This window comes from Brumicola blandensis (genome assembly GCF_031846165.1).
GTDB lineage: Bacteria > Pseudomonadota > Gammaproteobacteria > Enterobacterales > Alteromonadaceae > Glaciecola > Glaciecola blandensis.
In genome coordinates, this window is sequence record NZ_JAVRIE010000007.1 from 1 (window position 1) to 115,343 (window position 115,343).

A 115,343-nucleotide genomic window follows, 5' to 3' on the forward strand; every position below is an offset into this window, starting at 1 on the left:
CAGACTTCTTTCATCGAGTCAAGCCTAAAGACAAAGTTTATTTATCATTTACTCAATGTATAACAACTTTACATTCAAAGGTTAAAAAACACACAAGAATTAATATTAAAGCCATGTTTTTCAGTTAGATACAAAAGAGCCAGGACAACTTAGTAGTTTGTCCTGGCTCTTTTATCGTTTATGTAGCCCCACAAATAGGGGTTACATGATCTAAAAGTTTCTTACACAGATAAGTGATATATTTGTCTTAATTTTTGCTACCCGTTTCTTCTTTATCTACAGGCATTTTTTCTTTGCTGTTATCATCCTTAATATCTGGTTCATCGCTAACCTCTTCTACTGGGTCAAAATCGGCGTCTTCCTCTGCCTCTCCGATCACATCTTCGAGAGTGACTTTATCAACAGTTCTAAATGTATTTACCGGACCAGCAATTGCGTAAAGCATAAAGACAATAAAAAGAACTAATGACGGTGCTGTTGCAACAACAATAAATATCAACATAACCACAAGAAGTGCCACGAAAGGGACTTTTCCATGCCATTCGACTTCTTTAAAACTGTTGTATTTGAAATTACTGACCATTAATAGCCCTGATAGGCCAGTCACAAGTGCAACGATCACACCGTAGTCGTTTCCATCGATATCATAATCAATACCTACCCAAACCATTCCAGCAACTAAGGCAGCAGCTGCCGGACTCGCCAAGCCTTGGAAGAATCGTTTGTCTGCGATGCCGACCTGTGTGTTAAAGCGTGCGAGTCGCAATGCAGCACCTGCAACATAAACAAATGCTGCTAACCAACCAATTTTTCCCAAATCGGCTAAGCCGTAATTATAAGCTACCAACGCTGGTGCCATACCAAAAGAGACCATATCTGCCATAGAATCGTATTCGGCACCAAAGTCACTCTGCGTATTAGTCATTCTGGCGACTCGGCCATCTAACCCGTCAAAGATCATCGCAACAAATATCGCTATTGCTGCTGACTCAAAATGATTATTCATCGACATAACAACCGCATAAAACCCTGAAAACAACCCCGCGGTTGTTAGCAAATTGGGCAGTAGATAAATACCTTTTCTTTTATTCGCGGTCATGTCGTTCAATTATTCCTCTGAGTAAAGTAATACGTAATTGTTAACTAGCTAATATTATCATACATATCAATGCAACGTTAATGAAGCGTAGTTATGCAAATGCGTAGTAATCAAAATCTATGTTAATATTCTACTGTCACTTTCTTACTACAGAGTTGTCAGCTTTTTATACACCACCTGTAGAAGGGAAACAAACATTTCACCTTAACTATTGTTTAGTATAGTAAATTTATCACTGGCTTATATTTTGCATAGGGTTATATTAATAAAATTTGAAAGTAGTAATAGAGAATTGGAATTCAAATGACTTTAAAAAAATTAGGTTTTCTTATCGCACTAACGTCGATATCAGCAACATCGTTTGCGTCTAGCCAATATGCATCTGTAGACCCTGCGTGGGATTTCAGAGCTTCATCTAACGATACGAACAGTCATTTTAGTAGCCCATCGGATTTTGGTAACATCAATCCTTTCGGTACTAACAACCAATTAAACGGTTCCGTTAACGGGATAGACTTGTCAATAACGGCTTGGTCTAGCTCTTTACACAACAACGTTTCTAGCTGTAAAGACAGCCAAGGCCAAGACCTGTGCATACAAAGCGTTGAGTTAACACGCTACAGCACGGGCCTGGGCGTAATTAATGGCGATGAGAGAGATGATACACCTAATCACTCTGTAGATAATAACAACCAAGATTATGACATGGTTCTTTTATCATTCAGTGAAAAAGTGAATATCAGTAATTTGTATACTGGCTGGAACTACGCTTATACAGATGCTGATGGCTCTAATGAGTCGAGAACACAAGGTGGCGCTGGCGCATCGATTATGGCTTATACCGGCGGCAGTATCACAGGTAATTTACCATTTAGCACAACTGACACATGGGAAAGTATTACTCATCAAGGTTGGAACTTACTAGACGCCGATACCACACGAAACGGTCGAGTGCGTAGCAGCGGCCAAAACCTGGATGTCCTACCTGTTACAAGCTCTGGTGTTTATTCAAAATTCTGGCTCGTGGGTGCAGCTCACTCTGTGCTGAGAAACGCGGGTCATATAACTGATCACATCAAAATTGCTGGTGTAGATTTTGTGAAGCAAAATACACCTAACGTTCCTGCAAATGCACCAGGCATCTTAGCATTGTTTGGCGCTGGGGTGCTCTTCTTGTTAAAACGCAAGAAGTAACATAATAACTAAATTTAAAAAAGGCGGTCTTTACCGCCTTTTTTTTTGATATTATCTTGCCATTATCTGCCTGTTCCTGAGTAAAGACGTACCTACTATGAAACTTATTCCAATCATTTCCGCTCTGATTTTGTGTTTTCCAGCGCTAGCTCAAGTAAATACTGACTTTGAAAACGCAAAAACTGCATTTGATAATGGCAACCTTGATGCTGCCTATATCCATTTGAAAAACAGCTTAGATAAAGATGCAAGTCACCTTCCTAGTAAAATATTGATGGGGAAAGCCCTAGCTATTTCTTTTTATTACGAAGACGCTATATTGGAATTCGAGGAGTCCTTGGATGCGGGTGCTGATGCTAATCTCATCATCGTAGATTACGCTAACGCCCTTTTGGTCACAAAACAATACGAGACAATACTAGGGCTGTCGGCTAAAGGCTTAACTCAAGAAAACGAATCGATATTGAACACGTTGCAGGCTAAGAGTCATAACGCATTAGGCAACACGCAAAAAGCCGCGCAGTTGTTTGATAAAGTGGTAAGAATCAGCAACAATCCTGACGTACTTGTTTCAGCAGCGCGCTTTAAGATTCAGCAAGAAAATTATGATGAAGCTCAAACGCTATTAGATAACGCGCTCAGCAAAGATGCATTCAATACCGAAACACTGCGTACTCAAGCAACACTTTATAACATACTAGGCGATACCGATCGTTATGTCATTGCCTTAGAGAGTGCTATTGCAGCTGACGAAAACCAACCCTTAGTGTTGAGAGATCTTATTTCTGCTTACCTTTCTTCTGGAAAACTGGAACAAGCAAGTGATTTACTCGATAGAGTTTTAGTCAGTGCGCCAGATGACCCGATGGCTCAGTTTTTAAGTGCCTGGGTACTTACTCAAAAAGGTGATTTTGACAATGCTAACGTTAAACTCGAAGAGCTCGTCAACTACCTATCATTAATTGATGATGAATTAATGCAAGACGCTGATGGTTTGGTCTATATCAGCGGTATGTCTAATTATGCAATCAACAACTTCGAAGCTGCTAGCCAAGATTTAGAAAAGTATCTCGCGAAACGTCCTAATGATTTAAATGCAAGTTTGTTACTTGCTGATATTTATAGCCAAGAAGGAAACTATACGACCGCAGCAAACCTTTTAGAAAAATTTCAAGAAATCGCTTTAGAAGACTTAAATTTTGGCAATAAATTATGCACGATATATTTGCAAGCAGATGCCAATCACAAATGTAACTGGCTTATCCTCCAGATGGAAAAAAGTTTCGCCGGTAATCCTGAATTTATCGCTTTAAAAGCGAAAGCCTTAGCCTCTAGAGGAAAACTAGATGAGGCACTAAAAGAGCTGGACTCTATTGGCGAAGATTCTGAGGGGGCGCTGCTATCCAAGACACTGCTTAGCATTCAGGCAAACCGCTTGGTCGAAGGCAGAAAACTTGTAGAAAAGCTTTTGGCTAAACAACCTGCGAATAACGATTATAAAAACCTTCAAGCTAGCATCGATATAAAAGAGGCAAAGCTCGAAACGGCTGAAAATACGATAAATGAAATACTTGAAAGCAACAATTCACACTACTCTGCTCGTTTTAACTTAGCTTCTATCCGCTTTAGGCAGGCTCAGTATGATGATGCTTTTACTCTTTTATCGACATTAGTGGCGGAGCGTCCCAATGATATTACTACCCTTCTTCTCAAATCGAGAGTACTTCGTCAACTCGAGCGCTTTGATGAGGCTAAGGACCAGGTATCTAACATACTGTTAATTGATAGTAGTTATATCCCAGCGAAGCTGGAGCTTGCAGAATTGTATGAACTAGAAGGTCAATATGAAGATGCTATTGCTATAGTTACTCAACTTTTAAAGAATAGCTTTTTGAATGCAAGGTACCTAGATAAACGAGCCAATCTTTACCTCGCTCAAGGTAATTTGGCAGCTGCAAGAAAAGACCTTTTAACACTATTCAGCTTATACAAAGACAATTCGTTTCAGTTACTCGATTTGATGTTATTGCAGAAAAGAGCAGATGACTTTGCAAACGCTAGAAAGAGTATCGAACGTGCCATTTCCATCTCTCCTGATGAATATGTCATTCGACGTGAATACACAAAGTTATTAATTCAAACATTCGATATGCAACTGGCAAACAAAGAGCTAGAAAAGCTCTATCAAGATTTCCCTGTTGTCGCAGACACTGATGTGCTCAAGGGTGACTATTTAGTTGGCCAAAAGAAGCTGGAACAAGCTAGTAATTACTATCTGGACGCGGTTGAAAAACAAAATTTGTTCGCCCAAGCCATGGCAAAAAGCTATCAACTCGCGCAATTAGGCTATAACGAAAAACGTTTTGCTAAACTTTTTGAATCTATCATAACAGATGATGAACGTTCAGATTTGGCTAGAAACCTATTGGGCGATTATTACAGTAAGAACGGTATGTTTACTCTAGCCAAACAACATTACTCACAAATAATCAAAAACAACTCCTATACGTTTTTACCTATTGTAATGAACAACTTAGCCAACATTTATTTGCAGGAAGAAAAAATAAATACCGCGTACGACTTGGCTAACAAAGCCTATATACTCAGCCCAAATAACGCAAACATCTTAGATACACTTGGCTGGACCCTGTCATTGCAAGGTAAATATGATGAAGCACTGAGCCTACTTCGTAAGTCTTTTGCAATGAACACAGCGACGCCTGACGTTCGTTATCATATTGCTTATACATTAGCGAAGCTAGGTCGTAAGGCAGATGCCCAAACCGAACTCGAAAACCTACTGCAGTTGTTCGAGTCATTTAGCTACAAAGAGGAAGCAAGCGCATTGTTGAAGCAGTTGAAGAGTTAATTCCAATATTAAAATGATTCTTTTGACTCTTGACCAGACCCGCTAAGTTTCCCTTAAGTTTTAAGCTATACTATTAAGGAAAATACATTCAATACTTAGCTTATGCGATTACTACTAGTAGAAGATGATGCGTCCCTAGCTGATGCTTTGAGCAAATCAATTCATCAGCAAGGGTATTCATTAACCCACGTATCAAATGCGAAAGATGCGCTTTCAGCTCTTGATAGCAACGAATTCACTATAGCTATCCTTGATTTGGGTCTCCCCGATATGGATGGCTTAGAGCTACTAGCAAAAGCCAAACTCTCCCACCCTGATCTTGCGACAATCATACTCACAGCACGTGACTCTATTGATGACAAAATTGAAGGTTTGGATGCTGGGGCTGACGATTACTTACCAAAACCCTTTGATTTAGCAGAACTCTTCGCAAGGTTACGTGCTATCGAGCGACGAGGAAAAACAAGCACATCCTCTATTGTCATGATTGATCAAGTGAGTTTAGACATTGCAAGCCATCAACTTAATGTCGATGGGGCCATCATTGATTTATCTAGGCGTGAATTCATGTTGCTCAAAGCCTTGATGGAAAATCACGGAAGGATACAAAGTAAAGTTCAATTGGAGCAAAAACTATATGAATGGGGCGAAGAAATTAGCAGCAATGCGATTGAAGTCCACATTCACAACCTGCGCAAACGACTGCCTGATAATTTTATCAAAACAATTCGCGGCGTGGGTTATTCAGTGCCTAAGAAAACAGAAACGCCAAAGGTAAATGTATAGCATTCGCAAACAGCTGACTTTGGTATTGGTCAGCGTCATCACTCTGGGAGTATTCAGCGCTGCGATTGAAGGTTATCGCTCGAGTATGATCATTGCAAATCAGAGTTTTGATGATGAATTAGCATTAATTGCAAAGGGTTTAGTACCCATTGCTGTTGCATGGTCTTATTTAAAAGACAATAATGCCCTTGTCGAGGCAAACAGTATCAAGCTCCCCCAAAACCACTCTGACAATGAGTTAAACTTTGCCTATCAAATCATTCAACAGAAAAATATCATTTTCAGAACCGACAATGCGCCAGAAGTTGCCATGGCTGAACTTGAAAATGGCTTCAGTGACGTTTATTTTTCAGCTAAGCGCTGGCGTTTGTATATTTCAGAGTATCAACCGGGACATTGGGTTTTAGTCGCTCAGCAGCGCCAGCAAAGGAATTCATTCGTTTCAGATATGATTGTGGCAGCAGTAAAGCCCATCATCTGGATTATGCCAATATTATGCGTGTTAATCCTATTTATCATATCGAAAGGGTTATCTCCCCTTAAGACACTTTCAAAACTATTGACTCGTCGCCAATCAACTAACCTAAATGCTATCGAATTACCAAACGCAAGTATTGAGCTTCAGCCAGTATTAACAAAGCTCAACGAGTTATTTTCAAGGTTGGAGTCATCTTTTGAAAGAGAGCGTGAGTTTGTATCCCATGCTGCTCATGAGTTACGCACACCTTTGAGCGTGATGAAAATAAACATTCACAACTTGGCTACATCCCCTGATGATTTAAGCACCGATCTTCCCAAGTTACAGCGGGATGTAGAGAGAATGATACTTGCTGTTAATCAACTACTGAGTTTAAGTAAAACAAACCCTGAAACACTAGGGAAAGAATTTAGGAAGGTAAATCTTTTTGAATCTGCACAAAACGTAATTAGTGAGCTCTACCCTGCCGTAGAATTGAAACACCAACAGATCGAGTTATTAGGTGATTCAGTTATTATTCAATCTCAAACTTTCCTCATACAAACACTCATCAGTAACCTAGTGAGTAACGCAATAAAGTACACTCCCAATAAGGGACATATTAGTGTAAGAGTTGAAGAAAATAGTACACACGCAACACTCACAGTCTCTGATTCAGGGCCAGGCATCCCTGAAAACTTAAGAAAACGTGTTTTAGAGCGTTTCTATCGTACTGAAGAAGTTATAAAAAGAGGCATTGTTGGAAGCGGACTCGGCTTAGCTATCGTTGCTCAAGTTGCAAAAGTACAAGGCGCTGACTTAAGTTTTACAGAATCGCCTGTGGGGGGCTTAGAGGTCCGGGTGGCGTTTCCTAAATCAATTTCTGAAATAAGCTCAATAGAGGCGCAAGTTAAATGAGGGCGCTAGTGCTTGCAATACTTCTTAATTTAGTATGCTTACCTCTTCATGCTCGGCAACAAAAGCTCGTTGAAATCGAATTGCAAAACCATATTTTTCAACCTAGTACCATTATTGTACCTGCCAATCAGAAAATAAAATTTGTAATTTATAACCGAGATAATACCCCCGAGGAGTTTGATAGCTTTGATTTAAATAGAGAAAAAGTCATTTTCCCTAACGCAAAAGCGACGCTTTTTGTTGGCCCTCTTCCAGCTGGAGAGTATGAATTTTTTGGTGAATATCATCCTGAGACGGCGATAGGTAAAGTGATTGTACGGAAACAAGAGGGTATTAGCATTGTTGATTAACAGCTTATTATTGTTGATAGAAGAAGCCTTACCAATCAGTATAGCTTACGCCTATTTATGCTCATTTTTTCACTATCAAGTAAATCATCATACCTCTAAAAATCATAAGATTACCTTTTTATTAAATGTCACTATCGTACTCAGTTTATTGCTAGGCTTGGCTTTCAGCAGTATCCGCCCAACACTAACTAATATGGTAGAAGGTCAAGCTTATGAGCTTGCACTAGTGCTATTTATCGCACTTTTTATACTTTTCGTTTTTGGCGGGCTGATAGCGAGCACCGCACGAATCAGCCTCGCCTTGCTCAGTGCAAGCTTAGTCTGCATAGTCATTCCACATGCCAGTGACTTTTTTGTATTTATGCAATCAGTATTCAACATAGATACGAGCACTGAAATCTATACAGGTATACTAATTGGGCTAGGGATTTGTTTTAGCTTCAGCTATTTGTTGTACTTTTTTTGTACACGAGTACTTAACCACAGCACATTCAAAATATTATTAAGTCTTTTCTTAGCTGCACAAATTGCGGGAGCTTTAACCATTCTGGAACAGATTGGCCTTATCTCTTCATCACTTCCACTTTGGGACTCTAACTTTTTGATAAGCGAGAGCCAAGAATATGGTCAATTGCTTAAGACTATTTTTGGCTACGATGCGACTCCAAGCATAGAGTATATAGCCGTTCTCGCCGTCAGTATTGTGCTGACATCAGTATTTATATTTAAGCTAATTCCCCCTCAACAAGAGAGGAAGTCATGAGATTTCTATTCGTTATGTTTCTATGTTTGACGCCGATTATCTTTCCAGTTAGTCATGCTCATGGCACTGAAGCAGTGGATAAAGTTTACCATCCTTATGTGCTGCCGTTTGAACGAGAGTTTGAATGGCGCTTTAGCTCAAGAAAAAATGATGAGGGTAACGCTTTACTGCAACGTATAGCCTACGGTCATTCAATTTCTGAATATGTCACGTTAGAAGGGTACATCGTAGCTGAACGCGATGAAACTGATGACTTTGGCTTATATGCCTACGAGATAGAAGCTCGCTGGATGATAACCGACCAGGGCGAGTATTGGGCTGATTGGGGAGCGTTGTTCGAGTTAGAAAAAGTTCACGACAAAAATAGCTGGGAATTCACGACCGGTATTCTAGGGGAAAAAGAATTTGGTCGTACCAGCCTAACCATAAATGCACTGGTGTCTCATAGCTGGGGTAGTGAAAGCAGCAATAACAATCGATCTCAGGCAGAGTTCAGATTGAAATATCGGTATCGTTGGATACCTGAGATACAACCGGCAATAGAGCTCTACTCAAATAAAGACTTTGTTGGGATTGGCCCTGCGTTTATGGGAATAAAGCGGTTTGGAGGACAACGTCAATTAAAATGGGAATTAGGTTTTATAGCAGGGTTAAATGGCGACTCAACTGACCACACCCTTCGCTTTGCTTTAGAAATGGAATTCTAGCCCGAACTGAGAAACTTTTACTCTCCCTAAGTTTCTCTTAAGTTTCACCAAGTATTATTCATAAAATATCGTTTTTACTTGGAATTTTGAAGTTTATGAAACACTGCTGGTTCATCCCTTTACTCTTAAGCCTTAGCTTATTTTCTTCATTCACTTTTGCTACTAGCGCACCAAGCTTTACTTTGGCAGATTATAAAACGAGTCTAAACAACGCTCCTGCAGAAACTCGTTCTCTCACCAATTTTCACGGTAAAGTCGTTTACCTAGACTTTTGGGCCAGTTGGTGCAAACCGTGTAGAACATCTTTTCCTTGGATGAATAAGATGCAAAACAAGTACGCTTCTCAAGGATTTGAAGTCGTGAGCATTAACTTGGACCAAGATATTTCTGCTATTACTAAATTTCTCGAAAAGTACCCTGCCAGCTTTCATATTCTTCTTGATCCTGACGGAGTTGTCGCTGAGCGTTACGAATTAGTTGGTATGCCAAGCAGCTACCTAATTGATAAAAAGGGCGAACTACGAAAAACACACACAGGCTTCTTTATTAAAAATGAAGGCCAATATGAACAAGAAATTATTCAACTACTTGCAGAATAGGAACCATTATGAAGCTTCAACATCGGTTTAAAGCCTTACGCAAACAATCAAAATATTTGCCATTTCTCGTTGTGATAGCAACAACTCAGTTAGCAGGTTGCGCCAACTTAGGTGTTCAACCTTGGGAAAGAGATTTACTCGCACAAGATGAAATGGCATTGAATGCAGATGCTGTCGATATTGGTTTGGACGAACATATTTATTTTAGTAAAGAAGCCACTAGTGGCGGTCGCTCTTTTGCTGGCGGAGGTTGTGGATGCAATTAACTCATACAAAAAAAATATCTACGGTTCTGGCAGCTGCTACTTGTAGCTTATTAAACGCTCCGGTGCAGGCACAGGATGAGAATAACTGGGAGTTTGATACCGCTATTTTATATTATGGTGAAACTGACCGTGTCAGCTTAGTAGAAGGCGTTATTAGCGCCACTAAAGACTTTGGAGATCAACATATCTTCAATACGAAGCTGGTTATCGATACCTTAACTGGTGCGTCTGCCTCTGGTGCTGTGGCTCAACCGACTGCACAGACTTTTACTCGTCCTTCAGGCAATGGTCAGTACATCATTGAACCAAACTCTCTGCCTCTCGACGATACTTTTAGAGACACGCGTGTTCAGTTAAGCGCTAACTGGACCCAACCGATAATGAAGGATACAAGAACCACGATCGGGGCAAATGTTTCTCGCGAATATGATTACCTTTCTGTGGGTACTAGCGCGTCCATAGAGCGAGATTTCAACAATAAAAATACAACAGGATTGTTCGGTTTGTCCTATCAATATGACAGCATTGACCCTGTTGGTGGTAGACCCGTCGGTTTGTCGACTATGGTGGTTGATAATGGTCAGTTTGGTAGCGGTGAAGCTGGAGAGGCTAGCTTTAAGCAAGCGTTCAACCTGACGCGGATAGACGAGACCGAAGATAAATCAATTGTTGACGTTTTGCTTGGTGTAACTCAGGTTATTAACCGCCGGATGTTAGTTCAGATGAACTACAGTTATTCCAACAACAGCGGTTATTTGAATGACCCGTATAAAGTGCTTAGCGTGATTAATACAGAAGGCGAAACACAATCGATAGTGCATGAAAATAGACCCGATAGAAGAGCAAAACATGGTATTTATGCACAAACTAAATACGCATTTGATTCTGGTGTTGCTGATTTATCATATCGCTTTGCTAGTGATGATTGGGATATTCAATCACACACAGTCGACACTCGCTTTCGCTATAAATTAAACGATCGTGATTATTTGCAACCGCATTTTAGGTATTATCAGCAGTCTGCAGCTGATTTTTACCGGCCGTATTTGAATCAAAGTGATTCAATGCCGCTTTATGCGTCTGCGGATTACCGATTGGGTGAAATGACAGCAATTACTGTGGGTTTAAAGTACGGTCACAAAATGAATAATGGCCATGAGTGGGCAGTCAGAGCTGAGTATTATCAACAAAGCCCGAAGAACGCTGGGTTTGAAAGCCCAGGCGTTTTATCTTCACAAGACTTGTATCCGAGCGTTGATGCTTTTATCGTACAGTTTAGTTATAACTTTTAATTAAGAGCCAACTTACATGTCTCAAGCATGGAAACTACGCACTGCCGACGACCATTTCGTCGGCAGTTTTCATTGCATGGCCAGTCCGTGCGAAATATTAATTGATGGAACTGATGAAAGTTTAGCTAGGAAACTAGTTGCTGAAGCTTGTGTTGAGGCATTCAGGATAGAGCAAAAATATAGTCGTTATCGAGATGATAATATTATTGGTCTTATCAATAACGCCAATGGCAAGCCCATAGCAATAGATATGGAGACCTACCAACTACTTCAATTTGCCGATACTTGCTTTAAAATTAGTGATGGTTTATTCGATATCACTTCCGGCGTATTAAGAAAGTGTTGGAAATTTGATGGTTCAGATTCATTACCAAATAAAAGCGAAGTGGACACACTGAAAAAGCTAATTGGTTGGCACCTCATTAGTTTACAAGAACAATCCATAACCATGCCCGCAGGCTTTGAAATAGATTTAGGCGGCATTGGAAAAGAATATGCTGTTGATAACGTCGCCAATCTTTGTAAAAAGCTAGCACCGAATACTTCTGTGCTAGTTAATTTTGGAGGTGACATCCAAGTAACACGACCCCGTTCAGACTCAGCCTATTGGCAAGTAGGTATTGAATCTCCAGATAAAGAGAACACCTCTGGTACCCCTCGCTCACAAAGTATATTAAGGATTGCTAACGGAGGATTAGCAACTAGCGGCGATGCAAATCGCTACTTACTCAAGAACGGTGTGCGATATTCTCATATACTCAACCCAAAGACAGGCTTTCCAATTAAAGGCGGCCCTCGCTCCATAACAGTAGCAGCAGATTACTGCACTCAATCAGGCTTGCTCGCTACGCTTGCCCTTTTACAAGGGGCAAACGCAGAAGACTTTTTAAAACAGCAGGAAGTAAAATATTGGTGCTATTGGTAATCGCTTATTTATACAATAGACAAGCGTCCATCTAGCACATCAATACGCACCACTTCCTTATCTGCCAGACCATCACTTAAGAGTTTTTCCGCTAAGGGATTCTCTATCTGTGTTTGAATCGCTCGTTTTAATGGCCTTGCTCCAAACACTGGGTCAAAGCCAGCATCAGCAATGAGATCTAATGCGGCGCCAGAAATTTCAAACTTAAGCCCCATCTCTTGCAAACGCTGACGCAAACCTAACAATTGGATTTTGGCAATTGACTTGATTTCGTCTTTTCCAAGTGAGTGGAATACCACTATATCGTCTACACGGTTAATAAACTCAGGACGGAAATGGTTATTCACTTCTCCCATCACCTGCTGTTTCATTTGCTCATAACTACTGTCATCTTTATGGTTTTGAATAATGTCAGAACCTAAGTTTGAGGTCATTATGATCAAGGTATTCTTAAAATCAACTGTACGGCCCTGACCATCTGTCAGCCGTCCATCGTCGAGTACCTGTAACAATATATTGAATACATCCGGGTGTGCTTTTTCAACCTCATCCAACAGAATGACTGAATATGGTTTGCGGCGAACGGCTTCGGTTAAGTAACCGCCCTCTTCATAACCAACGTAACCTGGAGGTGCTCCGACCAAACGAGAAACTGAATGCTTTTCCATGAACTCTGACATATCAATTCGCACCACTGCGTCTTCTGTGTCAAACATGAAATTAGCTAATGATTTACATAACTCTGTCTTGCCCACACCTGTTGGACCTAAGAATAAAAATGAACCCGTTGGTTTATCTGGGTCCGCTAAGCCAGCCCGAGAACGTCTAATTGCATTCGAGACAGCTTTTACTGCTTCTTGTTGTCCAATGACTCTCTTCCCGATACTGCCTTCCATGTTGATCAATTTATCTTTTTCACCCTCAAGCATTTTACTGACTGGGATGCCTGTCCAGCGAGAAAGTACATCGGCAATTTCGTTCTCTGTCACTTTATTCTTGAGTAATAGTGTTTCAGTCGTTTCCGCTTCACTGGCTTGTTCAAGTTTTAATTCGAGCTCGGGAATCCTTCCGTATTGTAGCTCGGACATACGAGATAAATCGGATGCTCGTCGAGCGACTTCTAAATCAAGCTTAGCCTGCTCTAACTCAGCCTTTATAAACTGCGTGCCTTGCATTGCTTGTTTTTCTGCACGCCACAACTCATCTAGTTCGGCAAATTTTAGTTCAAGCTGTTCTCGTTCTAACTCAATCACTTCCAAGCGCTTATGCGATGCAGTATCAGTTTCCTTCGCTAGTGCTTGTTCTTCCAGTTTCAATTGAATAATACGACGCTCGAGCTTATCCATTTCCTCTGGCTTCGAATCAATTTGTAATCGAATGCTCGAGGCCGCCTCATCAATAAGATCTATTGCTTTATCGGGCAATTGTCTATCGCTGATGTAACGGTTTGATAAGCTCGCTGCTGCAACAATAGCAGGGTCGGTGATATCCACAGAGTGATGTAGTTCATACCGCTCTTTTAAACCTCGCAAAATTGCGATCGTATCTTCAACCGATGGCTGATCTACCTGTACTTTTTGAAAGCGTCGTTCAAGGGCTGCATCTTTTTCAATATATTGACGATATTCGTCAAGAGTCGTTGCACCAACGCAGTGTAACTCGCCTCTTGCCAGCGCAGGTTTCAGCATATTACCAGCATCCATTGCCCCTTCACCTTTGCCAGCACCGACCATGGTGTGCAATTCATCAATGAAAAGAATCACCTTTCCTTCTTCTTTGGCTAGTTCGTTTAGTACTGCTTTGAGCCTTTCTTCAAACTCACCGCGGTATTTAGCGCCGGCCAGCAGTGATCCCATGTCTAAGGACAATACACGTTTATTTTTGAGACCTTCCGGTACTTCACCATTAATGATACGTTGCGCTAGACCTTCAACAATCGCTGTTTTACCTACACCAGGCTCACCAATAAGAACGGGGTTGTTTTTAGTTCTTCTTTGCAGCACCTGAACTGTTCGACGAATTTCATCGTCTCGGCCAATGACAGGATCTAATCGCCCCTGTTCAGCTCGCTCAGTTAGGTCGCTAGTGTATTTTTCAAGTGCTTGACGAACATCTTCCGCGTTTGGATCAGTGACCTTTTGGCCATTTCGCATTGAATTTATCGCTTCTTCGATTTTTTCTTTTTTTACCTTCAAGCTTTTGAAGATTGTTCCCAAGTAGCCTTTATCTTCAAGCGAGGCCAACACAAATATTTCAGAAGTGATGTAATCATCTTTGCGCTGTTGCGCGATTTTATCGCTCAAGTTCAGCAACTTAATTGAATCATTCGACAGCTGAACATCACCGCCGATCCCCTGAAGTTGCGGTAACCTCTCAATGGCTTCAGACAGAGAAGAACGCAGGCTATTAACGTTAACGTCTGCTTGATCAAATAACGAGCGCACCGAACCGCCTTGCTGGTTCAGCAAAGCCATCATCAAATGCACCGGTTCTATATATTGTTGGTCACGACCAAGCGCTAAACTTTGCGCATCAGAAATGGCTATTTGAAACTTACTAGTGAATCTATCTAATCGCATAAATAATATGACTCCATTACTTGTATGATTAGTATTTGGTGGCGAATAAGACAACTTTCAAGTTTATTTCTTATTCAATTGTCAATCATTTGATTACGATCAAGTTTGCCATTCGCCCGCAGGCTTTGAAGTTTTGGTGCGTCGTTCTGCGATGAGAGAATAGATTGCCGCTTAAATAAGTGCACATATTTGCAAAATACTGATGCTTGACACCAACGGCTGTGAGTTTTTGACTGGCAACTAGCTGCAAATCTAATAGATACTTGTTTTCTTGGTCGCAACTTGAGAGCGATTCTGGATATGCACCAAATAAATCCGCAACATCATGCCCGACTTCAAAGTTCGAAGCGGAAATAGCAGGTGCAAACCAAGCATAAATATCAGCTTTCTGACATATAAATTGACCCAAGGTGTTTTCAATCACACCATCAATCAACCCTCTCCAGCCGGCATGCACAGCAGCAATTTGTGTTCCCGCTGCATCTACTAGCATTATCGCCATGCAGTCAGCTGTCATTACGACACAAGGCTGCGCTTTACTCTGTGAATATGCTGCATCTGCAGATATCGGTATATTAAGCTTGTCATTTGACGAAGCTTCTAAGGAAACACACTTCGTACTGTGAGTTTGATTCAGCCAATGAACTGGCTTGATGTATGGAAGTTGTTTTGAAAGGTAACTATTTAGGCGTTGACGATTTTCAGTAACATTGGCTGCATCGTCACCAACATGGGCCCCAAGGTTCAAGCTAGCATAAGGGCCCTTGCTGACGCCGCCATTTACTGTCGTACTACAGCAAATGACTTTGTCACGTAAAGGCCACTCTGCGTGAATAAGCTCCACTATATATCGATACCATTAATCTTGGTGTCTTCACGTACTTCTGCAAGCAAGTTGACAAAATCTTCAGGTAGTGGCGCTTGAAATGTCATTTCTTCCTGGCTGATTGGATGAGTGAGTGACAATTGCGCAGCATGTAAAGCTTGACGTTTAAATCCACGAAGCGTATTCACAAAGGATTCACTGGCATGTTTCGGTAAACGTGGGCGCCCACCATATAAAGTATCACCGACCAAAGGATGCTTAATATGTGACATGTGAACACGGATTTGGTGAGTTCTGCCACTTTCTAGCTTTAAGCGTAAATAGGTATAGGCACGAAACTTTTCTTTAACACGGTAGTGAGTAACTGCTTCTTTCCCCGCTTCAGACACAGCCATGGAAGTACGCTTATTCGGGTGCCGACCAATGGGCTCATCTACCACGCCACCTGCGACCATTGTGCCCATGACGAGAGCTTCATATTCTCGCCCCATGCTTCGTGACTGAAGTTGTTCAACTAAGCTAGTTTGGGCAGGCAAGGTTTTAGCAACAACCATTAAACCAGTCGTATCTTTGTCGAGACGATGCACTATCCCAGCCCGAGGTACTTGATCGATATTTGGTACTTTAGCCAATAAAGCATTCAGTAATGTACCATCTTGATTACCAGCACCTGGGTGAACGACTAAACCAGCATGTTTGTTAATAATTATGATGTGCTCATCTTCGAACACAATATCTAAATCGATATCTTGTGGAGTGTTCGTTACCTGAACTTCTTGGGTCGCTTTTATTTCGATCAGCTCCCCGCTCTTTAGCTTGAGACGAGGCGTGTTGACTACTTCGCCATCAACAAGGACGTAATCAGCTAAAATCCACTCTTTTAGCTTTGAACGTGAATATTCAGGGAACAAAAGCGCTAAACATTGGTCTAGTCTTTTATCGAACATCGTTTCTGCTACTTCTGCAGAAAGATCAATTTGTATATTATTGGCTGGCATAGGTTTCGCTTAATTAAGAATAGCGGTCATTATACCAATACAAGCGCAAGAGTATAACCAGAGAATGTCATGAATCGCGAAAAGAGCAAATTATTCACTCTGCCTGAGTTTAAATAAGACAGTAAATAAAGCTTAGTGTAGAATATGACGCAAGAGAGTATGCGACCATAGCGAGTTACTTGAAACTAGCCATGATAGAGCAAGAATTATAAACCTCAGTTATAAATAGAAAGGTAAATCGAATTCAATGAAATTCACGAAAAAAACAGGCGTAGCAATATTAGCCGCATCAATTTTTACTTTAGGTGGTTGCGCATCATCTGAAGAAGAGCAAATCCAAGCGGTTGCTAATCAGGGCGTACAAGCCTTATATACCGATGCAAGAGACAGTATGTCGGTAGGCAACTTTGCCCAAGCTTCTCAAATTCTCGGCCTAATCGATTCGAAGTATCCCTTTGGTGCACACTCACACCAAGTACAACTTGATCTGATCTATTCATACTACAAAGGTGGAAAGCCTGACCAAGCCTTAGCAACGATCGATCGCTTTGTACGCTTGAATCCTAACCACGCCGATGTTGACTATGCGTACTTTATGCGTGGTGTCACAAACATGGAATTGGATAACAATTTGTTTCAAGAGTTACTTGGCGTCGACCGTGATGACCGTGATCCTTCGAAATCAAAAGAAGCGTTCGAGGATTTCCGTCGATTAATTCAGAAGTACCCAAATAGTAAATATGCTGCCGACGCAAGAGAGCGTATGTTACATATCAAAAACCGTTTGGCGAAGTATGAGATTGCGGTTGCTCGTTTCTATATGCGTCGCCAAGCCTATGTTGCCGCGGCAAACCGGGGTCGATATGTGATCGAGAACTTCCCTGATACAAGTCAAGTGCAACCTGCACTTGAGGTAATGGTGTCAAGTTATGATCAGTTAAACCTTACCGAACTTAAAGAAAACACGATGCGTACGCTGCGTTTAAATTATCCGGATAGTGAATTCTTAGATTAAGCAAAAGCCGTCACCAACATGATGGCTCTCAAACAAAAAAACACGTCAAATGACGTGTTTTTTTTTGATCAACATTCTTCAGATATTATTTGAAGAACAAATGGCTAAATGGATTTATCAATCTAGCCCAACCCGAAGTAAAGTGAAGAGGTTTATCAACGATACTAAATACCAAACAGCCTTCATCTGCTTGCGTACTTGGGCTGTGCTTGTGCTCGCCATTCATGACCATGAAGTCACCAGTGTCGTATTCTGATATACCGTCACTGAACTCACCATTTATGACTAGGGTCATTTCGCTACCACGGTGAGTATGTTCAGGTACGCTCCCGCCCTTCTCCATGTAAATGAAGTTGGCAACGGTGTCACCACCGATATCAACAGGCGCTTGCCATAGTTTACCTACAAGATGGGACCAGTTCCCGATTGAATCAGCAAAACGCGTTAAGGTACGAGGTAACTCAAACGTCTTTCCATCCAAATCGATGATATGGTTCTTAGGAGTGACTTGAATACCCGCATCAACTTCCTGAGAAGTGATCATCTCTAGCATGCCAGAAAATTCACTTTCAGTGCTGTCAATTGTTTCGGGAAACGCCACTTCGGCATTCGCTTCTATGTATAACTCAAGCTTGTTTCGACATTGAGAACACATATCGCAGTGTGCTGAAACAATAAGTGCTTCAGTAGACGATAGTGTCCCGTCTGCGAACTGGCTGAGTTGCTGGATGCTGGGATGAAACTTAATCATGTGTTGCTAACATGTCCTTCAATCTTTGAAGCGCAAGTCTTGTTCGAGACTTTACTGTGCCCAAAGGAATTTCTAATTCGTCAGCAACTTCTTGTTGTGACTTTCCATCGATATAAATTGCCTCAATGACTGCTTTCTGCTTCGCTGGCAACTCATCAAACAATTCACCGACTTGCTCTAAGGTTATCTTTTCTTCGAGCGATGTCTCTTTTGGATCTGCTGTTTGCTCGCACAATATTGGCCACAGATCATCGGAACATACATCTTCTTTTCGGTTCTGCAATTTACGCAACATGTCAAAGCGGATGTTTCTTGCGATAGTAAAAATCCAAGTAGATGGAGAACCTTTCTCTGCGTTAAACAGGTGTGCCTTTTGCCAAACGTTTGACATTGTATCTTGCACAAGCTCCATTGCGATTGCCTCATTCCCCATTTGTTTGAGGGCATACGAACGCAAGCGAGGGGCAAAGTAGCCGAACACTTTGGCAAACGAAGCTTTGCATCGTTTTTTTGCTACTGTATCTAGGTGAGCAGACATCTCAGCCGCACAATCTTTAGGCTTTCGAACGTCTGGCTTGTTATTTTCCAATGGAATTCCGATTAGCATTCAATTCAGTCCTGTCGTATTGATTACTGTAGTATACGAATCGTGATTAAGAAAGATCACTTATTAAATTCTTTCTGTTGGCTGTAATTACGATTACTCAATTAGCTGTGAAAGATACGCAACAATCTTTTTGCAGTCTTTTTGCGCGAGAAAATGCTGCTTTTGTTCTGCATCAACCGGCAGCAATTCTAACCACCGATTAATCACCCACAATGGGTCGTCTAGCTTGACCTGGTCGTATAAACCGCTAACTTCCTGATAAGTTTCAAATATCTCACCAAGTCGCTCATTCATTGGGCTCAGTTCATTAATGTCAAAGTTACACTGCCATACATCCACCGGCTCGCAACTCGCCACTCGGAGTTCATCTTTTTCGGTTTCAATGTCGTTTATGCTGACGCAGTACTGGCCTTCTACCGTAATCCCTAAAAGACCATCCTCAAGGACATCAAAATCAATCACTTTGCAATACGTTCCCGTAGGAAAGATATGAGTGTTGAGCGTTTTATCTCCCTTTGCATTCAACATACATATCACGAATCCACCGTTGCTTTCGCAGGCTTCTTTTACCATGCGAGTATACCTGGGCTCGAAGATGCGTAAGGCCATTCTCCCCTCGGGAAGAATATGTGATGACAGTGGAAATAATGGAACTTTCATAAATGTTTTCTTAACTCAATAAATTTGAACTACACTTTCATTACGGGATGAAGGATAAATAGATCGAATTGTTTAAAATTAAAAATAATTAATATCCTGATCTCAACTGTAAACAGAAGGGTACAATCACTATCATTTCGAAATTTAGAACAACATGACCGCAATACAAAAATTTGAATCGTTCTACACAGATTTAGCGTCGATGAAAATAGAACAGCTTGCCAGCGTTTACAGCAACGATGTTGTATTTATCGACCCAATAGCTGCTCATGAAGGCATCAACGCGGTTGAGGATTACTTTTCAAAACTGCTGCACAACGCGAAGTACTGCACATTCAACATACATGAAATCCAAGAAACAAAGACAAACAATCATGTAGTCACGTGGCAAATGGTATTCACATCGTCGCGCATGAACAAGGGAAAGCCAATCGCCGTTGACGGTATTACGATGTTAAAAATAGCTGACGACCGTGTCGTTTACCACCGAGATTATTACGACTTGGGTCAGATGGTGTATGAGAATATCCCACTCATCGGTCGATTAATAAAGAAAATAAAAAGGGCTTTGAGCTAATGACGACAATATTAATAACAGGTGCAACCTCGGGTATAGGAGAGGCGCTCGCAAAACTAGCCGCACAATCCGGCCACCAAGTCATCGCATGTGGAAGAAACGAAGACAAGCTTGCTGAGCTTGAGAAATTACCTTGCATCCAAACCTGCAAGTTCGACGTTACTAATGAAGAAGAGACAAAAAAGGCACTGGCTGATGTTAAATGCGACATTGCTGTGCTTAACGCTGGTACTTGCGAATACGTAGACTTACCTGAACTCGAACCAGACATGTTCAAACGCGTGTTCGATGCAAACGTATTTGGGGTTGTAAATATGATTGCGGGCCTACTGCCTAAATTGGAAAAAGGAAATAAAATCGTTTTCGTTGATAGCTTAGCTAGGCTATTGCCATTTCCACGCAGCCAAGCATACGGTGCTAGTAAAGCAGCGCTGAACTACATGGCGAAAAGCTTTGAAGTGGATTTAGCAAATAAAGGAATTAAAGTACAAACTTTATCTCCGGGCTTCGTAAAGACGCCTCTTACTGACAAAAACGACTTTCCAATGCCAATGGTGATAAGTGCTGATGATGCAGCAAAATATATGCTAGATGGGATATTTAAGTCTCGGTCGAGCGTTTATTTCCCGCGTCGGTTTAGTTTTATCGTTCGCCTATTAAACCTTTTACCTGAATCCGTTCAGCGTAAACTCTGCATTGGTATGAGACAGAAACCACGGAAAGCTAGGAACAAAAAATAATGACAAAGCGCGTTGCCATCGTTGGCACTGGGATATCAGGCTTAACAACAGCCTATTTATTGAATAAAGAACATAATATTACTGTATACGAAGCCAACGATTATATCGGCGGCCATACAGCAACTAAGAAAGTCGAAGTAGACGGTAAGGAATATGCAATTGATACAGGGTTTATTGTCTACAACGATTGGACTTATCCCAACTTCATAAAGCTACTCAGTACACTAGGTGTTCCAACTCAAGCGACCGAAATGAGTTTCAGTGTTAAGAACCTGAAAACCAAAATGGAGTACAATGGGAACACCATCAACAGTTTGTTTGCTCAGCGACGCAATATATTTAGGCCAGCATTTTGGCGTCTAGTGCTTGATATTGTAAAATTTAATAAACTTTGCAAAGCTCATATTGAAAATCAAAGGTCGACTGACAATATAACGCTTGCTGATTTTATAAAACAGCACAAACTCAGTGATGTTTTTACGCAAAATTACATCCTCCCGATGTGCGCTGCAATTTGGTCCACTAGCTTAGAAGCTTCAGCGAATTTTCCATTAGCCTTTTTCCTTAAGTTTTTTAATAACCATGGACTGCTCAATATTACTAATCGCCCTCAATGGTGCACGCTCATCGGCGGCTCCAGCGAATATATTGGTCCGTTGACAGCATCATTCAAAGATAAAATCTTACTCAACTCACCCGTTCAAAGCGTATCGCAAAAAGATGGAAAGTTTATAGTCACTAGCGGTGAAAATGCACAGACATTTGATGAAGTCGTTTTCGCTTGTCACAGTGATCAGGCCTTAGAAATTCTAAGTTCCGATGCATCCAGTGAACTTGACCTCGATAGCTACTCGGCAGTGTTGAGTGAAATCCCCTACTCTATGAATGAAGTCGTTATGCACACTGACACAAGTATATTGCCAGAGCGGCCGCTTGCATGGGCTAGTTGGAACTATGAGATAGAGGGGGCTGCTTCTGAATCCACCAGACCAGCGGCGATCACATACAATATGAATATCTTACAAAGACTGAATAGCGATACCACGTTCTGTGTCAGTCTGAATAACACTGCGGCAATTGATCCAGCGAAGATTCTCGGTACGTACCATTACGCTCACCCTCAGTTTAGCCCTGCTATGGTCTCTGCTCAGGAGCAACGCGAATTAATTTGCGGCAAAGAAGGCATCCATTTTTGCGGCGCTTATTGGTATAACGGCTTTCATGAAGACGGTGTACGCAGTGCGCTTGATGTTTGCGAAAGGTTTGGAGCAAGCCTGTGAGCGAAACGCTAGAGTCTGGTATTTATCACGGCATAGTGCATCATCAGCGCTTTGTGCCAAAAATACACCGCTTTAACTATCGTATTTATCTGTATTGGCTCAAGCTAAGCGAACTCCCGACATTGAATGAGCGAGTTCGTGGATTTTCAACCGAGCAAAAAGGGTTCAGTCCTGTTAAGTTTTTACGACCAGACTTTTTAGGTGAGCCCACTTTACCGATTGAAGAAGCCGTATTGCAGCGAATGAATGAGCTTCATGGCAGCCACCTTGAAGGTGAGGTGTTTTTTCTTGGCCAAATAAGAACATTTGGGTGGTATTTTAGCCCAGTGAACTTCTACTATCTGCGTAATAAACAAGGATATTTCACACACATGCTAGCTGAAGTGAGCAATACTCCTTGGAATAAACGTCACCATTATTTAGTAGACTTAGCTAAACAAGAAAACAACGACAAAGCTTTTCATGTTTCACCATTCAACCCGATGGACATGCAGTATCAGTGGCGAATCAAACAACCCGCAAGTAAGCTAAATCTGCATTTAGCTTGTATAAAGGATACAAAGCATTTCGAAGCAGCATTAGATATGGACTTGCAACCACTAAACAGTCAAACATTACGTAGCGCCTTGTTATCCATTCCCAGCATGACTATCAAAACTGTCGCTGGCATTTACTGGCAAGCTCTTAAGCTATTCTTTAAACGCGTACCAATTTATATGCACCCATGAGGTAAGGATTAAATATGTCACATGGTGAACAAACACTTCCCAATTCAGATTCAATGTCATTTATGGACAAGACCTACCGTAGTCTATTTGTAAAAGCGTTACAGAATATGCCTGAGGGTCACTTAACACTAACCGAAAATGGACACTTGGTCGCCCAGTGTGGCGATCCAGACCAAGACTTACACGCTGAAGTTAATATTATTGACACCCGTGCCTACAAAAAATTATTGCTCGGTGGTAGCGTTGCATCTGGTGAAACTTTTACAGAAGGTTGGTGGACAACGCCAAACCTGACCAATGTAATCAGAATTTTTGCTCGTAATTTAAGTACGCTCGACGAATGGGAAAATAAGTTTAAATGGGTAACGATGCCTGTCATGAAAGTACAACACTTCATGCGCAGAAATAGCCGAGACCAAGCGAAGAAAAACATCTCAGCTCACTACGATCTTGGAAATAAGCTTTACACTAAGTTTTTAGACGATTCCATGATGTATTCTGCAGCTATTTATCCAGACGCAAACGCCACTCTGGCCGAGGCGCAGGAAAATAAACTGAGATCAATCTGTGATAAGTTGCAGTTAACACCCAGCGACCACCTTATTGAAATAGGCACTGGTTGGGGCGGTTTAGCAATATTCGCGGCAAAACACTATGGCTGTAGAGTCACAACCACCACTATCTCAGATGAACAGTATGCCTATGCTCAGGACTGGGTAGCGAAAGAACAACTAGAAGACAAAATTACACTACTAAAGAAAGACTATCGCCTGCTTGAAGGCAAGTTCGACAAATTAGTGTCGATCGAGATGATTGAAGCGGTTGGCAAAGCCTACCTGCCAAACTTCTTTGAAAAATGTTCTAGCCTTCTTAAACCGCAAGGTTTAATGGTGTTACAGGCGATTACTATCGATGATCGTCGTTATGACAGTTACTCAAATAGCGTCGACTTTATTCAAAAGCATATCTTCCCAGGTGGCTTTTTACCTTCTCAATTAGCCATCAATCAGTTTTTGAAAAAGAACACCGATATGAATATTCGAGACCTACACGACATTGGTTTGGATTACGCTAAGACCTTGAGAGATTGGCACACCGCATTTAATGAGAACAAGCAAGCACTGGAAGCAGATGGTTATGATGAACGTTTTGCTAGAATGTGGCAGTACTATTTGAACTATTGTGAAGGTGGTTTTTTAGAGCGTGCTATCAGTACAGTACAGTTGGTGCTGAGTAAACCTCACTATCGAGCTGAACTGGATCGCGCATAGGTGAATAGATAGCCCTGGAGTCAGGGCTTTTTTAACATTTACTGTTCTGGTTCGGTGCCAGGTAATACCGAAATAGGCTCAGCATATTTCGGTTTGCCTTGCATGACTGAAATCTCGACTCGACGATTTTTGCTTCTGGCCTCAGGAGTGTCTTCTTCTTCCATTGGTTGCGTAGCTGCTTTACCAACTATTTTCATACGCGCTTCATCAAACCCTGGCGCTCTTCTTAACTCTTCTGCCACTGCAACGGCTCGCTGTGCAGATAAGTCCCAGTTAGAACGGTATAACTCGTTAGAAATGTTGATGCTGTCGCTGTGCCCGGTAACTTCTATTTCACCAGGCATTTCAGCCAGTAATTCACCAATGCTGCGTATGACCGGCTTAAATTGCGGTTGCAAGAATGCAGAGCCAGCTGAAAATGAACCGTTTTCACGAATACGAATAACGATCTGCTGTCCAAGATTTTCAACATCCACAGCACCATCTTTGATTTCCTTTTGAAGGAGATCTTCCACTTTCTTTGTGTTTTGTTCGGTTTGTTCTTTGGTGGAAGCTGACGCTGCAGCTGCCGCAACCTGATTCGCCGTTTGTGACGATTGACCGCCGCGGAAAGTACCTCTTTGTTTCTGTCTACCACCCGCATTATCTTCCTCGCCATCTTGGAAGTTCAGCATTGGCTTTGTAATTTCTTGGGTAATTTGCTGCACGGTTTCAATTGGTGTTGGGTCGGGCTTGCCTGGTCTGAACTCCATAGCAATCACACTGGTACCTTTGGGAATATCTTTTAGTTCGATTTTGTTTTGCACACCAAAAGCAAACTTCATTGAGCCCGCTATTTGTTTAAACTTCTTCACGTCCATTTCAGAGAATGAAAGTAACAGTACAAAGAAGCACATCAATAAAGACATTAAGTCAGCAAACGTCCCCATCCAAGCGGGTAGCCCTTCGGGGGGACATTTTGGGCATTCGTCATCCACTACTCTGTCTCTCCAGAAGCACGCTTACCTTCGGCGATGTAACCTTTTAGTACACCTTCAATGACACGCGGGTTTTGGCCATCAGCAATACCTAGAATACCATCCAATATAAGACTCTGGTTCAACTTTTCTTCAGCCGCTCTGACACTTAATTTAAAGGCAATTGGCAAACATACGATGTTTGCTAAGAAAGCGCCATAAAGGGTAGTTAACAATGCAACAGCCATTGCGGGACCGATTGCTTTTGGATCATCCATATTTGATAGCATGGCTACCAGACCAATCAATGTACCAATCATTCCCATTGCAGGCGCAACATCGCCCAATGATTTAAAAATAACAGAGCCAGCATCATGGCGCTCAGAAGTGTTGATAATATCTTTACCCATGGTCGTTCGGACAACGTCAACATCGTGACCATCAACTAACATGTCAACTCCCTTTTGCATAAAGGAGTTATCTATTTGCGCCTCTTCCAATGCTAAAAAGCCGCCTTTTCTAGCAGCATCTGCCATCTCAACGATCTTTTCGATCAGTTCCTCTGGGCTCTGAATTTTGAACATGAAAGCCTTTCCGGCCACCTTTCCAGCGCCAAGAAACTGAGCGAGTGGATATTGTGATAAAACAACGAAAATTGAACCACCAAAAACGATCAAGACTGAAGGTACATTGAAGAACATACCTAAATCACCGCCAAGGATCATTGCCATTAAGACAAAGCCAATTGCGCCAATCATGCCTATAAGGGTAGCTAAATCCACCTGTCGCTCCTAAAATGCCTGCTGTTTATCTGAAGAAATTCACTCGGATGTGAAGTCTACCGCCTACTTAAAAAATCGCGGTATCAAGTTTAATACCTTTGTATTTTGAACAGTTTTAAGCTGTCTATAGCGTTAACGGCAATTCCCATTAAAGCTTTATGTGTGAAGCTACATTTTATATGGAATTATCGTCAAATAGGTGGAAACTCGTTGACCTTATAAACCGCCTCAGTTATGGTTCTGCCAATGCTTTTAGAGGAAAATAATAAGTCCAATGACTGAACAAAAAACAACGTTTGAAGCGGCAATGCTAGAACTAGAACAAATTGTGACCGAGATGGAAAAAGGTGACATTCCACTGGAAGAGTCATTGAAGAAATTTGAACGCGGTATTCAACTTGCCAGGCAAAGCCAGCAGCAATTGAAAGCTGCCGAGCAAAAAGTGCAAATATTGATGCAATCGAATGGTGGCGAAAGCTTAGAAGAATTTGAAGCTGAAGAGCCATAGAACCAGATGCAAGTTCATGATATTCAAGCAGCATTGCAGCAAAGAATTGACGATAAACTGACCCAGTTCATATCTCAGCAGTGCTTAATTGCGGAAGAATTATCTGCGGCAATGCAATATAGCTTATTTGCAGGCGGGAAAAGAATGCGTCCGCTTCTACTTACTTTAGTAGGCGATATGCTAGGTGCACAAAAAGATGATTTAGATGTTGCGAGTATGGCAATTGAGTGCGTGCATGCTTATTCACTTATTCATGACGACTTGCCAGCGATGGATGATGATGCTTTACGAAGAGGCAAGCCAACAAACCATATTAAATTTGGTGAGGCAACCGCAATACTCGCAGGTGATGCCTTACAAACCTTGGCTTTTGAAATTGTGTTGAACCACCCTCTTTCAGAAAAAGCGGAGAATAAACGTTTGGAAGTAAGTCGAATTCTCGCTCATGCTTCAGGTCTTAACGGCATGTGCGCTGGCCAAAGTATCGACTTAATGGCGACTGGTAACACTATCTCACTAGATGCACTGACAGAATTACACCGTTTGAAAACAGGGGCTCTACTAGAAGCATGTGTTTCTATTGGTGCGGCTTTAGCGCCCGATGTCGATGTTCAGCACATCAGCACATTACAGAGTTATGCACGCACCATCGGTTTAGCATTTCAAGTACAAGATGATATTCTGGATGTTGTATCAGATAGCGAAACCTTAGGTAAACCGCAAGGTTCGGATTCTGAACTTGATAAAAACACCTTTGTGTCACACTTGGGCTTAGAAGGCTCTCAAAGCTTTCTGCAGAAATTACATCATGAAGCGCTACAAGCCTTACATTCGTTGCCATATGACACCGAGAACTTAGTCGCTTTTACCGATTATCTGGTGACTCGAAACAATTAGTTTCATAATTAGCGCAACAAGCACCTTTTTAGGTAAAATAATCATTAAAGCCGCAACATAATATTCGCAGAATACTGTTATAATTAGCGAAGTTGATGCAGTAACGACAGAAGACAAAACATACATGACACTAGATTTAGCTAACTACCCTAATTTGGCAAAAGCGAACATACCTGAAGAGCTAAGAAAACAGCCAAAGGAATCGCTGACCAAAATAGCCAATGAATTACGCCGCTATTTGCTTGATAGCGTCAGTCAAAGTAGTGGCCATTTCGCGTCTGGATTAGGCACAGTCGAATTAACCGTCGCTTTGCATTATGTTTACAACACCCCCTTCGATCGTCTTATTTGGGATGTGGGCCACCAAGCATATCCCCATAAAATTCTGACTGGTCGCCGTGATCGCATGACAAGCATTCGTCAAAAAGGCGGATTACACCCCTTTCCTTGGCCGCCTGAGAGTGAATACGATACTTTTGCTGTTGGACACTCATCTACTTCTATTAGTGCTGCTTTGGGCATGGCAATAGCCGCAGAAAAAGAGGACAAAGGACGTAAGGTGGTCGCAGTAATCGGCGATGGCGCTTTAACCGCAGGGATGGCATTTGAAGCTTTAAATCATGCAGGTGACATCGCTAAAGATATGGTTGTCATATTGAACGACAATGAAATGTCTATCTCGGAGAATGTCGGTGCACTGAATAGCCATTTGGCCCGTTTACTGACAGGTAACTTTTTCAATTCCATCAGAGATGGTGGCAAGAAGCTGCTAAGTACTGTCCCTCCGATCAAAGAGTTTGCGAGTCGCGCAGAAGAGCATATCAAAGGTATGGTCGTGCCTGGTACGATCTTCGAGGAACTTGGCTTTAATTACTTCGGCCCTATTGACGGACATGATGTTGCGGGCATGGTAGATACACTTTCAAACATGCGTAAAATGTCAGGCCCTAAAATTTTGCATGTCGTGACCAAGAAAGGGAAAGGCTATGAGTTAGCCGAACAAGACCCAATTAAGTGGCACGCCGTGCCTAAGTTCAATCATCTAGAGCAGAAGTTACCCAAATCAGCACCTAGCTCACCTAACTTCTCAGCCATTTTTGGTAAGTGGTTATGTGAGATGGCTGAGAAAGATGCAGACTTAATGGCAATTACCCCTGCTATGAGGGAAGGCTCTGGTATGGTTGAGTTTTCTCAGCGCTTCCCTGAACAGTATTTTGATGTAGCGATTGCAGAGCAGCACTCTGTGACTCTAGCTGCCGGTATGGCGAGAGAAGGTAAGAACGCTATTGTGGCAATTTACTCTACTTTCCTTCAACGAGCATATGACCAACTCATTCATGATGTGGCTTTGCAAAATCTACCTGTGCTCTTTGCAATTGATAGAGCCGGTCTAGTAGGTGCCGATGGACCAACACATCAGGGAGCCTTTGATATCAGCTTCTTGCGCTGTATTCCAAATATGCTCATCATGACTCCTTCCGACGAGCTTGAATGCAGAAATATGTTGTATACGGGGCATATCGCTCAACAACCAGCTGCAGTAAGGTATCCACGAGGTTCTGGCTCTGGTATCGATGCCACTGGTGAAATGGAGGCCATCGAAATTGGAAAAGCCAAGAAACTCAGCGACGGTGAGAAAGTTGCAATCCTGAATTTCGGAACGCTAATGCCATATGCGAAGGAGGCCGCAAAGGCACTTGGAGCAACCTTGGTAGATATGCGCTTTGCCAAGCCTTTAGACGAAGGCATGCTCGTAGAACTGGCTGAGCAACATACATTGTTAGTGAGCTTAGAAGACGGTGCTATTGCTGGAGGCGCTGGCAGTGCAGTAGCGGAGGCCTTATTTAAACACAAGCTCACACCAAACTTACTACAATTAGGTTTACCCGATGAGTTTGTTATGCAAGGCACTCAGCAAGAGATGTACAAAGAACTGAAAATTGATTCCGATGGTATCGTTGCGCAGGTAAAAGACTTTCTAGCCTAGACTTTAGGTACTAAAAGGAAGCTAAACTAATGGGACTGGTGTGAAATAAACAATGGCATGCAAGCATAAACATGCCATAGCCCCTGCGACGATATCATCAATCATAATACCAAACCCACCATGTACTTTTTTATCAAACACACGAATGGGCCACGGCTTTAAGATATCAAAAAAGCGAAATAGTACGAAACCCAAGACTAGAGTAATCGGTGAGATTGGCACCGCAATAAAACACACCATCATTCCGGCGATCTCATCCCAAACAATAGAGCCATGATCATGCATACGCATATCTCTCGCCGTTTTACCGCATAGGTAAATACCGACTAAAAAGCTAACTATCGTGATGCCAATAAAGGCATACAAATTAACGTAAGCCATAGCGATAAGAAGAGGAATGGCTGCCAATGACCCGAAAGTACCAGGCATTAAAGGAATTAAACCTGTACCGAAGCCTAGGGCCAAAAAGTGCACTGGATTTTTCATACTCACTCTTGCGCGAAGTACTTTATCCATTAGGAGAAGTGCTCAAAACCTTTTGCCGAGGCAGAAAACTTAAAAGGCTTTTCATCAATTCTAAGATCAACTTTACCTACTGCTCCGGTCACTTGACCTATGCAGGTCACGGGTATGTCATAGCTTGATAGGGCTGTTTCTATATTCACTCTTTGTTCTTCCGGTACAGTGAATAAGAGTTCGTAATCATCACCAGCGGTGGCTGCGTAAGTGATTGCGTCAAGCAGATTATCAACATTTTCACCCAAGGCTTCTGAAATAGGTAGTTTATCAAGATGAATAAGAACACCTACTTGAGAGGCCGCTGTAATATGTTGTATGTCTTGTACAAGCCCATCTGACAAATCTATGCATGAGCTTGCAATACGACGCATCGTAGTGCCAGCTAGGACTCTTGGTGTAGGATACCAATGACGGTTCTTTAGGTAAGACGCTTGTTCAAGGTTTTCCACTTGGCGCAAACCTTTCAATATATCAAGACCGACGCCTGCATCACCTAAGCATCCCGTAACCATTATCCAATCACCCGCCTGCGCGCCAGCACGAGTGATTTGATTGTCCTCTGGTATAAAACCTTGGGCTGTTAGGGTAATACTCAAAGGGCCTTGGACAGTATCACCACCAATTAGTTGAAAAGAAAAATATTCACTCAAACTGTGCAGCTTCTCTGAGAAAGCCTTTATCCATGCTGGATCAATTTGTGGTAGTGATAAAGACAAACTCACCCATGCAGGCTCTGCGCCCATCGCTGATAAATCGCTTAAATTTACCGCGACGAGTTTATGAGCAATGGCTTCTGGTTGAGTACCAGCAAGAAAATGTACACCTTCAACCATGGTATCCGTTGTGGTCACTAAACACTGTCCACTTGGTACTCTGGTGACAGCAGCATCATCGCCGATACCGATCAAGACATCTTTACGCTGAAAACCACCTTTCGAAAAGTGATTTGATATTAAGTCAAATTCTTTCAAAATTTAGCTTCTTTCGCCTTTTCTTAATGTCTTCACTGCTTTATCTAAAACACCATTGATGAATTTGTGACTTTCTTCTGCACCAAACGTTTTGGCTAGTTCGATAGATTCATTGATCACCACTTTGAATGGTGTGTCGAAACGCTCTAACAACTCTAGCGTGGATAATCGCAAAATGGCTTTCTCAACTGGGTCTAACTCTTCTGGCAAACGACCAAGATAAGGCTTAATGGCTGTATCAAGTTCTTCAGTCCGCTGAGCAACACCGCGAAGTAGCGCTTGAAAATAGTCCATATCGACTTTGCTCATGTCGTTTGTAGTGGCAATACCTAATTCGATTTGCTCAATTGGATTGCCACTCATTTGCCAACCGTACAGGCCTTGTACAGCGAGTTCTCTAGCCTTGCGGCGAGCTGCAGGTTTCACTTATTTTGCCTCTTCGATAGCACTAATAACGTTAACCATTTCTAGCGCGCTTAAAGCAGCTTCAGAACCTTTATTTCCGGCTTTGGTACCCGAGCGTTCAATAGCTTGTTCGATGCTGTCGGTGGTAATGACACCAAACGCTACTGGAATACCAGCATCAAGCGATACTTGAGCAAGGCCTTTATTACATTCACCAGCAACGAAATCGAAATGAGGCGTCCCACCGCGTATAACCGCACCTAAAGCGATAATACCGTCGTATTGTTTCTTTTCTGCGAGCTTTTTAGCAACAATAGGTAATTCGTAAGCACCAGGTACACGAACAACAGTGATGTCATCTGTATTCACTTCGCCATGACGGTCTAAAGTGTCAAGTGCACCATCTAATAAGCTCTCGACTACAAAGCTATTAAAACGCGCAACGACAATTGCAAATTTCTTACCTGTCGCTCGGATGTTACCTTCAATTTCTATCATTTTTGCTCTCCAAAAAAATCGGCGCGAAGTATATCATAAGTCGCTCGGAAAATATTCGTTTAAAAAGGGTTATTTTTCATCATACACATATTCAACGACCTCTAGGCCAAAGCCCGATAGTGCCGAATATTTAATTGGTTTACTTAACAAGCGCATTTTCTTTATCCCTAAGCTGGCTAAGATTTGACTCCCAACACCAACGGTACGAGAAGAACCTTGCCAAGCTTTGCCTTGCGCTACCTCATCATTGTCTTCGGCTTGAAACTGTTTAACTTGCGATACAATATCTTCTTTCTTACCTAGCAATACCAAAACCCCGCCTTCATCATTAATTCGCTGCATTGAGGCTGATAGGGGCATAGAGCGATTAACCGCTCTGGTAGAACTTAAAAGATCGCTGAGTGTGTTGTGTAAATGCACTCTTACCAGTGTTGGTTCATCTTCTTTGATGTCACCTTTTTTCAAGGCAAAATGAATTTGCTCATCGATAACATCTTTAAAGGTAATCAGCTCAAAATCGCCATAGGCAGTTGGAAGCTGGCAAGTGGCCACCTTTTCTATGGTCGTTTCGTTTAAGTTTCGATATTCAATCAAATCGGCAATCGTACCAATTTTCAAATCATGCTTTTTAGCAAACACCTCTAACTCTGGTCTGCGCGCCATCGTGCCATCTTCATTCAAAATTTCGACAATGACAGATGCGGGTTCGCAGCCCGCTAACCTGGCCAAGTCGACACCGGCTTCAGTATGACCAGCACGATTTAAGACGCCACCTTCTTTAGCAATCAAAGGAAAGATGTGACCGGGTTGCACAATATCTTTTGCTTCAGCTGTTTTACTCACTGCAGCCAGCACAGTGCGCGCTCTATCTGCGGCAGATATTCCGGTTGTAACACCCTCTGCAGCTTCGATTGACACTGTAAAGTTAGTTGAGAATTGAGCATTGTTATTGTCTACCATCAAGGGCAACTTGAGCAATTTGCAGCGCTCAGCTGTCATGGGTAAACAAACTAGGCCTCTGGCGTGCGTGACCATGAAGTTAATTGCTTCAGGAGTAACATGTTCACCAGCCATGATGAGATCGCCCTCGTTTTCGCGATCTTCGTCATCCATCAAGATAACCATTTTACCTTGTTTGATATCTTCAATTATCTCTTGGGTTGTGTTTAAAGCCATCTTTGCTCTCTTCGTGTTTGTGTTGTGTGTTTTGGTACGTTATTTTTTGTGTTTATGGCGCTACTTTAAGTAACCATGTTCGGCTAAAAATGACATGCTGATATCAGACTTTTCAGCATCCGCCGCTTTATCGCCTAGCATTAAACGTTCTAAGTAGCGTGCCACGACGTCTACTTCTAGGTTTACTTTGGTTCCCTTTTTGTACTCACCTATAATTGTTTCTTGCAGAGTGTGTGGGATTAACCAGAGCATAAATGCGGCTCCCTTGACTTCATTTACAGTCAGGCTAACACCGTCTACCGTAATGGAGCCTTTGTGGGCGATATATTTTGCAAGCTCATCTGGCGCTTTCACCCATACTTCTACGTATCTCTGGTGATCATTAACTTCGATGACTTCTCCCACCCCGTCAACGTGACCACTAACAATATGCCCACCAAAGCGCGTATCTGCTCGCATGGCTTTTTCTAAATTCACCTTACTCCCATTCGAGTAGTTAGCAAATCCAGTATATTTTATTGTCTCAGCCGACACATCAACACTGTAATAATGTTCACCAAAGTCGACGACCGTCAGGCAGACCCCATTTGTCGCAATACTATCACCTAATGCGACATCGCTCATATCGAGCTTGCCCGTCTCAACGGTCAAGCGTATGTCATCTCCATGATTAACCAGAGACTTAATCGTGCCTAAGGCCTCTATAATGCCGGTAAACATATTTCTAATCCTTATCTTCTATTGCTTGCTAGCTTTTAACTCTAAATCGCCGCTTTAGATCGTTTCCAAGCTGAGTTATTTCTAATGACTCTAGAGCGATCGCATCATCGAGCTCGGTTAGACTGTGAATATTAATTGTACCCTTCGCTTTATTTCCCAATAACATGGGTGCTTGATACAAGACAAATTCATTCACTAAACCCTGTTCAAATAGCGCGCCGCACAAGCTGGGCCCGGCTTCCGTCCAAATACGATTAATTTGCAAAGCAGCCAGGTTATTCATGACTTCTTTTAAATCTACAAAATCGCCTTTCTTATTGAGCTGTATTTGCTGACAATTGGCTTCTTTAAGTTGTGGGTTATGTTCAGTATTAAATACTAAGACCTCTTGGCCATCATTAAACAGATTGTAGCGACTATTTAAACGATTCTTACCATCGATTATCACTCGCAAAGGCTGCTTTTGTCTTTTTGAAAAGCGCGTTTTTGTGGTTTCTTGTAATTCAGCTTCGCGCACGTTCAATTGAGGATCATCCGCAATGATTGTATCCGCACCACTCAAAATAGCACAAGCACTGGCTCTTTCCTGCTGCACATCTAAGCGTGATTCTGAACTAGTGATCCACTTGCTTTTACCATTCTCTAGGGCAGTTCTGCCGTCCAAACTACACGCAAGCTTTACGCAAACCCAAGGTAGATGATGTTGCATACGATAATTGAAGGCGACATTCATATCTGTTGCTAAGGTGTCCATTAAACCGGTTTCAACAATAATGCCAGCCTCGCGTAACATCGCGACGCCTCGATTTTTCACTAAGGGGTTAGTGTCGATACTGGCGATGACAACACGCCCAACTTTTGCTTCAATCAATGCATTTGCACAAGGTGGTGTGCGGCCAGTGTGGCTGCAAGGTTCAAGTGTAACGTAGACAGTAGAACCATCGGTTGGAGGCGGCTCTGATGACTGCTGCGCTGAACTGGCTGCTCCTCGATGCGGTGTAAAGCCAGCATCAATAAGGGCATTGACTTCAGCGTGTCCCTGACCTGCTTTTTGATGATAGCCCTTGCCCAACAGAACGCCATCGGCACTCACTATCACGCATCCCACCATAGGATTAGGTGTTGTTGAGAACCTTCCTTTGCGCGCCAATTGAATTGCTAGCGCCATCCATTTTGCGTCACTTGCAGAAAACTGGGGCATTAGTCACCTAATTTTGCGATTTCTTCACCAAATTCACGTATGTCTTCAAAGGAGCGATAAACCGACGCAAATCTTACATAGGCGACTTTATCAAGCTCTTTGAGAGCATCCATAATTAGGCTTCCAACCAACTCACTATTAATTTCTCGTTCGCCCGTAGCTCGTAAAGCGGATTTTATCCTCACAATACAGTTCTCAACTTGTTCAGTGCTTACTGGCCTTTTTTCTAAGGCTCGTTGTAAGCCAGCGCGCAGTTTATCCTCATTAAATGGCTCTCTTGAACCATCTCTTTTGACCACTCGCGGCATTACTAGCTCAGCAATTTCGAAGGTCGTATAGCGCTCATGACACTCAAGGCACTGACGACGTCTACGCACCTGAGCTCCGTCTGCAACTAAACGCGAATCGATAACTTTGGTTTCCTGTGCGGAACAAAATGGACAAAACATGTAGATAAACTCCCTGCTAACCGCATAAATTAGCGGTGCAACCAAATATCTGCTTAGAGAGAACAGCTTGTGTTTCTCTAAGACTTAAAAACAGAAAAACCGGACTAGTCCGGTTTTTCAATTAGCTAGCTTGTGCGCATTATAGCAATAAAAACAATACTGTGCCGCACAAAGACCCGAGTGTTTTTACTTAGGCATAAACAGGGAAGCGTTCACATAATTCAACGACTTCTGCTTTCACTTTAGTAATGACCGAATCATCACCCATATTATCTAAAACATCACATATCCAGCTTGCGACTTGTCCAGCTTCGGCTTCCATAAAACCTCTGCGTGTAATAGCAGGAGTCCCGATTCGCAAACCACTGGTAACGAATGGTGAACGCGGATCATTTGGCACTGAATTCTTATTCACAGTAATATTTGCATTGCCCAAAGCAGCATCTGCGTCTTTACCTGTGATGTCTTTATCAATAAGGTCTAACAAGAATAAATGGTTGTCAGTGCCATTCGACACAATGTTATATCCACGTTCTTGCATAACCGCAACCATTGCTTTTGCATTTTTAAGCACTTGTTGTTGATAAGACTTGAACTCTGGCTCAAGCGCTTCTTTAAATGCAACCGCTTTAGCAGCGATCACGTGACACAAAGGTCCGCCTTGGTTACCTGGGAATACAGAGCTGTTGAACTTTTTGTACAAGGCTTCATCACCACAAGCAGACAAGATGAGACCACCGCGAGGACCCGCTAAGGTTTTATGCGTCGTTGTTGTAACTACATGTGCGTGTGGAAGTGGGCTTGGGTAAACACCTGCTGCGACTAAACCAGCAACGTGAGCCATATCAACCAATAGGTAAGCACCCACTTTATCCGCTATCTCGCGGAAGCGAGCCCAATCGACGATACCAGAGTAAGCTGAAAAACCACCAATGATAAGTTTAGGCTTGTGTTCGATAGCCAAAGCTTCAACCTGATCATAATCGATAATACCTGTTTCTGGGTGCAAACCGTACTGAACCGCATTGTACGTTTTACCCGAAAAGTTAACATGAGAACCATGGGTCAAGTGACCACCGTCTGAAAGGCTCATACCCAAAACAGTATCATTTGCTTCGATGAGTGCCATGAATACTGCAGTGTTCGCTTGTGAACCCGAATGAGGCTGAACGTTTGCGTAATCGCAATCGAACAATTGCTTCGCTCTCTCAATCGCCAAATCTTCAGCAATGTCGACAAACTCACAACCACCGTAATAACGCTTGCCAGGGTAACCTTCAGCATATTTGTTCGTTAGTTGAGAACCTTGAGCTTCCATAACCCGTGGGCTGCAATAGTTTTCTGATGCAATTAACTCAATATGATGTTCTTGACGTTGATTTTCTTTTTCGATTGCGGCTGCTAATTCTGGGTCGAATTCGCCTATGTTCATGTTACTAGATAGCATGCGGTTCTCCTGATGAGCCTTAACTGCGGGTACTTTTTTCAAGGTCGATATTTTAAGCATTTTGACGCACTTGTATAGCGCTTTATTGGAATTAAATATACTTAAACGTAAAGCGTAGACGTAGTGGGTTTTACGACTCAGTTTCTTTGACTAACTTGTGGGTAGGCAACAGCGCTTATACTTCTTCGCGCTGCCGCAGGGGCAAGGCGCATTTCGTTTTGGCTGCAAGTCTTGTTCAATTTGCAAAATATCCTGCTGATAGAATTTTTCTAGCTTTTCAAATAAGCGTGGGTGTTTTTTCTTGAGCATTTTAGGTCGCTCAAAAAAGTATTCAGAGGCAACGGCAAAAAACTCAGCTCTATTGGTCGCTCCATATTCACGAATATTACTCTTTCGTGCGTGAATAGCTTCAATTTTCTCACCGACTAATTCAAACCAAGGGATCGAAAATGAATGCGCTTTTAAACGCTCAGGGTAGCCATCACATTCACCGTCCATCATATCGATAAGATGAACAAACTCATGGATACCCACATTTTGTTTATCTTGGGTATTTTCAAAACCAAGATACAGAGCAGAACGGCTAAGGACGAGTTTATTAGCCATTCGACCGGTACCAACCATACCGGTAATAAGAGAGTCAGGCCGACCAAATTCAATATTTTCATTAAATGCGGCAGGCAACAGATACACTGTTTTTAAGTTAAAATAATGCCACTGCTTAAAGCCCCAAACGGGAATGATTGCGCTCGCTGCTACCAACAGACGATCGTTATCGCTAACCACAAGTTGTCCACCTTCAATCGCTGTTGTGCTAAGAAAAAGAAGCACACGCTGATTGAACAACAGTCTATCCTCAGCATGAAGGACGCGATAAAAGGCCACTTTGGCAAGCAAAAACTCAGTCCATTCTGGCTGCCAAGCTGTCGGGGGACTACTTTCTGCTATCTCTTTTCGAGAAGAAGAAAATAATGTAAGCAGTGATTTTATCCAAGCAAGCATGTCCATTCCCTTTGCGAACCAATATTGAAACGCCTGTCACCTAAGCTTGTTCTACTTTTGTAGATTTTCCAAGGTTTTCACTCGATCAACGAGTTTGTCTATCTGTCTAAGTCTGACGGTGTTGCGTTGCCAATCTCGATTGCTTTGTACTGGCATACCGGAAGAATACACACCTGGCTCCGTAATCGATTTTGTCACCATACTAAAGCCGGTAATTTGTACTTTATCGCAGATATCGATGTGCCCATTAATTACGCAGGTGCCTGCTACCACGACATATTTACCAATATTGGCGCTACCAGCAATGCCGGTACCGCCGCAAATACATGAGTGATCTCCAATAGTCACGTTGTGCGCTATTTGGACTAAATTATCAATAATCACGTCTCTACCAATAATGGTATTGTCGAGTGCGCCTCTGTCAATACAAGTATTGGCACCTATCTCACAATCATCACCGATCACTACCGTTCCAGTTTGTGGGATCTTTACCCAAGTGCCTTTGTCATTGGCGTAGCCAAAACCATCTGATCCAATGACTGTGCCGCTGTGAATGGATACTCGGTTGCCAATGTCAACTCTATGGTAAAGGGTCACATTTGCTCGCAAGTGCAAATCATCACCAATCTGTGCTTCTTCACCAATGTATGAGTTCGCTCCGATTCGCGCATTGTCGCCAATGCGAACATTTTTATCGATGACAACGCCCGCTGCGATACTTGCGTTACTCCCAATAGTCGCGGTTTCATGAACGCTAGCTAGAGGTGAAATGCCAGCAGCTTGAACTGGCGTTGAATCTAGCAATTGCGCCGCTTTGGCAAAAGCAACATAAGGATCACTGTGAATAATTTTATCTACTTGGCAATGCTCGGCATCATCAGCTTTCAGAATAACAGCGCTGGCTTTAGTCTCAGACAAAACGGTTTTATATTTGCTGTTTGATAGAAAAGATAGTTGGCCTGAACTAGCGCCTTCTAATGTGCCCATGCTATGAATTGTCGTGTTAGGATCGCCCTGTAATTCGCCACCAATTTGGTCTACAAGTGCTTGTAAAGTGAAAGACTTTGGCATAGTTGTCCTTTTTCTTATTTTATTACTGATGAAGCTTGAATTTTTTGCGATGATATCACAGATATTTGCTAGCACTTAGTTTGTAATGTCCTTACAATCCCCAATATAAATGCAGCACAACTTTTCAATAGAGAGAATCAATATGGCTCAATATGTATATAGTATGCATAGAGTGGGGAAAATCGTCCCACCAAATCGTCAAATTTTAAAGAACATCTCCCTTAGCTTCTTCCCAGGAGCAAAAATCGGTGTTTTAGGTCTCAATGGTTCAGGTAAATCTACCCTACTTCGCATCATGGCTGGATTAGATACCGAAATTGAAGGTGAAGCCATCCCTCAACCCGATCTAAAAATTGGTTACTTACCACAAGAGCCTCAGCTCGATGAGAGCAAAGACGTACGTGGCAACATTGAAGAGGCCGTTGCAGATGTTGCTCATGCCTTGAAACGTCTTGATGAAATTTATGCCGCCTATGCTGAACCTGACGCAGACTTTGATGCCCTTGCTAAAGAACAGGGAGAAATGGAAGCGATCATTCAAACCAAAGATGGTCATAATTTAGAGAATGCACTAGAGCGCGCGGCTGACACACTTCGCTTGCCACCTTGGGATGCAGATGTGAGCAAACTTTCAGGTGGTGAAAAGCGCCGAGTTGCCTTGTGTCGCCTGCTCTTAGAAAAACCCGAAATGTTGCTGCTAGATGAGCCAACAAACCACTTGGACGCTGAATCTGTTGCATGGTTAGAACGTTTCCTACATGACTATGAAGGAACCGTGGTAGCTATTACCCATGATAGGTACTTCTTAGATAATGTGGCTGGCTGGATACTTGAGCTTGACCGTGGCCAAGGTATTCCTTGGGAAGGTAATTATTCAAGTTGGTTGGAGCAAAAAGATGCTCGATTACAGCAAGAAGAACGTACTGAGAATGCTCGTCAGAAATCGATTAAACAAGAACTAGAATGGGTCCGCAGCAACCCTAAAGGTAGACAAGCAAAAAGCAAAGCAAGAATGAGCCGTTTCGAAGAGTTAAACACAGGCGACTATCAAAAACGAAACGAAACCAATGAATTATTTATTCCACCAGGCGAACGTCTTGGTGACAAAGTCATTGAAGTGACGAATTTAAAGAAATCATATGGCGATCGCCTCCTGATTGACGATTTGAGTTTTAAAATACCGAAAGGTGGAATTGTAGGTATTATTGGACCCAATGGTGCAGGTAAATCTACCTTGTTCCGCATGCTAACAGGTCAGGAAACACCTGATTCAGGAAATATCGATATTGGTGACAGCGTGCAGTTAGCAAGTGTTGACCAGTTTCGTGATCACATGGACGGCAATCAAACAGTTTTCAATGAAATATCTGACAGCCAAGACATCATTAAAATTGGTAACTTTGAAATCAATAGCCGCGCATACTGCAGTCGCTTCAACTTTAAAGGAACCGATCAGCAGAAATTTGTAAAAGATCTGTCTGGTGGTGAGCGAAACCGAGTTCATCTAGCGAAGTTATTAAAAGCGGGCGGTAATGTACTCTTACTCGATGAGCCAACCAACGATCTCGATGTTGAAACCTTGCGAGCCCTAGAAAACGCTATCTTAGAGTTCCCAGGTTGTGTCATGGTAATTTCGCATGACCGTTGGTTCCTAGACAGAGTGGCTACTCACATTATGGATTATCGTGATGAAGGGAAAATTAACTTCTACGAGGGTAACTATAATGAATACGAAGCATGGCTGAAGGCCACTTATGGCCAAGACGTGGTTGAACCCCATCGTCTAAAATACAAAAGCATTAGCTAACACAGAAAAAAGGCCGCAATCGCGGCCTTTTTTACGTTCAATCACCAAGTTCTGGCGTCAGTGCTATTCGATTTGTTTAGCCTTTAAATGTCTTACTTAAGGCTAGCGCTAATTGTTTACTTTTTTCAAGCGGTAGCATATGCCCCGCGCCTTCAATCACGGTAGTTTGTATTTGACGAGAAAGTGAAGCATGAGACAAACACTGCTTTGGTGAAGCAATTTTGTCGTGCTCACCGAGTATGAAATGAACTGGAATTTGCAAATTCGCTAAGGCATCTAATACATTTTTGCGCTCGCTAGTGGCTTCAGTTTGAGTAGCTAAAGTAGCTGGCCCTAGGTCGTCGGACATTGCTTTAATAGTAGAAGAAAGCTCGGTGTCGTCAGCGTTATTTTGGTGCAGCATAAAGTTAATGCGTGCTTGCGTCATTCCCTTGTACTGTTTCTTTTTGATACTTTGAAGTAGCAGTTTACGTTGTTCCAATTCACTGTTTCCTAAGGCTGTTCCTGAACTGCTGACCATACTCAACGAAGCCACCTTACGCTTTGACTTATCCTTTACTATATTTGCTTCTTGGATCGCAGTTAATGCCGCGATATACCCCCCCATTGAATAACCAACTAAGTGCACTGGTTCATCGAAATAGGCGAGTCTATCCATGCTCAAAGATTGCATTTGAGCTAAGTTTTCTGCCCATTGCAATGGCACAAAAGCCTTGTTGTTTAACGCTAATTCAGACCATAACGGCATGAAAACTCGCTCATCACACAAAGTCCCAGGGAAGAAAATGACTGGAGACTGACTCATAAGGCTTCCAACGCTTCTGACAGGCGACTCACGGGAACCACTTCGATTCCGGGGATTTTTTGTTTTGGCATATTTCCTTTCGGAACGATTGCGCGTTTAAAACCATGTTTTGCGGCCTCTGTAATTCTTTCCGTACCATTCGGCACCGGGCGGATTTCGCCAGATAAACCGACTTCCCCAAAGGCAATCAACTCTTTTTGTAAGGTGTAATTGCGGAAACTCGACACCATGGCCAATAATAAGGCTAAATCAGCGCCAGTCTCATTTATTTTGACACCGCCCACTACGTTGACAAAAACATCTTGATCGTTCATTTGCACGTTGCCATGTCGATGCATCACAGCGAGTAACATCGCTAAACGGTTTTGGTCTGAGCCCACTGCGACCCTGCGTGGATTTGAGAGTTGTGAATAATCAACTAAAGCCTGGATTTCAACCAGCAAAGGCCTTGTGCCTTCCCAGATTGTCATTACGATACTGCCGGGAGACGAGGCTTCTTCTCTATTTAAAAAAATGGCAGAAGGATTTGAAACTTCTTTCATACCCCGCTCGGTCATACCAAAAACACCCAGTTCGTTAACTGCACCAAAGCGATTCTTTGTGCCGCGCAGTGTGCGAAAACGACTGTCACTTTCACCTTCCAGCATCATCGAGCAATCAATACAATGCTCTAGGACTTTTGGACCGGCAAGACTTCCATCTTTTGTTACATGGCCAACTAAAAACATTGCAATATGATGCTGCTTAGCAAAACGAGTTAATGCCGCGGCACTTTCTCTTACTTGTGACACACCACCAGGGGCAGACTGTATATCACTCATGTGCATCACTTGAATCGAATCAATAACCATTATCGAAGGCTTATGCTGGAGCGCCAGTTGACAAATAGTGTCGACATTTGTCTCGGCTAATAATTTGAGCTTATCATCTGGCAGTTGCAGTCTTTTGGCGCGCATGGCCACCTGTTGCAATGATTCCTCACCCGTCACATACAGCGTTGAATTGGTTTTCGCTAACAAGCACATCACTTGTAATAATAAGGTACTTTTACCTGCGCCTGGCGAACCGCCAATTAACATCGCCGAGCCTGGCACAATTCCGCCACCTAATACTCGGTCAAGTTCTTTAAAGCCGGAAGAAAAGCGCGGTAATGCTGCTAGGTCTATCTCATTGAGCACTTCTACTTTAGCGGCAGTAATGCCAGAGTAACCACCTCTGCCGGTAGGGACACCTTTGGTTGGCGAGTTTTCGATAACAATCTCTGAAAGCGTATTCCATTCTCTACAATCATTGCACTGGCCTTGCCAGCGTGGGTGTTCAGAGCCACATTCATTGCATACAAAAGCCGTTTTTCTTTTTGCCATTTACTAATTATCTTCCAAGGAGTATGTTTGCGTTTAGCGCTTGATTTAAAGCCTATTATGTTAGCTCAATTCACTCTAAAAATCTGTTTAGCTTTAGCGTAAATTGCCGATAATCTCATTTAAGGCGAGAAAAAATATCAGGCTTATTTATGCAGTGAGCTTAACCTAAATTACAATAATATCTAGGGCCTACAGTCTAGGAATACATGTCTAACGAACTTTCTGAATATCGAGCATTGATAAATAAGCTAGCCCCCATGTTGGAGCAAGCCGCGTTCAAGCGCCTGTTCGAGGATGTTACGAAAGACCTCAGCAATGAAAAGCGTTTTCTGATCAAAATGGAAATTCAACGCTTAGCCAAACCGTGTCTGCGCGTATTGGACTTGCGTTCAAAGGTTCCACAACCTTGTGAGTTTGTTACCTATAAAGGTATCACACACTACCTTGATGCTAAATCAAGCAAGTTGTTTGAAGAACAGACGCGTGCATATGGCAAATATACTTTTGGCGTATACGAAGCTGTGCTGGCATTAGCTGAACAACAATCACACCACACTTCCGTATTTAATCATTTAGTCTCCAATGAACAAGTATCACCGACCGACAGGAATGGCACGCAATACTTGGCTGAAACAGAGCCACTTTTAGATATCGCCCACCGCTATGAAGAGCGCATGAATTTCGTGGTTCTTGTAGAAGTTTTCCTGCCTGACAATCAGAGCTTTTTTGCAACGACAGTCGACATTAGTTTGCACGGTTTAAAACTCAAGTTAAAAGAAGCAAGTCAGATACATGCCCTACAGGAAAACACGACATTGAGTGTGATATTCCGAGGTTTTAGTGCTGATTCTGATTTACGAAAAACGGCAGTTGAGTATCAACTAGTCCAGATTACAGGGCAAGAAGAGCAAGCTCGGCTGCATTTAGAGCGGGATCATAATAGGTATCCGAGCTTATTTGACGACTATTTAAGAAAGCTCATAAAAACGAACAAACGTCGTTATAAGGTCAATCTTGACAATGTTGTTGCTGCGATTGAAAACAAAATATATGAACAAGCGTTTAGCAGCACGGCACCCGGATTACCGGTGTTTATTGATACACAAGACAAAGATGAGCCAGTCGCTAAGTTTGCCTGTGTTAATGGTAGCAACAAGGAAATCTTAGATTACTGGCTTGACGAGGATGATGAGCAAAACATCGGTTTTTTACTCAACTCAAGTCGGTTAAACACCTTGTTCGGATCTTATCCCTCAGCGTCAAGCCTATGGGTTTATGCATTTACTCATATAAAAGATGGCAAAATCTACTTCTATTCCGCAACGACAAATGAATTAGACGCAAATCCAGAGTTGAAATCCGTATTTTTAAGTTATGCGTCTCGCCGCGTTAGCTGGCGAGTTTATCGTTTGAGTTATGATGTCGTCGATCCAAAAATGGCGCATGTACCGACCTCACTTCCCAACGGTATTAATAAAAAAATAGATCGTTTAAATAAAAAGATTTCGCCACGACTCGAATCCAAACTGCAACACATTACCACTATGATAACCGTCTCGGATGTTTCGCACTTAGTTGGTCAGCAGTGTTACCAAAAAATTGAACTTGAGCGTGATAAAGTGAAAGAACTCGCTGTATTTGGTCACCCAAGAAACAAACCACCAGAACCTGTACTATCTTTTCGATACAAGCAACAGGAGTTGCGTAAAGAGACACGTTACAAACTGCGCTCATCCGTTGAGTTATCCACTTATTCAGATACCATAAGCGGCATCAGCGAAGACTGTTCGGTCAGTGGCTTAAAGATTGAACTAGACTTACCCTATGAACAACGCATCAATTCGCGCGTGAGTGTTTCGTTTCCCAAATTACAAAAGAAAACAACTCAGTTCGTACTTGAAGATTTAAAATATCGAGTTAGACATATCAGTTACGATAAACTTGTACTCCATTTAGAGGCGATATCGGAACACGAGTTAAGTGTGGCAGAACAATTTTTCACCGCGTTAATCGAGAATAACAAAGACAAATTAAAAACCATCAGTAATGAGGAAACTGTGCCGGGTATGGGACATGCACTAAGATGTTTGCATGCAAAACATAGCAGCGAATTTTGTGCATTTATTGGTAAACAGAAGGGCAGCTATTACCCACTGAGAGTTATTTTTGAAAATCGCAACGCAGCTTGGGCTGCTTTGCTGAAACATCAACGACCAAGCCCAAAATTGAATCTTTCGTGGCTATTTCAAGATAAACATAAGAGCAATGCTTTTGTGCGCGATGCGCTGAGAACACTGCGGGTCGATTCACGCCCAACGCAAGCTGAGCTATATGTTGCTTATGACCCGCGCAACCATGATATTGAAAATGCGATCACTGCGCATTGGGAAAATGAACTAGCAACACATCGCTCCAAGTTACAATTTATAAAAGCAGCACGCGAACGCGGTGAGTTTTTTGCGTTTAGCGTGTTTATTAACAAGAGCGCTCGCCCTGATGTGTCGCTCTTAGAACAAGAACTTAGCTACTTAACTCGCTACGCAGTGCATAAAGCGAAGCTACTTGAGGAGTACATGTGGGATATTTCTGGCCAAGTCTTCTTGAGCGATATCACCGACGAGTTTTTATTCCGATATCAAGTGCACAAATAAGCACCAATCTACGTTTACTCAAACAATTTCACCCCTAAAAACACTGATTTATTTGAAATTCACTGAGCTGAATAAGGTAATCGTAGCAAAAGCGCCAAAAGTAATACATTACCTCACCCTACAAATCTAACACATTGTTTTTAAATGATTTTAATTCATCCCAAACATCATCACTGCAATAAATTCTATACTAAAGTCCAAGCTTGAATTTATACTTTAGTCTTAACCCCATGTTTTATATGTATTTTATTGATATCTCTAAAGATACTTATTATTTGTTTTTATACGGTTTTACCCTTTTCATCGTGATTTAATCAACACATCAAAGAACGGCGACACAATCAGTAGCAGAAATGCTTCTTAAGAGTTAACAGGATTTGATGTTAAATAAGGAAACACCCACCAAAATAAAAAAGACGGTAAGGATATCGTCTTTTTTATTTTACTCTCCACGCTCCAAACAAAATGTTCCTTTCAGCGCTTGATTGTCAATGCTACATTAGCTTTTACGACAACTTAAATGGACCAAATATGAGCACATCAAACACAACAATTTCCAATACATGGGCGAATAAATACAAGCGCCTTGGTCTACTCTTAATTTGCGTTGGAGGACTCGCTGCTTGCGATAAGTCTGAGGTAGGTGATATATCCCTTGGCGTCTTCACGACGCAAGATATTAAGCTCAACACTTTAGTTGACCCTTTAGTGCCTGGTGTCACATGTCACGTTGCAAGTATTGAAGCTGACTTAAGTCTTGCTGACCCTTCTGACAGTTCGATCGCTTGTAGACAAACAGGTGAAATTACGCCGAGTATGATAGCGCAAATTGATAAATCTAAATCAGGAGAAGTCGTATTCAGAAAGTCAAAAAGTATTTTCTTCAAAACCATGAAGATCAGACGTGTATATGATGCAGGTTCTCAAACCCTAATGTACGTGTCATATTCAACCAAAGAAACGTCTGGCAGCTTTAAGCACAGCTTATCTACTGTGCCGTTATGGGGAACACAAGCTTATAACGAGAATGTCAAACCAGCGAGTGAACTAGCCGAGTAAGTAAAGCACCCCTTCCAAGCCGCTGAAACGAATAGCATTTGCGGCTTGCGCTTCCACCTTAGGTTTAGCTTTAAATGCAATTCCGGCGCCGGCTTTTGCCATCATCAATAGATCATTGGCGCCATCCCCTACCGCAATAGTATGCTTCAACTGGATATTATTATTAGTGGCAAGCTTTTCCAAGATATCAGCCTTCGCTTGTGCATCGACAATATCACCGCTGACTCTGCCACTCAAACGCTCACCAACTAACTCTAAAGTGTTGCTAAAAGCGTAATCAAAGCCAAACTGTTGTTTGATGTGATCAGCAAAGTAGGTAAAGCCACCTGAGGCAATTGCGATTTTCCAGTCATGTTTTTTTAACTCTTGAATTAACAGCGTAAAACCTGGCATGAAAGGCAAGCGCTGGCGGATATTCAACAAAGCATCAAGGGATACGCCCTCTAAGCATTTCACACGATGATGCAAACTTTCTGAGAATTCGATCTCACCACGCATGGCTTTTTCGGTGACTTCGGCCACTTCTTCACCTACGCCAGCTAAACTCGCTATTTCATCAATGCATTCCATCTCAATAAGTGTGCTATCCATATCAAATACAACAAGCCCTTTAGATTCAATATTCACATCTTCTTGAACGAATATATCCATAAAGTACTGACGGCTAACTTCGGCAATACGTTCCCGCCATTGAAGTGTTTCAGGCAGTTCGCATGAGACGTTAATCACCGTTTTATCATAAATTTGGTGGTATTTGTTCAGTTCAATTTGCAGTGTTTGTTTGTGAATACCGAGCGCGACGAACATGTTGGCCAGCGAGTCAAAATGTAAACTAGCAGCGGCTAGCACCAGTCTGCTCTGTTTGGACTTATCAGTTTGTTGCTTGGCAATTAATGTTGAATCATCTGGATGCCAAAACAGCGTTTCCTCGCGGTGTAGTATTTGTGTGAAAGTTTGCGTACTGAGTGTATCAATTAGGCTAGTATCTACAGTTTCTTTTGAAGTGGCGTACAAAGTGATTCCGATAACGATTTAGATATTAATGTCGATACTATAGCGAAAGCAGTAGGGCAAGAAAACTATGTCTTGGCAAAAAGCCTGATTTATCCTATTGTGCTAGCTGAGAAAATAATAAGAGTAAACAGTGGACGCCAAGAAACCAGCCAAATTTTCAATGCTAAAGCGTATTTCCAATTTCGTATTGGCCGTTTGTGTGCTTATTATTGCTGTTAATCTTTGGCTTATGTATACAAAGAATGCTTATGAATGGTATAGCTTAGAATCAGAGCAATTAGGTCGCAGTTTGGCAGCCCAGGCAGCAAGAATGTTAGCCTCACCTATGCAGTCTGGAGATGAGGAAAGTATAGAGAGTTACGTCGATACCATTGAAACAGATAGCTTTGTGAAGGGCACTTCCCTATATGACCAACATGGTAAAACCATCAAAAGCTTCGATGATGATTACAGTATTATTGAACAATTTAGAGTACTTAATGAGCCACCTCTAATATTCGTTGAAGATATAGTACACGACGGCAAAACCATTGGATATGTGAAACTAGTTCTAGACCGCGACTCTATTATTCAGCATCACCGCGCCTTTACCAAAAGCCAACTCATTCAAACTGCTTTAATTATGTTTTTAACCGCTGTCTGTGCAATTATTCTGACGCGTTTATTCTATAAAGTGAGAGCAAATTACCGTTACTCTGACACCTTAAATAAATGACGGTAATTTAAGGTCGTTTGTTCTTTTACGGTATCGACAGAAACGTCTTTCAATTCGGCTAAGGCCTCGGCGACTAAGGGAAGTTGCCCTGGTGTATTTCGTTGTCCTTGAAAATGGTTCAGAGGCATATCTGGCGAATCAGTTTCCAGCATTAAATATTCGAGCGGTATATTTTTTATCGTAGCGCGAGTTTTCTTCGCTCTTGGATAAGTAATGGTTCCGCCTACTCCCAGTAAAAAGCCTAAATCTAGGTAGGTTTTTGCAACCTCAGCACTGCCAGAAAAAGCATGAATAAGCCCACCATATGAAAATCGCATCGATTTAAGTATTCGAATTAAATGATTGTGAGACTGGCGATGATGAAGGATCGCAGGCAACTGAAGCTCCTTCGCAACGGATAGCTGTGCCCTCAACAAGGTCTCTTGAGTGTCTAGATCACACTTGATGCTCGCATCCATACCCGTTTCACCAAGTGCTACTACATCTTGCCGGTGCTGCTTGGCATGTGCTTCGAACAAATCTAGCGCAGGCGCTATCCCATTGGCCAAAGTACTCGTATAGAAGTACGGGTGGAGACCTAGCGCAATATCGATGGGTATGCCGTGACTATCACGTAGTAATTGCTGCAAGCCTAAGAGTGTAGTGAATTGCTCGTTACTTAAGCCAGGCACTAAAAAACGCTCTACACCGCTGTTTGCTGCCGCTTTTAAGACTGCTATGCGATCATGATCAAATGCAGGCAAGTCGATATGGCAATGGCTATCTATCAAGATGCCTCCAGAGAAAATGGTAAGAGATATCTAAGGCATTAAGCGCTGAGTTGTCCAGCTTGCATCGCTTTGCTTGGTATATTCAAAACGATCATGTAAGCGATGCTCGCCGCCTTGCCAAAACTCGATTTGTTCGGGCTCTACACGAAAGCCGCCCCAGAAATCAGGTAAAGGTACTTGCCCTTTAGCAAACTTCTCTTTCATCTGTGCGAATTGCGTCACTAATAGTTCGCGTGTTGAAATAGGCTGGCTTTGTTGCGACGCCCAAGCCCCTATTTGACTGTCGGTCGGTCTGGATAAAAAATATTTCGCCACTTCAGTGCGACTAAGTGGTTTTGCAACGCCATTTACTCTTACTTGACGTTCCATAATATACCAAGGGAAGTGAAGAGAAATATGTTGATTATACTTCAAGTCTTTAGCTTTGCGGCTGCCCAAGTTTGTATAAAACACAAAACCGTCACGACTTACATCTTTGAGTAATACGATACGCTGGCTCGGTTTACCTGCTGCATCTACTGTTGCGACCGTCATCGCATTAGGCTCAGGCAAGCCCGCCTCTAAGGCGTCATTGAACCAAGTTTGAAAAAGGTCGACCGGATGCTCACTTAAGGCATCAGCATTTAGCCTTCCTAGTTTATATTCTTTTCTCAGGTCACTAATTGCTTTTGTCATTCTGCATTCCTAAGCTGGAAAATTTCTTTTAAGCTTTCATGGATGAATTTCTAAGCTTTGAAATCGCCGTCATATCCAAGAGAACGTAAGGCTCTTTCGTCATCCGCCCAACCCGCTTTAACTTTCACCCAGAGCTCTAAAAACACTTTGTTGTCGAACAGCGCTTCCATATCTTTTCGCGCTTCGGCTCCCATCGTTTTCAAATGGCTGCCCGCTTTGCCTATGATCATGCGTTTTTGAGTTTCTCGCTCAACCAAAATCAAGCCGTTAATGTGATACACACCGGAGGGGGTCAATTTAAACTGTTCTATTTCGACTGTTGTAGAATAGGGTAATTCATCCCCCGTAAATCGCATTAGCTTTTCACGAATAATTTCAGCGGCCATAAAACGGCTAGATCGGTCGGTAATGTAATCATCAGGAAAATAAAACTCACTTTCCGGAAGTGCTTTCAATACTAACTGACGCACTCTATCAACCTGTTTGGCTTGCTTAGCGCTTACCGGAATAACATTGTCAAAGTCATGTTTTGAGCTCAGCACTTGGAGCTGTTCCATTAGCTTATTTTTGTCGGTGACTTTATCGGTTTTGTTGACCACCAGCCAGCACGGGATGTTCGCCTGTTTTATTTTTGACAAGACTAGCTCATCATCCTCAGTCCAGCGCGTACCTTCTACGACGAAAAGAACCAAAAACACCTCACCTAAAGAGCTCGATGCAGCACGATTCATGAGTTTATTTATCGCGCGCTTCTCTTCAGTGTGTAACCCAGGTGTATCAACATAAATCGCTTGGCGATCGGCAATGGTGTCAATCCCCATTATTCGATGGCGTGTCGTTTGCGGCTTGCGTGAAGTAATACTCACCTTCTGCCCCAAAATTTGATTTAAGATCGTTGATTTGCCCACGTTTGGGCGACCGACGATTGCGATCATACCGCAATGCGTGTTACTCATTTATTAGCTTCTCTAATGTTAGTTTTGCAGCATTTTGTTCGGCTTGGCGACGGCTTTTACCGATGCCAAGCTGATTTGAATTCAGAGGTTCTACTGTACAGTTAACCTCAAAGGTTTGCGCGTGATCTTTACCGCGAATTGACACTACTTCATAAATAGGGAGTGGCAATTGGCGCGATTGCAAAAACTCTTGGAGCTGTGTTTTGTTGTCTTTAATCTGAATATTTGGGTCTAGCTCAGCGACTCTCGATTCAAACAGCTTAATGATAGTATTCTTTGCAGCGTCTATCCCAGCTTCGATGAATATAGCCCCAATAACCGCTTCAACTGCATCAGCGAGTATAGAGCTACGACGGTGTCCACCGCTTTTCATTTCACCCGAGCCAAGCTTTAAATACTCGCCAAAGTTATGTTCCTTGGCTATTTTCGCTAATGTATCGCCTTTAACTAATGAGGAGCGCATCCGAGTGAGTTTCCCTTCTGGTTGCTCAGGAAAACGATGATATAGGATCTCTGCAACCACCATTCCGAGTATTGCATCGCCTAAAAACTCTAATCTCTCATTATGCTGTTTGGCGGCACTTCGATGCGTAAAAGCTTGTTCCAACAATGCCATGTCAGTGAATGTGTAGTCTAGTACTGCTTTCAGTTTATCGTATCGATTCATGTCAACTCTTGTGCTTACTCAAGGAATCGCCATTACTAATGGCGATTTCTAAGATACGTTTTTACCTGCACGCTTAATAGGTAAGCGCTTATTGAATGGAGCCGCTTCTTTCAAATCTAATACCTGATGGCACCCACGTAGGCATAAAGTCCTCTGGTTGTCTCTCAAATTCAAAACTAACCCAAATTAAGACGGCGTTACCAACCAGATTCTGTTCAGGAACGAAGCCCCAAAAACGTCCGTCTTCACTATTGTCGCGATTATCGCCCATAACAAAGTAATGATCCTCAGGAACAAGCCATTCGTTGTAGGCTGTACCGGGTTGTTTTGGTTCATAGCGACTGATTGCGTCTCTCTCGTTTGGATCTTTGAGTATTCCCGTCGTATTTTCACCGAGCGTTTCTTTGTACTCTACCAAACGACCATTCATACGACCAATAAAGTCAGTTTTACCCACTTCTTCTTGCGCAATCGCGGTTTGTGGACAAGGTCTCTGATCACACGCTGGCGTAATAAAAAGCTTCTTGTCTTTGTAAACCACTCTATCTCCTGGCAAACCGACTACACGCTTAATGTAGTCAACACTTGGGTCTTCGGGAAATTTGAAAACGACAACGTCTCCCCTGCTAGGCTCACCGGTTTCAATGAGTTTGGTCCTAAAAACAGGGTCCTTAATACCATAACTAAATTTTTCAACCAGAATAAAGTCACCCACCAATAATGTCGGCATCATCGAGCCCGAAGGAATTTGAAACGGTTCATAAAGAAAAGAACGGAAAACCATCACTAAAGCAAAAATAGGGAAGAATTGCTTGGCATTATCAACAAGCATAGGCAAATGCGGATCGGCTTCCTCACCTTCTAATTTAGTGATTGTGTCGTCGCCTAGTACAGCGCGTCGCTCTTCCAATGCCATTGCCTTTCTTTCTGGTGCAAAAAATATAGCATCAATCAACCAAATGAGACCGGTAACGGCCGTCATGACCACTAAGAAGATTGCAAAATAATTCGCCATTAATTATCCACCTTTAGAATTGCTAAGAATGCGTCCTGCGGCAATTCAACATTACCTACTTGCTTCATTCGTTTCTTACCATCTTTTTGTTTTTGTAATAGTTTTTTCTTACGACTAACATCACCGCCATAACATTTAGCGATAACGTTCTTACGTAACTGTTTCACTGTGCTTCTCGCAACAATATGCGTACCTATCGCCGCTTGTATAGCGATATCAAACATTTGACGAGGAATCAGTTCGCGAAGCTTTTCAACCAAGTCACGTCCACGATACTGAGCGTTGTCCTTATGGGTAATGATCGCTAACGCATCGACTCGTTCACCATTAATAAGGATATCTAGCCTGACCATATTAGCTGATTTAAATTGACTAAAGTTGTAATCAAGTGACGCAAAACCGCGGCTGGTTGATTTTAGTCTATCGAAGAAATCAAGCACTACTTCAGCCATTGGAATGTCGTAGGTGATTGCGACTTGCTTACCGTGGTAAGTCATCGCTGTTTGCACACCACGTTTTTCTACGCATAGCGTGATTACGTTTCCGAGGTATTCTTGTGGTACGAGTATGTTGGCAGTAACAATAGGCTCACGCATCTCATCAATATCGTTGATAGGTGGCAGTTTGGAGGGGTTATCAACCTGTATGACTTCACCTTTCGTTGTTTTCACTTCATAAACCACGGTCGGTGCGGTTGTGATGAGATCCAGGTCATATTCTCGTTCTAAACGCTCTTGAATAATCTCCATGTGCAACATACCAAGGAATCCGATACGGAAACCAAAGCCTAGCGCTGCTGAACTTTCAGGTTCATAAAACAAGGAAGCATCGTTTAAGCTGAGTTTTGCCAAGGCATCTCTAAAATCTTCGTAATCATCAGAGCTGACTGGGAACAAGCCAGCATATACTTGCGGCTTAATCTTTTTAAAGCCCGGTAAGGCTTTATCAGCAGGTGCTTTCGCAAGGGTAATAGTATCGCCGACTGGCGCACCATGAATTTCTTTAATACCAGCAATGATGAAGCCAACTTCACCGGTTTTCAAAGTACCCGTATCTGTTTGCTTTGGTGTAAAAATACCCACTTTATCAACTTGGTGAACTACGCCATTAGACATAATTTGAATCTTGTCTTTGGCATTAAGCTCACCTTGAACGATACGAACCAAAGAGACAACACCTTGATAATTGTCGAACCAAGAATCAATAATCAGTGCTTTTAAGGGAGCTTCACGATCACCCTCTGGCGGCGGAATTCTCTTTACAATCTCTTCTAAGACATCTTCGATGCCAACACCTGTTTTTGCCGAGCACTTGACGGCGTCAATAGCATCAATACCAACGATATCTTCTATTTCTTCAGCAACCCTTTCCGGCTCAGCTTGGGGTAAATCAATTTTATTGAGGATAGGCACAACTTCCATATCCATATCGATGGCGGTATAACAGTTAGCTAAAGTTTGCGCTTCTACACCCTGCCCTGCATCAACAACAAGGAGTGCGCCTTCACACGCGGCCAAAGATCGCGATACTTCATAAGTAAAATCTACGTGCCCTGGCGTGTCGATGAAATTCAATTGGTACTTTTCGCCATCCTTCGCTTCGTAGTACAAAGTAACGCTTTGCGCTTTGATCGTGATTCCACGCTCTCTCTCAATATCCATTGAATCAAGTACCTGAGCAGACATCTCACGATTCGTTAGACCGCCACATGTTTGAATCAAGCGGTCAGAAAGCGTCGATTTACCGTGATCGATATGCGCAATAATACTGAAGTTGCGAATGTTCTTTAGTTGCATAAATTTTGCTAAATACCTTGAAGTAGACCGTGCTTTTATATCTGAGATCCTCAACTTACTGTAGGATCTGCCCGAGCAGGGACTGTTGTGCGAAAAATAGAGCCGCGATTTTACCGTTTTATCGGCACAAATGCGAACGATTAGAGGATAATTAATACCCTATCACACACATTGTTACTTATTTTCTCGGCAAGGGGTTTATTTAAAGGTGGAATGTGACTGATTCAGCGCGTATTCAAGGTGTAAAGTCAGGAAAGCTTCTTTAGTGGTATCTCGTTTTTCATGGTCACCGTGTCTTCGTTCACAGCACCAAGAATAATAGGAGAAAAGTGTTTCTGCTTGCCATTCAATTCACGTCTGCGCAATGCGTAGAAACTCATCGCCATAGCAGCAAAACCTAAGCCTATTTGCCATATTTCATGCGCTGATGGTAAAAGGCTTTGTAGTAAAACAACAGCAAAGATCAAAGCAAAAAGTGGCAATATATAAACAAGCATTGAAGCAGACAATAATTGGCTCTCTGGCACGCCCAGTTTGACCCTTTGACCAACGACAAGAGAATCTGGTGCTTGTAACTTTAGTAACTCAGGCTTATTTGTAAATGCCTTTGCAATTACACTGGTGCCGCAGTTTTCGCTCGCATGACAGCTACCACAGGTACTCTTAACCGTAGTCTCTATCCAAACAGTGTTACCTTCGACTATGCGAACAATGCCAGTTTCTTCAATCATTGAGGGTTTATCACCTCAATGGATTCAGCCATTAACTGCGCTGTCACTAAGGGGATATCTCCCACCACGGTCACTTGTACTTTGCCATTTGTTCGTGAATGCACCGTATTAGCCCCGCTATTCAAATTAACGTCCTCTTGAAATGCACCGCTTGCGGCTTGAATATACACAGAAACATTAACTAATCCATCGCTAAACAAACTGTACTCAACCACCTGCCCAGTAATAGCCAACTGATGTATGTCTTGTTTCACTACTCTCATGCCAACAGGAACGAAAGCCAAGCGCCATTCGTGCTGTCGCTGTGGAGGCATTTTAACGGTGATCGCTTTTGGTAAGCTATCTCGTTGTAATTGTTTGAAAATATCGGCTATTCTCTCGTCTAGCTTTAACTGGGTAACTTGGATTTGTTGCAAAAGTTCGCCATTCAAGCCGTACATGTTTAGCTTTAGTAACATGCCTGTTTCTTCGTCCAACCAGATTTGATAACCGTAGCGTGTTTTATCTCGACTAGTGACTCTAATTTGTTGCGCTGAACGGCCTGAAACTCGGTTTCTTCCGACTAATATAAATTGGTAAGCTTGCTCGAGAGTCTCTGGTTCGTATAGCAATGCATATGGAATAGGACCATCGATCGCTTTGCCCGCAATACTATACGGTGGGTAACCAGGCTGAAACAAACTCACCACATTATTGACCCTAATATGTTCGAAACCAGGACCATTAAGTAGGCTTAATTGTTCAATGTGCGTCTCATCTTCCAACACAGCATGACGCCATAAATAAGGCTGCGCATCTTTGCCAGGAATATTGAGCACAAAGGACACTTCATAACTTTGAGTTTTGGTTTGTTTGGCAAGTCGTTCTAGCCATGCTTTTGGCGAACGAGGATCGAAACTATCTGCCTCTTTCAACACATTGCGAGAGACTTCTTCAACGAGAGAATTTTGTGTTTCGGAATGTTGGCTTTGCTTCGCTTCAGTACTTTGACTGTGAGCTAGGGTGTGAAAAGCTAAACCACTGACAACTACAGCGAAGCTAATCAATATGCTTCGCTTTTTTGCTAACACTGCCCTATAAAACATCGATAGTGCTCACTTCTTAATTGACTATTTCTGAGGGGGCGTTTGCTCGCTTAACTCATCGCCTTCAGTTGTCTTTACTTGATTAGATTCTGCGTTGCCCGCATTTTTCAAGCGAATTTGTCTTTGGTGATCTTCTATTAGCGCATTTATCTGGCGCTGTTGCTCTAGGAGTCGAGCCATATCATCACGATTAACACCGTTACTAGAGGACAAGCTCACCGGTGCTAAACCACCCAAAGGTCCATTTGTTGGTGCAGTCAAAAACGGCTGACTTTCTTCAGGCTGATTATAAGACTGATAGCTGAAAATCATTACCGCAGTCACACAAGCAGCAACCGCGAGTTGGCCGCTTTGTTTGACCAAAGGAATCACAGAGGCAACAACTGGAAGCTCTTTCCAGCTAGGCTTAGGTGCTACCATTGGAAGCTCGCCTTCTAGCTTGCTAGCCACTTGTGCACTTATGTCAAAGTTCAGATCCGAGGTCATCTCATTGCGCATGCAATCTCGAATGAGGTGATATCGTTTCCACTTATCTGCAAGTTCAGCATCGCTAGTTAAGCCATTAATTACATCGCTATCATGACCTTCGCCATCTAAAAATGCTGATAGTTTTTCTTGCTGTTGCGTCATATAAGACTTTCCTACTTGAACACTACTGATATCATAACGCGAGTTTCCGCGTTCGGTAAATACCTGTAGATGTTTATGTTTGCACCAGAGGCAATATCACTTTATCAATTGCTTCTCGCGCTCTAAAAATCCGTGAGCGAACTGTTCCCACAGGACACTCCATTACAGTTGCTATTTCTTCATAGCTAAGGCCTTCGATTTCTCTTAAGGTTATCGCGGCCTTCAAATCATCCGGTAAGCCATCAATGGTAGAAAACAGTTTCTCCTGAAGTTCATCGGATAATAATGAACGTTCAGGTGAATTGTTTTCTTTTAAAGCATCACTACCATCATAATAATCAGCTTCACTCGCATCGACATCACTCGCAGGCGGCTTTCGTCCCTGCGACGTTAAATAATTTTTTGCGCTGTTTACCGCAATTCGGTACAGCCAAGTGTAAAAAGCACTTTCCCCTCGGAAATTAGGTAACGCTCGATATGCTTTGATAAACGCTTCTTGAGTAACGTCAGCAACATCACCGCTGTTTTTTACGTACCTTGAAACGATATTCATCACCTTGTTTTGGTGTCTTACGACTAACAGGTTAAATGCGTTCTTGTTACCTTTTTGTACTTGTTCAACTAACTCTTGGTCGGTTTTCTGCTCGCTCATTCGAGCCACTACTCCTAAACTGAATCACTTATGGCTCATGCAAGTGTAGTAATAGACAGACACTTTATGGATAAGTTCGATTAAAATGACAAATAATTAAAAATAAAACGAAAACATAGAAAGTTGTTTTTTTTATTTAGTAGATTAGTATTGCCAGACATTTATCTGTGTATTTTACCTAGAATTTTCTATATGTCTCAAACAATTGAACATCGTTGCGATTTATTAATCGTCGGAAGTGGTGCTGCGGGTCTCAGTTTAGCCTTAAAAATGGCTGAACATTGCGATGTTATCGTACTCAGTAAAAGTGATATTGATGAGGGCAGTACGCGCTACGCTCAAGGTGGCATAGCTGCGGTATTTGACGATACCGATTCAATTGATAGCCATATAAAAGATACTCTTGATGCTGGCGCTGGGATTTGTGATGAAGCCGTTGTTGCGTTTACCGCCAGCAATGCGAAAGAAAGCATGCAATGGCTAATTGAAAAAGGCGTGCCTTTCGACCAAGAGCCCAGTACTACCGGAGAAACAAAATATCACCTTACACGTGAAGGTGGCCATAGCCATCGACGCATCTTACACGCTGCAGATGCGACTGGTGCTGCAGTGCAAGAAACACTTTCTGATAGCGTCGCCAATCACCCAAACATCCACCTTTTTGAACGCTACAACGCAATAGACCTTATTAAAAGTCAAACTCAGAAAGGCCAGTGTGTTGGGGCATATGTGTGGAATCGTAAGAAAGAACAAGTTGAAGTGATTCGCTCCCGTTTTATTACTCTCGCAACCGGCGGTGGCAGTAAGGTTTATCAATACACGTCCAATCCAGATGTATCAAGTGGTGACGGTATCGCAATGGCATGGCGCGCAGGCTGTAAAATTGCAAATATGGAATTCAATCAATTCCACCCTACCTGTTTGTATCACCCTGATGCCGGTAACTTTTTAATCAGCGAGGCCTTGCGTGGTGAAGGGGCTTTCCTATGTCATGAGGATGGTACTAAATTCATGCATAAATTTGACCCACGCGCTGATTTAGCACCACGTGACATTGTCGCTAGGGCGATAGATTTTGAAATGAAGCGCTTAGGTGCTGATTGCATGTACTTAGACATCAGTCACAAGTCGACTGACTTTGTGAAAAAGCACTTCCCTAATATTTATAGACGCTGTCGCTCTCTGGGTATTGATATTACCAGACAACCTATACCTGTTGTTCCCGCAGCACACTATACATGCGGTGGCGTTGTCACTGATTTCGATGCACGAACAAACTTAGATAATGTGTATGCGATCGGTGAAACCGCCTATACCGGCTTACACGGCGCTAATCGAATGGCGAGTAACTCGCTTTTGGAGTGTATTGTGTTTGCACACGCTGCCGGTAAACATATATTGCAGCATTTAGCTGGTGATTGGTTAGATGAAGAGATTCCCGCCTGGGATGAAAGTCGCGTTATTGATTCGGATGAGCAAGTGATTATCCAACATAACTGGCATGAACTGAGACTTTTTATGTGGGATTACGTTGGAATTGTGCGCACAAATAAACGACTTGAGCGGGCAAAACGTCGAATCAATCTTTTAAAACAAGAAATTGATGAGTATTACAGTAACTTTAAAGTCAGTAATAACATGCTGGAACTCCGCAACCTTGTGTGTGTTGCACAGCTGATTGTCGAATGCGCCATGCAGCGCCGTGAAAGCAGAGGTTTGCATTACAACTTAGACTATCCTAATTTACTACCTGAGTCAGGACCGACAATTATTGTAAAAGAAAGCTAACGGCTTCAAATAGTGCTTACTTCACCTAATATATGCAACCTTGTTTTAGCGCGTTGTTGAGATTTGAGCGAAAAACGTAAACTGGGTAGTTCATTACCTTGGATTTCGTCACTTTTGGGGATTGCCTGACTGACCTCCATCTCTGTTGCGCTTGGCAAGTAAATGGGTTGAACAAATTGCGTTGTAATCGCTTTATCCGCGAAAATAGATGGGCTAGCGGTTCTGCAATCAAAGGCGTCATTTTTTGCGAGCATAGATATACAGATAGCTTTTGAATACATGCCGTGCGCTATTGCTCGCCTAAAACCCAGCAGTTTCGCACTCCAACGGCTCAAGTGTATTGGATTGTAGTCACCAGACGCACTGGCATATCGTCTGCCTATGCCTTGTTCGAATGTTAGCGGAAATGATAAAGATGGCCCTTGGTGGTCATTGTTGTTCAATGACGGTAACAATTGTATAGTTTCTGGATTCGATGCTATGTGACCGCTTTGTTCATCATGCGCTAAGTCGTGTTTAACTCTTGCTAAATAGAATGATGTTGCTTCAATCGCTAGCGCTTCGTCAACAAAGCCTTCACTTTTCAATGCAAATACATATCCACGCTTGTGGACTTGAAGACCAGCGAAACTCGTTTTCAGGTGTAACCCAGCGTTTTGTTCCGGCAACTCATTCACTTTTATTTCATTTGCCAAATGCACTAAACCCATGGGTTTAAATGGAAATGGTTTATTTACCATCATTGAAAGCTGCATCGGCAACGTCAGTACCTGTAAATAGTTTGGGTGAATAACCGATGCAATACCCGAATTCCAAGCAACTAAGTTGTGATACTTCTCACAATGCCTGGTGTTGATTTGATGCTTTTGCTCACGCACTTGTGTGGGTAACGCAAGCTCTTCTGAAGCGGCTTGAGGAGGCTTGTAAAAAGCAGCTTGTAATAAACCCATATTCATTTCGACACTTTATCCTTTTGCTGCGAACGAAAAATACAACATGCAAGTGCGCGATACGTTCTTTTACTGACACTGCTTGGTAATAGCACTACGTCTTTGACGCTAGTGACTCTGCTTCCACTCATTGTTGACTCTTTATCGATAAGCTGCAACTTGAGAAACAGTAGCCAAGGGCTGACACGCGAACTTGGTAATATTCTATATTGTGACGCTAAATCACGATATATTTGACCGTCGCTCCTATCTGAACCCGGGCTAACCCTAGGGTGTTGTAGTATCGTCAGAACGCCATCTGCTAGTTCAAACCAACACTTTAGGTGGATAGGTGTTCTTTTAGAGAGACCACGCCAGAGCCAGACCGAGAAAAAAACGCCTGCAAAGCCTAGCCCCCAAAGTGTTAATTGCTTTAGATATGGTGATGTTACAACCGAGGCAAACCAAGGCGGCAATAGTGTCACACATGCTAAGGTAAAGAGCAGTAGGTAGTTACATAACTTTATTGGCGAATAGCGTGAAAAGTGAATGCAAACGACCAAATGAACTGCTCGCCTAAACTTTGACTCTACTGAGTACTCTTTGAACCATGCTAGCTAAATCAGGATCGTGACATTTCTGATGCCCCATGAACCAAGCAAATAAATCAGGATCGTCACACGTCAATAAACGTTCAAACGTCATCTTTTCACCATCACTCAACTCATCAAACGCCTGCTCCACGAACGGCAGAAACAAAACATCTAGCTCTAACATGCCGCGTCTACAAGCCCATTTTAATCTTGCTAATCTTTTTGCTGTGAACATTGTTTTACCTTATTTAAGTCCCATTAATGATATCATAAGAAGCAGTTATTTATAGCTGCACTTGGGATCAAACGATGTTTTTCATTAGGTCCCAAGACTAATACAGAATTATTGGAGTATTGATTCATGACAGACCCTCAGAATTTTGTTGCTAGCCTAGACGAAATGGCAGTAATTAGTGTCACAGGCCCACAGGCGAAGGAATACTTACAAGGTCAACTCACCATAGACCTCGACCGTGTTAACGAAACTAATGCTCGGTTTGGTGCGCATTGTGATTTCAAAGGTAAAACTTGGTCCGTATTCACGATCGTTAGTGTTGCTGGTGGCTACGAATTAATAATGCCGAAAGAGTGCATAGACAAAAGTCTTCCTGAACTCAAAAAGTACGGTGTGTTTTCGAAAGTAGAGATAAACGATATTCCTTCCCACCCGAATTTTATTGGGCTAAGTGGCAGTGATAATATTGCCTTAGCTAAAAACTTGTTTCCTGAGTTAGCGACAGAGCACTTGAGTAAAGTGGAAAATGCTAACGGCATAGCAATCTGTATAAATTTGTCTACACCCAAGTTACTATTAATGCTAAGCCATTCCGGTTTCGAACATTTTACTGCAGTGATAAAAGAGTCAAGCTGTCCTGGGCTTATGTCAGCAGCCGGTCAGAATGATTGGAATTTTGCCATGATTGCTGACGGTATCGCCTCGCTCAGTTCAGCTACCAGCAATGAATTTGTCCCACAAATGCTGAATCTTCAGTTACTCGCCGGAATCGACTTTGATAAAGGCTGTTATATGGGGCAAGAAACGGTGGCTCGAACTAAATTTCTTGGCCGCAATAAGCGAGCGACTTACCTACTTTCAGGCAATACGAACAGCCAGTTTCCATTCATTGCCAATGGTGCAGCACTTGAGAAACAAGTTGGAGAAAACTGGCGAAGCGGCGGTACACTTTTACAAACCGCAACTTGTTCGGCAAATACCGATAATGTGCTGGCACTTGCGGTCCTATCGAATGACACAGACTTAGGGTCTGTGTTAAGGTTAAAGGAACATCCTGAGCAAAGTTTCACTGTAGAAGCCTTGCCATACACTCTAGATGAATAATAGGACTCAGCATGGAAATTCAAAAAGACCACGTAGTTAGCCTTCATTACACTGTAAAGACAACTGAAGGAGACGTGATCGACTCTTCTCGTGAAGCAGAGCCACTTGCTTTCTTGCAAGGTAGCCATTTTATGATTGAAGGGATAGAAGATGCCCTTTACGGTAAAGAGAAAGGGGCTACTTTCGACTTAGAGGTGGGCCCGGAAAAAGCATATGGTCATCGCCACGATGATTTGATCCAAGAAGTCCCCGCAGCTATGTTCGAGGGTATGGACGTAGAAGTGGGTATGAGCTTCAGAGCGACAACCGATGACGGTGAGCAATCTGTTCTTATCGTGGACAAAACAGACAGCACTGTGACAGTAGACGGTAATCATCCATTGTCTGGTATGTCATTGGCTTTTAGCATTGAGGTTGTTGATGTAAGAGCAGCTACTGCAGATGAAATCGCCCACGGCCATGTGCATGGTGAAGGCGGTTGTGGACACAGTCACTAAACTTCACAAGTGGCTGCACTGCGCTTAATACTGTATTAAGAGGAAGCTAAATAGCTTCCTCATCTGTTTCACCCGTTCGTATTCGAATGACTTGCTCGACTTCAAAGACAAATATCTTGCCATCTCCAATTTTGCCAGTTTTTGCATGCGTCTGTATGGTTTCTACAACACGTTCTGCAAGCGCATCTGGAATAACCATTTCAATTTTGACCTTTGGTAAGAAGTCCACATTGTATTCAGCGCCTCTATACAATTCTTTGTGGCCTTTTTGGCGTCCAAAACCCCTAACTTCAGTCATGGTGATACCAGATACTCCTACCGAAGAAAGAGCTTCTCTAACATCATCAAGCTTAAATGGTTTGATTATCGCTTCAACTTTTTTCATAGTGTAAAACCAGTCCTAGTTTATGTTATTCACTGTCGTATACTGTCGGGATCGCGACTCTTTTATGCTGCGTTTTTAAGTATATAGCTAATAGTTTGTCATCAGCAACCGTGTCTTCACTCTTGCCCTCAAGAAAATCATCAATTTGATCGTAAGTTAAGCCTAGAGAATCTTCATCAGATTTTTGTGGCGTTAATGATTCTAAATCGGCGGTAGGCGCTTTAGTAATCACTTTTTCTGGCGCTCCCATGTGTTGAGCAAGTTGTCGCACTTGACGTTTACTCAAACCAAATAAAGGAGCAAGGTCACAAGCGCCATCTCCAAACTTGGTATAAAAACCCGTAATATTTTCTGCCGAGTGATCAGTACCTAGCACCAAACCTTGTGTTAAACCGGCAATATCATATTGAATAGCCATTCGACTTCTGGCTTTGGCATTTCCTAAAACAAAATCAGAATGTGTATCAGTAAAGCTATCGACACCGGCAGCTTTGAGGCCTTCAATGGCTGAAGCGTGGATCGCGTCGGCTGCTGACTTGACGTTCGCTGTCATCTGCACGCTAGGCTGAATAAAATCTATCGACGCTTGAGCATCTTGCTCATCTGCTTGCACACCATACGGTAAACGCACTGCAATAAATCGGTAAGCAGCATTAGTTTCTTCATTTAGCTCATTTACCGCAAGCTGCGCTAACCTACCTAAAGTGCAGGAATCAATCCCACCGCTGATACCTAAAACCAATGTTGTTAACCCTGAGTCTGTTAATTGATTCTTTATAAATTGGGTGCGGCGCTGGATCTCAAGCTCCGCATCAATCTCAGGCAGTACACGCATTTCATTAATGACTTCTTGTTTTAACATTGTTCTCACTCTCAATTATTTCGATTCTCACATTTTCACTACATCGGCAAGGTATAAACTCGACTAACCTCCCCTGATTGTGTATACGCAAGAGGAAGGAAAATAGCGTATAGTAATGTGTATAAATTTCGGGGGTCTACGTGCTAACTAACAAACCTACATCACAAACGTCATTACAGAAAGGTGTTACCTTGCTAGAAATGATGATCGCTTTAGCAATCATAGCGATTGTATTGACAGTTGTCGCGCCTAACATTCGAGAATTTTTAATCAAAAATAGAATTACCGGTGAGCTAAATGAAATAAGCGGCATCGTTCAATATGCTAGACACGTTGCAATTGACCAGCAGTCACCTGTTATCCTATGCCCTGCCAGTGACTTTAAAGAGTGTGGGACCGATTGGGATGATCCAAAGATAGTATTCATCGACGATAATGGTGATGGCGACCGAAACGATGATGAAGATTTATTAGTGGCAAGCTCACCTACGTCGGACACAACGTATATGGACGGTCCGAATAATCAAGTCGAGTTCCAAGAAACGGGCGCATCCAACCGCAATTTCAACATCATACTCTGCCCAGATAGCAAAGATGTGAAATACGCTCGGGCAATTAATATTTCTTTACAAGGTCGTGTTCGCGTTAGCAAAGACACTGACAATGATGGCGTGCACGAAGATACATCTGGCGATGCGCTTACCTGTCCATAAAGACTTTCACAGATAAAAAATGAGACGCCTTTCAATCACGTCTCATTTTATTCTGTGTAATGCTAGACCACTCATTACTGAATTCGTTTAATGGTCACTTTCGCCACAGACTCTCTGCAATCATAGAAAGATATTGATAAATCACCTTCTCCATGTATTCAAGCTGCAATATGCACAAAACCTTCATCAGATTCACTCACCTCATACAATACACTTCAAATACCACAAGCTAGGCCCAGTATTCATAAGCCATTATGGTCTGCACTACACGCATCGTAAGCGCTAGTGAAGAAAGGAGACTTCCCTTAGCGCGAAAGCGAACTGTGTTAGCCGATACAAAAAGCATCGTTAGTAGGGATTATGATTGCCGCTAAACAGATGCGATTAAATCGTCTTGCCGCGCATATTTCATCGCTTGACGAAGTGCCTAGTCCCAACGATGATTGATTAGCGCTGCTGTCGCTTACACGATTGATTTACTCACTCGGAACAGACGTTAAAAGGCTTGGATTAGCGGATTCAGTTAGTGGAAAGAATGACGATTGTTTTCAGTCAAAAAAAAGGTTTAGACTATTTGCCTAAACCTTTTTTGTCATATTGTTTGAATCAAGCGCGCTTAACAGCTCCAGCAATACTCATCGCTGTCGATGCTACCGTTATTGTTCTCATCCCAAGCTTTTCTGCCATCACTAAAGTAATATATAGCACCCGTACCGTCTGCAACACCACCTGAGGTAGGTGTCGCTTTCAACCGATACGTCAGTCCATTCGCTGACATTGTTTCAATAATCAAGTCGTACTTTTTGCTCGTGGCCGGTTCAGAGCTTGGACTGTGCTGGGCAAAAATAGTTGGTTTACCCGTATTCGCTCCGCCAGCAGCAGCCCCTTTATATGTGTAGCTCGATGCATTGTGCCGCTCCATCGCTGTTGCAAATGACATCAAATCAGCTTGAGCAGTACTTCGAGCCGAGCTCGCGATAATCCCTTGATAACTAGGATAAGCAATGGCGCTAATGATACCGATGATTGCGACTACAATCATCAGCTCAATTAGGGTAAAGCCTTTACTATTTTGACCTATTTGTTTCATTTACTGACGCTCCACTTCGGTTTTCCAAGTATTTTTCTGGACGCGCTCAAACTTACCATAGATGTTTCGTGCTAAACATTCAAAGTCAGAGCCACAAGATTTAATTTCGCCATCTTCATCAGTTTCAATAACGGCAGAAACACACTCTGCACCTAAACAAACCACCGGCTTAACAATATTCTCGATTAGAATCTTTGTATCGGGCGCGATGCCTGTTTGCTTTAACTGAGCATATCGATCTGACGCATCTTGTTCGTCATTATCATTCAAATCCTCTACTGCGTTACCGTCAACTAAGTTGACTAAGTAAGCACGACTATTTCCAGTTGGTGGTGCACACGCACTGGTGCTAGCACTGGCTGGCAAATAAGTAGTAAAGAAAACTTGATAGTCTAAGATCAATGGCGAAGCTAACACTTTTTCGCCACCACTCGTCAAGCGCACAAACCAGCCGCTTTTCGACGCAAAAATGGTGTTTTGCAATGCACGCTCTTCATCATCTTTACTAGTTAGCAGGTGATCAGTCGCATCATATAAACTGCTATTGCTGATAGCTGTCGTTGGGAAGGTGAATTTGTCAAACTCATCTCTAACGAATACTCCATTATCTTTGATCATGTAAAAATTATCTTGAATTTGTGTATTCAGAGGACCGGCTCTGAAGCCTGAACCAATGGCAACAGCATAATAATGCTCATCAACCGTTGAGATTTCTGACACATCAGGTGCGTAATAGAATCGTCTATTATTCTCAGCATCATCAGCACCGAGTTGAGCAAGCAATTGCCCAGACACTAAATCACTTCTCGCTTCACCATTATAAATGTCCAAACGGAAGATTTGACCACCCATATCTGCGACATACATGTGGTCAGCAAACCCATCGTTGTCACGATCGATAACTGATATACGGGCTGGGATACTGTACTTCATATCTGTTAACACTAGGTCGGCATTTTCTTTACCCGCTGACCATAGTAGATCGCCGTTTTCAGCATCGATGATATACACAGAGTTACCAACCACGTCGTCGCTGCGTTCAGCCTTTGAGTCTTGGTCTGGATCGTAACCCCCACCAATAATGACCACATTCTTGACGACATCGCCGATCCTAACTTTAGTAATCGTTGGACGTGACCATGATTGCCCCATATTAGCGAAGTCACCTTCACCACCATTTATTGTAAATACAATCTTCGGATCGTCTTTCGCGGTCACATCAACAACGTAGTAGTTATTTCCACCTCTACGCATGCCGATATAGATGTACTTTTTACCCTCTACTTCACGGTAAACCATGTCACCATCAAGACCATAGATATGATTAAAGCTACTGGCATTTCGATAAAATTCATTTAGGTTTTTGAGCAATTCTCGAGGAATAATCGAGAAATTCTCTTCACCCGTTTCAGCATTGAATGAGTGTAAGAAACCGTGGTTAGTTGCAACAAATACAGCACTTTCAGTTGCACTGTAGTTCACGATGACTGGCTGCGAATGGATAGGATCACCCATCTCCATTCTTACATCGATTACAGAACCATCGCCGTCATCATCTCTAACGTCAACACCCCGCGCCCACTTAAGCACAGTTTCTCTGGTGCCGATTGGATCAACGTCCGGATTAAGGTTCAAGTCGCTGTTGTCTATTTCCAAATTGGTTTCAATCAACTGGTTCTTAGGAATCATGACTGAACCTGTATCATCAAAGAAATAGACTTTACGCACCAAATCCAAACGACTTGCAGCACCACCTGAACGCACATCGTTGCCGTCAGGACTGGCAGACCAGAATGAATGAGAGTTCTCGCTGAAGAAACCGGAACCACTGTCTACCGCATCGGTACCGTTCTTATCTAATACAGTATCACCACTGATTTTGTACTTCTTCAAATTACCAGGCCATTTTGAACCCTCAGATGGCTTAAACAAAGCGAAATAGAGCTCGTCCCTATGGGTTAAGCGATTCAATTGGTTTACGGCCACACCTGGCGAAACAAAGGTGGCATTCACATCTTTCACGTTTCTGAGAATCGTTTTAAACGCTTGCACCAAATCTTCGCTGTTGTCAGCTTGGTAGAAACCTCCGCCGCCTTGCAATGCAAGTTGATTAAGGAAAGTATTTGCGTTGTTGTTTGCAGCAAATCCGATCGTATGCGTAACAACTCTGGCATCGATAACGGACTCACTGGCGTCACTTAAGTTCTTCACAAGGTCCACGCCGCACTTCTCTCCACCGTTTCCTGAACAAGAGGTTCCGAGAAGTGACTGGATTTCGCTAACACTGTGATTGTTATTCGCTTCACCATCAGATAATAACACGACATGGTTGTTAACCTGACACTGTAAATCGACGACAGGTGAAATGTATTGTGCACCCTCTGGAATATATTCCTGAATACAGTTCCAACTATTTAAATTATCTTCCGTACAACCTGATGGTCGCACAGCATCATCACCAATGTATGATGCTCTATGACTGACTCTCGTGCTACGTCTAACATTATTGTTAACACCACTTTCACCACGCTTACGGCCCCAATAGACTTCATTGCCTCCGAAGTATTGGGCGGATTCATACAGCGTATCTACAATCGGTGTGTAACCATTGGCGTTCAATTCATCAACTTTACTCACCAAGTGTTGTCTTACAGTGGAAGACGTTCCTGGCGTCGCATTACCCTCAAACTCAACAACCAATCGAGCAGCGCCAGATGGTTTCCCGCTAACAGTATACCCTCCGCGTTTTGAATAAGAGAAATCGGATAGGATAAACATCATCTTATTACCCGTTCTCCATCCGCTGCGATTAACCGTCGTTTGCACGATGTTTTTTATCGAAGGGCTTTGGTAATCTCTATCTTCAACCCAAGTTGGAATATTTTCCCAGTTGACAGCAGCTGTCTTGCTTTTATTACGCTGCATGTAGCGATAATATGGACTGAAGTCGTTTGGATGATCTTCATTTACGCCTTGGATCGTCATTCTAGCGCCGCTAGAAGTGTAGGTATTGTAAGAAGTAAACTCGAGATATGCGTTGAGGATATTTGCGTTTTTGGGGACATTGACGCCAGAAAAACGCAGCCCAATATAAGCATTAGAGCTTCTATGGAAAGTCAGCTCGCTACCCGTTGATTGATAACCATTCCACTGCTCTTCGGCATTCTCACCATTGGTAGATAATTGATAGATTTGACGTTCACGCATACAGCCCGTTGCCGTGCTTTCATCATAGTTAACGACAAGTTGAGGTGTTCGACCAATACCTTCTTCAAAGCCACTGACTTTACGGTTACTGGAGCTAACCGAACTTGAACCTTCAATGATGATGTTAAGGTCGTTCCCCCCACACCAATCACCGCGATTCACTACTTCCTGAATAACCGCAGATAAATCGGGTGAGTTTATCCCTTCGTCTGATAGTGGAAAATCATTATCGGTGTCCCAAGTGACTTCAGCACCGGTGGTGCTTCTATTAGTAATATCTTTATCTTGGTTTTTGAACGCTTGCGCATCTCCCGTCGCCTCAGCTTTGAAAACCATGCTTGCTTGAGATGTATTGAGTCCTTTGGAAGTAAAACGAATATATGCATTCGTAATAACCGCACCACGAGGGATCATGAGCTCTTGATAACGCAAACCTGTATGCACTGTTTGGGTGCCTTTGGTAAGCTCTAGCTGATTCGTTGTCAGCTTAACATCTTCATCGACTTCATATGCGTCATCGCTACCATCAACAACAGGAATAATGAGTTCTGGCGCTACTGGACTATCGATGTCTCTTACCGGAAATAATATTGGTCCACCATAATCAGAAAAACGCATCAAACCGGCATTGATATTGGTTGCTGAACGCAAGGTTTCTTTCAATGCGTTTTGAACACGAAGCATTCGGGTTTGAGAAGTACCATCTTTACTGCCCATCGAGCCGGAGGTGTCCATAATGAATAATACATTAGGATTGTAGGTGCTGGATGTTCCTCCTGTACCTAGATATATTTCAAGATCGTCGCCAAGCGCGCTCATGCTTACCATAATCGTAAGGAAAAAAGCGCTCGCTGAACTGGTCCATCTTTTAAGTGACATGATTCTTACCTCACTGTGATGCTGGCGCAAAAACGGCTGCGCTCATCGTGTTAGCAACTGCATAATTGCTACCAGAGATTTGGCCGCAACCTCTGACTAAGAAAACGTGACAGCTAATATTACTGCCACCGATGACGTTACTAGAGCCCCTGCAGGCCTCTTCTCTAATGAAAGCACTTTTAGACCAACTGGTGGTCGTAGGGTGTGTTCGAAAATTACCTTGGTCGACGTGCATTTTGCCTCGCGTTAGACCGTCATTCGTTATGAAACGGTCTATACGATCATTATCAAAACAACTGAGTTCATCATTGGCTAAATCCAAGGCATTTATTTGTCGCGCTTCAGATAAAGGATCTGACTTAAGAGGATCAGCTAACAAAGACTCATCTTCTGATTCATAAACCACGCCTGCTAACGCGGCTTCTGCCGCGTCGAAAGCAAAGGATTTCCTTTCCATTGATGCCGCCATTTTAGTTTGCATCATACCGCTAGATACCGAGGCGACGCCGAGAATTGTCAATGACATTAGCACTAATAGTGCAAATACCATTACGAGACCGCGCTGCTGATTCATGCTCCACTCCTTACAAAATTTTTCATATTTCTTAGCGTTATTGTGGTTTCAAAAGCTTTATATAAGCCATTATCACTGACTGTAAAACTGTCTTCGTTTAATAATTTAAATGAGGCCTTTTGATCAACCGTTATTTCACTATCACCTTTAACAACGACAGCTAACCTAAGAGCGACAATAGATTGACCGTCATTAATTGAGTTTTGGATCCCATCAGCAGTAATAAATCGAATTGGAATTGCAGACCCTTGAGTACTTTCTAAATCAGTAATACCGTAGGTGACTTGAAAACTAACAACATCGTCGAGCAAGGTAACCGAATTATGAGCATTATGCCCCTCGGCTGCTTTTAAGCCTCTTAAGTAACGTCCATCAAAACCTGTACATTTCAATTTATTGTCGTCGACAAAGTACTCGTTTACTACGTAAAACTCTTCTTGGTCTGGATATCCTAAGGTGTAACCACGACAATCCTGAAAGCCTTGCAAACTGACAACCAGTTTGTCACTCGCACCATCAATGCCTTGCACTGAACCAAGCTGGTTACGAACCGCAAACTTGCCTGGCAGGATGATAGGGTTATTGCGGACGAAAACATTCTCGTTAACAATATCAACATCGTTATTGAGCTGTGGGCTCAATTGGTCATAAAGCCCTACCATGAGCATTTCGCTGCGCAAACGATTGATGATGTATCGACCACTTTCTTGGGTAGATGCAATACCTCTGTTTAGCTTCTCTGTGACTTGGTTACTAACCATCACCTGAACTACTGCGCCAGCAATTATTAAGCCGAGCGCCATGGATATCATGATTTCAACGAGAGTAAACCCTCGTTGCTGTTTAGAGCGTTTAATCACAGTGCAACCTCCACTACGACACAATCGTTATCGTCACCTGTAGAAGCGTTGCAAGCCGCATTTTTTACTTTATTGTTGTTCTGCCAATTTTTTGCAGGCCATGAAATAATCACTTCGTGAATAGACCCTGCAGTGCATAAGTCTGTATCTCCAAGGTCTTTGTCTTGTGAACACTGCAAACTGATTCTTGCGTTTGGATTTGTCATGACGGTTGCGCAAGACATTTGGTGAGCATCAAATTCAGCTAACTGGGACGCCGTGCAATCGCCTGTTTGACAGTTAGGTACCGACACCGGATGTGTTTTGCAATAGCAATCATAGGGTAAACCACCACCTACACACGACAAATTTTCAAAATTATAAATATCTTCATCAAAATAGGTGTTGTCTACCACAAAACCATCAGTGATATCTGATGGGATGGCGTTTGCGCTTAAGCGCTCCCCAAACTGTTGAGCGATGAAAACGGCTTGGGTACGATTTAAGGCATCGGCGTTAGAGAACGAGCCGATAAACTGCAAAGACGCCACACCTAGCAGACCTACGGACAGAATGAAAAGAGTGACGAGCACTTCAATCATGCCGATCCCGCGCTGTTGGCGTATCGCTTGAGCTGTGTTTCTGCCTTGTTTATTACTTGCCTTCATACTCATTCACATACTATTTTTCCATGGCATCACTTTAACGCAGCATTGGTATGAGTTGGTTATTTTGTATGAGTCTAAGGTATTAAAAAGAAATAACTACTGAACTTAAGGATTGTTTACACGTGTATTAAAGCAAAGCCCTTATTGATAAAGGGCTTCAACGGGGTAGATTTTAGCTTCGTTGCTTAAAGTTGAACGACACGTAGCTCTTTTGGCACGGCGAATTCAATACTTTCTTCACGACCGGGTCTCTCGGTCGATTGAACAGCGCCCCAGGACATGAGTCTATCAACCACACCTTGCACTAAGACCTCTGGTGCTGAAGCGCCAGCGGTTACGCCAATCTCACTCACCGAATCCAACCATTCCTTTTGAATACAGTTAGCATCAGCAATCAAATATGCCTTCGCCCCCATTTTCTCCGCTAATTCTCGAAGACGGTTAGAGTTAGAGCTATTTTGAGCACCTACAACTAATAGCACGTCGCATTCTGAGGCAAGCTCTCTTACTGAGTCTTGACGGTTCTGAGTCGCATAGCAAATATCATCTTTGCGAGGACCATCGATTCGTGGGAATTTTTCCCGCAAAGCTGTGATTACGTCGGCAGTGTCGTCAACAGATAAGGTTGTTTGACTGCAATAATATAGGTCATTTGGATTTTTGACCTCTAACTCAGCCACATCTTCGATAGATTCAACTAAATAGATGCCGCCTTCGGCACTGCTATATTGTCCCATCGTACCTTCAACTTCGGGATGGCCTTGATGACCAATCAATATGCACTCAGCGTCTCGCTTGCTTGCACGCATCACTTCCATATGGACTTTCGTTACCAATGGACATGTCGCATCAAACACCTTCAAACCTCTGGCATCAGCTTCGGTTCTGACCGCTTGTGAAACACCATGGGCAGAAAAAATCACAATGGTGTCATCAGGCACTTCCGCTAACTCATCCACAAATAACGCACCGCGCTCTTTTAAGCCGTCAACCACGAATTTGTTGTGCACAACTTCGTGACGCACGTAAATAGGAGGGCCAAACATTTCAAGCGCACGCTCGACAATAGTGATCGCGCGGTCAACACCGGCACAAAAGCCTCTTGGATTCGCTAAGTGGATATGCATATTAGTCAGCTCCAGCGTTCTTCACATCAATAATTTCAACATCGAATGTCACGTCTTGCCCTGCTAATGGGTGATTGAAATCGACCGTCACAGAATGGCCTGCAACGCTTCTGATCACGCCAGGTAGTTCGCTACCATCGGGTTGAGCAAATGCAATTATCATCCCTTCTTCTACAGGTGTATCTGCAGTGAACTTAGTTCTGTCTACATGATAAATGTTATCCGGATTTGGCATACCAAACGCATCATCAGCAGCAAGTTTAAAAGCCTTCTTATCGCCGATAGTCAGGCCTCTTAAGCAGTCCTCGAAGTTTTTTGTCAAGCTTCCGTCACCCATGACCATTTTGGCTGGTTTATTATTAACACGGGTACTATCAGCTGCTGAGCCGTCTTCTAGTTTTAGGTCAAAATGCAAAATAACTTCGCTATTGTCACCAATAATAAGTGCGCTATTTGTCAAGTTCGTTAGCCTCTTTGTTCTTAAACATATCTATGATCAGGAGCACCGCTCCGATGAAAATAGCTGAGTCAGCTATGTTGAATGCGGGCCAATGATAGGTCCCATAATACAAGTCAAGAAAGTCAATAACGTAGCCATGCACCATTCGGTCATATACATTTCCCAAAGCGCCGCCCAAAATGAATGAGAAAGCTACCGGCAGCAGCTTTTGCTGCTTTGTTGTTGCTTTCAACCACCATAGGATCAAAGCACTTACACCTAAGGCAATAGCGCTTAAAAAGTAACGTTGCCATCCACCAGCATCATATAGGATACTAAATGCAGCACCGTAGTTGTGGACATAAGTGAAATTGAAAAATGGCATTATCTCAATTGATTGATATAAGCTCATGCTATCTACAACGGCATACTTGCTCCACTGATCAAAAATAAAAATAATCAGTGATATCCATATAAAGCGCAAGCCCGTTTCTGTTAACAACTTAGGCATAATGGCGCACTTCCCCTTGTCCATCTACGTTATCAATACATCTGTTACACAGTTCAGGGTGTTTAGGATCGGAACCGACGTCTTCTTTGAAGTGCCAACATCTCGAACATTTTTCACCATCTGCTTTAAGCACGTCAACAAACACTTCGTTATCGCTCAAGGAAACAGCCGTGTCAGTTTTTTCAGATAATCCTTTTACTTCAGCCTCTGAAGTGATTAATACAAATCGTAACTCATCTTTTAGCTTTGCTAATGCCTCTGCTTTTTCTTCAGTGACATACAAAATCACTTTTGCTTCAAGAGAGCCGCCAATCACTTTTTCATTCCGCGCTTTTTCTAAAGCACTGTTCACTTCTGCTTTTATCGTCATTAATGATTGCCAAAACGTATTGTCGAAACCACTATTTTGTTGCTCGGTTTTTGGCATACCCTCATACCAAGTTCCGGTGAATACAAACTCTTCACGTTTACCCGGCAAGGCTTCCCAAACTTCTTGAGCGGTAAAGCTCATGACCGGCGCCATCCAACGAACCAAGGCTTCCACAATATGATAAAGCGCAGTTTGGCAAGAACGACGAGCCAAACCGTCGGTTTTAGCGGTGTATTGTCTATCCTTTATGATATCAAGGTAGAAACTACCCATCTCAATAGAGCAGAACTGCATTAAGGTTTGGCAAACAACCAAAGTATCGTATTGCTCATAACTACTCAAAATCTGTTTTTGAACTTCTGCAGCTTTGGAAACAGCCCATTGGTCTAAGGCAACCATATCTTCAAATGGCACCATGTCCGTTTCCGGATTGAAACCATTGAGATTTGCTAACAAGAAGCGACAAGTATTTCGAATGCGTCGATATGCATCTGCTGAGCGTTTTAAAATCTCATCAGACACCGTCATTTCACCTCGGTAGTCTGTTGAACCAGCCCATAGACGCAAAATATCTGCACCCAGCTTATTCGTGACCTCTTGAGGAGCAATCACGTTACCGACAGACTTCGACATCTTTTTACCTTGTGCATCTACGGTAAAACCATGAGTAAGCACTTCTTTATATGGCGCATGGCCATGAATTGCAGTAGATGTCATTAACGATGACATAAACCAGCCGCGATGTTGGTCAGAACCTTCTAAATACAAATCGGCTGATGCAGGTATATCGTCTCTTTTATCAACGACAAAGTAATGAGTCACACCCGAATCAAACCACACATCAAGAGTATCAGTGACTTTTACGTAATTGTCTGCATCATCACCAATAAGATCTTTTGCATCGATATCCCACCAAGCTTGAATACCTTTGGTTTCGACTTCTTGTGCTACTTTTTCGATAATGTCTGCAGTGTTTGGATGCAATTCACCAGTCTCTTCGTGAATGAATAAGGCAATTGGTACACCCCAAGTGCGTTGGCGAGAAATACACCAGTCGGGTCGCCCTTCAACCATACTCTCAATGCGGCTTTCACCCCAAGCTGGAATCCATTTCGTTTGATGAATTTGCTCGATTGACTGTTTACGCAGGCCGTTTTTATCCATACTGACAAACCATTGTGGTGTTGCGCGGAAAATAATAGGCGATTTGTGGCGCCAGCAATGCGGATAGCTGTGCTCATATTTCACATTCAGCGCCAACGCATTTTGCTCTTCTAAGGCAGCGATAATATTGTCGTTTGCTTTGAACACGTGCTGGCCAGCGAACAACGGTGTGTTATCTAAATAAACACCGTTGCTGCCAACGGGGTTATACACTTCAATGCCATACTGTTTACCAACATTGAAGTCATCTACACCATGAGCGGGTGCAGTGTGGACACAACCCGTACCGGACTCAGTCGTTACGTGCTCACCCAAAATTAACGGCACTGTTATTGGGTTGAGAGGATGACTAACTGTTAGGTTTTCTAGCGCAGCGCCAGTAAACGAGGCAAGAACGCGATAGTCTTCAATACCGTAGCGCTTCATTGACGCATCAACTAGGTCGGCGGCTAAAACATACTGCTCGCTACCGCTTTCAAGTTGTACCTCAACGAGTTCATAACTTAGTTCGGGATGAAGGCTAATTGCGCGGTTTGCAGGAATAGTCCAAGGCGTGGTTGTCCAAATAACAACAGATGTTTTTTTACTATCCAACACACTCTGTTCTACGCTCATTGCTTTTGCATAAGCAGCACTGTCGACTAAGCTAAACTTCACATCAATCGCTGGAGACACTTTATCTTTGTATTCTACTTCAGCTTCAGCGAGCGCTGAGCCACAGTCTGTGCACCAATGAACTGGCTTAAAACCTTTCTCCAAATGACCTGATCCAACGATGTCGCCTAACGCACGGATGATGTTTGCTTCAGAACTGAAATCCATCGTTTTATACGGGTTTTGCCAATCACCTAGCACGCCAAGACGAATAAAGTCTTTGCGCTGACCATCAATTTGACGCTCAGCGTAAGCTCTGCACTTTTCTCTAAATTCGGCGACTGACACTTTCTTACCGGGTTTACCGACTTTTTTCTCTACCATTAATTCAATCGGTAGCCCATGGCAATCCCAACCAGGCACATAAGGAGAATCGAAGTCGGAAAGCGTCTTAGATTTGATGATAATATCTTTTAGAATTTTATTAACTGCATGGCCAATGTGGATATCACCATTCGCATATGGAGGACCATCATGCAGAATAAAAGGTGTTTTACCAGCTTTTGCTTTTCTGATTTGCTGATAAAGCTTTTTCTCAGTCCAGCTTTTCAGCATTTGAGGCTCTTTATTGGCCAAATTACCACGCATTGGAAAGGCCGTTTCAGGCAAATTTAGCGTTGGTTTATAATCAGTCATATCTGGTTTTCCACTTCTATTTTATTGTTGTACGACAGAATGAGCTTCTGTTTTGTCTGTTTCACTGAGCAAGCTTACAAACTCTTTGGCTGCTTCAGCATCTTTTGCTATTTGTTGTTTTAGAGCATCGAAATTATCAAAACGTTTTTCGCTTCGAATTTTCTTCAATACCGCTACCTCTATCAAAGTGCCATACAAATCTTCATGAAAATCGAAGATGTGCACCTCCAACTGAGATCGAGTGCCATTTACTGTGGGTCTGTTCCCAATGTTCGCAACGCCGTAATACGTCGAGCCTTGTATGAGGACCTTAACGGCGAATACACCTGCGACTGGTGATTTACAGCGTTTAAGTAGGACGTTAGCAGTAGGAAACCCTATCGTACGTCCTTTCTTATCGCCGTGATTTACTTTCCCTGCTATTGCAAAGTCGCGACCCAGCATCTGTTTTGCAAGTCCAAACTGATTACTCGCCAGTGCTTGACGAATTTCTGTGGAGCTTATACGACACTCAGCTAGTTTGAAGCTTGCCGTGCTAACAACCTCAAAATCGTGTTGCCGGCCTGCCGTTTCTAAAAAAGCGAAGTCGCCGATCCGTTGTCTACCAAATCGAAAATCATCACCTACAACCAAAAACTGAATACCAAGCTGCTTCACTAGTAAATCAAAAACAAATTCGTCTGCGCTCATACTAGCAAACTCAGTGTTAAATCTGACGCAAATTAAACGGTCAATCCCCAACGCCTTAAACATTTGATATTTATCGCGGAAACGCGAGAGTCGAGCAGGTGCATTATCTTTTGCGAAAACTTCTTCGGGCTGAGGTTCAAATATCATTACACTTGCAGGAAGGCCTAGTGCTCTTGCTTTTTCGACAAGGTTCACCAAAACCGCTTGATGGCCTTTATGCACGCCATCAAATTTTCCAATTGTAAGTACACAACCTCGATGATGATCGCGCACATTGTGCAAACCTCGAATTAACTCCAAACCGCCTCGCCTGAGCATACAATTTTAAAGCGCTCGATTATAGCCGACCCGCACCTGAATACCAATGCTTATAGGCGATCTAAGCTAAGTTTATTTTATTTTTTCAACGATTAACTGTGCTGGTCGAATACCAAACAGTAAAAGGGCAAGGACATACACTGCTATGCCACTGCCTATCAGTAAACCTAAATCACGTACTCTTGGACCCAAGCCATTGCTTTGCCAATCAAAGTTTTGTTTAAGCACATAAAGAACCGCTCCCATGAGTAGTGATGTGATAAGCACCTTACCTACAAAAAGCGCTGAAGAAGCAGAGACTCTGTAAACCCCTGTTTTATGTAAGTTGATGTAAAGTAGCAAGGCGTTGAGTGTCCCTGATAAGGCTGTTGCCATCGCCAGGCCGATATATCCGAAAGGAATCGCTAAAATCAGATTAAACACCATATTGCAGACCATGGTGATAATCCCATATTTTACAGGGGTTTTAGTGTCTTGTCGTGAGTAAAAGGCCGGTGCGAATATTTTCACCAACATGAAACTCAATAGTCCACTGCCGTACGCCATCAAGCTATATGAAGCCATTGTGGCGTCATTCAGAGTAAACTCGCCTCGTTGAAATATTACCAGTAACAGAGGCTCAGCAATTAATACCAATGCCGTTGCAGCGGGGATCCCAAGTAAACAGATAATTTTAAAAGCCCAATCTAGGTTATTTTTGAATGCGGCAGGATCATTGCCAACGTGGTTGCGACTAAGCGTCGGTAAGATAACCGTTGCGATTGCGATCCCAAATAAGCCTAATGGGAATTCAAGGAGCCTGTCGCTGTAATAAAGCCAACTTATTGAGCCCACTTGGTCCAAAAAAGTAGCGATTAAGGTATCTAAGAGCAAGTTTATTTGGCTTACTGAGACACCGAATAGCGCGGGGATCATTAAGGTTCGGACCTTTACTACTTTGGGATCTTTCCAACCCCATCTTGGTCTTTTCAATAAACCGGCCCGATATAGAAATGGTAATTGGAAGCCTAGCTGAACAATGCCACCGATGAAGACTCCCCATGCTAGCGCAAACGCCGGCTCATCCAGCATAGGACCAAGAAAAATGGCACAGATAATAATACTAATATTCAATAAAACAGGCGTAAACGCAGCCACAGCGAATTGATTGAGCGTATTTAGCACCGCACCTACCAAACCCGCTAACGAAATAAAAAAGATATACGGAAAAGTAATTTTAAGCATCGCCGATGCCAAAACAAAGTTATCGGCTTTATCACCGTCATTGAGATAATCTAAAAACCAACCCCCACCAAAAATCGCGGCTAATACGGGTGAAAAAATAACGCCCACGATAGCGGTAATAAAAACAATGGCACCGAGCGTGCCAGAAACTCTTGCTACAAAGTCTTGCATCGCCTTTTCATCGTTCTCTGCCTTCACCTCGGTGAGCACTGGAACGAAAGCCTGTGCAAATGCGCCTTCGGCAAATAAGCGTCTCAAAAAATTAGGAATTTTGTTCGCGAAGAAAAAAACGTCAGCTGCCGCACCAGCACCAAGAAAATTAGCGACAACAACATCTCTGACTAAGCCGAGTATCCTCGACAAAAATGTCATAGCACTTACCACTATCCCTGATTTCAACATCTTAGAGCACTAACCTATTTGTTATTAAGAGTACGATTACTCTCAATGATTGAGCCTTGCCGAGTATTACGCTTGTTTTTCGAGCAATCGAATTGATAGCTTTACAAAATCAGATGAACTAATAATCCCAACCAACTTATTGTTTGCATCAATACAAGGTAAGCAACCATGTTTATTGTTCAGAAAAAAAGTAGCTACTTCTTGCACATCTTGCTCTGGGTAGACTGAGACAAATTCTGTATCAGCAATATCTATTGCCAACGTTTTCATCTCTTGTTCGTTTAGGGCATCGATACCATATTGCGTTAAAATACTGATTACCCTCGCAATCATTGCTTTCTGCGTTACCACTCCCATCAGCTCTTGGGTTTCATTATTCACGATTGGTAAGTGTCGAATCCCTTTTGCCTTGGACAGATCATGGGCGTTTTTCATCGTGTTTAATTGATTCAGCGTAACGACTTTGGTCGTCATAATATCCGCAACTGTAAGCATCACATTTAGCCTCGAGAAGTAATTGAACAAGCTGGAGAATGACTACATCTTCGCATTTTTTATTCTATGCTATCAATAATTCATTTATTTTATCATTTCGCATGCATTTTAATTGACAGTAAGCTTGAAAAACTGGATAATCCGCACCCTCAATTTTGACATGAATTTATTTAGGAGTTACACCTTGGCTAACATTAAGTCTGCTAAGAAACGTGCAATTCAAGCTGAGAAGCGTCGCCAGCATAATGCAAGCCGTCGCTCCATGACTCGTACGTGCATAAAGAAAGTTCTCGCTGCTATTGAAGCTGGCGATAAAGAAGCTGCTCAAGCAGCATTTACTGCAGCAGTGCCAGTGCTTGACCGCATGGCGACTAAAGGCCTTATTCATAAGAATAAAGCTGCTCGCCACAAGAGCCGTCTTAACGCACAAGTTAACGCTCTTTAATCTACCCCACTGCTGCTACTCGCAGTAAGAAGATAGATAGTAAAACATTATGAAAAACGCCTTATGGGCGTTTTTTTTTGCCTTGTATTCCAAAGTCATGATTCACAAACACAGGCCACAAGCGCAGCACTTGTCACACTTGTTTCAAATAAACGTCACCCAAACGTCATAGAGCCAAACTACTCTCCATACTATCTATACCCAATTCTTTTGCGATTTATGTTTTCTGTTGAGCACCTTATTGAAGAACACTATCCCGGTTTGCGTAAGCACACAGCTGTTTACAAACCTCTGAGCTCATTCCTACGATACCTTTTACATGAGAACGATGCCCAAGCTTTTGCCCGTCAATACGGTCATTTACAAGGGATCGATTTCGTAGAGCAAATACTCGATTATTTCACATTCCGTTTTTCGGTAAGCGATATAGAAAAAGAGAGGATCCCAAGTGAAGGTAAGCTTGTGATTGTTGCCAACCATCCCATTGGCTCACTTGACGCCCTAGCCTTAATAAAGCTGATTAGTGACGTTCGCAAAGACCTAAAAGTGGTGGCGAATGAGATGCTAATGGCATTGAACCCTCTACATTCTATTCTACTGCCTGTCAATAATATGCAAGGGAACACGGCTAAACAAAACCTAAGACTGATCAATAAGCACCTAGATTCTGATGGTGCGGTCTTGATATTTCCTGCAGGCGAAGTCTCTCGTTTAAGACCACAGGGAGTTCGCGATAGCAAATGGAAAAAAGGGTTTCTTCGCATGGCGAAACAAACACGCTCTCCAATCTTGCCAGTGTTTATTAACGCTAAGAACTCGCCGTTATTTTACGGCGTATCCATGTTATTCAAACCCGCTGCAACGAGTTTGTTAGTAAGGGAGATGTTTAAGAAAAAACATCAGCACATCAAACTACATGTCGGTGAGCTCATCCCAGTTGAAGCATACTTGCATAGCAATATCCAGGCTAAGGAACAAGTAAACCTGTTCAGAAAGCATGTATATCGCTTAGGTACTCAAAAACCAAGTCTGTTCAAGACACAATCGGCACTGGCACTACCTGAAGACAGACGCCACCTTAGAAAAGCGATTCTTAATGATTGTGAAAGCTTAGGGGAAACGCCAGATAATAAAAAGATTCTGCTTTACCGTCATACTGGTTCGAATCCTATTATGCGTGAAATTGGTCGACTGCGTGAAATTGCTTTTCGTGCTGTTGGAGAAGGCTCTAATAGTCGCCGAGACATTGATGCCTTTGATTATCACTACTTGCATCTCATTCTCTGGGACGACAATGACTTAGAAATAGCTGGCGCATATCGCCTTGGTGATGCAAGTGTATTAACACAAGAGAAACATCCTACTGGTCTCTATTCTGCAAGTTTGTTTGATTACCAAGCGCCGATGCAAACTATTTTCAAAGAGGGATTAGAGCTAGGCAGAAGCTTTGTTCAACCAAAATATTGGGGAAAACGCAGCCTCGACTATTTATGGTTGGGTATAGGCGCTTTTATGACAAAGTATCCTAAATATAGATATTGTTTCGGACCTGTGAGTATATCAAATGCACTACCAGCTAGCGCATTAGCGCTGCTGGTTCAGTTCTATAGTAAATATTTTCCATCCAACGAGAACTTTGCGAACGCTAAATTACCCTTCATACCGAGTACTGACTCCCTATACGACTTCCATGGCAATGACTACATGGAGGAATTTAAAGTACTCAAAAGTGTTCTGGCTAATATGAATACGACGATACCTACGCTACTAAAGCAATATGCAGATATATGCGAAGATAAGGGGGTCTGTTTTGCCGCTTTTAACGTTGACCCCGACTTTAACTATTGCGTAGATGGTTTGATTATTATGGACTCCACTCGCCTTACTAAAAGTAAACGTAAACGCTATATGCCGTCGAAATTTGAAGGCGACATGCAGATTCAAGAATAAACGAACGGAACCTTTGCTCCATATACAACTCTTTTTGTATAATATTCTAAGTAATAAAAAGTAGCCAAAACAGATTAATTTGAACGTCATCAAAGATGTTCAATAATGTTATGATAGATGCGTTTTAGGCTCTTATTAATCTTGGCTTAGTGTACATAAAGGAGTGAGTAAGCTTGTTTAAGTTTTTATTTTTAATTCCAATAGTGCTTTGTATTATCTGGATAGCTTACTTGCGGTCTAGGGGCTTTAGCCTTGGGCAAGGTAAGCAAGGTTTTATTTATATTATCGTTGTATCAGCAACAATACTGGCAGCATTCGCAACACTCATGTTTTTGTTGTGACTTTAACTCCATACGAGCAAAGTTCGACTCTAGTCACGCCTTAATGAGCCTATCTCAGCTCTTTGCGGCAAATAAAAAAATACCGCTTCAAATGAGCGGTATTTTTATATTCAGGGGCTATAGCCTAGTCATGCGACCTATTAACGCTGGATTTTTTCAATCTCTGCTTCGCTCAATAGAGCAGCAACGAAGTTATCGAATGACTGGCGACTAAAGTTATTGGCTAACCCATCAGAAGTTGCGGTCAACTCTTCAGCTTCCACGTCGTTAACAGGAGTCACAGACTCAAGTTCAACAATGCCGATATCGCCGTTATTTAGTGTCACAACAGAGATATTCTGCTGATCAACTGGTGCTAATGAGAATATCGCCTTTGACACTTCTTGAGGAACGTCGGCACCGAAACGAGCAATGTTTTCATTTACCTGCACATCGATAGACTTCTCGCTCAATTTCTCACTAATATCTTCACCTGCTAACAAAGAAACTTTTATTTCTTCAGCCCATGCTAACGCAGCTTCTTGGCTTTTCTCAGCACTCAAACGGCTCACTATTGTTGCTTTGACTTCTTCTAAGCTCAATGTGCGCTGGGGCTTGTGCTCTTTAACTCTAACGACCATGATTTTCTCGTCGTTTAGCGTCAGTAGTTCGCTATTCAAACCATCTTCAATCAATTCAGTACTGAATGCTACGTTTGCTACCTGTGGATAATCAACGGAAGCCGGGTAAGCATTTGAAGCAAAGAACGCTGTTTCAATAATAGGTCTATTTGCTACGTTTGAAACTCGCTCTAAGCTATCTGGAGATTCGAAAGCAGCACTTGCAATAGCTTCTTGCAAACCAAAATAAGTCTCGGTCGCTTTGTCTTTTAGCATAAATTCAGTGATTTCAGCTTCAACGTCCTCAAATGGCGTTGTAACCTGAGGTTTTAAGTCGGTTAATTTGATTATGTGATAACCGAACTCAGTCTTCACTAATGGGCTAATATCTCCGGTGTTTTCGATTGCAAATACGGCATCTTCAAAAGAAGCACTCCAATCCCCACGAACGATATAGTCCAAGTCACCACCAACTTCAGCACTCACAATATCAGCTGACTCTTGTTCTGCAATCGCAGCAAAGTCTGCATCATCAGCTTTCACGCTAGCCAATACTTCTTCTGCTTTCGCTTTTGCATCTGCTTCATCATCACCAAACTCAATCAGGATGTGTGACACTCTGCGTTCTTCATCTGTTTGATATGCACGGATATTTTCTTGGTAGTTGCTTAGTACTTCTTCAGGGGTGACTGATTCATTAGCAATTAGGTCGTCTACAGAAACACTCACATAGGCCAACTTCACTTGCTCTTGAGTATCGAAATCACTTAAATTTGCTTGGTAATATGTATCGATTTCTTCATCACTAATTTCGACGTCTGTCGCAAAATCAGCAGCCTTCACCACGATAGTTTTCGCAGAGCGCGTTTGTTGCTGAAGTTTCAAAATATTGGCAACTTCTTGCTCAAGGCTAAAGCTAGAAGAATTAAGAGTAGAACTTAGCTGCTCTGTTGTCATCTGCTTACGCATGTAGTCTCTAAAAGAAGCTGGTGTGAAGCCTTGGCGTTGAATCGTTGCTTTAAATGTTTCGTTGTCAAATTGGCCGGCAATTTTAAAAGCATCAATTGCAAAAATAGCGTTTTTGATCTGCTCATCACTCACTCTCAGGCCCATCTCTTCAGCTTTTTGCTCAACTAGCTTTTCAGAGATCAGCTGGTCAAGGACTTGTCCTTTGAAGTCAGCAAGGTAAGCTTCGTTAGCAAAAGCTGCAGCTACCTGCTCGCCAAATTGCTGCTCCATTCGAGCACGCTGGTTTTGATAGGCAACTTCGACATCTTGTACGGTGATTTCTTCGCCATTTACTGTTGCCGCTGCTTCGCTTGTTGAGCCACCGAGGTAACTACCTACACCGGTAACAGCAAAACTGATAATAATTAAGCCGACAATCGTCATGGCTAAAGGGCCTTGTGACCCTTCTCTGATTCTTTCTAGCATGAGTTAAAACAACCTTGTAAAACTAATGTGTAATACTGCTGAACGCGCTTTAATCTGTCGCGATGTTGACGTTCTGCGCGAGGCGGACATTATACCTTTAGATAAGGTGTTACGCGACTATTACAAGCTTTTTTACTTAATAAAAATAAAAAAGGCGATGGACTAGCCATCGCCTTTTTCTATGTAAAACTAATTTTTCTTAGTTAACAGCGTCTTTTAGTGCTTTACCAGCCTTAAATGAAGGTACTTTAGCAGCAGCAATCTGGATAGTCTCACCAGTTTGTGGGTTACGGCCGCTACGTGCAGCGCGCTCACGAACTGAGAATGTACCGAAACCGACAAGTGCTACTTGGTCGCCATCTTTAAGTGCAGAAGTAACTGCGTCAGTGAAAGCATCTAATGCACGACCTGCAGCAGCTTTAGAAATATCTGCGCTAGCAGCAATGTTATCGATTAGTTGAGACTTGTTCACAATATGATCCCCTTTGTTTTTTATTATATTGCTTAAATGCAAAATTATATTGTCTAAAAGTTATAACAATCTTGAAGTAGAACTTCAAGCAATGATTAACAATTTTTTAACTTCCTAGTAAATCGCTTGCTATCCCTTTCGTGACAAGGCCTTAAGCGAGTACAGATGTAAAGGTAGCATAACTGCAGAGCATGTGAAGCCCTAAAATTTAAAAAAAGTAAAAAAATCGCAATTTTTTTGCCATTTCTGGCGAAAATTCGGCCAGTTGCCAACTTTCAGCAACCGCCAAATATAAATTAGGATAAAACTTCTACGCTATCAATCGGCTCCTGAAGCGCTAAACTTAGCACTTCATCGATCCATTGCACTGGATGAATATCTAAATCACCAATGACGTTTGCTGGAATTTCCTCCAAGTCACGCTCGTTATCTTTTGGAATAACAACCGTTTTTATGCCACCGCGATGTGCAGCCAATAGTTTCTCTTTTAAACCACCGATTGCAAGCACTTCGCCACGAAGCGTAATCTCACCCGTCATGGCTACATCGCACTTAACCGGATTCCCCGTGAGCGATGATACAAGCGCAGTACACATACCAATACCCGCACTAGGACCATCTTTCGGAGTAGCCCCTTCAGGAACATGCACATGGATATCACGTTTTTCATGGAAGTCGCTATTAATTCGCAGCTTTTCAGCTCTCGAACGTACAACAGTCATGGCTGTTTTAATTGATTCTTGCATCACATCGCCTAAGCTACCGGTAAAGGTCGTTTTACCCTTACCAACGACAGATGTTGTTTCAATTGTTAGCAAATCGCCACCCACTTGAGTCCATGCTAAACCAGTCACCTGGCCAACCTGATTGCTCTTGTCTGCTTTACCATAGTCAAAACGTTGCACACCCAGGTAGTCTTTCAAGTTTTCTTGATTAACAACAACCTGCTTAGTCCCTTTGTTAAGAAGGATATGCTTCACCGCTTTTCGACAAATTTTAGAAATTTCTCGCTCTAAGCTACGCACACCGGCTTCACGGGTATAATAGCGGATAATTCCGATAATGGCTGACTCTTCAATTAACAACTCTTTTTCTTTCAGACCATTTCTTGAAATTTGCTTGCCAATCAAATGACGAGTCGCAATATTCAGCTTCTCATCTTCGGTATAACCGGCAAGACGAATCACTTCCATTCTGTCTAATAGAGGACCGGGAATATTCATACTGTTTGAGGTCGCAACAAACATCACATCAGATAAGTCGTAGTCAACCTCCAAGTAGTGGTCACTAAAACTAGCATTCTGCTCTGGATCTAAGACTTCGAGTAATGCAGAAGATGGGTCACCGCGCATGTCAGACGACATCTTATCGATTTCATCTAGTAAGAATAGCGGGTTTTTAACACCTACTTTTGACATCTTCTGGATGAGCTTGCCTGGTAACGAACCGATATAAGTCCGTCGATGCCCACGAATTTCAGCTTCATCTCTAACGCCACCCAAAGCCATACGCACATACTTTCGGCCAGTTGCTTTGGCAATTGATTGACCTAAAGACGTTTTACCCACGCCAGGAGGACCAACTAAACAAAGAATAGGACCTTTTAATTTTTTAACTCGTTGTTGTACGGCAAGGTATTCAACAATGCGCTCTTTGACTTTCTCAAGACCATAATGGTCGTTGTCTAACACTGCTTCTGCTTTACCTAAGTCTTTTTTGACCGCACTGCGCTTGTGCCAAGGTACTGAAGATAACCAATCGATATAACTTCGGACAACGGTAGCCTCAGCAGACATCGGAGACATCATTTTCAATTTCTGCAATTCTGCATCCGCTTTCTTCTTCGCGTCTGCGGGCATTTTTGCTTCTTCTATCTTCTTAGCAAGCGCCTCGAATTCATCAGGTGCTTCATCTAACTCACCTAACTCTTTCTGAATCGCCTTCATTTGTTCGTTCAGGTAATACTCGCGTTGGCTTTTTTCCATCTGTTTTTTTACGCGGGTTCTAATTTTCTTCTCGACCTGAAGTAAATCAATCTCACCTTCCATCAGTGCCATAAGGTACTCAAGGCGCTCGACAATAGAATTCATTTCCAATACTTTTTGCTTTTCGACAAGCTTCAAAGGCATATGAGCAGCCATAGTGTCAGCAAGGCGAGCTGCGTCCTCAATGCCATTGAGAGAAGTTAATACTTCTGGTGGAATTTTCTTATTGAGCTTTACATAACCTTCAAATTGAGAGACCGAGGAGCGAATCAATACTTCTTGTTCGGCTTCATCAATGACTTCGGGTTCAAGCGCATTAATTTCACCGGTAAAGAACGGGGCCGTTTCGGTATATTTCTCAATATTACCTCGAATATTTCCTTCCACGAGGACTTTTACAGTGCCATCAGGCAATTTTAACAATTGAAGGATGGTAGCAATGGTGCCGACGGAGTAAATCTCTTCGGTTGTTGGTTCGTCAATGCTCGCATCTTTTTGAGCGACCAAAAATATTTGTTTATCGTTTTCCATTGCCGCTTCTAAACATTGGATAGACTTCTCTCTACCTACGAATAAAGGGATCACCATGTGTGGATAAACGACCACATCTCGTAAGGCCAATATAGGCATTACTCTGAGATTTGTTAGCTCAGTTGTCATATTTCTCTCTTGTGTTTACTCATGCTTGTTTATATGGGGCTTTACCAGCAAAGTTCAAACCAAAAAAACAAAAACATCAAAAAAAATCAAAAATGAATAAAAAAAGGCCGACTTGTGATTACAGAGTCGACCTTTTTATTATCTTCAAAGTATGCAACTTAACTATTCAGATGCTACTTTTTTGTCTTGTCCACTTTCATACATCAATAATGGCTTAGATTCGCCACGAATAACAGCTTCATCGATCACTACTTTGCTAACTTCCGGCATCGATGGTAAGTCATACATAGTATCTAGTAACACGGCTTCGACAATAGAACGGAGTCCACGAGCCCCCGTTTTACGCTGCATCGCTTTAGATGCGATAGCGTGTAAGGCATCATCTCTGAACTCCAGCTCTGCATTTTCAAGAGCAAACAATGCACCATATTGTTTGGTGATCGCATTCTTTGGCTCTTTCAAGATCTGAATTAAAGCGTCTTCATTTAACTCTTCTAAGCTTGTAACAACCGGTAATCGGCCAATAAACTCTGGAATCAAACCGTATTTAACTAAATCTTCGGGTTCGACTTCCTTGAATAGTTGGCTCACGGCCTTCTTCTCAGCTGTAGACTTAACTTCAGCGCCAAAACCAATACCCGCACCTTTCGCTGCACGTTGCTCAATAACCTTATCTAAACCGGCGAATGCTCCACCACAAATAAATAAGATTTTTGAGGTATCAACCTGCAAAAACTCTTGCTGCGGATGTTTTCTGCCGCCTTGAGGTGGTACTGACGCAATTGTTCCTTCGATAAGTTTCAATAACGCTTGTTGAACACCTTCACCTGACACGTCACGAGTAATGGATGGATTGTCTGACTTGCGAGAAATTTTATCAATTTCATCGATGTACACAATTCCGCGCTGCGCTTTTTCAGGATCATAATCACACTTTTGCAGCAGCTTTTGAATAATATTCTCAACGTCTTCACCAACATACCCAGCTTCAGTTAGGGTCGTAGCATCTGCCATGGTGAATGGAACGTCCAATAGACGCGCAAGGGTTTCAGCTAGCAAAGTCTTACCGCTACCAGTTGGGCCTATTAATAAGATATTACTTTTACCCAATTCTACGCCTTCATGCGTATCATTATTGCGTAAACGTTTGTAGTGATTATAAACCGCTACAGCTAAAACCTTTTTTGCATGCTCTTGACCGATTACATAATCGTCAAGGTGCTTGTGAATTTCACTTGGAGTCGGCAAGGCATCCGCTTTTTGCTTTGGAGAAATCTCTTTGATTTCTTCGCGAATAATATCGTTGCATAACTCAACGCATTCATCACAGATGAATACGCTTGGGCCCGCAATCAGTTTGCGAACTTCGTGCTGGCTTTTACCACAGAACGAGCAATAGAGTAATTTACTATCACTGTCTTTTTCATGGTCATCACTCATAAACTTTGCCTTTTCTTCATACCCTACTTGGGCTTTCAGTATAAGTAGCGCCATATAACTCCGCGCTACTCATCACAACTATATTCTATATGGCGCTTAATCCGAGCTTTTCAACACTTCGTTACGGTTTGCCATAATGGCGTCTACTAGCCCGTAATCAACTGACTCTTGAGCACTTAAGAAGTTATCACGATCAGTATCTTTAGCAACCTTTTCGTAAGGCTGCCCGGTGTTTTCTGACATTAAACGATTCATTTTCTCTTTAATAGACAGGATTTCACGTGCATGAATTTCAAAATCAGATGCCTGACCTTGGAAACCACCCAAAGGCTGATGAATCATTACGCGTGAGTTGGGCAAACAGTAACGCTTACCTTTTGCTCCAGCAGTCAGCAGGAATGCTCCCATACTCGCAGCCTGTCCAATACACACGGTGCTCACGTCAGGTTTGATAAAATTCATTGTGTCGTATATCGCCATTCCAGCAGTGACTGAACCGCCCGGCGAGTTAATATACAAGAAGATATCTTTTTCAGGATTCTCGGCTTCCAAAAATAACATTTGCGCGACGATCAAATTCGCCATGTGGTCTTCAACCTGCCCGACCATAAAAATAACGTTCTCTTTCAAAAGACGAGAATAGATGTCATAGGAACGTTCGCCACGGGCTGTTTGCTCAACAACCATTGGCACTAAGGCGCTTTGCGGATCAGTTATTATATTTGTCATAGTTCTCTTAAATAAAAATCTTCATAAAAAAAATGCCCGGATAATCCGAGCATTTAATCAGTTCATTGCCTGTTAAGTCAATTGTTGAAGAACAATTTAGGCGTTTTTGTTCATGATTTCGTCAAAAGCTTTCTTCACTTCTTTCACTTTTGCTTTTTCAAGAATCGCTTCAATCGCTTGCTCTTCTAATGCAAGGTTCTGCATTTGCTGCTTTAACTCGGCATTCGTCTGGTAATACTCGATTACTTCTTGCGGGTCTTCATAAGCAGAAGCCGCTGATTCGATAAGTGCTGTTACCTTCGCTTCGTCTGCTTCTAATTTATTGTCTTTGATAACTTCACCCAACAACAAACCAATGCTTACACGGCGTTTAGCATTGTCTTGGAACAAATCAGCCGGCAACTCAGGAACTTGACCGCCTTGGCCTTGCTGCTCGAAGCGCTGTTTCGCTTGTTCACGCAACGCGTCGATCTCTTGATCAACTAATGCTTGAGGTAAATCTAGTTCGTTATTCTCTAATAAACCAGCAATTACGTTTTCTTTTACGGCTGCTTTCAAAGTTTGGTCTAGTTCGCGCTGCATGTTTTTCTTAACTTCAGCTTTAAGTGCGTCAACACCGCCCTCTTCTACACCGAACAACTTAGCGAACTCGTCATCAACTTTTGGTAAGTCAAGACCTTCCACTTTAGTCACGGTAATCGCAAATGATGCATCTTTACCTTTCAGTGCTTCAGCGTGATAATCTTCAGGGAAAGTTACGTCAGAAACAACTTCGTCACCCTTCTTAACACCTACCAATGGCTTTTCAAAGCCTGGGATCATTCTGCCTTTACCCAATTCTAAAGGGAAATCTTCAGCTTTTCCGCCGTCAAACTCTTCGCCGTCAATAGTACCAACAAAGTTCATTGTTACTTTGTCGTCTTTCTTAGCTTTACGCTTAACTTCTTTCCAAGATGCGTGTTGCTTTTGCAGCGTTTCCATCATGGTATCTAAATCTTTATCAGTGATTTCTACAACTGGCTTTTCGACCTTAATTTTGTCTAAGCCATTCACCTTCACTTCTGGATAAACTTCAAACGTTGCTACGAATTCTAAATCTTCACCATCAACATCTTTCGTCAAATCGAAAGTCGGCATACCTGCCGGAGTGATTTTCTCTTTCATGATCGCTTCGTAGAATTGACGCTGCATAACATCGCCAGCAACTTCTTGACGAACCGCTTGACCAAAACGTTTTTTGATAACGCTTACTGGTACTTTACCTGGACGAAAACCGTTAATACGTTGTGTTTTTGCTAATTGTTGTAAACGTGCTTTAACAGCGGTATCTACAGAATCTGCAGAAACGGTAATAGTAAGACGGCGTTCTAAACCTTGAGTCGTCTCGACTGACACTTGCATTGTTCTACCTCAACTTGCGCTTCGATGCGCTTTACATGATTCAACACTCTTTTGGGTTTAACCAAAGTGTTGCCGAATGTAGGCTTAAAACAAAACCTACATGAGTTTAAAAAAGGACGCGGAATTATACAGAGAGCGGCTCATAGAGTCGAGCGATTAAACCCAATTAATGAAAATTAATTGAATTAAGCACAATAAACGACCAAAAAGCAGCTCAAGTACGGGGTTAAAAGCCCCAAGGCACTAACAGCCTGCAGGCTTTTTGTTAGTGCCTTAGGGCTTTTGGGCTTTTGGGCTTTTGGGCTTTTGAGGTCCCTTCATGAAATATAATAAAGTGAATAAATGTTTGGACTTTGAAAGTATCACTCGACATGGATGTCGAGTGTTAAGCGCCCCATGGATGGGCTTGCAGCGTCTTTCAAAGTGTAAACGTTTATTCGCTTATATTTATGAAGGGACCTTAAAAGCGCTAAGCTCTAGACAGATGTCGAGTGTCAAGCGTCCCATGGATGGGCTTGAAGCGTCTTTCAAAGTGTAAACGTTTATTCGCTTATATTTCATAAAGGGGCCTAAAAAGCTCTACACGCGACAAAGCTGTAGCGTTGAGACGGACTATCAGAATTATTTATGAGTGTGGTGTAAATATGAAAATCGTAAAAGTGGTCGGTGAGATAGGATTCGAACCTACGACCCCCTGGACCCAAACCAGGTGCGCTACCAAGCTGCGCCACTCACCGACATTATTACTTTTTTGTGCGTTAAAGCACTTAGATGGTGCGGAAGGAGAGACTTGAACTCTCACGCCGTGAAGCACTGGAACCTAAATCCAGCGTGTCTACCAATTCCACCACTCCCGCAAAACTGTTGCCCTAAGGCTTGCCGTTGGCTCGAGAGTCGCGTTGACCTGACACTCTCAAACTGGGCAGAAAAAGTGGGGTGGACGATGGGGTTCGAACCCACGACCGCCGGAATCACAATCCGGAGCTCTACCAACTGAGCTACGCCCACCACTGTTTCTTAAACTTACAATTGCCACATCTGCTTAGACTCGCATGGCGCGTCCGGCAGGATTCGAACCTGCGACCACCCGCTTAGAAGGCGGGTGCTCTATCCAGCTGAGCTACGGACGCTCATCGAATCATGAAGCAAATGGTCGGTGAGATAGGATTCGAACCTACGACCCCCTGGACCCAAACCAGGTGCGCTACCAAGCTGCGCCACTCACCGAACAAAGTAACAGTAGAACACTACCGCTACGGGGGGCGCATATTACCGACTTGCCCTGTTATCGTCAAACACTTTTTGCGAGTAAATTGAGATTTTTTTCACTTGTTTAAAAAGCAGTCAGCTTTTGAACATTAAGCTGACATGACAGTATATTTTCAGCGCTGTTTTTAATACAATCGACGTCCTCCAGTTAAGCCACGACAGATATGAACATGACCGCGCATTTAATAGACGGCAAGAAAATTGCCAAACATGTAAGAGACAACGTACACGCTTACGTTGACACCCTCAAAGAAGCAAATAAAAGGATGCCTGGTTTAGCGGTTGTGTTAGTCGGCAATAACGAGGCGTCTAAGGTTTACGTAAGCAACAAAACCAAAGCGTGCGAAGAAGTTGGTTTCGTTTCAAGATCATACGACTTACCTGCTGACACAGACGAAAGTTCACTGCTATCCTTGGTCGATGAATTAAATGCAGACAACGAAATAGATGGCATTTTGGTTCAATTGCCTTTACCTGCAGGTTTGAATGCAGAAAAAGTGCTTGAAAGAATTCATCCGCACAAAGATGTTGACGGATTTCATCCTTATAACATCGGCCGACTAGCGCAACGTATGCCTGCGCTAAGACCGTGCACGCCGAAGGGCATCATGACAATGATTGAGGCTACCAAGCGTCCTGTGAAAGGTTTAGATGCCGTTATTGTTGGGGCGTCGAACATTGTTGGACGTCCAATGGGCCTAGAGTTGCTATTGGCTGGTTGCACAGTGACAACGTGCCATAAGTTTACTAAATCTTTAAAAGAACATGTAAAGCGCGCTGACTTGCTGGTCGTTGCAGTAGGAAAACCGAATTTTATTCCAGGCGATTGGGTAAAAGAAGGTGCCATAGTCATTGATGTTGGCATTAATCGCTTGGATAACGGGAAGCTTACTGGCGATGTCGACTTTGATGTGGCAAGAGAACGAGCCGATTGGATAACACCCGTACCTGGCGGTGTTGGCCCAATGACAGTAGCTAGCTTGATCGAAAACACACTGGAAGCTTATGTGAAATATCACTCTGCCGCCGCCAAAGCAGCAAAAGGGATATCTGAATAAGATGCAAACTAATGATGATGCGCGCGTAATTCAAAATACCTTGCATTGGGTCGACAAAGTGATTATCGGCGAAAACCTGTGTCCATTTGCTAAAAAAGAGAGAGAGCAGAAATCTATTCGGACACTGTGTTGTCGAGAAGAAGAAACTGCGTACACTTTGCAAACCTTGCTGGATGAGCTTGTGTTTTTAGATAATAACTCACAGGTAGAAACGACACTTTTCATTTTACCCGACACATATCATGACTTTTTTGACTATCTTGATTTGGTCGATACGGCGAATAAACTTCTGCAAAGAGAGGATTATGAAGGTATCTATCAACTAGCTACATTTCATCCATCGTATTTGTTTGCAGATGCTCCGGCCGAAGATACAAGTCATTACACAAATCGTTCACCCTACCCTATGCTGCATATTATTAGAGAAGAGAGCTTAGAGAAAGCGCTCGAACGTTACCCTAACCCAGAACAAATCCCAGAAAGAAACATCAGTCACGCTCAAAAACTAGGTGCCCAATTTTTTAAACAAATATTGGCTTATGACAGCAGCAAACACTGATTCCAAGCAAGCGCTCCACTCGGGTTTATTATGACAAACTTAGTCGTTCGACCTATTGGGTCAATCACCACACCTTTTAGTCAAAAATTTGGTATCCCTCGGCAATCACAAGCATTGAGTAAAGCCAAAGGCTATATACAATTCGAAGCACATATCAATCCACAAAATGCGTGTCGAGGTTTAGACCAGTTTTCACACCTTTGGCTCAGCTTTTTGTTTCACGAAAACATTGAAGCGGGTTTCAGTGATACTGTGCGGCCCCCTCGTTTAGGAGGCAATGAAAAAATAGGTGTTTTTGCGAGCCGCAGTACCTTCAGACCTAACCCCATTGGTTTGTCTCTGGTAAGAAACAGAGGATTGAACAATAAGAAACAATTGGTTGTGGAAGGCGTGGACTTACTCAATCAAACTCCGATTATCGATATTAAACCTTATATAACATATGCAGATAATCCTACGCATTTGACAAACCATAACACTGAGTGTGTCTCCTCTGGCTATGCTGAAACCACGCCTGAGCTCGCGCAAGTCGTTGTAAACGAAAGCCTCAAAAAGCAATTGTCTGAGATAGAATGCGACAAACCTGGCTTTTTAGATCTACTTATTAACGTGTTAGAACAGGATCCACGGCCAGCTTACAGGAAGCGTAAGACGGATAATAAAACATATACTATCCGCCTATATAATTACGATATTACGTGGCAAGCACTCAATAGCGTTATACACGTTTCTGAGATTTGGAGTAGGTGAAATTACCCTACGACTGCTCTGAAAAGGTTCTTTTCATCCAATTGGTCAACATTGAGCGCTGTTCAATATATGGTTGTTCAGCTCTATTAGAGGCTTTCATTGAATCTATCTTTAAGTTCTTCTTACCTTGAACAACATTGTTACCGTCAGCATCGACAACAGCATATTCGAATTGTAAGCGATGAAGTCGCGATAACTTGCCTCCCGGAATATCTAAGTTTCGGCCGTTCGTACTGAAATTTTGTGAAATACCATCGTTTACAAGAGGCAAAGTTGTCGTTTTATGCTTTGGAGTTCGGTCAATATCATCAGGTATCTCAATATTGACTATATTAATTTCTATACTGTGCCCGTCGGGCAGGTATTCCGCTAATTCGTCCTTGTAACTCGACAAGTACTTAACGACGTCTTGACTTCCTTTCGCGGAAGCAGCGTCACTTAATTTGATGTTTACTGCAGTGTCTGATGCAGCAACGTTAAAACAAGTCGCTAAAGCAAATCCTACTGCTACTAAATTTGTTTTGATAAATTTCATAAATAATTCCTTTTAAAATAACCTCAAGCACTCACACATCCACGGGCCCGACAACCCTAGCTCGTGTAGCAAACGCGACGAATGTACTGCTCAAAATTTAGACTAGACTTAGCTCATTGTCAAACCACTAGCTCAGCTGTAAGGAAGGAAAAGCCACATCAACTTTCAATGCTCATGCTATCTGGAAGTAACTCAGCCAAGAGAGCAAATAAACAGATAAGTTATCCAAAACCGCTTAATAAAGCTGGCACGCTTGTTTAATATTCCATTATTCGCATTTTCTGCTTTTTACCAAGCCATGGGGCTGATAAACTCCTCGACATTCATGAGCTTCGGGCTCAGGCATCATAATATCAAGGTAAAATTAGAAAATGCGTACTTCCCAATACTTACTCGCTACCCAAAAGGAAACCCCTGCTGAAGCTGAAGTGATTAGTCACCAGTTAATGTTACGAGCAGGAATGGTCAGAAAACTGGCATCAGGTTTGTATAATTGGTTACCGACGGGGCTACGTGTAGTAAATAAAGTGGCTGCTATCGTGCGAGATGAAATGAATAAAGCCGGTGCAATTGAAGTCTCTATGCCAGTTGTTCAGCCTGCAGATTTGTGGGTTGAGTCGGGTAGATGGGAAGATTACGGCCCAGAACTATTAAGAGTTAAGGATCGTCATCAACGCGACTTTGTCCTCGGTCCGACGCATGAAGAAGTCATTACTAACTTAGTTAAGAATGAAGTCAGTAGCTACAAGCAACTGCCTCTTAACTTGTATCAAATACAAACCAAATTCAGAGATGAGGTTCGCCCTCGCTTCGGTATTATGCGCAGTCGCGAGTTTATTATGAAGGACGCTTATTCGTTCCATATAGACGCGCAAAGCTTGGATGATACATATCAAATTATGCATCAAGCTTACTGCAATATTTTTGAGCGTATTGGGCTTGCATATCGCCCAGTCATCGCTGATTCAGGCTCTATTGGTGGAGCGGTTTCTCACGAATTCCATGTGCTTGCCGACTCAGGTGAAGATGATATTGCGCATAGCGATAATTCTGACTACGCTGCAAACGTCGAACTTGCTGAGGCGCTAGCTGTTGGTGAGGAACAGACTCCATCAGAAACTTTAGAAGTCATTGATACGCCAAATTTAAAAACCATCAATGCCCTAGTTGAAGCACGCGGTTTAGACATTAAGAAATCTGTAAAAACACTCATCGTAAAAGCAGATGAGCATAGCGAGCACGAATTTATTGCTTTGATTTTACGTGGCGACCATTCACTTAATGAAATTAAGGCAGAAAAACTAGCCTTAGTTGCAAGCCCCTTACAAATGGCTGATGAAACAGCGGTCAAAGCAACGTTAGGTTGTGGCTTTGGCTCCTTAGGCCCAGTAAAACTTGATATGCCAATTATTGTCGACCGTAGCGCAGAACGAGTCGTCGATTTTGTGTGTGGCGCAAACACAGATGAACAACACTACACCGGCGCCAATTGGCAACGTGATGTAGGGGAGTACGAAGTGGCAGACCTACGAAATGTGGTCGCTGGCGATCCATCACCCGATGGCAAAGGCTCGCTATCAATCAGCAAAGGCATTGAAGTTGGGCACATTTTTCAACTTGGTGACAAGTACTCCAAAGCAATGAACTGTGGCGTTCTTACCGAATCAGGCAAGCATGATGTCTTGCAAATGGGTTGTTACGGTATTGGCGTTACTCGTATTGTTGCGGCCGCAATTGAACAGAATAATGATAAGTTTGGGATTATTTGGCCTGAGAGTATTGCCCCTTTCTCTGTCGTTATTATCCCGATGAATATGCATAAATCTCATCGAATCATGGAAGCTGCCGAAAACCTATATAAGCAGCTACAAGACGCTGGAATAGAAGTCTTGTTCGATGATCGCAAGGAACGCCCAGGTGTGATGTTTAATGACATGGAATTGATTGGCATACCTAACAGCATTGTAATTGGTGAGCGTAATCTAGATAATCAGCAAGTAGAATTTAAAAATAGAAAATCTGGTGAAAAAACGCTTCTAACTATTAGTGAGGTGTTGAACCACATTCAAACCCTAGGCTAGATCAAATATGAAACTAACTTTTTGTGGAGTGCGCGGCTCCACGCCTGCACCAGGTGCTGAGTTTGTACGTTATGGTGGAAACACCGCATGCGTCCATGTTGAGCTCAGCGATGGTACAGACCTCGTACTAGACGCGGGCACAGGTATTCGTGATCTCGGCAAAAGGTTAGCAGCTAAATCAACGCCTGTTCATATCCTATTGAGTCATAACCATTGGGACCATATACAAGGCTTTCCTTTTTTTATTCCTATTTATCAACCCAATAGAGATATTTTAATTACTCCTGGTCTTACCGATTTGAACCAACCAGAAGCCGTGTTGGACCAAATGACGGGCTCATACTTTCCTGTTCATCGGAATGATTTAGGTGCCAATATCAGAGTAGAACCAAGGCCGGTCTTAGAAGACGATGAATGGTACATTTCTAATGCACTTATCGGTCGCATGAAAATGAATCACCCTGGCGGTGGTAGTTGCTACACCATCAAAGAAAATGGCCACAAAATCGCCTATATCACCGACAACGAGCTTTATCCTCCATATCAAAAACAAACCGACTTTTTGGATTTTGTTACATTCGCAAAAGGCGCTGACATTCTTATACATGACGCGCAGTACCTCGTTTCAGATATGCCAGCTAAATCCGGCTGGGGCCACAGTGTCGCAGAAGAAGCAGTGAAACTAGCTATGGCTTGCGGTGTAAAACAACTTGCTTTGTATAGCCACGATCCAGAACGAACCGACGATGATATTGATGAAATTATTGCTCATTGCAACGAAGTCATTGATACGGGTGGCATGGATTTGATTTGTTTTGGTGCCAGAGAGAATCAAACCATCGAGTTTTAAGCAATACTAGGGTAAAATTACGAATCCATTCCACTTATCAGTATTGATTGAAAGGATTCGTTTTGAAACACATCACATGTTCGTTCATGCTTTTCACCTGCATTTTGTTTAGCCCACTTTCCTTGGCTCACACTATTCATAATGAAGCGCTACAAGACAAGCTAGCTACTAGTGAAACGCCGCCTCCGCCGAGTAAACCTGAAGAGATAATGAATACGGTGAAGAAAGCTGTAGCCGATGCACGTGACGGAAAACAGACGACTGAGTCAATCCTAGACAAGCGTGTCGATAGAATGAAAGAGTCCAATAATAACCCGTTTTCAATCTCTCAATACCGTCAAAACTACCTATTGCCATTCAGTTATGCAAAAGCGCCCAACCCTATTAGTGTTGATGGGCTTACTGAGGAAAATGTAGACAAGTTCGAAGCGAAATATCAAATCAGTGTTAATTTGCCATTGTATTTGCAAGATGATGATGTAAGCGGTGTTTTTTTTGGTATGACCTTGATTTCATTTTGGCAAGTTTATAACGATGATGTGTCAAAGCCATTCAGGGAAACCAATTATGAACCCGAAGTATACTATCAATGGCAAACTGACTGGGACATTCTCGGCTACCGTTTTAATCAATTCAACGTAGGTATTAACCACCAATCCAATGGTCAAAGTGGTTTGAAATCAAGAAGCTGGAACCGTCTCTATGCGACGGCTATTTTTAGCGATGTTGATTCATTTTATTATTTGAAAACGTGGTACCGGTTACCGGAGGACGAAAAAGAGTTTGAACTGGATCCAAACGGTGATGACAATCCAGATATTACCGACTTTATTGGTCGAATGGAGCTGGGTTATGGCTTCCAGCTGGGTAATGTCAATGTATTATCTAAACTAACAAATAACCTTTCTTTCTCAAAAAACAGGGGGAGTGTTGAACTGAACTTCACCTACCCTATCAATGACCGCTACGATTGGCTGCTACAATATTTCAATGGTTATGGCGATTCATTAATAGATTATAATCGTCATCAACAGCGTATTAGTCTAGGTATCCAATTAAAACTATTATGAGCTACGAGCACACTATTAACTTGATTGAAGCTGAAACACAAAAAAATTATCTCGATAGGTTCGTGAGCATTGGTTTAGTGAATCCTAAGTCTGCGACTAACGTTGCGAGTATTTTGCGCGCCTGCAGTTGCTATGGGGCGAGTGCTGTTTTTTATACTGGGCAACGTTTTGGTTATGCTAAAGAGTTCAATGCAGATACAAAAAAGATGCGGCATATTATTCCCACTGTGGGGGTCGATGACTTATTAAAAATGAAACCCGAGGGTTCAAAGGTGGTAGTCATCGAACTGGTTGAAGGTGCAACTCCATTGCCCGAGTTCAAACACCCTGATAACGCTTTCTATATTTTTGGTCCAGAGGATGCATCCGTTCCTCCAGATATCGTCGAACTTGCTGATCATGTGGTTTATATTCCAACAAAGAATAGTATGAACCTGGCCGCTACAGCAAACGTGGTATTATATGACCGTTTAGCGAAAAGTGATTATGATCGCAGCGATGAGTTTATTAAGCTAAGCCGCGACAATAATAATAATTTATAGGTTGTTTGAAAGCCTATATTAGAATTCCTAGCTCTTGCGGCGAGCCGTTATTGCTGAAGCACCGCGTCATTCTAAAACACCCCGTCATGCTGAAACACCCCGTGATGCTGAAACACCCCGTGATGCTGAAACACCCCGTGATGCTGAAACACCCCGTGATGCTGAAACACCCCGTGATGCTCAAATACACCGTCATTCCTGCGAAGGCAGGAATCTAGGTCCCCGCCTACGCGGGGATGACGGCATAGCGCGGGGATGACGAGCCTACGCGGGGATGACGAGAATCGCCTATCAACAGTATTTAGAAGAAGCCCAGTGGATTGATGTCGTAGCTCACCAACATATTTTTGGTTTGTTGGTAATGTTCCAACGCCATCTTATGAGTTTCTCGCCCTACGCCTGATTTCTTATATCCACCAAAGGCAGCATGTGCTGGGTACATATGATAGCAATTTGTCCACACTCTTCCTGCCTGAATGCCTCTTCCCATTCGATAAGCAACGTTCATGTCGCGAGACCAAACGCCTGCTCCCAAGCCAAATTCAGTATCGTTGGCAATAGCGAGTGCTTCAGCCTCGTCTTTAAATGTACATACAGACACTACAGGCCCAAAGATTTCCTCTTGGAATACACGCATTGAATTGTCGCCTTTGAATAGCGTTGGCTTGATATAATAACCATCGGACAAATCGTCACTCAATTCTTCAATATCACCACCCATGAGCACTTCAGCACCTTCTTTTCTGCCTATTTCAAGGTAATCAACAATTTTATCAAACTGTTGTTTCGAAGCTTGTGCACCAACCATTGTCTCGTCGTCCAGTGGATTTCCACGCTTGATCGATTTACAGCGTTCTATCACCAAAGCGATAAACTCATCGTAGATACTTTCTTGAATAAGCAGTCGAGACGGACAAGTACAGACTTCACCTTGATTAAAGTAAGCTAAAACAGCACCTTCTATGCATTTACTTAAGTAATCATCTTCATGATTCATGATATCGGCAAAGTATACATTCGGAGATTTACCTCCCAACTCTACAGTCGATGGAATGATGTTCTCTGCAGCACATTTTAAAATATGCCCTCCAACAGGAGTCGAACCAGTAAACGCTATTTTGGCAATACGCTTACTGGTTGCGAGCGCTTCTCCAGCTTCCTTCCCGTAGCCGTTAACAATATTAAGAACTCCAGGTGGTAACAAATCGCCAACCAATTCCATAAGCACCAAAATTGATGCGGGAGTTTGTTCAGCCGGTTTCAATACGACACAATTTCCTGCTGCCAGTGCGGGGCCCAGCTTCCAAGCTGCCATTAATAACGGGAAGTTCCAAGGAATAATTTGTCCGACAACACCGAGTGGTTCATGGAAGTGATAAGCAACTGTATGTTCATCAATTTCTCCCATAGTCCCCTCTTGAGCACGCAAACAGCCCGCAAAATAGCGATAGTGATCAATACATAATGGGATATCTGCGTTTAAAGTCTCTCTTACCGCCTTACCATTATCCCAAGTCTCAGCGACAGCTAACTTTTCAAGGTTTTGTTCCATGACGTCCGCTATTTTTAACAATATATTTGAACGTTCCGCTACAGATGTTTTACCCCATGCCTCCCTTGCTGCATGAGCTGCATCAAGAGCTAGTTCTATATCCTCTGCGCTTGATCTTGGAATTTTACAGTATGGCTTACCATTCACTGGGCTTACGTTATCAAAGTACTCGCCTTTGACAGGTTTTACCCAATTCCCACCAATGTAATTTTCATATTGGCTTTTAAAATCGACGAGAGCACCCTGAGTACCTGGATTTGCATAAATCATATCAATCTTTTCCTATTGCTTGCTTAAGCGTTAAATGTAAAATTCATTCCAAAGATGTAAAATAAGTGTTAATCCGAAAGTCTACTTGACTATGAGTGCTGATTATTTATCTTAGAGTACGCATTATGAAAATGTGCAAAACTGGCGTTATGACTTGGCTATCTTGAGGTGTTTTGCCGATAGACTACTCCTGACGCGATTAGCAAGTGAATCAAGGAAGTGCCTATGATAAACGAGAGTTTGTTGAACATTAGAAGTAAGCCACAAACAATGGTTGAGAATAAAATTAGCTTTGCATCTTCTAGCGCAGAGCTCAGTATTTACGATACTTTTGAATGTGCCAATCGAGTCAAACTGAAATCTGATCAACTGCTATATTGTGGCATGATATCGGGAAAGAAAATTATGCACCTTGAAAAGGATAATTATCATCGTGAGTTTTTACCCCACGAGTCTTTCATTCTAGCGCCAGATCAACTTGTAGAAATAGACTTCCCTGAGGCTCAACATCACTCACCCACAACATGCCTTGCGATTGAAATACCCGTCGAAAAAATTCAAAAGGTCTGTGATCACTTAAACTCTATATCGCCCTTGCCTAAGGAATTCGATGAATGGCACTATAACAGCCATATGATTCATACTGCCCACAATCAAGAAACACAGGCGTTATTGAGCCGTATCGTGCATATTTTTACAGAGAATCATCCAGACAAGTCATTCTTGAGTGACCTAGCTGTCTCAGAGTTAACAGCACGTTTATTACGACATCAAACACGCGAAATCATTGTTAATTTTAGCCGTCAAAATCCAGAACAAAATGGCATTAATAAAGCGTTAGCGCACATGGAAGCAAACCTACACAAACCCTTATGTATTGATACTTTATGCAAATTAGCTTGCATGAGTCGAACTAAGTTCTTCCAAAAGTTTAAACAAATACTGGGATGCAGCCCATCTAACCTGCAGCAACAGCTACGAATAAAGAAAGCGCAAGCTTTGTTGCAACAGGGTTACTCGGTTACCTATGTAACCTTTGACTTGGGTTTTTCAAACGTGAGCCACTTTAGCCGTTGCTTCAAGCAAATGACCGGAATTGCGCCAAGCCATTATATGCGTGCGAAGGCGGTAGTAAACTGATTAAGGGATAGCGGATCCCCGCCTTCGCGGGGATGACAGATTGCGTGAGGATGACGAGCATCTAGGTCCCCGCCTTCGCGGGGATGACAGATTGTGCGGGGATGACAGATTGTGCGGGGATGACAGATTGCGTGAGGATGACAGAGTGCGTTAGGATGACAGAGTGAGCGTCTACCCTTGGGTCATTCCTGCGTAGGCAGGAACCTAGCAGCGCAGTGGTTCTTTCGCGCGTGTAATGCTCATGATCCTACCGTCCATCGCGTACATGATATTAACAGATTCACCGCTCACCAATTCTAAGTCTATACGTTCAATCTCAGCTAACATGGAGAGAAGCTCATCACTCACTTTAACCAGTTCGTTTTCACAGGTTGCTAATTCCCAACCTTGCTCTGAAACCATCAACGTTGCTGACTTTTGATGGTGTACCGCTATCCGTCCTTGCCCCACCAAATATTCTCTATAGGCAATATCATATTTCACTCTTAAGACATCGCTAGCAAGTGGGTTTTCGCTTGATAGCATATGCTCATTAACCGTTTTGTATTGTGCACTTACATAGGCCTCAGGGCGCTTCTGCAAAAATGAATTAGACTGTCCTATCCAAACCACAATGACGAGAATGCCAAGCGCCGCGACACTGCTCAAACCCTTTGACCAACGCACCCATGTACCAAAGCCTTGTGCCAAACTGTTGTGCTGTCCTTCTGCTTTCGCTGCCGCTTGTAACAAATCTCGGCGAGTCTGATGTGGTGGAGCGACACCACGTTTGTGCGCTTGATACAGTGCTGACAGCTGCTCTTCAACTTCAGATTCTTCAGTGTTTGGTTTTTTTTTCATGATTCGTGTTTGCCTTTGGCGAGCATTTAAATCGTCATCTTGTTTATTATTCTTTCGGTTTATATCAGCCATCCTGAACCTCCAAGCTCTTTCGTAAGCTTGACTTCGCATAACGCAGGCGACTTTTTACAGTTTCTGTCTCTGAATAGGTAATTTGAGCAATATCACTCAGCGAAAAACCTTCTTGTTGTAAACAGAAAGCCTCCTTTTGAAGAAACGGTAAATTACCTAATGCTTGCTTGAATCGCTCTTCAAAAGCCGATTCTTGCTGCTCTTTCACTATAGATTGTTCAGGTGCTTTATCATCGATAGGGAGGTGTTGTTCTTGAAGTTCATCGAAACGCTGCAACTTTCGAAACTCATCTATTAAGGTTCTTCGCCCTAGCGTAAATAACCAACTTTTGAAGTTACCAGATGCTTGGTATAGATGACTTTTATCAATGACTTTTAGCCAAGTAAGCTGGGCAATGTCATTCGCTAAATCAGCGTCACTTAGGGTCAATAAAAAGTGGTATAGATCACGTGAACAATTGTCATACAACTGAGCTAGTATCTGCTTCTCTTTCTTTGCTGCGTAGCGGCTCATAAGTGACTCATTACTAGTGTCACCTATTGCCGCATAGCCAAATAGAGATTTGAGATTAAGGGAAATACTCATTGAGTGCCTTGTTAGCTGGTAAATCACATTATTCTGATAACTTAAATTCAAGCATAACACTCAAACCATGTTGTTCAATAGCTTTACCGTTGACTACTTTCGCCTGGTATTTCCAACGCTGCAAAGCTCTTCTTGCTGCTCTATCAAAAATCCGCTTTGGTTCTGAATTTGTAACTTCCACATTTGTCACCGCTCCACTAGTATCAATGCTAAAGCTCATTTCAACCCAGCCTTCAATACCTTCTCTAGAAGCAACTGGAGGATAGTCAGGTGGAAAACGAACTAGCGGTCTAGCTTCTCCCTGCATCGTGAAATTATTCAAATTAGTTTTGTACTCATCTGATGGAATATCCACTGTGATAGGATCACCAAAACCTGTATGTGGTTTAGCATCTGTAGGTATTGGATCGCGTTTTAACTCTGGTTGTTGTATTACTTTAGGCGGTTTGGGTAGCTTTTTTTCATTCTTAATTTCCGGCTCTTCTTTTTCGAAAACAATCGATTCCAAAGCAACTATTGGGCTTAGTATGGGGGGCTTAGCATCACTTTGGGTAAGGTTATGCATCAGCACAAAGAGGGCAAATGTTACAAGGCCACCAATTAAGATCGCAACGAATATTCTGAAGGCGCCACCGACCGCAGAAGTGCCGTCATTGATTGTAAAAGAAGCAAGTGTATTGGGTGTGAGTGTGTGTGGGTTCATGGCAATTCTCCTGTTTTTGATGCCTTTCAACACACTAACGCAGGAGAATTACCAAAGGGGTTAAATAAAATAAATTTTTATTTATTTTTTAAATCGTCAAGCCAAATAAGGCTTATTCCCACTCAATCGTAGCTGGTGGCTTACCAGAAATATCGTAGACCACACGGGAGATCCCATCGACTTCATTGATAATGCGATTTGATACGCGACCTAAGAAATCGTAAGGAAGGTGAGCCCAATGTGCCGTCATAAAGTCGATAGTTTCGACTGCTCGCAATGAAACCACCCAATCATATTTACGCATGTCACCCATAACGCCTACAGACTTAACAGGAAGGAATACTGTAAATGCCTGACTGACCTTTTGATACAAGTCTGCGGCAACCAGTTCTTCGATAAATATAGCATCTGCTCTGCGTAATAAGTCGCAGTATTCTTTCTTAATTTCACCCAAGACACGAACACCCAGACCTGGACCAGGGAAAGGATGGCGGAACAGCATGTCGTAGGGTAAACCAAGCTCTAAGCCAATCTTACGGACTTCATCTTTGAAGAGTTCTCGCAATGGCTCCACTAGACCCATATTCATATCATCAGGTAAACCGCCTACGTTGTGGTGCGATTTAATCACGTGAGCTTTACCTGTTGCGGAGCCTGCAGACTCGATAACATCAGGATAAATAGTGCCTTGACCCAGCCACTTTGCGTTAACTAGTTTATGCGATTCTTCGTCAAACACTTTAACAAATTCGCCGCCGATCACTTTGCGTTTTGCCTCAGGTTCATCTACCCCTTCCAAAGCAGCTAAGAAACGATCTTCAGCGTCAACTTTGATGATGTTGAGGCCGAATTTATCCCCAAACATATCCATTACCTGTGCGCCTTCATTCAATCGAAGTAAGCCGTTGTCAACAAATACGCAAGTCAGGTTTTTACCAATAGCACGATGTAATAACATAGCCGTCACTGATGAATCGACTCCACCAGACAGACCTAAGATAACCTCATCATTACCCACTTTTTCTTTGATCCGCTCAATAGCATCTTCGATGATCGAGGCTGGTGTCCATAGTGCTTCTAATTTACAAATATCAAAAGCAAAGCGACGTAAGAGTTCCAATCCCTGCTTAGTATGCGTAACTTCTGGGTGAAATTGCACCCCATAGAACTGTTTGTCCAAGTTAGCCATAGCCGCATGCGGACAATTTGGGGTTTGTGCGATTGTCGAGAAACCTTCCGGTACTTGACTAACCTTATCACCGTGACTCATCCAAACGTCAAGCATCGCATTGCCGTTGTGAGCCGTTTCATCCAACAACCCATCGAAGATCGTCGATGAACTCAAGACTTCTACTTGCGCATAGCCAAACTCTCTGAGATCAGAGCCCAGAACAGCGCCTCCCATTTGATGTGCCATGGTTTGCATGCCGTAACATATTCCTAATACTGGTACGCCAGCATTAAAAACAAACTGTGGAGCCCGCGGCGAGCCCATTTCAGTTACCGACTCCGGACCACCAGATAAGATAATACCATCAGGTTCAAAATTACGAATTTGATCTTCGGTGACATCCCATGCCCAAAGTTCACAGTAAACGCCGATTTCACGAACACGACGAGCAATGAGTTGGGTATATTGAGACCCAAAATCTAAGATCAGGATTTTTTGACTATGAATATTTGCGGACATTTTATTACCTAAATAAAAAAGCTGAGACACAGGTTTTGGTCCCAGCCTAATAGAAATACGAAGTTGCTTAACCTAGACGGTAGTTTGGAGCTTCTTTTGTGATGCTTACATCATGGACATGAGATTCACCCATTCCAGCAGCGGTCACTTTTACAAATTGAGGTTTAGTTCTAAGCTCTTCAATTGTCGCACAGCCAGTGAGACCCATTGCAGAACGCAATCCACCAAGTTGCTGATGAATAATCGTTGAGATTGGGCCTTTATAGGCAACACGACCTTCAATTCCCTCAGGAACGAGCTTTTCAGCATTGTTACTCTCTTGGAAATAACGATCAGAGCTACCATGACTTTGATTCATCGCGCCAATCGATCCCATACCACGATATGACTTGTAATAACGACCCTGATAAAGTTCTACTTCACCCGGTGCTTCTTCTGTACCTGCTAACATGCTTCCGACCATCACTGAGCTAGCACCAGCCGCTAAGGCTTTTGCAATATCACCCGAGAAACGAATACCACCATCTGCAATAACAGGAATATCGCGATCCTTTAAGGCTTCTACTGCATCAGACACTGCGGTAATTTGTGGCACTCCGCAACCAGTCACAATACGTGTCGTACAAATAGACCCAGGGCCAATACCGACTTTGACAGCATCGACTCCAGCGTCAGCAAGTGCCAGCGCACCTTCTGCTGTTGCTACATTACCAGCAATAATTTGGATATTTGGATAATCGTTACGCACTTTTTGAACTCGTTCAATCACCCCTGCAGAATGTCCGTGCGAAGTGTCTATTAGTAGCACATCAACACCTGCATTGACTAAAAGCTCTATCCGCTCATCTGTGCCTGGACCAACACTGACAGCGGCGCCCACACGTAAGCGGCCTTTTGCATCTTTGCACGCATTTGGCTTGCTTTTCGCTTTTTGGAAATCTTTAACCGTAATAAGGCCAGTCAACTTGAAAGCATCATCAACAACCAAGATTTTCTCTATACGGTGTTCATGCATCAAGTCCATAACAATGTCAGGGTTCGTATCTTCCTTGACTGTGACCAGCTTTTCTTTTGGCGTCATCACCTTGCTGATAGGCTGATCTAAGCGGTTCTCAAAACGCAAATCGCGCCCCGTCACCAGGCCGATAAGATTATTTTCTTTATCTACTACTGGGAAACCAGAGTAACCTAATCGTTTACTTAGCGCTTTCGTGCTACCAATCGTTTCATTCTGGCTTACAGTGACAGGATCAGATACCACACCACTTTCGTACTTTTTAACTTGTAGCACGTGTTCAGCTTGGCTTTCAGGTGTCATGTTTTTATGGATAAAACCGATTCCCCCTTCTTGCGCTAGCGCTATAGCTAAGCGCGCTTCAGTTACCGTGTCCATGGCAGCAGAAATCAAGGGCATATTCAGCGTAACACCGCGAGTTAATCGCGTTTTTAAGTCAGCTGTGTGCGGGAGTACGGTCGAGTGACCGGGTACGAGTAAAACGTCATCGAAAGTTAACGCTTCTTTAGCAATTCGTAACATGCAAATAACACCTTAGGGCAATGGTTAATTGCGGTGCAATTGTAGTGTTTTTTTAGATTTAGGTAAACTACAATTCGCAAACAATTTCACAAAAAATGAGTTTTATGTTTTCTAACGCGCCAAAACAGCCCAGTATTATTTCTGTTACCAAACTTAACCGCCTTGCTCGGCAGGTTCTAGAGTCAGAAATTGGACAAGTTTGGGTCAGCGGAGAACTCTCCAATTATGTTGCAGCAGCGTCTGGTCACTGGTACTTCACATTAAAAGACAGCAAGGCTCAAATAAAAACAGCAATGTTCAAGGGAGCGAATCGGAGCGTTAAGTTTACCCCCAAAGTGGGTGATAAAGTTTTAGTGCGAGGCAGCCTAAGTTTGTATGAGGCACGCGGCGATTATCAGCTTATTGCGGAACATATGGAACCAGAGGGCTTGGGTCAGTTAAAACAAGCGTTTGAGGCTTTAAAAGCTAAGCTATCAGCGGAAGGTCTATTCGCGATGGAAAGCAAAAGACCGATTCCTGAGAATATACAACGCTTAGGTATTGTAACCTCGGCCACTGGTGCTGCCGTGCACGATATATTGCATGTGCTTCAACGCAGAAACCCAAGTATTGAAGTCATCATCTACCCTAGCCTTGTTCAAGGTGAAACTGCGGCCCTGAGTATCGCCAAACAAATATATGTGGCGAATCAACGTGATGAAGTTGATATACTCATTGTTGGACGTGGTGGCGGTTCATTAGAGGATTTATGGGCGTTCAATGAAGAGGCTGTCGCTTACGCTATTCACGCTTCACAGATCCCTGTCGTATCCGCTGTCGGCCATGAAATAGATATCACTATCTCAGACTATGTCGCTGATATGCGAGCACCTACGCCCTCAGCTGCTGCTGAGTTGGTAAGCACAGATAAAAGCCATGTGCTGAAGCAGATTGCTCAGTATGAATATAGTTTGCACTCTGCAATCGCCAGTTATCTTCGAAATGCTTCCTACACCACAAAGCTATTGGAATCTCGTTTATCCAATGTACACCCAGCCGTGCAAATTAAACAGGCAAGTCAACATAGTGATAAGCTCAGCATGCGTTTGGCTCAGTTGCTAGAACAATCACTAGCTACCGCAAATAGCAGAGCTGAACGTCTAGCCTTACGTTTGCAACATGCATCCCCCGAAAAAGCCATTCAAAATCAGCAAGGCAAGCTACAACAGCTGTCGCGCGACCTAATGTCGATGCAGGGTCACGCCCTGAAAAACAAGCGTCAACAATTGCAACGCATCGCAGATATTCTCAATTCTGTCAGTCCACTTTCTACACTTTCGCGTGGTTACAGCATTTCGTTCAAAAATGAAGAAGTGGTGCGTTCTGTCGATGACTTGCAAAAAGACGACATAATTGAAACACGATTAGCAGATGGAAAAGTGATATCTAGGGTAGCGTTGCTAGAAAAACGTTAGCCCAAACAAAAGCTGCGCGACATTTGCGACACAAAGACCGCTTTACGACCATGATTTTTAAGGCTTTTTTTATTAAATTTAATCTGCTAACCTAGGGGAAATAAGAGGTTCAAGATATAGGCCCACAAGCACTAACTACGCAAATTTTGTAGTATCGTGCTGGATAACAAGGATGCTACAGAAATAATGAGACATGCTCTTTTCAAGCTTAAAAAGTTAAAGCAGTGTAGCTTCTGCTTGCTCGCCTCACTATCCTTGTTCTTAATTGGAAATACAGAAGCACACGCTACCCCACCTTCTACTCAACCACTATTCAACATCTATTTGGCCGAAGCCAGTGATGAGAAAATAACCCAGTGTGGAAGTGGAGAATATGATTGCGACCTCACCCCATTGGCAAACGAAGACTTGGACCAAGTGTTGTTGCAACTTCAGTCGAGTTCTGACGATTCAATAAAAGCGCTTTTGGCAAACTTAAGCGGTACCGATTACGACTTGCTGATATCGTCCACTTTAGTCAAAACCTCTAGTGAAAGAGCCTATCTAGCATTGGAATTTATGACGACCTGGAGAGGCGTTCCTATCGACTTCATTAAAATAGATACTCAACAAACAGAACCAAGCAAACAATTAAAGAGCTCTCTTTTAATTGGTATTAAAGAATGGCTTGTTCGTGTATCGCAAACCGACGCCTTTGAATCATATACCCTATACAAAGCCTTGGGCGCGAGTGACTACATAAATGAATTGAGTTTGCCTCGAAACATAGGCGACTTTGCACTAAGCAAGCAACACTTAAACGCAGACCCATTTGAAGGTATGTTGAGCCGCTATATTCATAAAGACTTTGATTTAGCCGTCTTAGATATCTATGTGTATCCCTTGCTGGAAATGCAAATTGAAGAACAACTCCGTATGAGCCTGTCTAAGGAACAAGCTGATATTAAATCAATCAGCATCGCATTAGGCGAAGACGCATTGGAAATGAGTGAAATAATACGGGTTGACGCATTGAGCAAGCAGTTTGGCGTAGACGTTTTCGCTTTTGAAGCGAAACTAGAAACAGCATTCGAACCGCTATTTGTTAGCCAGTATGCCTATGTTAAAGAGGACAAAATTGTGAGGTTCAGTGCTAACGTCCCCATGTACGTCACTGATTCGCTTATCCCTCAAGCAATAGGAGAAATAAGCGTACCAATGGTTTCGACATTCATGCAGCAGTTAAGAGAGCCACTAACAGCTCAACTTAACTGATGCTTTCGATACTAGCGTTTTTTGTGGAAAGACATTAAGCGCTTACGCTTGCGTTCCTGCGCTAAAGTTAGCTTATTCTTTTTACCTTCAAACGGGTTAGCACCCTCTTTAAACTCGATTCGTATGGGCGTACCCATCGTCTTAAGAGCTTTGCGGTAATAATTCATTAGGTAACGTTTATACGACTCTGGTAAGTCTTGAACTTGGTTACCGTGAATAACAATAACAGGCGGATTGTAGCCACCAGCGTGCGCGTATTTCATTTTCACACGACGACCGCGGATTAGCGGAGGCTGATGGTCGTCTTGCGCCATCTCCATTATTTGGGTCAACATAGACGTGTTAATACGTTGAGTCGCTGAAGAGTACGCCTCTTGAACAGATTCAAACAGATGACCAACACCAGTGCCATGCAAGGCAGAAATAAAATGTAGTCGAGCGAAATCGACAAAGCCCAAGCGGCGATCAAGTTCACGCTTTATTTCATCTTTAACGTGACTTTCAAGTCCATCCCACTTATTTACTGCTAATACCAGTGAACGTCCAGAATTAAGAACAAAACCAAGTAAAGACAGGTCTTGATCAGAAATACCTTCACGGGCATCAATAACTAATAAAACAACGTTAGACTCTTCAATTGCTTGTAAGGTTTTAACAATCGAAAATTTTTCGACCACTTCTGATACTTTCTTACGCTTTCGTACGCCAGCAGTATCAATCAGAATATACTCGCGCTCGTCTCGTTGCATTGGAATAAAAATACTATCTCGGGTGGTGCCTGGTTGATCATAAACCACGACTCTTTCTTCACCCAAAATTCGGTTTGTTAAGGTAGACTTACCGACATTCGGCTTACCGACAATCGCTAGTTTAATCGGGGAATTCTGTAAACGCGCAAGCTTTTCGTCAGCGTCTTCTTCTTCATCGTGTAACTCTTCCACAATTGCCATGTCAGGAAAAGACTTGGCTAATGGTGATAGAACGTGCGTCATCAATTGAGAGACACCACGCCCGTGGGCAGCAGCAATTTGAAGGACTTCAGCGAAACCTAGTTTGTAAAAGTCTGCACTTTCACTGTCACCATCGATACCGTCGACTTTATTCGCTACCAAGTACATTGCTTTGTTCTGTTTACGCAGATGCTCAGCGATGCCAATATCTGCAGGTGTTAAGCCCGCCCTTGCATCCACTAAGAATAAAACGACGTCAGCTTCATCAATTGCTAGTAAAGATTGCTCAGCCATAGCAGCGTCGATACCTTCCTCATCGCCAGTGATACCGCCAGTATCGACAACAATGAAATTGCGCTCTTCGAATTTCGCTGGACCGTATTTACGGTCACGAGTTAAACCAGGAAAGTCAGCAACCAAAGCATCTCTGGTATTCGTCAATCGGTTAAATAATGTAGATTTACCAACATTGGGTCGCCCTACTAAGGCCACAACAGGTAACATTTTTTGCCCCTAAATAAAAAACGCCAACGGCAATCCATTGGCGTATAAAAAAACTAAGTACTAAGAAAGTAAACAGCTAGCCCTTAAGGCTGAGTAACCGCCGCTATTTTACCATCCCTAGTTTGCACATATAGTACACCGTCATCACTGACTGGCCCAGTAAAAATGCCTTCGTCTTCATCGTCTTCGCCAACCTCTAATCGAGCAACTAATTTGCCTTCATCTTGACTAAACCAATGCACAAAACCATATTCATCACCAACCACAATATAATCACCGTGCGGTGTGGCCGCTGTTATATTACGTGACTTTAACGCGACATTGGCCCATAGCTCAACGCCACTGCGCCGGTCAATGGCGTAAACATGGCTATCTTTATCGACTACAAATAGACGGTTGCCATCCAATGTCACATTGCGATAAGAGCTATATTCACGCGTCCAAACAACTTGACCAGTACGCAATTCAACGGCACTTAGAGCACCGTTGTAGGAGATAACATAAACATTACCAGCAAACACCAATGGCTTAACGTCAATATCCACAATTCGCTCTAACTCGGTAGCACCAGATGGACTGGCGATTTGCGTCTCCCAAGCCACTAAGCCTGTTTCTATAATGCTAACCTGAAGTTTTCCTGCTGGCGTGCCAATGAGTGCACCGCCACTGTCAGCCGCCGGTGCGGACACGCCTCGAAGACTCAAAGGTGGTACGTCGGTTTCGGTTATCCACTTTTCGTCACCCGTTTTAGGATCCAAGGCAATCAAATGGCCTGACGTAGTATTTACCAGCACGATACCAGCATCAACGGCAGGTGCAGCAATGACTTCACCTTGCACGCCCACTTTCCAGTTAACTTCACCCGTAGATTCATCTAATGAATAAACGTAACCGTCTTCGGTTCCAAAGTAGACACTCTGATACGCAACCACTAAACCACCAGAGATTTTAGCTGACACTGCGCGATTCGAATACCACAACAAGGCTTTCTTTAAACTGTAGTTGTCGTAGTTCGCAAAATCTTGTTCCCACACTGGCTTGCCCGTTTCAGGGTCTAGTGCGACAACATCACCATCTCGGCTGGCAACGAACACCTTTCCATACCCCACAGCAGGTGTTAGGCGAGAGAAATAGTCATACACACCGTCTCCTACCTGAGCATCCCATTTTATTGTGGGTTGAAACTGGGCTTCGATGGGTTTTAAACGTCTTATTTCGAGCTCATCGTCGTCTGCAAACCAATCAGAAATTGTTGCACAACCAGACAATGACAGCGCTAGAGCTGCAATAATTAACTTATTCTTCACTAGTACCACCAGCCACTTGTGTTGCTGCGAAATTTAGATTGCTAAGTTTCATTTCAACTAATCTATTTTGAGGCTGTTCACTTAGCACCGCATCATAAGCCGCCTTTGCATTGTCAAAATCTTTCAAGGCGACGTATATATCCCCTTTTATTTCTTGTACTTGGTCTGAATACGAATCACTTGCCACTGAATCAAGCGTGGCTAGAGCGGCTTGACTATCGCCCAATTGATGCTCAACACGAGCTAAACGCATTTTAGCAAGATCTGCTACCGCAGGGCTTGGCGCGTTACTAACTGCCATCGTCAAATGCACTTTTGCAGATTCAAAATTCTCAGCGCTTACCGCTTTTTGTGCCGCCATTAAGCTTGCAAGCACGGAATAGCCAGAGTCGCTATTTTCTTTCGCGAATGCTTCTACGGCATTGAGGCCATTTTCGCTATCAATTGATTCCAAGGTTTCTTGAAACGCGATTGATTGCGCTTCTTTGTCAGCAATGACTTTATTACCGTACCACTGCCAAGCACCTAGGCCACCTAAACCAAGTACAATACCAACGCCAATCGCGACGCCGTTTTCTTTCCAGAAATTCTTAATCGCTTCTACTTGTTGTTCTTCGGTTTCGTAACGTTCCATTTCAATCCTCTGCGCTTACTGCTTTTATCTTTTTATATTAATTAACTAGTGTAATCCAATACTCATCAAATCATGCTTGTTAGCGAGGCTAACGCCGAGATATCGAGACTAGATTGTGCTTTATCTTGAGTTAAAAACTTAAGTGTCATGGTGTTGTTTGCCAGCTCTTCGTCACCGACGATGATGGCAAGTGATGCACCAGACCCAAGGGCTTTTTTCATTTGTTTCTTAAAGTTACCGCCGCCACAGTGTTGTTGTACTTTCAATGTTGGCGCAGCATTTCTTATCTGTTCAGACAAACTGCTGGCTTTCGCTTCAGCCTGTTCGCCTATGGTCATTAAATAAACGTCAACCGGATTAATGGCCACATTTTGATTTTCTAAACTCTCTACCAACAGAACCAGCCTTTCTAATCCCATTGCAAAGCCTACGGCTGGACTCGCCTTGCCGCCTAATTGCTCAACCAAGCCATCGTAACGTCCGCCTGCACAAATAGTTCCTTGTGCGCCGAGCAGGTCTGTTACCCATTCGAAAACTGTGCGGTTGTAATAATCAAGGCCACGCACCAAACGTGTATTAACTGTGTATTGGATACCTAAATCGTCCAATCGTTCACATAAAAGTGAAAAATGCTGTTTTGACTCTTCGTCGAGATGATCAATCAACTTTGGCGCATCTTTTACAATTTCTTGAACCGCAGGGTTCTTGCTATCCAGAACACGCAAAGGGTTGCTTATCAATCGACGCTGACTGTCTTCGTCTAGACTGTCGTGATGTTGTTGCAAAAAGGCCACAAGAACCTCTTTGTAAGCGGCTCTTGCCTCAGCAGAACCCAAAGAGTTGATTTGTAACTCGACTTTGTCAGAAATACCGAACGCTTTCCACAAGCGAGCGCCAATTAATATCATTTCAACATCTATGTCTGGACCAACAAAACCATATGCTTCGGCACCAAATTGGTGAAATTGGCGATACCGTCCTTTTTGTGGACGCTCATGACGAAACATAGGCCCCATATACCAAAGGCGTTGCTGCTGATTGTATAACAA

Annotated in this window: 108 protein-coding genes and 5 tRNA genes (1 of these 113 running past the window's edge); 41 read left to right on the forward strand and 72 right to left on the reverse strand. The window is 42.7% G+C overall.

Annotated elements, in window-relative coordinates; genetic code table 11:
* Window positions 1–247: 247 nt before the first annotated feature.
* Entirely contained in the window at window positions 248–1,099 is an 852-nt protein-coding gene (pssA, locus tag RM544_RS15130; RefSeq protein ID WP_311362658.1) for a CDP-diacylglycerol--serine O-phosphatidyltransferase, read from the reverse strand.
* 303 nt (window positions 1,100–1,402) lie between these two features.
* Between pssA and xdp1 the strand changes: the two genes are divergently transcribed.
* From xdp1 to RM544_RS15185, 11 genes are all read left to right on the forward strand, one after another.
* Window positions 1,403–2,293 carry an exosortase-dependent surface protein XDP1 gene (gene xdp1 / locus RM544_RS15135; RefSeq protein WP_311362659.1) on the forward strand — a complete coding sequence of 297 codons (891 nt, stop codon included), beginning with the start codon at window positions 1,403–1,405 and terminating at the stop codon, window positions 2,291–2,293.
* 97 nt (window positions 2,294–2,390) lie between these two features.
* A complete protein-coding gene (prsT, locus tag RM544_RS15140; RefSeq protein WP_311362660.1) occupies window positions 2,391–5,162 on the forward strand; it encodes an XrtA/PEP-CTERM system TPR-repeat protein PrsT in 2,772 nt (923 codons plus the stop codon).
* 102 nt (window positions 5,163–5,264) lie between these two features.
* Complete coding sequence (locus RM544_RS15145) at window positions 5,265–5,948, forward strand: response regulator (RefSeq protein WP_311362661.1); 684 nt, start codon at window positions 5,265–5,267, stop codon at window positions 5,946–5,948.
* On the forward strand, window positions 5,941–7,323 hold the full coding sequence (locus RM544_RS15150) for an ATP-binding protein (RefSeq protein ID WP_311362662.1): 1,383 nt from the start codon (window positions 5,941–5,943) through the stop codon (window positions 7,321–7,323). Before RM544_RS15145 ends, RM544_RS15150 begins: the two co-directional genes overlap by 8 nt.
* Before the next feature lie 8 nt (window positions 7,324–7,331).
* Window positions 7,332–7,673, forward strand: a complete 342-nt coding sequence (locus RM544_RS15155; protein WP_311362663.1) for a cupredoxin domain-containing protein — start codon at window positions 7,332–7,334, stop codon at window positions 7,671–7,673.
* Window positions 7,663–8,436 (forward strand): FTR1 family protein, encoded by a 774-nt coding sequence (locus RM544_RS15160; protein ID WP_311362664.1) that lies wholly within the window; start codon window positions 7,663–7,665, stop codon window positions 8,434–8,436. The genes RM544_RS15155 and RM544_RS15160 overlap by 11 nt, the downstream gene beginning before the upstream one ends.
* A 14-nt stretch (window positions 8,437–8,450) precedes the next feature.
* Window positions 8,451–9,143 carry a hypothetical protein gene (locus RM544_RS15165; RefSeq protein ID WP_311362921.1) on the forward strand — a complete coding sequence of 231 codons (693 nt, stop codon included), beginning with the start codon at window positions 8,451–8,453 and terminating at the stop codon, window positions 9,141–9,143.
* A gap of 95 nt (window positions 9,144–9,238) precedes the next feature.
* Window positions 9,239–9,742, forward strand: a complete 504-nt coding sequence (locus RM544_RS15170) for a TlpA disulfide reductase family protein (RefSeq protein WP_311362665.1) — start codon at window positions 9,239–9,241, stop codon at window positions 9,740–9,742.
* A gap of 8 nt (window positions 9,743–9,750) precedes the next feature.
* Window positions 9,751–10,008, forward strand: a complete 258-nt coding sequence (locus RM544_RS15175) for a DUF4266 domain-containing protein (RefSeq protein WP_311362666.1) — start codon at window positions 9,751–9,753, stop codon at window positions 10,006–10,008.
* Window positions 9,999–11,300, forward strand: coding sequence for a DUF3570 domain-containing protein (locus tag RM544_RS15180; protein WP_311362667.1), 1,302 nt, complete (start codon window positions 9,999–10,001; stop codon window positions 11,298–11,300). The genes RM544_RS15175 and RM544_RS15180 overlap by 10 nt, the downstream gene beginning before the upstream one ends.
* 16 nt (window positions 11,301–11,316) lie before the next feature.
* Entirely contained in the window at window positions 11,317–12,225 is a 909-nt protein-coding gene (locus RM544_RS15185) for an FAD:protein FMN transferase (RefSeq protein WP_311362668.1), read from the forward strand.
* Between the two features lie 8 nt (window positions 12,226–12,233).
* On the opposite strand, the gene clpB is transcribed toward RM544_RS15185, so the two are convergent.
* From clpB to rluD, 3 genes are all read right to left on the reverse strand, one after another.
* Window positions 12,234–14,804, reverse strand: a complete 2,571-nt coding sequence (clpB, locus tag RM544_RS15190; protein ID WP_311362669.1) for an ATP-dependent chaperone ClpB — start codon at window positions 14,802–14,804, stop codon at window positions 12,234–12,236.
* Window positions 14,805–14,889: 85 nt separating this feature from the next.
* Window positions 14,890–15,648, reverse strand: coding sequence for a peptidoglycan editing factor PgeF (gene pgeF / locus RM544_RS15195; protein WP_311362670.1), 759 nt, complete (start codon window positions 15,646–15,648; stop codon window positions 14,890–14,892).
* Window positions 15,648–16,628, reverse strand: coding sequence for a 23S rRNA pseudouridine(1911/1915/1917) synthase RluD (gene rluD / locus RM544_RS15200; RefSeq protein ID WP_311362671.1), 981 nt, complete (start codon window positions 16,626–16,628; stop codon window positions 15,648–15,650). Before rluD ends, pgeF begins: the two co-directional genes overlap by 1 nt.
* Window positions 16,629–16,875: 247 nt before the next feature.
* Between rluD and RM544_RS15205 the strand changes: the two genes are divergently transcribed.
* Window positions 16,876–17,643, forward strand: coding sequence for an outer membrane protein assembly factor BamD (locus tag RM544_RS15205; protein ID WP_311362672.1), 768 nt, complete (start codon window positions 16,876–16,878; stop codon window positions 17,641–17,643).
* A gap of 85 nt (window positions 17,644–17,728) precedes the next feature.
* Here RM544_RS15205 and RM544_RS15210 read toward each other — a convergent pair whose 3' ends face one another.
* The 3 genes from RM544_RS15210 to RM544_RS15220 form a co-directional block, all read right to left on the reverse strand.
* Window positions 17,729–18,394: a ChrR family anti-sigma-E factor gene (locus RM544_RS15210; RefSeq protein ID WP_311362673.1), complete on the reverse strand. Its 666-nt coding sequence runs from the start codon at window positions 18,392–18,394 to the stop codon at window positions 17,729–17,731.
* The gene (locus RM544_RS15215; RefSeq protein ID WP_311362674.1) at window positions 18,387–19,001 is read right to left on the reverse strand and encodes a sigma-70 family RNA polymerase sigma factor; all 615 of its coding nucleotides are present in this window, start codon (window positions 18,999–19,001) and stop codon (window positions 18,387–18,389) included. The genes RM544_RS15210 and RM544_RS15215 overlap by 8 nt, the downstream gene beginning before the upstream one ends.
* 93 nt (window positions 19,002–19,094) lie before the next feature.
* Window positions 19,095–19,661: an LON peptidase substrate-binding domain-containing protein gene (locus RM544_RS15220; protein ID WP_311362675.1), complete on the reverse strand. Its 567-nt coding sequence runs from the start codon at window positions 19,659–19,661 to the stop codon at window positions 19,095–19,097.
* A 154-nt stretch (window positions 19,662–19,815) separates the two neighbouring features.
* Between RM544_RS15220 and RM544_RS15225 the strand changes: the two genes are divergently transcribed.
* Genes RM544_RS15225 through RM544_RS15245 form a run of 5 tightly spaced genes read left to right on the forward strand, consistent with a single transcriptional unit; the run spans window position 19,816 to window position 24,257 of the window.
* Entirely contained in the window at window positions 19,816–20,238 is a 423-nt protein-coding gene (locus tag RM544_RS15225) for a nuclear transport factor 2 family protein (RefSeq protein ID WP_311362676.1), read from the forward strand.
* Window positions 20,238–20,978 (forward strand): SDR family NAD(P)-dependent oxidoreductase, encoded by a 741-nt coding sequence (locus tag RM544_RS15230; protein WP_311362677.1) that lies wholly within the window; start codon window positions 20,238–20,240, stop codon window positions 20,976–20,978. The genes RM544_RS15225 and RM544_RS15230 overlap by 1 nt, the downstream gene beginning before the upstream one ends.
* Window positions 20,978–22,258 (forward strand): NAD(P)/FAD-dependent oxidoreductase, encoded by a 1,281-nt coding sequence (locus RM544_RS15235; protein WP_311362678.1) that lies wholly within the window; start codon window positions 20,978–20,980, stop codon window positions 22,256–22,258. Before RM544_RS15230 ends, RM544_RS15235 begins: the two co-directional genes overlap by 1 nt.
* Window positions 22,255–22,986, forward strand: a complete 732-nt coding sequence (locus RM544_RS15240; RefSeq protein WP_311362679.1) for a DUF1365 domain-containing protein — start codon at window positions 22,255–22,257, stop codon at window positions 22,984–22,986. Before RM544_RS15235 ends, RM544_RS15240 begins: the two co-directional genes overlap by 4 nt.
* 14 nt (window positions 22,987–23,000) lie before the next feature.
* Window positions 23,001–24,257: a cyclopropane-fatty-acyl-phospholipid synthase family protein gene (locus RM544_RS15245; RefSeq protein ID WP_311362680.1), complete on the forward strand. Its 1,257-nt coding sequence runs from the start codon at window positions 23,001–23,003 to the stop codon at window positions 24,255–24,257.
* 38 nt (window positions 24,258–24,295) lie between these two features.
* Here RM544_RS15245 and RM544_RS15250 read toward each other — a convergent pair whose 3' ends face one another.
* Entirely contained in the window at window positions 24,296–25,234 is a 939-nt protein-coding gene (locus RM544_RS15250) for a flagellar motor protein MotB (protein WP_311362681.1), read from the reverse strand.
* Window positions 25,234–25,995 carry a flagellar motor protein PomA gene (gene pomA / locus RM544_RS15255; RefSeq protein ID WP_311362682.1) on the reverse strand — a complete coding sequence of 254 codons (762 nt, stop codon included), beginning with the start codon at window positions 25,993–25,995 and terminating at the stop codon, window positions 25,234–25,236. Before pomA ends, RM544_RS15250 begins: the two co-directional genes overlap by 1 nt.
* A 274-nt stretch (window positions 25,996–26,269) precedes the next feature.
* On the opposite strand from pomA, the gene xseB reads away from it, so the two are divergent.
* The 3 genes from xseB to dxs all read left to right on the forward strand — a co-directional run bounded on the left by xseB (window position 26,270) and on the right by dxs (window position 29,387).
* Window positions 26,270–26,503 carry an exodeoxyribonuclease VII small subunit gene (xseB, locus tag RM544_RS15260; protein ID WP_311362683.1) on the forward strand — a complete coding sequence of 78 codons (234 nt, stop codon included), beginning with the start codon at window positions 26,270–26,272 and terminating at the stop codon, window positions 26,501–26,503.
* Window positions 26,504–26,509: 6 nt separating this feature from the next.
* Entirely contained in the window at window positions 26,510–27,400 is an 891-nt protein-coding gene (ispA, locus tag RM544_RS15265; protein WP_311362684.1) for a (2E,6E)-farnesyl diphosphate synthase, read from the forward strand.
* Window positions 27,401–27,524: 124 nt separating this feature from the next.
* Window positions 27,525–29,387 (forward strand): 1-deoxy-D-xylulose-5-phosphate synthase, encoded by a 1,863-nt coding sequence (dxs, locus tag RM544_RS15270; RefSeq protein ID WP_311362685.1) that lies wholly within the window; start codon window positions 27,525–27,527, stop codon window positions 29,385–29,387.
* A 21-nt stretch (window positions 29,388–29,408) separates the two neighbouring features.
* Here the strand turns inward: dxs and RM544_RS15275 are convergent, their stop codons facing one another.
* From RM544_RS15275 to lpxD, 11 genes are all read right to left on the reverse strand, one after another.
* Entirely contained in the window at window positions 29,409–29,903 is a 495-nt protein-coding gene (locus RM544_RS15275) for a phosphatidylglycerophosphatase A family protein (protein ID WP_311362686.1), read from the reverse strand.
* Complete coding sequence (thiL, locus tag RM544_RS15280; protein WP_311362687.1) at window positions 29,903–30,877, reverse strand: thiamine-phosphate kinase; 975 nt, start codon at window positions 30,875–30,877, stop codon at window positions 29,903–29,905. Before thiL ends, RM544_RS15275 begins: the two co-directional genes overlap by 1 nt.
* A gap of 3 nt (window positions 30,878–30,880) precedes the next feature.
* Window positions 30,881–31,303 (reverse strand): transcription antitermination factor NusB, encoded by a 423-nt coding sequence (gene nusB, locus RM544_RS15285; RefSeq protein ID WP_311362688.1) that lies wholly within the window; start codon window positions 31,301–31,303, stop codon window positions 30,881–30,883.
* The gene (gene ribH / locus RM544_RS15290; protein ID WP_311362689.1) at window positions 31,304–31,780 is read right to left on the reverse strand and encodes a 6,7-dimethyl-8-ribityllumazine synthase; all 477 of its coding nucleotides are present in this window, start codon (window positions 31,778–31,780) and stop codon (window positions 31,304–31,306) included. It lies immediately after the preceding gene.
* Between the two features lie 69 nt (window positions 31,781–31,849).
* A complete protein-coding gene (ribBA, locus tag RM544_RS15295; protein ID WP_311362690.1) occupies window positions 31,850–32,956 on the reverse strand; it encodes a bifunctional 3,4-dihydroxy-2-butanone-4-phosphate synthase/GTP cyclohydrolase II in 1,107 nt (368 codons plus the stop codon).
* Window positions 32,957–33,016: 60 nt separating this feature from the next.
* Complete coding sequence (locus tag RM544_RS15300; RefSeq protein ID WP_311362691.1) at window positions 33,017–33,676, reverse strand: riboflavin synthase; 660 nt, start codon at window positions 33,674–33,676, stop codon at window positions 33,017–33,019.
* 28 nt (window positions 33,677–33,704) lie between these two features.
* The gene (ribD, locus tag RM544_RS15305; protein WP_311362692.1) at window positions 33,705–34,877 is read right to left on the reverse strand and encodes a bifunctional diaminohydroxyphosphoribosylaminopyrimidine deaminase/5-amino-6-(5-phosphoribosylamino)uracil reductase RibD; all 1,173 of its coding nucleotides are present in this window, start codon (window positions 34,875–34,877) and stop codon (window positions 33,705–33,707) included.
* A complete protein-coding gene (gene nrdR, locus RM544_RS15310) occupies window positions 34,877–35,326 on the reverse strand; it encodes a transcriptional regulator NrdR (protein ID WP_311362693.1) in 450 nt (149 codons plus the stop codon). Before nrdR ends, ribD begins: the two co-directional genes overlap by 1 nt.
* Before the next feature lie 190 nt (window positions 35,327–35,516).
* Complete coding sequence (gene glyA, locus RM544_RS15315; RefSeq protein WP_311362694.1) at window positions 35,517–36,773, reverse strand: serine hydroxymethyltransferase; 1,257 nt, start codon at window positions 36,771–36,773, stop codon at window positions 35,517–35,519.
* 150 nt (window positions 36,774–36,923) lie between these two features.
* Window positions 36,924–37,775 carry a M90 family metallopeptidase gene (locus RM544_RS15320; protein WP_311362695.1) on the reverse strand — a complete coding sequence of 284 codons (852 nt, stop codon included), beginning with the start codon at window positions 37,773–37,775 and terminating at the stop codon, window positions 36,924–36,926.
* A 51-nt stretch (window positions 37,776–37,826) separates the two neighbouring features.
* Window positions 37,827–38,846, reverse strand: a complete 1,020-nt coding sequence (gene lpxD, locus RM544_RS15325; RefSeq protein ID WP_311362696.1) for a UDP-3-O-(3-hydroxymyristoyl)glucosamine N-acyltransferase — start codon at window positions 38,844–38,846, stop codon at window positions 37,827–37,829.
* A gap of 142 nt (window positions 38,847–38,988) precedes the next feature.
* Between lpxD and ettA the strand changes: the two genes are divergently transcribed.
* A complete protein-coding gene (gene ettA / locus RM544_RS15330; protein ID WP_311362697.1) occupies window positions 38,989–40,653 on the forward strand; it encodes an energy-dependent translational throttle protein EttA in 1,665 nt (554 codons plus the stop codon).
* Window positions 40,654–40,729: 76 nt separating this feature from the next.
* Here ettA and RM544_RS15335 read toward each other — a convergent pair whose 3' ends face one another.
* Both RM544_RS15335 and radA read right to left on the reverse strand, forming a co-directional pair.
* Window positions 40,730–41,458: an alpha/beta fold hydrolase gene (locus RM544_RS15335; protein ID WP_311362698.1), complete on the reverse strand. Its 729-nt coding sequence runs from the start codon at window positions 41,456–41,458 to the stop codon at window positions 40,730–40,732.
* Window positions 41,455–42,822, reverse strand: coding sequence for a DNA repair protein RadA (gene radA, locus RM544_RS15340; RefSeq protein ID WP_311362699.1), 1,368 nt, complete (start codon window positions 42,820–42,822; stop codon window positions 41,455–41,457). Before radA ends, RM544_RS15335 begins: the two co-directional genes overlap by 4 nt.
* Window positions 42,823–43,028: 206 nt before the next feature.
* Between radA and RM544_RS15345 the strand changes: the two genes are divergently transcribed.
* Window positions 43,029–45,473: a PilZ domain-containing protein gene (locus RM544_RS15345; protein ID WP_311362700.1), complete on the forward strand. Its 2,445-nt coding sequence runs from the start codon at window positions 43,029–43,031 to the stop codon at window positions 45,471–45,473.
* 531 nt (window positions 45,474–46,004) lie between these two features.
* A complete protein-coding gene (locus RM544_RS15350) occupies window positions 46,005–46,532 on the forward strand; it encodes a CreA family protein (protein ID WP_311362701.1) in 528 nt (175 codons plus the stop codon).
* Here RM544_RS15350 and serB read toward each other — a convergent pair.
* Complete coding sequence (gene serB, locus RM544_RS15355) at window positions 46,521–47,546, reverse strand: phosphoserine phosphatase SerB (RefSeq protein ID WP_311362702.1); 1,026 nt, start codon at window positions 47,544–47,546, stop codon at window positions 46,521–46,523. The genes RM544_RS15350 and serB overlap by 12 nt on opposite strands.
* Window positions 47,547–47,676: 130 nt before the next feature.
* Here serB and RM544_RS15360 point away from each other — a divergent pair, with 130 nt between their 5' ends.
* Window positions 47,677–48,261 carry an AhpA/YtjB family protein gene (locus tag RM544_RS15360; RefSeq protein WP_311362703.1) on the forward strand — a complete coding sequence of 195 codons (585 nt, stop codon included), beginning with the start codon at window positions 47,677–47,679 and terminating at the stop codon, window positions 48,259–48,261.
* Here RM544_RS15360 and RM544_RS15365 read toward each other — a convergent pair.
* From RM544_RS15365 to rpoE, 10 genes are all read right to left on the reverse strand, one after another.
* Window positions 48,237–49,031, reverse strand: a complete 795-nt coding sequence (locus tag RM544_RS15365) for a TatD family hydrolase (protein WP_311362704.1) — start codon at window positions 49,029–49,031, stop codon at window positions 48,237–48,239. The genes RM544_RS15360 and RM544_RS15365 overlap by 25 nt on opposite strands.
* 30 nt (window positions 49,032–49,061) lie before the next feature.
* Window positions 49,062–49,706: a pyridoxamine 5'-phosphate oxidase gene (gene pdxH, locus RM544_RS15370; RefSeq protein ID WP_311362705.1), complete on the reverse strand. Its 645-nt coding sequence runs from the start codon at window positions 49,704–49,706 to the stop codon at window positions 49,062–49,064.
* A 50-nt stretch (window positions 49,707–49,756) separates the two neighbouring features.
* Window positions 49,757–50,662 carry a GTPase Era gene (era, locus tag RM544_RS15375; RefSeq protein WP_311362706.1) on the reverse strand — a complete coding sequence of 302 codons (906 nt, stop codon included), beginning with the start codon at window positions 50,660–50,662 and terminating at the stop codon, window positions 49,757–49,759.
* On the reverse strand, window positions 50,655–51,329 hold the full coding sequence (gene rnc, locus RM544_RS15380) for a ribonuclease III (protein ID WP_311362707.1): 675 nt from the start codon (window positions 51,327–51,329) through the stop codon (window positions 50,655–50,657). Before rnc ends, era begins: the two co-directional genes overlap by 8 nt.
* Window positions 51,330–51,417: 88 nt before the next feature.
* The gene (gene lepB, locus RM544_RS15385; protein ID WP_311362708.1) at window positions 51,418–52,344 is read right to left on the reverse strand and encodes a signal peptidase I; all 927 of its coding nucleotides are present in this window, start codon (window positions 52,342–52,344) and stop codon (window positions 51,418–51,420) included.
* A complete protein-coding gene (lepA, locus tag RM544_RS15390; RefSeq protein WP_311362709.1) occupies window positions 52,344–54,140 on the reverse strand; it encodes a translation elongation factor 4 in 1,797 nt (598 codons plus the stop codon). The genes lepB and lepA overlap by 1 nt, the downstream gene beginning before the upstream one ends.
* A gap of 248 nt (window positions 54,141–54,388) precedes the next feature.
* The gene (locus RM544_RS15395) at window positions 54,389–54,871 is read right to left on the reverse strand and encodes a SoxR reducing system RseC family protein (protein WP_311362710.1); all 483 of its coding nucleotides are present in this window, start codon (window positions 54,869–54,871) and stop codon (window positions 54,389–54,391) included.
* Window positions 54,868–55,917, reverse strand: a complete 1,050-nt coding sequence (locus RM544_RS15400) for a MucB/RseB C-terminal domain-containing protein (RefSeq protein WP_311362711.1) — start codon at window positions 55,915–55,917, stop codon at window positions 54,868–54,870. Before RM544_RS15400 ends, RM544_RS15395 begins: the two co-directional genes overlap by 4 nt.
* A gap of 63 nt (window positions 55,918–55,980) precedes the next feature.
* On the reverse strand, window positions 55,981–56,586 hold the full coding sequence (locus RM544_RS15405; RefSeq protein ID WP_311362712.1) for a sigma-E factor negative regulatory protein: 606 nt from the start codon (window positions 56,584–56,586) through the stop codon (window positions 55,981–55,983).
* Between the two features lie 73 nt (window positions 56,587–56,659).
* Window positions 56,660–57,238, reverse strand: coding sequence for an RNA polymerase sigma factor RpoE (gene rpoE / locus RM544_RS15410; RefSeq protein ID WP_311362713.1), 579 nt, complete (start codon window positions 57,236–57,238; stop codon window positions 56,660–56,662).
* Window positions 57,239–57,430: 192 nt separating this feature from the next.
* Here rpoE and nadB point away from each other — a divergent pair, with 192 nt between their 5' ends.
* A complete protein-coding gene (gene nadB, locus RM544_RS15415) occupies window positions 57,431–59,026 on the forward strand; it encodes an L-aspartate oxidase (RefSeq protein WP_311362714.1) in 1,596 nt (531 codons plus the stop codon).
* A 5-nt stretch (window positions 59,027–59,031) separates the two neighbouring features.
* Here nadB and RM544_RS15420 read toward each other — a convergent pair whose 3' ends face one another.
* From RM544_RS15420 to RM544_RS15430, 3 genes are all read right to left on the reverse strand, one after another.
* Entirely contained in the window at window positions 59,032–59,982 is a 951-nt protein-coding gene (locus RM544_RS15420) for a MaoC family dehydratase (RefSeq protein WP_311362715.1), read from the reverse strand.
* Entirely contained in the window at window positions 59,979–60,440 is a 462-nt protein-coding gene (locus RM544_RS15425) for a hypothetical protein (protein ID WP_311362716.1), read from the reverse strand. The genes RM544_RS15420 and RM544_RS15425 overlap by 4 nt, the downstream gene beginning before the upstream one ends.
* 91 nt (window positions 60,441–60,531) lie before the next feature.
* Window positions 60,532–60,783 carry an FAD assembly factor SdhE gene (locus RM544_RS15430; RefSeq protein WP_311362717.1) on the reverse strand — a complete coding sequence of 84 codons (252 nt, stop codon included), beginning with the start codon at window positions 60,781–60,783 and terminating at the stop codon, window positions 60,532–60,534.
* Window positions 60,784–60,909: 126 nt separating this feature from the next.
* On the opposite strand from RM544_RS15430, the gene ygfZ reads away from it, so the two are divergent.
* Together ygfZ and RM544_RS15440 are read left to right on the forward strand one after the other, a co-directional pair.
* Complete coding sequence (ygfZ, locus tag RM544_RS15435; RefSeq protein WP_311362718.1) at window positions 60,910–61,887, forward strand: tRNA-modifying protein YgfZ; 978 nt, start codon at window positions 60,910–60,912, stop codon at window positions 61,885–61,887.
* 11 nt (window positions 61,888–61,898) lie between these two features.
* Window positions 61,899–62,384 (forward strand): FKBP-type peptidyl-prolyl cis-trans isomerase, encoded by a 486-nt coding sequence (locus RM544_RS15440; RefSeq protein ID WP_311362719.1) that lies wholly within the window; start codon window positions 61,899–61,901, stop codon window positions 62,382–62,384.
* Window positions 62,385–62,430: 46 nt separating this feature from the next.
* Here RM544_RS15440 and RM544_RS15445 read toward each other — a convergent pair whose 3' ends face one another.
* A complete protein-coding gene (locus RM544_RS15445; protein ID WP_311362720.1) occupies window positions 62,431–62,769 on the reverse strand; it encodes a P-II family nitrogen regulator in 339 nt (112 codons plus the stop codon).
* A 25-nt stretch (window positions 62,770–62,794) separates the two neighbouring features.
* A complete protein-coding gene (gene nadE / locus RM544_RS15450) occupies window positions 62,795–63,631 on the reverse strand; it encodes an NAD(+) synthase (protein ID WP_311362721.1) in 837 nt (278 codons plus the stop codon).
* A 140-nt stretch (window positions 63,632–63,771) separates the two neighbouring features.
* Between nadE and RM544_RS15455 the strand changes: the two genes are divergently transcribed.
* Window positions 63,772–64,344 carry a GspH/FimT family pseudopilin gene (locus tag RM544_RS15455; RefSeq protein WP_311362722.1) on the forward strand — a complete coding sequence of 191 codons (573 nt, stop codon included), beginning with the start codon at window positions 63,772–63,774 and terminating at the stop codon, window positions 64,342–64,344.
* Between the two features lie 616 nt (window positions 64,345–64,960).
* Here the strand turns inward: RM544_RS15455 and RM544_RS15460 are convergent.
* The 12 genes from RM544_RS15460 to RM544_RS15515 all read right to left on the reverse strand — a co-directional run bounded on the left by RM544_RS15460 (window position 64,961) and on the right by RM544_RS15515 (window position 79,631).
* Window positions 64,961–65,434, reverse strand: a complete 474-nt coding sequence (locus RM544_RS15460) for a type IV pilin protein (RefSeq protein ID WP_311362723.1) — start codon at window positions 65,432–65,434, stop codon at window positions 64,961–64,963.
* Entirely contained in the window at window positions 65,435–69,520 is a 4,086-nt protein-coding gene (locus RM544_RS15465) for a PilC/PilY family type IV pilus protein (RefSeq protein WP_311362724.1), read from the reverse strand.
* A gap of 10 nt (window positions 69,521–69,530) precedes the next feature.
* On the reverse strand, window positions 69,531–70,094 hold the full coding sequence (locus tag RM544_RS15470; protein WP_311362725.1) for a pilus assembly PilX family protein: 564 nt from the start codon (window positions 70,092–70,094) through the stop codon (window positions 69,531–69,533).
* Window positions 70,091–70,951, reverse strand: a complete 861-nt coding sequence (locus RM544_RS15475) for a PilW family protein (RefSeq protein WP_349254662.1) — start codon at window positions 70,949–70,951, stop codon at window positions 70,091–70,093. The genes RM544_RS15470 and RM544_RS15475 overlap by 4 nt, the downstream gene beginning before the upstream one ends.
* Complete coding sequence (locus tag RM544_RS15480; protein WP_311362726.1) at window positions 70,951–71,601, reverse strand: prepilin-type N-terminal cleavage/methylation domain-containing protein; 651 nt, start codon at window positions 71,599–71,601, stop codon at window positions 70,951–70,953. The genes RM544_RS15475 and RM544_RS15480 overlap by 1 nt, the downstream gene beginning before the upstream one ends.
* 185 nt (window positions 71,602–71,786) lie before the next feature.
* Complete coding sequence (gene ispH, locus RM544_RS15485) at window positions 71,787–72,728, reverse strand: 4-hydroxy-3-methylbut-2-enyl diphosphate reductase (RefSeq protein WP_311362727.1); 942 nt, start codon at window positions 72,726–72,728, stop codon at window positions 71,787–71,789.
* A gap of 1 nt (window position 72,729) precedes the next feature.
* Window positions 72,730–73,188: an FKBP-type peptidyl-prolyl cis-trans isomerase gene (gene fkpB / locus RM544_RS15490; protein ID WP_311362728.1), complete on the reverse strand. Its 459-nt coding sequence runs from the start codon at window positions 73,186–73,188 to the stop codon at window positions 72,730–72,732.
* Window positions 73,178–73,678 carry a signal peptidase II gene (gene lspA, locus RM544_RS15495; protein WP_311362729.1) on the reverse strand — a complete coding sequence of 167 codons (501 nt, stop codon included), beginning with the start codon at window positions 73,676–73,678 and terminating at the stop codon, window positions 73,178–73,180. The genes fkpB and lspA overlap by 11 nt, the downstream gene beginning before the upstream one ends.
* Window positions 73,671–76,502: an isoleucine--tRNA ligase gene (gene ileS / locus RM544_RS15500; protein ID WP_311362730.1), complete on the reverse strand. Its 2,832-nt coding sequence runs from the start codon at window positions 76,500–76,502 to the stop codon at window positions 73,671–73,673. The genes lspA and ileS overlap by 8 nt, the downstream gene beginning before the upstream one ends.
* 21 nt (window positions 76,503–76,523) lie before the next feature.
* Window positions 76,524–77,492 carry a bifunctional riboflavin kinase/FAD synthetase gene (ribF, locus tag RM544_RS15505; protein ID WP_311362731.1) on the reverse strand — a complete coding sequence of 323 codons (969 nt, stop codon included), beginning with the start codon at window positions 77,490–77,492 and terminating at the stop codon, window positions 76,524–76,526.
* A 90-nt stretch (window positions 77,493–77,582) separates the two neighbouring features.
* Window positions 77,583–79,106, reverse strand: a complete 1,524-nt coding sequence (gene murJ, locus RM544_RS15510) for a murein biosynthesis integral membrane protein MurJ (RefSeq protein ID WP_432264493.1) — start codon at window positions 79,104–79,106, stop codon at window positions 77,583–77,585.
* Window positions 79,107–79,202: 96 nt separating this feature from the next.
* Window positions 79,203–79,631: a CBS domain-containing protein gene (locus RM544_RS15515; RefSeq protein WP_311362733.1), complete on the reverse strand. Its 429-nt coding sequence runs from the start codon at window positions 79,629–79,631 to the stop codon at window positions 79,203–79,205.
* A gap of 184 nt (window positions 79,632–79,815) precedes the next feature.
* Between RM544_RS15515 and rpsT the strand changes: the two genes are divergently transcribed.
* Both rpsT and olsF read left to right on the forward strand, forming a co-directional pair.
* Window positions 79,816–80,076 (forward strand): 30S ribosomal protein S20, encoded by a 261-nt coding sequence (gene rpsT / locus RM544_RS15520; protein ID WP_311362734.1) that lies wholly within the window; start codon window positions 79,816–79,818, stop codon window positions 80,074–80,076.
* Between the two features lie 63 nt (window positions 80,077–80,139).
* Window positions 80,140–82,026 (forward strand): bifunctional ornithine lipid synthase OlsF, encoded by a 1,887-nt coding sequence (olsF, locus tag RM544_RS15525; RefSeq protein WP_489752808.1) that lies wholly within the window; start codon window positions 80,140–80,142, stop codon window positions 82,024–82,026.
* A gap of 481 nt (window positions 82,027–82,507) precedes the next feature.
* Here the strand turns inward: olsF and RM544_RS15530 are convergent, their stop codons facing one another.
* From RM544_RS15530 to tig, 6 genes are all read right to left on the reverse strand, one after another.
* Window positions 82,508–84,400: a SurA N-terminal domain-containing protein gene (locus RM544_RS15530; RefSeq protein ID WP_311362735.1), complete on the reverse strand. Its 1,893-nt coding sequence runs from the start codon at window positions 84,398–84,400 to the stop codon at window positions 82,508–82,510.
* A 199-nt stretch (window positions 84,401–84,599) separates the two neighbouring features.
* The gene (gene hupB, locus RM544_RS15535; protein WP_311362736.1) at window positions 84,600–84,872 is read right to left on the reverse strand and encodes a nucleoid-associated protein HU-beta; all 273 of its coding nucleotides are present in this window, start codon (window positions 84,870–84,872) and stop codon (window positions 84,600–84,602) included.
* A 296-nt stretch (window positions 84,873–85,168) separates the two neighbouring features.
* A complete protein-coding gene (gene lon / locus RM544_RS15540) occupies window positions 85,169–87,517 on the reverse strand; it encodes an endopeptidase La (protein ID WP_311362737.1) in 2,349 nt (782 codons plus the stop codon).
* A 162-nt stretch (window positions 87,518–87,679) separates the two neighbouring features.
* Window positions 87,680–88,957 (reverse strand): ATP-dependent protease ATP-binding subunit ClpX, encoded by a 1,278-nt coding sequence (gene clpX / locus RM544_RS15545; protein ID WP_311362924.1) that lies wholly within the window; start codon window positions 88,955–88,957, stop codon window positions 87,680–87,682.
* A gap of 96 nt (window positions 88,958–89,053) precedes the next feature.
* Complete coding sequence (gene clpP / locus RM544_RS15550) at window positions 89,054–89,686, reverse strand: ATP-dependent Clp endopeptidase proteolytic subunit ClpP (RefSeq protein WP_311362738.1); 633 nt, start codon at window positions 89,684–89,686, stop codon at window positions 89,054–89,056.
* Between the two features lie 96 nt (window positions 89,687–89,782).
* Entirely contained in the window at window positions 89,783–91,087 is a 1,305-nt protein-coding gene (tig, locus tag RM544_RS15555; protein ID WP_311362739.1) for a trigger factor, read from the reverse strand.
* A 319-nt stretch (window positions 91,088–91,406) separates the two neighbouring features.
* Here tig and RM544_RS15560 point away from each other — a divergent pair, with 319 nt between their 5' ends.
* Window positions 91,407–91,625 carry a hypothetical protein gene (locus tag RM544_RS15560; protein ID WP_311362740.1) on the forward strand — a complete coding sequence of 73 codons (219 nt, stop codon included), beginning with the start codon at window positions 91,407–91,409 and terminating at the stop codon, window positions 91,623–91,625.
* 122 nt (window positions 91,626–91,747) lie between these two features.
* Here RM544_RS15560 and RM544_RS15565 read toward each other — a convergent pair.
* The 5 genes from RM544_RS15565 to RM544_RS15585 all read right to left on the reverse strand — a co-directional run bounded on the left by RM544_RS15565 (window position 91,748) and on the right by RM544_RS15585 (window position 92,314).
* Window positions 91,748–91,824, reverse strand: a tRNA-Pro gene (locus tag RM544_RS15565).
* A 35-nt stretch (window positions 91,825–91,859) separates the two neighbouring features.
* A tRNA-Leu gene (locus tag RM544_RS15570) sits at window positions 91,860–91,944 on the reverse strand.
* Between the two features lie 75 nt (window positions 91,945–92,019).
* Window positions 92,020–92,095, reverse strand: a tRNA-His gene (locus RM544_RS15575).
* A gap of 45 nt (window positions 92,096–92,140) precedes the next feature.
* Window positions 92,141–92,217 (reverse strand) — tRNA-Arg (locus RM544_RS15580).
* A gap of 20 nt (window positions 92,218–92,237) precedes the next feature.
* Window positions 92,238–92,314, reverse strand: a tRNA-Pro gene (locus RM544_RS15585).
* A gap of 212 nt (window positions 92,315–92,526) precedes the next feature.
* On the opposite strand from RM544_RS15585, the gene folD reads away from it, so the two are divergent.
* The 3 genes from folD to tsaA are packed head-to-tail and all read left to right on the forward strand — an operon-like array spanning window position 92,527 to window position 94,723.
* Window positions 92,527–93,414 carry a bifunctional methylenetetrahydrofolate dehydrogenase/methenyltetrahydrofolate cyclohydrolase FolD gene (gene folD / locus RM544_RS15590; RefSeq protein ID WP_311362741.1) on the forward strand — a complete coding sequence of 296 codons (888 nt, stop codon included), beginning with the start codon at window positions 92,527–92,529 and terminating at the stop codon, window positions 93,412–93,414.
* Between the two features lies 1 nt (window position 93,415).
* Window positions 93,416–93,973 (forward strand): DUF1415 domain-containing protein, encoded by a 558-nt coding sequence (locus RM544_RS15595; RefSeq protein ID WP_311362742.1) that lies wholly within the window; start codon window positions 93,416–93,418, stop codon window positions 93,971–93,973.
* 30 nt (window positions 93,974–94,003) lie between these two features.
* Entirely contained in the window at window positions 94,004–94,723 is a 720-nt protein-coding gene (gene tsaA / locus RM544_RS15600; RefSeq protein WP_311362743.1) for a tRNA (N6-threonylcarbamoyladenosine(37)-N6)-methyltransferase TrmO, read from the forward strand.
* Window positions 94,724–94,730: 7 nt separating this feature from the next.
* Here tsaA and RM544_RS15605 read toward each other — a convergent pair whose 3' ends face one another.
* Entirely contained in the window at window positions 94,731–95,258 is a 528-nt protein-coding gene (locus RM544_RS15605) for a hypothetical protein (protein ID WP_311362744.1), read from the reverse strand.
* 371 nt (window positions 95,259–95,629) lie between these two features.
* On the opposite strand from RM544_RS15605, the gene RM544_RS15610 reads away from it, so the two are divergent.
* From RM544_RS15610 to RM544_RS15625, 4 genes are all read left to right on the forward strand, one after another.
* Window positions 95,630–97,339, forward strand: coding sequence for a proline--tRNA ligase (locus RM544_RS15610; RefSeq protein ID WP_311362745.1), 1,710 nt, complete (start codon window positions 95,630–95,632; stop codon window positions 97,337–97,339).
* Window positions 97,340–97,346: 7 nt separating this feature from the next.
* A complete protein-coding gene (locus tag RM544_RS15615) occupies window positions 97,347–98,189 on the forward strand; it encodes an MBL fold metallo-hydrolase (protein ID WP_311362746.1) in 843 nt (280 codons plus the stop codon).
* 62 nt (window positions 98,190–98,251) lie between these two features.
* Entirely contained in the window at window positions 98,252–99,259 is a 1,008-nt protein-coding gene (locus RM544_RS15620) for a phospholipase A (protein ID WP_311362747.1), read from the forward strand.
* Entirely contained in the window at window positions 99,256–99,801 is a 546-nt protein-coding gene (locus RM544_RS15625; protein ID WP_311362748.1) for an RNA methyltransferase, read from the forward strand. The genes RM544_RS15620 and RM544_RS15625 overlap by 4 nt, the downstream gene beginning before the upstream one ends.
* Before the next feature lie 301 nt (window positions 99,802–100,102).
* Here the strand turns inward: RM544_RS15625 and exaC are convergent, their stop codons facing one another.
* Window positions 100,103–101,623 carry an acetaldehyde dehydrogenase ExaC gene (gene exaC, locus RM544_RS15630; RefSeq protein ID WP_311362749.1) on the reverse strand — a complete coding sequence of 507 codons (1,521 nt, stop codon included), beginning with the start codon at window positions 101,621–101,623 and terminating at the stop codon, window positions 100,103–100,105.
* 225 nt (window positions 101,624–101,848) lie between these two features.
* Here exaC and RM544_RS15635 point away from each other — a divergent pair, with 225 nt between their 5' ends.
* Window positions 101,849–102,763, forward strand: a complete 915-nt coding sequence (locus tag RM544_RS15635; protein ID WP_311362750.1) for an AraC family transcriptional regulator — start codon at window positions 101,849–101,851, stop codon at window positions 102,761–102,763.
* A gap of 204 nt (window positions 102,764–102,967) precedes the next feature.
* Here RM544_RS15635 and RM544_RS15640 read toward each other — a convergent pair whose 3' ends face one another.
* The 5 genes from RM544_RS15640 to guaB all read right to left on the reverse strand — a co-directional run bounded on the left by RM544_RS15640 (window position 102,968) and on the right by guaB (window position 108,191).
* The gene (locus RM544_RS15640; RefSeq protein ID WP_311362751.1) at window positions 102,968–103,675 is read right to left on the reverse strand and encodes a hypothetical protein; all 708 of its coding nucleotides are present in this window, start codon (window positions 103,673–103,675) and stop codon (window positions 102,968–102,970) included.
* Window positions 103,668–104,261 carry a sigma-70 family RNA polymerase sigma factor gene (locus tag RM544_RS15645; protein WP_311362752.1) on the reverse strand — a complete coding sequence of 198 codons (594 nt, stop codon included), beginning with the start codon at window positions 104,259–104,261 and terminating at the stop codon, window positions 103,668–103,670. Before RM544_RS15645 ends, RM544_RS15640 begins: the two co-directional genes overlap by 8 nt.
* Before the next feature lie 28 nt (window positions 104,262–104,289).
* Window positions 104,290–104,964, reverse strand: coding sequence for an energy transducer TonB (locus RM544_RS15650; RefSeq protein WP_311362753.1), 675 nt, complete (start codon window positions 104,962–104,964; stop codon window positions 104,290–104,292).
* A gap of 112 nt (window positions 104,965–105,076) precedes the next feature.
* Window positions 105,077–106,654, reverse strand: a complete 1,578-nt coding sequence (gene guaA / locus RM544_RS15655; protein ID WP_311362754.1) for a glutamine-hydrolyzing GMP synthase — start codon at window positions 106,652–106,654, stop codon at window positions 105,077–105,079.
* A 67-nt stretch (window positions 106,655–106,721) separates the two neighbouring features.
* Window positions 106,722–108,191 (reverse strand): IMP dehydrogenase, encoded by a 1,470-nt coding sequence (guaB, locus tag RM544_RS15660; RefSeq protein WP_311362755.1) that lies wholly within the window; start codon window positions 108,189–108,191, stop codon window positions 106,722–106,724.
* A 104-nt stretch (window positions 108,192–108,295) separates the two neighbouring features.
* Here guaB and xseA point away from each other — a divergent pair, with 104 nt between their 5' ends.
* Both xseA and RM544_RS15670 read left to right on the forward strand, forming a co-directional pair.
* The gene (gene xseA, locus RM544_RS15665; RefSeq protein ID WP_311362756.1) at window positions 108,296–109,645 is read left to right on the forward strand and encodes an exodeoxyribonuclease VII large subunit; all 1,350 of its coding nucleotides are present in this window, start codon (window positions 108,296–108,298) and stop codon (window positions 109,643–109,645) included.
* 186 nt (window positions 109,646–109,831) lie between these two features.
* A complete protein-coding gene (locus tag RM544_RS15670) occupies window positions 109,832–110,899 on the forward strand; it encodes a hypothetical protein (protein ID WP_311362757.1) in 1,068 nt (355 codons plus the stop codon).
* 11 nt (window positions 110,900–110,910) lie between these two features.
* Here the strand turns inward: RM544_RS15670 and der are convergent, their stop codons facing one another.
* The 4 genes from der to hisS form a co-directional block, all read right to left on the reverse strand.
* A complete protein-coding gene (gene der / locus RM544_RS15675; RefSeq protein WP_311362758.1) occupies window positions 110,911–112,353 on the reverse strand; it encodes a ribosome biogenesis GTPase Der in 1,443 nt (480 codons plus the stop codon).
* An 83-nt stretch (window positions 112,354–112,436) separates the two neighbouring features.
* Entirely contained in the window at window positions 112,437–113,660 is a 1,224-nt protein-coding gene (gene bamB / locus RM544_RS15680; protein WP_311362759.1) for an outer membrane protein assembly factor BamB, read from the reverse strand.
* Window positions 113,650–114,294, reverse strand: a complete 645-nt coding sequence (locus RM544_RS15685; RefSeq protein WP_311362760.1) for a YfgM family protein — start codon at window positions 114,292–114,294, stop codon at window positions 113,650–113,652. Before RM544_RS15685 ends, bamB begins: the two co-directional genes overlap by 11 nt.
* 65 nt (window positions 114,295–114,359) lie before the next feature.
* Window positions 114,360–115,343, reverse strand: partial view of a histidine--tRNA ligase gene (gene hisS, locus RM544_RS15690; protein WP_311362761.1) — the 3' portion only. It continues 288 nt past the right edge of the window; the window shows 984 of its 1,272 coding nt (coding positions 289–1,272); its start codon lies off the right edge, out of view; the stop codon is at window positions 114,360–114,362.

Bases quoted from the DNA above. Each gene is read 5' to 3' on its own strand.
- rluD (WP_311362671.1), bottom strand. From the start codon at position 16,628: ATGCCAGCCAATAATATACAAATTGATCTTTCTGCAGAAGTAGCAGAA.
- RM544_RS15685 (WP_311362760.1), bottom strand. From the start codon at position 114,294: ATGGAACGTTACGAAACCGAAGAACAACAAGTAGAAGCGATTAAGAAT.
- RM544_RS15150 (WP_311362662.1), top strand. From the start codon at position 5,941: ATGTATAGCATTCGCAAACAGCTGACTTTGGTATTGGTCAGCGTCATC.
- clpB (WP_311362669.1), bottom strand. From the start codon at position 14,804: ATGCGATTAGATAGATTCACTAGTAAGTTTCAAATAGCCATTTCTGAT.
- RM544_RS15175 (WP_311362666.1), top strand. From the start codon at position 9,751: ATGAAGCTTCAACATCGGTTTAAAGCCTTACGCAAACAATCAAAATAT.
- nadE (WP_311362721.1), bottom strand. From the start codon at position 63,631: ATGTTAAAACAAGAAGTCATTAATGAAATGCGTGTACTGCCTGAGATT.
- RM544_RS15635 (WP_311362750.1), top strand. From the start codon at position 101,849: ATGATAAACGAGAGTTTGTTGAACATTAGAAGTAAGCCACAAACAATG.
- exaC (WP_311362749.1), bottom strand. From the start codon at position 101,623: ATGATTTATGCAAATCCAGGTACTCAGGGTGCTCTCGTCGATTTTAAA.
- folD (WP_311362741.1), top strand. From the start codon at position 92,527: ATGACCGCGCATTTAATAGACGGCAAGAAAATTGCCAAACATGTAAGA.
- lon (WP_311362737.1), bottom strand. From the start codon at position 87,517: ATGACAACTGAGCTAACAAATCTCAGAGTAATGCCTATATTGGCCTTA.
- rnc (WP_311362707.1), bottom strand. From the start codon at position 51,329: ATGAATCGATACGATAAACTGAAAGCAGTACTAGACTACACATTCACT.
- RM544_RS15420 (WP_311362715.1), bottom strand. From the start codon at position 59,982: ATGAATATGGGTTTATTACAAGCTGCTTTTTACAAGCCTCCTCAAGCC.
- RM544_RS15215 (WP_311362674.1), bottom strand. From the start codon at position 19,001: ATGCTAATCGGAATTCCATTGGAAAATAACAAGCCAGACGTTCGAAAG.
- RM544_RS15165 (WP_311362921.1), top strand. From the start codon at position 8,451: ATGTTTCTATGTTTGACGCCGATTATCTTTCCAGTTAGTCATGCTCAT.
- tig (WP_311362739.1), bottom strand. From the start codon at position 91,087: ATGCAAGTGTCAGTCGAGACGACTCAAGGTTTAGAACGCCGTCTTACT.
- RM544_RS15605 (WP_311362744.1), bottom strand. From the start codon at position 95,258: ATGAAATTTATCAAAACAAATTTAGTAGCAGTAGGATTTGCTTTAGCG.
- tsaA (WP_311362743.1), top strand. From the start codon at position 94,004: ATGACAAACTTAGTCGTTCGACCTATTGGGTCAATCACCACACCTTTT.
- RM544_RS15670 (WP_311362757.1), top strand. From the start codon at position 109,832: ATGAGACATGCTCTTTTCAAGCTTAAAAAGTTAAAGCAGTGTAGCTTC.
- clpX (WP_311362924.1), bottom strand. From the start codon at position 88,957: ATGAGTGATGACCATGAAAAAGACAGTGATAGTAAATTACTCTATTGC.
- nrdR (WP_311362693.1), bottom strand. From the start codon at position 35,326: ATGTTTTGTCCATTTTGTTCCGCACAGGAAACCAAAGTTATCGATTCG.
- RM544_RS15235 (WP_311362678.1), top strand. From the start codon at position 20,978: ATGACAAAGCGCGTTGCCATCGTTGGCACTGGGATATCAGGCTTAACA.
- RM544_RS15640 (WP_311362751.1), bottom strand. From the start codon at position 103,675: ATGGCTGATATAAACCGAAAGAATAATAAACAAGATGACGATTTAAAT.
- RM544_RS15645 (WP_311362752.1), bottom strand. From the start codon at position 104,261: ATGAGTATTTCCCTTAATCTCAAATCTCTATTTGGCTATGCGGCAATA.
- guaA (WP_311362754.1), bottom strand. From the start codon at position 106,654: ATGTCCGCAAATATTCATAGTCAAAAAATCCTGATCTTAGATTTTGGG.
- RM544_RS15230 (WP_311362677.1), top strand. From the start codon at position 20,238: ATGACGACAATATTAATAACAGGTGCAACCTCGGGTATAGGAGAGGCG.
- nadB (WP_311362714.1), top strand. From the start codon at position 57,431: ATGTCTCAAACAATTGAACATCGTTGCGATTTATTAATCGTCGGAAGT.
- RM544_RS15430 (WP_311362717.1), bottom strand. From the start codon at position 60,783: ATGTTCACAGCAAAAAGATTAGCAAGATTAAAATGGGCTTGTAGACGC.
- RM544_RS15470 (WP_311362725.1), bottom strand. From the start codon at position 70,094: ATGAATCAGCAGCGCGGTCTCGTAATGGTATTTGCACTATTAGTGCTA.
- ispH (WP_311362727.1), bottom strand. From the start codon at position 72,728: ATGCATATCCACTTAGCGAATCCAAGAGGCTTTTGTGCCGGTGTTGAC.
- ribH (WP_311362689.1), bottom strand. From the start codon at position 31,780: ATGATAGAAATTGAAGGTAACATCCGAGCGACAGGTAAGAAATTTGCA.
- guaB (WP_311362755.1), bottom strand. From the start codon at position 108,191: ATGTTACGAATTGCTAAAGAAGCGTTAACTTTCGATGACGTTTTACTC.
- RM544_RS15225 (WP_311362676.1), top strand. From the start codon at position 19,816: ATGACCGCAATACAAAAATTTGAATCGTTCTACACAGATTTAGCGTCG.
- RM544_RS15445 (WP_311362720.1), bottom strand. From the start codon at position 62,769: ATGAAAAAAGTTGAAGCGATAATCAAACCATTTAAGCTTGATGATGTT.
- RM544_RS15440 (WP_311362719.1), top strand. From the start codon at position 61,899: ATGGAAATTCAAAAAGACCACGTAGTTAGCCTTCATTACACTGTAAAG.
- RM544_RS15615 (WP_311362746.1), top strand. From the start codon at position 97,347: ATGAAACTAACTTTTTGTGGAGTGCGCGGCTCCACGCCTGCACCAGGT.
- glyA (WP_311362694.1), bottom strand. From the start codon at position 36,773: ATGCTATCTAGTAACATGAACATAGGCGAATTCGACCCAGAATTAGCA.
- RM544_RS15180 (WP_311362667.1), top strand. From the start codon at position 9,999: ATGCAATTAACTCATACAAAAAAAATATCTACGGTTCTGGCAGCTGCT.
- olsF (WP_489752808.1), top strand. From the start codon at position 80,140: ATGGGCGTTTTTTTTTGCCTTGTATTCCAAAGTCATGATTCACAAACA.
- RM544_RS15345 (WP_311362700.1), top strand. From the start codon at position 43,029: ATGTCTAACGAACTTTCTGAATATCGAGCATTGATAAATAAGCTAGCC.
- RM544_RS15395 (WP_311362710.1), bottom strand. From the start codon at position 54,871: ATGATTGAAGAAACTGGCATTGTTCGCATAGTCGAAGGTAACACTGTT.
- RM544_RS15220 (WP_311362675.1), bottom strand. From the start codon at position 19,661: ATGAAAGTTCCATTATTTCCACTGTCATCACATATTCTTCCCGAGGGG.
- RM544_RS15245 (WP_311362680.1), top strand. From the start codon at position 23,001: ATGTCACATGGTGAACAAACACTTCCCAATTCAGATTCAATGTCATTT.
- ileS (WP_311362730.1), bottom strand. From the start codon at position 76,502: ATGACTGATTATAAACCAACGCTAAATTTGCCTGAAACGGCCTTTCCA.
- xdp1 (WP_311362659.1), top strand. From the start codon at position 1,403: ATGACTTTAAAAAAATTAGGTTTTCTTATCGCACTAACGTCGATATCA.
- radA (WP_311362699.1), bottom strand. From the start codon at position 42,822: ATGGCAAAAAGAAAAACGGCTTTTGTATGCAATGAATGTGGCTCTGAA.
- rpoE (WP_311362713.1), bottom strand. From the start codon at position 57,238: ATGAGCGAGCAGAAAACCGACCAAGAGTTAGTTGAACAAGTACAAAAA.
- dxs (WP_311362685.1), top strand. From the start codon at position 27,525: ATGACACTAGATTTAGCTAACTACCCTAATTTGGCAAAAGCGAACATA.
- lepA (WP_311362709.1), bottom strand. From the start codon at position 54,140: ATGCAACTAAAGAACATTCGCAACTTCAGTATTATTGCGCATATCGAT.
- ettA (WP_311362697.1), top strand. From the start codon at position 38,989: ATGGCTCAATATGTATATAGTATGCATAGAGTGGGGAAAATCGTCCCA.
- RM544_RS15595 (WP_311362742.1), top strand. From the start codon at position 93,416: ATGCAAACTAATGATGATGCGCGCGTAATTCAAAATACCTTGCATTGG.
- RM544_RS15145 (WP_311362661.1), top strand. From the start codon at position 5,265: ATGCGATTACTACTAGTAGAAGATGATGCGTCCCTAGCTGATGCTTTG.
- RM544_RS15320 (WP_311362695.1), bottom strand. From the start codon at position 37,775: ATGCTTGCTTGGATAAAATCACTGCTTACATTATTTTCTTCTTCTCGA.
- RM544_RS15210 (WP_311362673.1), bottom strand. From the start codon at position 18,394: ATGATTAAGTTTCATCCCAGCATCCAGCAACTCAGCCAGTTCGCAGAC.
- RM544_RS15560 (WP_311362740.1), top strand. From the start codon at position 91,407: ATGAAATATAATAAAGTGAATAAATGTTTGGACTTTGAAAGTATCACT.
- der (WP_311362758.1), bottom strand. From the start codon at position 112,353: ATGTTACCTGTTGTGGCCTTAGTAGGGCGACCCAATGTTGGTAAATCT.
- xseB (WP_311362683.1), top strand. From the start codon at position 26,270: ATGACTGAACAAAAAACAACGTTTGAAGCGGCAATGCTAGAACTAGAA.
- RM544_RS15205 (WP_311362672.1), top strand. From the start codon at position 16,876: ATGAAATTCACGAAAAAAACAGGCGTAGCAATATTAGCCGCATCAATT.
- RM544_RS15335 (WP_311362698.1), bottom strand. From the start codon at position 41,458: ATGAGTCAGTCTCCAGTCATTTTCTTCCCTGGGACTTTGTGTGATGAG.
- RM544_RS15480 (WP_311362726.1), bottom strand. From the start codon at position 71,601: ATGAAGGCAAGTAATAAACAAGGCAGAAACACAGCTCAAGCGATACGC.
- RM544_RS15405 (WP_311362712.1), bottom strand. From the start codon at position 56,586: ATGACGCAACAGCAAGAAAAACTATCAGCATTTTTAGATGGCGAAGGT.
- lspA (WP_311362729.1), bottom strand. From the start codon at position 73,678: ATGCCTAAGTTGTTAACAGAAACGGGCTTGCGCTTTATATGGATATCA.
- ribD (WP_311362692.1), bottom strand. From the start codon at position 34,877: ATGCCCCAGTTTTCTGCAAGTGACGCAAAATGGATGGCGCTAGCAATT.
- RM544_RS15460 (WP_311362723.1), bottom strand. From the start codon at position 65,434: ATGAAACAAATAGGTCAAAATAGTAAAGGCTTTACCCTAATTGAGCTG.
- lpxD (WP_311362696.1), bottom strand. From the start codon at position 38,846: ATGCCAAAGTCTTTCACTTTACAAGCACTTGTAGACCAAATTGGTGGC.
- RM544_RS15515 (WP_311362733.1), bottom strand. From the start codon at position 79,631: ATGCTTACAGTTGCGGATATTATGACGACCAAAGTCGTTACGCTGAAT.
- RM544_RS15350 (WP_311362701.1), top strand. From the start codon at position 46,005: ATGAGCACATCAAACACAACAATTTCCAATACATGGGCGAATAAATAC.
- murJ (WP_432264493.1), bottom strand. From the start codon at position 79,106: ATGACATTTTTGTCGAGGATACTCGGCTTAGTCAGAGATGTTGTTGTC.
- RM544_RS15300 (WP_311362691.1), bottom strand. From the start codon at position 33,676: ATGTTTACCGGCATTATAGAGGCCTTAGGCACGATTAAGTCTCTGGTT.
- RM544_RS15170 (WP_311362665.1), top strand. From the start codon at position 9,239: ATGAAACACTGCTGGTTCATCCCTTTACTCTTAAGCCTTAGCTTATTT.
- clpP (WP_311362738.1), bottom strand. From the start codon at position 89,686: ATGACAAATATAATAACTGATCCGCAAAGCGCCTTAGTGCCAATGGTT.
- RM544_RS15530 (WP_311362735.1), bottom strand. From the start codon at position 84,400: ATGCTAGAAAGAATCAGAGAAGGGTCACAAGGCCCTTTAGCCATGACG.
- pdxH (WP_311362705.1), bottom strand. From the start codon at position 49,706: ATGACAAAAGCAATTAGTGACCTGAGAAAAGAATATAAACTAGGAAGG.
- ribBA (WP_311362690.1), bottom strand. From the start codon at position 32,956: ATGGCTTTAAACACAACCCAAGAGATAATTGAAGATATCAAACAAGGT.
- ispA (WP_311362684.1), top strand. From the start codon at position 26,510: ATGCAAGTTCATGATATTCAAGCAGCATTGCAGCAAAGAATTGACGAT.
- xseA (WP_311362756.1), top strand. From the start codon at position 108,296: ATGTTTTCTAACGCGCCAAAACAGCCCAGTATTATTTCTGTTACCAAA.
- lepB (WP_311362708.1), bottom strand. From the start codon at position 52,344: ATGGCGAATTATTTTGCAATCTTCTTAGTGGTCATGACGGCCGTTACC.
- RM544_RS15465 (WP_311362724.1), bottom strand. From the start codon at position 69,520: ATGTCACTTAAAAGATGGACCAGTTCAGCGAGCGCTTTTTTCCTTACG.
- prsT (WP_311362660.1), top strand. From the start codon at position 2,391: ATGAAACTTATTCCAATCATTTCCGCTCTGATTTTGTGTTTTCCAGCG.
- RM544_RS15625 (WP_311362748.1), top strand. From the start codon at position 99,256: ATGAGCTACGAGCACACTATTAACTTGATTGAAGCTGAAACACAAAAA.
- pssA (WP_311362658.1), bottom strand. From the start codon at position 1,099: ATGACCGCGAATAAAAGAAAAGGTATTTATCTACTGCCCAATTTGCTA.
- RM544_RS15275 (WP_311362686.1), bottom strand. From the start codon at position 29,903: ATGGATAAAGTACTTCGCGCAAGAGTGAGTATGAAAAATCCAGTGCAC.
- RM544_RS15610 (WP_311362745.1), top strand. From the start codon at position 95,630: ATGCGTACTTCCCAATACTTACTCGCTACCCAAAAGGAAACCCCTGCT.
- RM544_RS15185 (WP_311362668.1), top strand. From the start codon at position 11,317: ATGTCTCAAGCATGGAAACTACGCACTGCCGACGACCATTTCGTCGGC.
- ygfZ (WP_311362718.1), top strand. From the start codon at position 60,910: ATGACAGACCCTCAGAATTTTGTTGCTAGCCTAGACGAAATGGCAGTA.
- RM544_RS15650 (WP_311362753.1), bottom strand. From the start codon at position 104,964: ATGAACCCACACACACTCACACCCAATACACTTGCTTCTTTTACAATC.
- era (WP_311362706.1), bottom strand. From the start codon at position 50,662: ATGAGTAACACGCATTGCGGTATGATCGCAATCGTCGGTCGCCCAAAC.